Here is a 106,894-nt window from a genome sequence, read left to right on the forward strand (position 1 = left end):
CGTCGTGACGGGTACTGCTTTCGAAAGTATCATAAGCAATGCATCCTTCTTCCTTTAAAGAGCAAGTAGTCAGTTTCTTAGCTGCTTCAATCGCTTTTTCGCGGTTTGTCTCGCTTACGCGGACGAAAACATTCAATCTAATCATAGTCTTTATTATTAAATGATTAAAAATAGCTTTATCACATCTTGGTGAATAAATCGCAGGCAAAGATACTATTTTTGTGCTTTGTCGGATAGCTTGTTCTTTAAATTTCATCAAAACGTCATATAATCATCAAAAAAAACGATTATATTTATTCTGGAATCAAAAAGCAACTATTTTGGACGCAACTCTTAATTTTTTTCTGGCTTAATATTAGCCTCACGAACCACAGGCTAATTTCTTTCGTTTGAGTAATTCCACTCGAGCCGTTTTTCATTTTGTTATTTACTGCATAGTTTCTCTTCTTTTGGGCAAACAGCCTTATAAGTATAAAGTAAAGAAAGGAGATGTTATTTTGATACATAGAAAGTGCTTGTTTGATATTTTAGAATGAAGTTCGTAATATGGATTTTTTTTATAGCTTTGTGAACTGATGGCATATAAAAAGTAATAACACCCTAATAATCGAAGATATGAGAAAAGTATTTTTATTGGCTTTTGCCTTGTTCGCATGGAATATCCTTGCCAATGCTCAGGAAAGTGATGAAAGATATATTGAAGTGACCGGTTCTTCGGAGATAGAAGTCGTCCCGGACGAAATACACTTTCTGATTCAGATAAAGGAATACTGGGAAGAAGAATATACGGGTAAATCAAAGAAAGAGGAAGATTTTCGGACGAAAGTGCCGTTGACTGTGATAGAGAAAGATTTGCGTAAAAGTTTGCGTAAAATAGGAATATCGGATGAGGCTATCCGTACGCAGGAAGTAGGGGACTATTGGCGTCAGAGAGGGAAGGAATTCCTGATTGGCAAACAACTGGATATTCGTCTTACGGATTTCGAGCAAATCAATTCCATTATCCGGTCTGTCAATACATGGGGAATTGAATCAATGCGTATCGGGGAACTGAAACATAAGGACTTGCCGATGTATAGGAAGCAGGGAAAGATTGAAGCATTGAAAGCAGCCCGTGAGAAAGCATCCTATCTGGTGGCAGCAATGGGACAGCAATTGGGTGAAGTCATTCGTATCATCGAACCTGCCGATAACAATATAAGCCGTTACCTTCCTTTCCAGGCACAGAGCAATGTCAGCATGGGGACGGCGGCTACTGAACAGTACCGTGTCATCAAGCTGAGATATGAAATGACCGCCCGTTTTGCCATAAAATAAAAAATGCCTATTTTGGGGTATAAGAAAACCGGATTCCTGCAAATCATCGAACCTAAGATTATCATTCGTAAGGCGGGTAGAAACAATGCGTATATAACTGCTGTTTTGGATAAAAGCCGTTCGGTTGCTCAGGCGAAGCGTGAGGAACTGAAGTTGAAATTCTCCTGATCTGGTAGTCGCTTGGATGAACTCTGCTTACCCGATGAAGATATCAGAGAAGATCGGAGTGGCATACAATCCTTCTTTCTTTGGATACATAAGCTATCGAAAAGTACCAGAATAAACTGGATGCGAAAACCACCGTCGGCGAACTGTTGGCTGTCAATGCGCAGCCGCAGAGATTGAAGTTGGTTGATACGCCGGAAGCGGACGAAGTATATATCCGTGAATGGACATTGAATACTGCTGCCGTAACTAGAGCGGGAAGGAATGTGTTTTATGTATGGAAACAGGAAGAATGAGATGATTTAAAAATAGTTTTTCAGAGGTAATTTCAGAAAAGGAATATTGTCTGATAACACATATTAAGCCTGATAATTTGTCAGTTCTCTTTCATACCCCTATATTTGTTCCCGCTATTCTATATAATCAATAGAGGGAGAATGTATCATAAGAGAAAAACAAGAGCGTACATAGCATGGGTGTTGTTCATGACATTCATTCCGTTCTTTGTAGTGAAGACCTTTCACTATCATGGAAGCGAGGATGAAAAGTCATGTTCTCATGCCGGGCATTCTCACAAATCATCCGAAGATTGTGCGATATGCCAATACTCCCTTTCTTTCTTTACTGAACCTCAACCGGTAGAATTTCATTGTACATTAACGCTCGTGCCTTACGAGCCGGTTGTTTATCAGGATAAGGTCGTTTGCAAACGGACTTATTCACATCAATTGCGTGCACCCCCTGTTGCATAATTACATAATCAAACTTTTCAAGAAGGCGGGCTTATCGTAACCTGTCCTCACATTCATTTTACACATTATATAAAAGATTGTAATTGATGCGTATCGGAATTATTTCGGGCGTATTGGGGCTGACTGTAGTCTTACCCGCCCACGCACAGAAGTCCGATTCAATCAAGAGTTTACTTTTGCCTGATGTCGTTGTGACCGAGTCGTACCAGCAACGTCAAGCCAAAAAGTCTGCGCTTGCGGTTGATGTAGTGGATCAGGATTTTCTGCGCAAACATTTTACGGGAAACTTCATGCAAGCAATGGAGAACATCCCCGGCGTGCAAGCAATGGATATAGGTTCCGGCTTCTCCAAACCGATGATCCGAGGAATGGGATTCAACCGGATTGCTGTACTCGAAAACGGAATCAAGCAGGAAGGACAACAATGGGGAGCCGACCACGGACTGGAACTGGATGCTTTCAATATCGGAACTGTCAATGTCCTGAAAGGTCCTTCTTCACTACTATATGGCAGTGATGCAATGGGAGGGGTGATTGACATAACTTCACCTCCCGTACCCTCGGTAGATATGTTATTCGGAGACGTTACACTTCTGGGAAAGTCCGTCAACGGAACGCTCGGAGGATCATTTATGCTGGGAATAAAGAAGAGTTTCTGGTATGCACAAGTCCGTTATTCCGAACAGCATTTCGGGGATTACCGCATCCCTACGGATACTATTGTTTACCTGACGCAAAAAATGCCTGTTTACGGGCGTAAGCTAAAGAATACGGCAGGCATTGAACGCAATATCGGATTCTTCGCCCAATATCAACGGCAAAGATATAAAGCGAACTATTCCGTAAGTAACGTCTACCAAAAAACTGGTTTCTTTCCGGGGGCGCATGGTATACCGGATGTATCCCGCGTAGAAGATGACGGGGACAGCCGTAACATGGAATTACCTTACAGCAAGGTGAATCATCTGAAGGTGACTACCCTTCAGCAGTATGCGTGGGAGAAGCTAGTTTTGTCGGGCGACTTTGGATTCCAGAATAATCACCGTGAAGAATGGAGTGTTTTCCATACCCATTACGGTTCGCAACCCGTACCGGAGAAAGACCCGGACAAGGAACTGGCTTTCAACTTGAATACTCTCAGTGCATCGGTAAAAGTCCGCTTTATCGGTTCTTCTTCGTGGGAACATGCATTGGGTTGGGACGGACAGCATCAACGGAACGATATTTCCGGTTATTCATTCTTATTGCCTGAATACTACCGTTCCACCACCGGATTGCTTTGGCTTACGACTTATAAGCCTAATAATGTTATCTCCGTCAGCGGAGGAATGCGGTATGACTATGGATATATTCATATATCTTCGCATGAAGATGCCTATCTTGCCGATTATCTCCGAAAACAGGGATATGATGAAGAACAGGTAGAACACTATAAGTGGAACAGCCATGCAGTGAAAAAGAAATTCGGTGATTATTCATTCTCTCTGGGATTGGTATGGACACCGTCCGAACGGCACATGGTAAAAGCAAACGTCGGTCGTAGCTTCCGTCTGCCCGGTGCGAACGAACTGGCGGCTAACGGTGTGCATCACGGGACCTTCCGGCATGAACAGGGAGATACAAATCTGAAATCAGAACAGGGATGGCAAATGGACGCTTCTTATAACTTACGGTATAACGGGTTTTCCATTTCCGTTTCTCCCTTCGTCAGTTGGTTTAGTAACTACATCTTTCTGCGTCCTACGGGCGAGTGGTCTGTCCTGCCGCATGCCGGACAGATTTATCGTTACACAGGAGCCGAGGCGCTGTTTGCCGGAACGGAAGCAACGATAGACATTCACTTTCTGCGTAGTTTCAATTACCGTATTTCCGGTGAGTATGTTTATACCTACAACTGCGACGAGCATATCCCGTTAAGTTTTTCTCCTCCGTTTAGTATGCGGAACACGTTGACATGGCAGAGGAAACAGGTTATGCTTTATGCAGAGTGGCAGTCCATAGCCCGGCAAAATCGCGTAGATCGTAACGAAGACCGTACACCGGGTGTAAACCTGTTCCATTTAGGCGGTTCGTTGAATATTCCCATTCGGGGGAATCAGGCAATAGAAATAACCCTGACCGCCCGGAATATTTTCAATACCCGATATTACAATCATCTTAGTTTTTACAGGAAAGTAGAAATCCCCGAACCGGGACGCAACTTCCAATTATTAATCAAAATTCCATTTAAAAAATTACTGTAATGAGAACTAAATTATATCTCCCGATAATCAGCCTTTTGGCAATGTCTGTTTTTGTATTTATCTCTTGTGACGATTCGGATAGTGATACCACTAAGCCGGTGATTGAACTGCACGAACCCGAAGAAGGGCAAGCGCTGAAAATAGGAAGTGAATACGGCGTGCATTTTGAAATGGATCTGTCGGACGACGTGATGTTGAAGTCGTATATGATTGAAATACACAGCAACTTCGATCACCATTCGCATGGAAAAAGCAGGGGGGCCGGAGAAACTGTCGATTTCAGCTTCAACAAGTCTTATGATATTTCCGGAAAGAAAGCGGCACATATTCATCATCATGATATTATGATTCCGAAAGATGCAACTCCGGGAGATTATCATTTAATGGTTTATTGCACGGACGCTGCAGGAAACGAGACGTATGTTGCCCGTAATATCGAATTGAGTAACGATGTAGAAGAAGAATATCATCATGAATAGAATAAAGGTATTATAAGTAGGTGCATTGTAAAAAATGCGACCTTTGTAGGTACAAAATTGGAGAAAGAAATTTAAAGGTGTAATATCTATTACACCTTTATTGTTTTCAAAGCTTTACTTTTGTGAAAAATACTTTTCCCTATGATAAAGTTGCCAATTATAAATCGAATTTTTCCTTCGTATAAGTCGAAGATAATAGCTGTCGTTATTGCCGGCGTTATCGTGGGCGGAGGAGTTTTATTTATGTATATGCTTCGGGCACATACATATTTGGGAGATGATCCGGCAGCATGTGTGAATTGCCATATCATGTCTCCTTATTATGCAACCTGGTTTCATAGTTCGCATGCCCGGGATGCTACTTGCAATGACTGTCATGTTCCTCACGAAAACGCGGTAAAGAAGTGGACATTCAAGGGGATTGACGGAATGAAGCACGTAGCGGCGTTTCTCACGAAAAGTGAGCCGCAGGTGATACAGGCACACGAAGCCAGTTCGCAAGTGATTATGAATAACTGTATCCGTTGCCATACACAACTGAATACGGAGTTTGTGAAGACGGGAAAGATAGATTATATGCTGTCGCAAGTAGGAGAAGGAAAGGCTTGTTGGGATTGTCACCGCGATGTCCCTCATGGCGGGAAGAACTCGCTGTCCACGGCTCCGGGAGCTATTGTACCGCTTCCCGAATCGCCCGTGCCGGAATGGCTCCAAAAAATGATAGATAATAAAGAATAAGCAAAATATAACTACGTAATAAAATAATAAAACCGATATAGAATGGAAAAGAAATTAAAATCATGGCAAGGATGGCTGTTGTTCGGAGGCTCAATGGTTGTTGTTTTTGTTTTGGGACTATGCGTTTCTGCATTAATGGAGAGGCGGGCGGAAGTAACTAGTATCTTTAATAATCGCAAGACTGTCATCAAAGGGATTGAAGCACGCAACGAACTCTTTAAGAATGATTTCCCTCGTGAATATCAGACTTGGGCGGAAACTGCAAAAACAGATTTCCAAAGTGAGTTTAATGGAAATGTTGCCGTTGATGTACTGGAACAACGTCCTAATATGGTAATACTTTGGGCGGGATATGCTTTCTCGAAAGATTATTCCACTCCGCGCGGACATATGCATGCTATCGAAGATATCACGGCTTCGCTTCGTACCGGAGCACCTGTGAATCCTACCGACGGTCCTCAACCGTCTACCTGCTGGACCTGCAAGAGCCCGGATGTTCCCCGTATGATGGAAGCATTGGGCGTTGATTCTTTCTATAACAATAAGTGGGGTGCCATGGGTGCGGAAATTGTGAATCCGATCGGTTGTTCCGATTGCCACGATCCGGAAACGATGAATCTTCATATCAGCCGTCCGGCTTTGATTGAAGCGTTCCAACGCCAAGGCAAGGATATTACAAAGGCTACTCCACAGGAAATGCGTTCGCTCGTATGTGCGCAATGTCACGTAGAATATTACTTCAAAGGTGACGGCAAATACCTGACTTTCCCTTGGGATAAAGGCTTTACTGTGGAAGATATGGAAGCCTATTATGATGAAGCCGGTTTTTATGATTATATTCATAAATTGAGCCGTACCCCGATTTTGAAAGCACAGCATCCGGATTACGAAATTGCTCAAATGGGTATTCACGGTCAGAGAGGTGTCTCTTGTGCCGATTGCCACATGCCTTATAAGAGTGAAGGCGGTGTGAAATTCAGCGACCACCATATCCAGAGTCCGTTGGCAATGATTGACCGTACTTGTCAGGTCTGTCACCGTGAAAGCGAAGAAACATTGCGTAATAACGTTTATGAACGTCAACGCAAAGCGAATGAAATCCGTAACCGTTTGGAGCAGGAGTTGGCAAAAGCGCATATCGAAGCTAAATATGCCTGGGATAATGGGGCGACAGAAGAGCAAATGAAAAATGTGCTTGCTCTGATTCGTCAGGCGCAGTGGCGTTGGGATTTCGGAGTGGCTTCCCACGGAGGTGCTTTTCATGCGCCGCAGGAAATTCAGAGAATCCTTTCTCATGGGCTCGATCGTGCTATGCAGGCCCGTTTAGCTGTATCTAAGGTGCTTGCGAAGAATGGATTTACCGGAGATGTGCCGATGCCTGATATTTCCACTAAAGGAAAGGCACAGCAATATATCGGTCTGGATATCGACGCGGAAAAAGCGGCCAAGGAGAGATTTCTGAAAACGACTGTTCCGGCTTGGTTGGAGAAAGCGAAATCAAATGGTCGTCTGGCACAAAAATAAGATAGTAGTATATGTGGAGCAAACCGTGGAGCTATAAAGAAGGTCTGATTATTGGTGCAGGATTATTGGTGATAGGTGCACTGCTGCAAATAACGGTAGGAGGTATCAATTGGAATCTGTTTGCCTGGCCGGTTAATTTAATAGTGTTATCAGTATATATCATTGTTCTGATAGCCATGCACCTTCTCCGTAAACGAGTCTATTTGTTTGGGTGGTTGAGCCATTATTCCGCAGCCGTTTCTTCCCTTGTCTGGGTGGTCGGTATGACGGTGGTAATGGGTCTTATCCGGCAGGCTCCTTCCGGTCATGCTTCGAATGACATACTGGGATTTTCACAGATGATTTCATCCTGGTCTTTCGTTCTGCTTTATTTATGGATGGCCACTGCATTGGGATTAACGATACTCCGTACCAGTTTCCCTTTGAAGTTCGGCCGCCTTTCGTTTCTTCTCAATCATATCGGATTATTCATTGCATTGATTGCAGCTACTTTAGGGAATGCCGATATGCAGCGACTGAAAATGACTACCCGAATGGGAAACGCGGAATGGCGGGCTACCGATGATAAAGGACAACTGACAGAACTTCCGTTGGCTATCGAATTAAAAGATTTTACTATTGATGAATATCCGCCAAAACTGATGCTGATTGATAATGAAACCGGACGTGCACTTCCCGAAAAATCTCCTGTACATTTATTGCTTGAAGAAGAAGTATACGGTGGGACTTTGCAGGATTGGGAACTGACTATTCAACAATCCATTCCAATGGCGGCCTCCGTAGCTACCGAGGATACGCTGAAGTTTACGGATTTTCATTCTATGGGAGCAACTTACGCTGTACATTTGAAAGCTGTGAACCGAAAGAACCGGCAGACGAAGGAAGGCTGGGTGAGTTGTGGGAGTTTTCTTTTCCCTTATAAGGCATTGCGCCTTGATTCTCTGACTAGCCTCGTAATGCCGGAAAGAGAACCGCAACGCTTTGCTTCGAAAGTGAAAGTCTATACGCAGGAGGGAACAATTACGGAAGATACGATTGAAGTGAACCGTCCTATGGAGATAGAAGGCTGGAAAATCTATCAGCTTAGTTATGATGAGTCGAAAGGGGGTTGGAGTGATATTAGTATCTTCGAACTGGTTCGTGATCCGTGGTTGCCGGTAGTTTATACAGGGATCGTTATGATGATGCTCGGGGCCGTTTGTCTGTTTGTGAATGCACAAAAGAGGAAAGAGGAGGAAAAGGAATGAGTTGGGAATATTTTATATTGTTTGCGGTAGTCGCATTGGTTTGTTGGAGCTTGGGGGCTTTTGCTGCTTGGAAAGGAAAGAAAACGGTATGGGCATACGGATTTACTCTGTTGGGATTGGCTGTATTTTTCTGTTTTATCCTCGGCATGTGGGTTTCTTTGGAACGTCCTCCGATGCGGACAATGGGAGAGACACGTTTGTGGTATTCTTTCTTTCTGCCGTTGGCTGGATTGATAACGTATATACGTTGGAAGTATAAATGGATTCTTAGTTTCAGTTGCGTTCTGTCATTAGTCTTTATCTGTATCAATATCTTTAAGCCGGAGATTCACAACAAGACGTTAATGCCTGCTTTACAGAGTCCATGGTTTGCTCCTCATGTTATTGTGTATATGTTTGCTTATGCTATGTTGGGGGCTGCGGTGGTAATGGCTATTTATCTGCTTTGGTTCAAGAAAGAAGAGATTGAACGGAAAGAAATGGATTTATGCGATAACCTTACTTATGTAGGTCTGGCTTTTATGACATTGGGTATGCTTACGGGAGCTATTTGGGCAAAGGAAGCTTGGGGACATTACTGGGCTTGGGATCCGAAAGAAACATGGGCAGCGGCAACTTGGTTCTCTTATCTTACATATATACATTTCCGACTGGGTAAACCGTTGAAAGTGCGTCCGGCATTAGTTATTTTGTTAGTATCGTTTGTTTTATTACAGATGTGCTGGTATGGAATCAATTATCTTCCGTCGGCACAAGGTGTCAGTGTACACACTTATAATTTGAATTGAAATATCAAATCATTTAAATTGCAATATTGATGAAAACATTTTATTGGTCATTAGTGCTTATGATGCTATTGCCAAGCATGGCATACACACAAAACACGGAGAAGGAAAATGAGTTCTCGATGTCGATGCAAATCAGACCTCGGGCGGAGTATCGGAACGGAGCTTGGTTTCCTCGCAATGAAGGGATGAAAGCCGCATCGTCTATCAACAATCGTGCCCGTTTGTCAATTGACTACAAGCGGTCGGACTTGGAAATCAAGATGTCGGCACAGCACGTCGGAGTTTGGGGACAAGATCCGCAGATCGACAAGAACGGGCGTTTTGTCCTGAACGAAGCATGGGCAAAACTTGATTTCGGACACGGCCTTTTTGCCCAGTTGGGGCGTCAGGCATTGGTTTATGACGATGAGCGTATTTTGGGCGGATTGGACTGGAATGTGGCGGGACGTTATCATGACGCATTGAAACTGGGATATGCGAATAAGAATAATGAGGTACACCTTATTCTTGCCTTCAACCAGAATGACGAGAAGAAGATAGGCGGTACTTATTATGCTTCCGGTGCACAGCCTTATAAGAATATGCAGACTGTATGGTATCACTATAAGGCGGATGCAATTCCGTTCGGCGCTTCTTTGCTGTTTATGAACCTGGGATTGGAAACCGGGGATGCGGCTACGCAGGATTCGCATACCCGTTATCTGCAAACAATGGGAACGTATCTTACCTATAAGCCCGGTAGCTGGAATCTGGACGGCGCTTTCTACTATCAGACGGGCAAGAATAAGGATGCTGAGAAAGTGTCGGCATTAATGGGAAGCGTGCAGGCTGCCTATGCTTTTGACAAGACATGGGGAGTTGTGGCAAGTTTCGACTATCTGAGCGGCGATAAGGGAAACGGCGACAAGTTTAAAGCGTTCGACCCTCTCTACGGAACACACCATAAGTTCTACGGAAGTATGGATTATTTCTATGCGAATCTATTTGTGAACGGTTATGCGCCGGGTTTAATGGACAGCCGTATCGGTGCTCGTTTCCGTGCGTCGGACAAGGTGGATATGGAGTTGAATTATCACTATTTCACTACCGCGGTTGAATTGCCGGACTTGAATAAGTCCTTAGGTTCGGAAGTTGATTATCAAATCAATTTGTCGGTGATGAAAGACGTAAAACTCTCTGCCGGATATTCTTTCATGCGTGGCACAAAGACGATGGATGTAGTGAAAGGCGGCAATCATAAGAGTTGGCAAGACTGGGGGTGGGTATCGTTGAATATCAATCCGAAAGTGTTTTTCACAAAATGGTAATTAAATAGGGATGACATTCTGACAAGTGTGGCGCAGCATAAAACCGAAAGTTTAAGCTGCGCCACATTTTTATTATATGAATTTCTCTAAAGCTGCTTTGTTCAGGATTTCCACCCGTTTCCCTTCCATGGTGATAAGCCCTTCCTTGATAATCTTATTAATTTCTTTCGATAAGGCAGGGCGGGATACATTGAGGTATTCGGCAAGTTGGGATTGCGTATGTGTAATCTCTACTATCAGGGAATCTTTCTTCTTATGCTCGAACAGATAAACAATGAATCTTTCCCGAACAGTCTTGCGGGAGAGGGGTTTCAGCCGTGATACGGTACAAATGTTGCAATTACCGGCAATGCAGAGAAAGTTGTGTAACACTTGCGGGTCTTGGCTGATAACTTTAAACGTAGAATCTTTGGTTGCCATAAGTATCACACTGTCTTCAAGGGCGGTGAACGTGGCAGGCAGTGTATTGTTTGGATTAAAAAGATGTGGAGTGGCAAAAGTGCGTGGCGCAATGATATATTCAATCATCACTTCGTTTCCCAGTCCGTCGATAATATCCGTGCGTAATTTCCCTTCCAACAACACATACAGTTTGTTACAAGGCGTTCCTTGTGTGACGACTATCTCTTTTTTGTCTGCTGCGTAGATTACGAAATCCAGTTTTTCTAATAAAGATTCTTTTATATTCAAGGGCAAATCCCGGAAAAGAGGGATTTGAAACAGTTTTTCTTTATGTGTGTCGGTCAGTTGTATTTTTTTCATTGCATCATGTTGTTCGTATCGTGGACAAACTTACGGAAAATCTCTGTAATAAACGAATAAAAAGGGAGAAATGGCATTAAATGGTTAGGATATAAAATTGTCTTTGGAGAAAGAGATGACTATTGAAATCGTCTTCTGTATTTGGACGGAGACATTCCCAAGGTATTTGTGAAAACTCGGACGAAATGGGGCAAATCATTAAAACCGACCGTAAAACAAATTTCGGATACTTGCTTTTGTGAATGTTTAAGAAGTTCGCAGGCTGTATTTAAGCGATATTGGGTTACATACTGCGAGAAGGTCATTCCTTTGCAACGTTTGAAGTAGGAACAGAAAGCAGAGCGGTTCATGCCTACTTCTGCGGCAATATCATCCAAAGATATGGTATGGATATAGTGAGTCATTACATAAACACAGATTTGCTGCATACGTCTCACGTCACGTTCAATATTCATGGGCTTTCCGGCAAAGGTATGGTCGGATGAAGTAAATATGGCAGGTAGCAGACGAAACATTTCGCATAGGCGTCCCAACTCGTCCATATCGTTCATTTGTGACAATATCCGACGAATGGTTTGTGAACTTCCAGTACCGAATTTCAGTGCGTTCGTCGGGAATGTAATGCCCGTCAGACGATTACGCAGTTCGGGAAATACTGCCATACACCGTTCTACAAGCGAATGACTGAAAGCTACCATTAAATAACGGACATACCCGTCATCGTCTGCCGAATCCGGTGAATATTCCCAGTGGTGTAGCATGGACGGTGGTATTAACGCCACGTCGCCTGCTGCGAAAGGTTGCAATGTGTCGCCTGCCATTCGTTTGCCATATCCATGGACAACATAATACAACTCCCATGCATCATGCCGATGCAGTTTGGCTTCGATACTTGTTGTCACTCGTTGGTCTATAAAGAAAAAAGAGTGATTCTCCACTTCGGGCAATTCATAAGGAATGGCGGTATCTTCCATAAAAGTAATGCTTAAAATGACTTGTATGCAAATATACGACAAATCTCTAAGATGATACCACAAATATATGACAAGAAAGCCGGGTAACTTTGCTGCCGAAAACAATAAGTATAACTCTTAAAAATGTATTGTTATGGATTTCTATCAAGTTCTAGAGAATAGAAGAACTATTCGCGACTTTTCCGATAAGAAGGTGACGGATGAAGTGTTGGAAAAAGTATTGTCGGCCGCATTCAAAGCTCCGACTAATGACCATTTGCGGCAGTTTGAGTTTATTGTCGTGAGAGGGCAGGAAAACATTGCCCGACTCATATCGCCTGTGGCGGAAAACACCAAGAACATTCAGCAGACAGGGCTTGATGCTGCTGCCGACCTGATGGATAAGGATGAACACGCCATGTTTGTTGATGCGTTGCCCAAACAACAACGTATGCTTATGCAAAGCAATTGTCTCGTACTTCCATTTTTCCGGCAAAAGGATTTTCCTCTGTGCCAACCTGCCGACCAAAGTTCACTTAACTATTTCGCTTCTGCATGGGCAGCCGTTGAGAATATCCTGTTAGCAGCAACGGCGGAAGGACTGGCGTGTGCATTCCGTATTCCTATTGGCAACGAACCGGAGTATGTGAAACATCTCGTCAATGCTCCTGACGGATATGAGTTTACCTGCTTTCTCGCTATTGGATATGCGGCGGAGAATGCACATATTTGTAAACAGAAAGAAATCCGGGTAGGGGATAGGATTCACAGGAATGTCTGGTAATCTGTAATTAAGGTACATCTCTCTGTAATTTATATACATTCGCTATGTTATAAATTGCCTATTTTTGCAGAGTGAAAAGACTGAATCATTCTAAAAGATAAAACTAATAAAGTAAAGTTATGGCTAAAAAAGTTCTGATAATTTCGTCCAGTCCGCGGAAAGGCGGCAATTCGGATTTGCTTTGTGATGAATTTATGAAAGGTGCTCTCGAAGCGGGCAATGAAGTGGAAAAGATTGTATTGAAAGACAAAACGGTTCATCCTTGCACGGGATGCAGTGTTTGTAGTATGTACGGCAAGCCTTGTCCGCAGAAGGATGATGCGGCGGAAATCGTGGAGAAGATGATTGCTGCCGATGTGATTGTAATGGCGACTCCCGTGTATTTCTATACAATGTGCGGTCAGATGAAGATTATGATTGACCGTTGCTGCGCACGTTATACGGAGATAACGAACAAGGAGTTTTATTTCATTATTGCGGCGGCAGAGGATAATAAGGCAATGATGGAACGTACAATAGACGGTTTCCGTGGCTTCCTCGATTGTCTGGAAGGGCCACAGGAAAAAGGAACGGTCTATGGAATCGGCGCCTGGAAGGTAGGGGAGATTAAAGATACTCCATACATGCAGGAAGCCTACAACATGGGAAAAATGGTATAACTGTCACCGGCTTATTATAGTGACGCTATGCTTGCAGGATAGTGACGCTATAACAACAAGATAGTGACGCTATGACGACCGGATAGTGACGCTATCTTATGTGACCTTTTGAAGCATAAAAATGATATTTCAATCGAATAGATTGAAAAGTCAAGAATTTTAATTGACTGGATTGCTTGTTCTGCCACAGAATTATTATAATTTTGTGGCAGAACTTTTTATTTTGTATGATTCGTTTAATAACTAAGCATCATGGGCTATACAATAACGACTCTTGTAGAGAATTGTGTCTATGGACGTAAATTGCAGGCAGAACACGGTCTTTCTCTCTATATTGAGACATCGGGACATAGATTACTCTTTGATACGGGAGCGTCCGATTTGTTTATCCGTAACGCCCGCCTGCTGCATATTGACTTGCAGAAAGTTGATTATCTGATATTATCCCACGGGCATAGCGACCACACGGGAGGTCTGCGTCATTTCTTGGAGCTGAACAAACAAGCAACAGTTGTCTGCAAACGCGAAGCCTTCTCTCCAAAATTTAAGGATGAACGCGAAAATGGAATGAAGCATACGCAGACTTTCGACCTTTCCCGTTTCCGTTTTATCGAAGAACAGACCGAACTGCTTCCCGGCGTATTTCTCTTTCCCTCTATTGATATTATCGACCATGAGGATACCCATTTCGAACGCTTTCGGGTTCAGAAAGAAGACGGTTGCCATATACCGGATACTTTTCAGGATGAATTGGCGGTAGTGTTGGTAGAGCCGGACGGTTTTTCTGTATTGAGCGCCTGTTCTCATCGAGGAATTACAAATATCCTGCGAACAGTCCGTGCGGCATTTCCCGAATCTCCTTGTAACTTACTGTTAGGCGGTTTTCATATTCATAACGCAGAAGAACGGAAATATCAGATCATTGCAGATTATCTGAAAGAATATCTGCCGCGTCAGATTGGTGTCTGCCATTGTACAGGAGTAGATAAATATGCTTTCTTCTACAAAGACTTTGGTGACAGGGTATTCTATAATTACACGGGAAAACTAATTCAAACTGATTTGTTGAAATAAAATATATATAATAATTTGATATGAAGAAACTAATAACTTCTTTAGCACTGGCATTGACCGCATTGTCCAGCTATGCCATTACTCCTTTGTGGATGCGTGACGCACGTATTTCACCGAATGGAACGGAGATTGTCTTTTGTTATAAAGGCGATATTTACAAAGTCCCCGCACAGGGTGGGACAGCCGTTCAGTTGACAACACAAGCATCTTATGAAGCTAACCCCGTTTGGTCGCCCGACGGAAAACAAATTGCATTTGCCAGCGACCGGAATGGGAATTTCGACCTCTTTATCATGCCTGCTGACGGCGGAACCGCCCAAAGGCTGACTTATCATTCCGCTTCGGAGATTCCTTCGGCTTTTACTCCGGACGGAAAGTTTGTACTTTTCTCCGCATCTATTCAAGACCCCGCAGGTAGCGCTTTGTTTCCTACCGGAGCAATGACGGAATTGTATAAAGTACCTGCTGGCGGAGGACGTACCGAGCAAGTACTCGCTACTCCTGCCGAATGGGTTTGCTTTGATAAATCGGGGAAAAACTTTCTTTATCAAGACCGTAAAGGCTTCGAAGATGAATGGAGAAAACACCATACTTCTTCTATAACCAGAGATATTTGGCTGTATAACACGCAATCGGGAAAACATACCAATCTAACGAACCGGGAAGGGGAAGACCGCAATCCGGTGTATGCGCCCGACGGCAATTCTGTCTATTTTCTTAGCGAGCGCAACGGCGGCTCATTCAATGTTTATAACTTTTCACTGAATACTTCGCAAACGTCGAATGTGCCTCAAGAGGTAAAAGCGATAACTACATTCCGTACGCATCCGGTACGTTTCTTGTCAATCAGTGATAAAGGTACATTGTGTTATACCTATGACGGAGAGCTTTATACACAGGAAGCCAATGCCCGTCCGAAGAAAGTAAACGTTGAACTTGTCCGGGATGATGAAAAGGAGATTGCTTCCCTCAAATTTTCTCAGGGCGCTAATTCCGCTTCCGTATCTCCGGACGGCAAACAGGTTGCTTTCATTGTGCGTGGTGATGTCTTTGTCACTTCGACGGATTACACTACAACAAAGCAAATCACGAATACTCCGGGAAAAGAAGCCGCTGTGTCCTTTGCCCCGGATAACCGGACGCTGGTCTATGCCAGTGAAAGGACGGGTAACTGGCAACTTTACACCGCCAAAATAGCCCGTAAGGAAGAAGCCAATTTCCCTAATGCAACTCTTATCGAGGAAGAAGTCTTGCTTCCTTCAAAAACAGTGGAACGTGCTTATCCGCAATATTCTCCGGACGGTAAGGAGCTGGCTTTCATCGAAGACCGTAACCGCTTAATGGTACTTGACTTAAAGACGAAGAAAGTTCGTCAAGTGACGGACGGTTCTACATGGTATAATACCGGAGGCGGATTCGACTATGAATGGTCGCCGGACGGCAAATGGTTTACTCTTGAATTTATTGGCAATCGCCATGATCCTTATTCGGATATAGGTATTGTCAGCGCACAAGGCGGTACTATTACCAACTTGACTAACAGCGGATATATTAGCGGTTCTCCGCGTTGGGTACTGGATGGAAACGCTATTCTTTTCCAAACTGAACGTTACGGTATGCGTGCGCATGCTTCTTGGGGTTCACAACAGGATGTGATGCTGGTATTCTTGAATCAGGATGCTTATGACCGCTATCGCTTAAGCAAGGAAGACTTCGAACTGCTCAAAGAATTAGAAAAGGAACAGAAGAAAGCGAAAGACGGTGACAAGAAGAAAGATGTAAATAAGTCCAAAAAGGATGAAGCTGACGAGGACAAGTCATCCGAAAATAAAGCAGACAAGAAAGATATAGTAGTAGAGCTTAACGGCATTGAAGACCGTATCGTCCGTCTGACTCCCAACTCTTCCGATTTAGGCAGTGCCATACTCTCAAAAGACGGAGAGAATCTTTATTACTTCTCAGCTTTCGAAGGCGGCTATGACCTTTGGAAAATGAATCTTCGTGAAAAAGACACAAAACGTTTGCACAAACTCAATACCGGTTGGGCATCATTGATGTTGGATAAGAAAGGGGACATTTTCTTGTTGGGAAGCCGGATGATGCAGAAAATGGATGCGAAGTCGGATGCATTGAAATCAATCAGTTATCAGGCTGAAATGAAAATGGACTTGGCTGCCGAGCGTGAAGCAATGTTCGACCATGTGTACAAGCAACATCAAAAACGCTTCTACAATCTTACTATGCATGGGGTCGATTGGGATGCTATGACGGCTGCTTACCGCAAGTTCCTGCCTCATATTGACAACAACTACGACTTTGCGGAATTATTGAGCGAATGGTTGGGCGAACTGAATGTTTCGCATACAGGAGGACGTTATTCTCCGAGAGGCGGGGGAGATGTAACTTCTAATCTGGGCTTGTTGTTCGATTGGAATTACCAGGAAAAAGGAATGAAAATCGCTGAGGTAATCGAGAAAGGCCCGTTCGACCATTCCCGTACAAAAGTAAAAGCAGGCTGCATTATTGAAAAGATTAACGGTGAGGAACTGGCTCCGGATAAGGATATTACTGCTTTACTGAATAATAAAGCCGGAAAGAAAACCCTGGTTTCGTTGTATAATCCGCAGAATAAGGAGCGTTGGGAAGAAGTGGTAATGCCTATCACTAGCGGAAGACTCAACGGTTTGTTATATAAACGTTGGGTAAAACAACGTGCTGCCGATGTTGAGAAATGGTCGAACGGTCGGTTGGGGTATGTACATATCCAGTCCATGGGCGACGGAAGTTTCCGTACTGTTTACTCGGATATTTTGGGTAAATATAACAACTGTGACGGAATTGTGATTGATACCCGTTTCAATGGCGGCGGTCGTCTGCACGAAGATATCGAGATACTTTTCAGCGGTCAGAAATACTTTACGCAGGTAGTACGCGGACGCGAAGCCTGTGATATGCCGAGCCGTCGCTGGAATAAACCTTCTATCATGTTGCAGTGTGAAGCTAACTATTCCAATGCGCACGGTACGCCTTGGGTGTACAAACACCAGAAGATAGGCAAACTGGTCGGTATGCCTGTGCCGGGAACAATGACAAGCGTATCTTGGGAAACATTGCAAGACCCTTCACTGGTATTCGGTATTCCTATTATCGGTTATCGTCTGCCGGATGGAAGTTATCTGGAAAATAGCCAGTTAGAGCCTGATATTAAGGTTGCCAATAGCCCTGAAACGGTAGTGAAAGGGGAAGATATGCAACTGAAAACGGCTGTTGACGAATTGCTTAAAGAGATAGACAGTCAGAATAGATAGTAAATAGAAGTAGGTTGATGCATATCCCCCGTTACGGAAGTGCATCAACCTACATGAATATATAATGAACTGGTTAGGACTTCTTTAACCGATAATCTTTCTTATATCTTCTACAATCAGTTCATCTGTCAGATGATTGGCACGAAGTAACTCTTGTATGTCGTACCGGTCTACGAATTCTTTCTTCGCTCCATAATTAAGGACTTTCATATCACTGGCACCGTAATAACGGGCAATCTTTTCACCGAAACCACCGTCCAACACACCGTCTTCCAATGTAATCACTAGTTGGTGGTCGGCTTTCAGTTCTTCCATTAGCTCATTGTCAATGCCGGTGATATATCGGGGATTGATAAGCGTTGCATCAATACCTGCCTTTTCTTTCAGCAATGACAGCACCGACTGTCCTAATCCGAAGAACGAACCTAACGCAAGGATAGCTACTTTCGAACCGCGATGAGCGACTTTATAACGATTGAGAACGCTGTAATCGGATTCCACAGACTCGCCACAGCTAATCACATCTGTTGCGGGCACACGGATAGCCACCGGGTGTTCATTCTGATGGATACCCCATTCCAGCATGGCAAGATATTCCTCTTTACAGGTTGGCGCTAAATAGACCATATTCGGAATATTACTGATAAGCGGAATATCGAAGAAACAGAGATGCGTTACATCATTCATACCGGATAATGTTCCCCAAAATACCAAGAGGACTGCCGGATTATTATTGATGCAGAGGTCTTGCGATAGCTGGTCGTAAGATCGTTGGATAAATGTGCTATATACCCCATAAACAGGCTTTCCCCCATTAGCGGCAATACCGGAAGCAAGTGCCACTGCATGTTCTTCGGCAATACCGACATCAACAAACTGCTTGCCGGCTTCCTGACGACGGTCGGGAGTAAACCCGAGAACGGCAGGAGTACCCGAAGTAATTGTTACCACCCGCTTGTCTTCTTTCATTTTTTTCAGCAGATATTGAGCGGTTACTTCGCTATAATCTTCCGCAGTTTCGCCAAACTTGGATTCTCCGGTTTCTATATTGAACGGAGTACGCCAATGGTAAGTCTCTTTGTCCAGTTCTGCGCGTTCATACCCTTTGCCTTTCAGGGTATTAATATGTACTACTATCGGATGTTGAATATCTTTCACTTTAGAGAAAGCCTCAACCAATGCTTCCACATTATTGCCGTCGTTCACGTACATATAATCCAATCCTATAGCCTTGAAGAAATTACATTCGCACTGACCGTTGCTGTCACGCAAATCTTTCAGGTTCTTGTAAAGACCACCGTGATTCTCGGCAATAGACATTTGATTGTCGTTGACAATAATAATCATGTTTGTACCAAGCTCCGCCACATAGTCCAATCCTTCGAATGCTTCGCCGCTACTTAAAGATCCGTCGCCTATCACGGCTATGATATTCTCATTACCGCCGGTCAGGTCGCGTCCTTTCGCCAATCCGCTAGCCAGGCTGACGGAAGTGGAAGTGTGACCGATAACAAAAAAATCATGCTTACTTTCATGTGGCTCGGAATAACCGGATACGTTGTCATACTCTGCCGGATAGAGGAAAGCATCTTTCCGTCCGGTCAGCATCTTATGCACATAACTCTGATGCGATACATCAAAAACAATCTTATCTTCCGGTGAATTGAATACATAATGTAAAGCGATAGTCGCTTCCACCATTCCAAAATTAGGTCCGAAATGCCCGCCGTGTTCACTCAACTTTTGCAGGAGTGATGCACGGATTTCATTACTTAAATCGTTGAGTTCTTGAAACGATAACTTCTTTACGTCTGCCGGAGAGTAAATATTTTCTAAATACATATCAATTGTTTTTTTTTACGTTTATACCTATTATCTTTATCACACTGCAAAGATACTGCTGATTTTGGATTCGGTTTGTATATAGATTACGGATTATTTTACCTATATTACCGACCTTGGGAAATGTGACTGATGATAAACCTGAAAATAGTAGATAATAGACATTGGAGGACGACATATATGAATAGTGATTATAAAGTGGGTGATTTAATTTATGATGCCAATATTTATGATGCGATGAATACCAATCTGGATGATTTGTACTTTTATAAGCGGTGGTTGCCCAAAAACAAGGATGCCCGAATACTTGAACTTTGTTGTGGTACAGGCAGGCTTACTCTTCCCATTGCAAAGGAAGGATATGATATTACTGGAGTTGATTACACCCCTTCAATGCTTGCTCAGGCAAAGATGAAAGCTTCCGAAGCAGGATTAGAAATAAGTTTTATCGAGGCAGATATCAGAACTTTGAATTTGCCGGAAAAATACGACCTTATCTTTATTCCATTTAATTCGATTCATCATTTATATAAGAATGAAGATTTATTTAAGGTATTTAGCGTCGTTAAGAATCACCTCAAAGACGGCGGCTTATTTCTGTTTGATTGTTTTAATCCGAATATCCAATATATAGTTGAAGGTGAAAAAGAGCAGAAGGAAATTGCCACATATACAACTGATGACGGCAGGGAAGTATTGATAAAGCAGACTATGCGATATGAAAATAAAACTCAGATTAACCGTATCGAATGGCATTATTTTATCAATGGCAAGTTTAATTCTATTCAAAATCTGGATATGAGAATGTTCTTCCCTCAAGAGCTGGATTCATATTTGGAATGGAATGGTTTTCATATTATTCATAAGTATGGTGGATTTGAAGAAGAGGCATTTAATGATAATTCGGCAAAACAGATATTTGTTTGCCAGTGCTAGATAACTATTTTTTTGGGGCAATCAAGCTGATATTGGAATTTCGATCCAATACAGCAAGGCTTTTTTACCACTTTTTTCATAGCTGTTTTTATTTGAACTGTAATAAAGATACGTGTAAAAAATCTATCTTCATAGAGAGGAAATGATGAATCTGTAATTAGGGTTGTCATATCCGTAATCTGTCTACAACTGCTTCACATAATTCTGTCGACCTTTGTAGCGTCGATTAAATTCTATACTTCTAGAGAATTGGAATTATAAATTATATGTAGCAGCTATGGAACAAAAGAATAAATTAAAACTCAATTCGGGTGGTTTGCTCGTCTTTATCCTTACGGTCGGTGTGTTTGGCATTATAAACACCGAGATGGGAGTAGTGGGTATCCTGCCCTTGATTGCCGAAACTTTTAATGTCTCCGTACCGCAGGCCGGCTGGACGGTAAGTGTTTTTGCATTGGTGGTAGCTGCTTCGGCTCCAGTCACTCCTTTGTTGTTTTCGGGAATTAACCGGAAGAAAGTAATGCTGCTCGTACTGGGATTATTTACGCTAAGCAATATCATATCCATGCTTACCTCTAACTTTACCATATTGCTGATTGCCCGGATACTTCCCGCTTTCCTGCATCCGGTATATGTATCTATGGCTTTTACGGTAGCTGCTGCGTCTGTTAGCAAGGAACAGGCTCCCAAGGCTGTTTCTAAAGTCTTTATCGGTGTGTCCGCCGGCATGGTGCTGGGCGTTCCGGTGACCAGTTTCATTGCCAGTGAAGTTTCGTTCTCCATGGCGATGTTATTTTTCACAGTTGTGAATGCTTTGGTATTTGTGGCTACTATGCTGTTTATCCCTTCCGTGCCTGTAAAAGAAAAAGTATCTTACGGTGCGCAACTTAGCGTATTGAAGAAAACGGAGATGTGGCATTCAATCATTGCCGTGACCTTGATTAACGGAGCCATGTTCGGATTCTTCAGCTATATGTCAGACTATCTGAAAACAGTGACGGAAGTTTCCTACAATGTAATCAGTGCCGTCTTGCTTGTATATGGACTGGCGAATATTGTAGGCAATGTGCTGGCGGGGAGACTGCTTTCGATAAATGCCAGACGCTCAATAATCATCATGCCTTTTGCACTGTTAGCTTCCTATATCTTCTTGTTCTTCGTCGGAGAATGGATAACAGCTATGGTAATAATCATCCTTATTCTAGGTGTATTGGCAGGTATCGCAAGTAATAATATGCAATACATGATAACAGATTCCGCACCCGAAGCTCCCGATTTTGCCAATGGAATGTTTTTGACTTCCGCCAATTTGGGAACGACGATTGGTACGGCTATATGCGGAGCCTTCATCACGGAAATGGGTACCCGCTATTCTGTTTTCGGCGCGTTTCTTTTCCTGATTGCAAGCATTGTGTTCGTTTATTTACGTGTTCGTATGCCCCATTCCCGCAAACAGGTTAAAATGGAGATTTTAGCAGAATGATGAAAAAAATATAATCTGTAATTCGGGTAATAATGTCAGTAATTCATCTACATACACTCTCTTTATTTCACCGTATTTTTGCAATGTAGAAAGTAGACAATCAATTCTTTAATTATTAAAACGCAAGAGATATGAAACGGATTTTATTATTAACAACTGTATTTATTATGATGCTCGGAACTAATTTTTCTTCTGCACAGACAGATGCAGATAACTTTTATAAAAGTGATTTGGTAAGTGTGGAGAAAGTTTCTTTTTCCAACCAGTATAAAATGAAGGTAGCCGGAAATCTGTTTCTGCCCAAGAACATGAAAGAAGGGGACAAATACCCTGCAATCATTGTCGGACACCCTATGGGAGCAGTCAAGGAACAGAGTGCGAACCTTTACGCAACGAAAATGGCGGAACGAGGATTTGTCACACTTTCCATAGACCTTTCTTTTTGGGGTGGGAGCGAAGGCGAGCCGCGCAATGCCGTTCTGCCGGAAGTTTATGCGGAAGACTTTAGCGCTGCGGTAGATTTTCTCGGTACACGTCCGTTTGTCGACCGGAATCTTATCGGTGTAATCGGTATTTGCGGCAGTGGAAGTTTCGCTATCAGTGCGGCAAAAATAGATCCTCGTCTCAAAGCCATTGCAACAATCAGCATGTATAATATGGGTACTGCCAGCCGTAACGGATTGAAACATGCATTGACTCTGGAGCAGAGAAAACAAATTATGGTGGAAGCGGCAGAGCAGCGTTATGTTGAATTCCTGGGTGGAGAAACAAAATACACAGGTGGCACAGTGCACGAGCTGACAGAAAAATCCGGCCCGATAGAACGTGAATTTTATGAATTCTACCGTACACAAAGAGGAGAATTCACACCAGAAGGAGCAACTCCTTTGACAACAACTCATCCAACCCTTTCAAGTAATGTGAAATTTATGAATTTCTATCCTTTCGCAGATATTGAAACGATTTCACCCCGTCCCATGCTTTTCATTACCGGGGAGAATGCCCATTCGCGCGAATTCAGCGAGGATGCCTATCGACTGGCTGCCGAGCCTAAAGAACTGTATATAGTGCCCGGTGCAGGACACGTAGACCTTTACGACCGTGTAAGCCTTATACCATTCAGCAAACTGGAATCTTTCTTCAAGGAATATCTGAAGAAATAAACATGAATCATTATGAAGCACTATATAATAACAATCTTCGCTATGTTGGCATTATCGGTCGGTTCCGCATCATGCAGCGAGGATGAGCCATTGCAGGGAACAGGTCAGCAGACAACCCCGAATAATGGAAATAACAACTCTGGTAATAATAACAATAATAATGAAAACGTTCCAGTGAGCAACAATCTTAAAATAACAATCGGCTCCGCTTCGTTCAACGCTACCCTGGAAAGTAATGAGACAGCAAAAGAATTCAAGAAATTACTGCCTTTGACCGTAAATATGTCCGAACTGAATGGCAATGAAAAGCTATTTTATCTACAAAACAGCTTGCCGACAGCCTCTTTCAGTCCGAGAACCATTCAAACGGGAGATTTAATGCTTTACGGTTCTACTTGCGTGGTACTTTTTTATGAGAGCTTCTCGACTTCATATACCTATACCCGCTTGGGACGTATAACGAATCCTTCGGGACTGGCTTCCGCCGTCGGTGCAGGAAGTGTAAATGTAACTTTTGAAATAACAGACTAAAAAAATAAACTAATGGAACAAATAAGAAATAAAGAATACGGAGGCGAACGTCCTCTGTTTGCAACCCACGACCTTCAACTGGAAGATGTGACGATTCGCGCCGGTGAATCCGCACTGAAAGAATGTAGTAACATCATAGCAATTAACTGTCGCTTTGAAGGAAAATATCCCTTTTGGCATACCAACGGATTTGTAGTGAAGAACTGTCTCTTTACAGAAGGCGCCCGTGCCGCGCTATGGTACTCCCAAAGTCTGCAAATGGCAGATACCTTGGTAGAAGCCCCGAAGATGTTTCGCGAAATGGACGGGATAAAACTCGAAAATGTACAGTTGCCCAACGCTTTGGAAACATTCTGGTATTGCCGTAATATAGACCTGAAGAACGTGCAGATAGACAAAGCGGATTATCTTTTCATACATAGCGAGAATATCAATATCCAAAACTACGCCCAAAACGGAAACTATTCATTCCAGTACTGTAAGAACGTGGAAATCCGTAATGCGGTTATCAACTCCAAAGATGCATTTTGGAATACGGAGAATGTAACTGTCTATGACTCCGAACTGAATGGAGAATACCTGGGCTGGCATTCTAAAAACTTACGTCTGGTAAATTGCAGGATTTCGGGCACGCAGCCACTTTGCTATGCGCATGACTTGGTCATGGAAAATTGTACAATGGCAGAGGACGCCGACCTCGCTTTCGAACACAGTAGTGTGAAAGCAACGATTAAAAGCCCGGTTCACAGCGTGAAGAATCCCCGCACGGGGAGCATTGTTGCCGAAAGTTTCGGAACAATCATCCTGGACGAGAATCTCAAAGCACCAGGGAATTGTGAATTGAAACTTTGGGACGAACTGACTTGTTTTGATTGAAATATGAAGTACAACTTCGATGAAATAATTCCACGCCGAGGTACGAATTCCTATAAATGGGATTCTGCCGGAGATGCAGATGTATTGCCGATGTGGGTAGCCGATATGGATTTCCGTACGGCTCCCCCTGTTGTGGAAGCATTGAGGAAACGGGTGGAGCATGGTATCTTCGGATATGTCCGTGTACCGGATGCATACTACGCGGCGGTGACAAACTGGTTTGCAAGGCGGCATGACTGGCAGATAGAAAAAGAATGGATTATTTATACCACGGGAGTAGTACCGGCATTGTCTGCTGTCATTAAGGCACTGACAGCCCCCGGAGATAAAGTAATGGTGCAGACACCCGTATATAACTGCTTTTTCTCCTCTATCCGCAATAACGGATGCGGGATGATTGCCAATCCGCTGATTTATAGAAATGGAACCTATCAGATAGATTTTGCGGATTTGGAACAAAAAGCTGCCGACCCAAGCGTAAAGGTTCTATTGTTATGCAACCCGCACAATCCTGCCGGAAGGGTATGGACAAAGCAGGAACTTACCCGCATCGGTGACATCTGTATCCGAAATAATGTGTGGGTAGTAGCAGACGAAATCCACTGCGAACTTGTCTTCCCGGGACACACCTATATCCCTTTTGCTTCTATCTCACAAGAATTTCTGATGCACTCCGTCACTTGCACCTCGCCCAGCAAGGCCTTTAACCTGGCAGGGCTTCAAATAGCCAATATCATTTCTGCCGATACGGATATACGAACGAAAATAGACAAAGCAATCAATATCAATGAGGTTTGTGATGTGAATCCGTTCGGAGTGGAAGCGTTAATGGCCGCCTATAACGACGGTGAGGAATGGTTGGAAGAACTGAAACAATACCTGTTCGCCAATTACAATTATTTGAGAGTATACTTCGAAGAATATCTTCCTGAATTTCCGGTGGCGACACTGGAAGGCACTTATCTGGTTTGGGCAGACTGTTCGGTACTGAATCAGTCATCGGATGAGACAGTGAAAACCTTGTTGGAGAAAGAAAAACTTTGGGTGAACGAGGGCAGCTTGTACGGAGAGGCCGGTGAAGGATTTATCCGTATTAATATCGCCTGTCCGCGACAGCAGTTGATAGAAGGATTAAACAGGTTGAGGCGGGCTTTGAAATAATAAAATAATTGTCAATTTATTGAGAGTTCCCCCTTCTCACTCCCCGTAAATACGAATAAAAAGAAGTAATATGGAAAGTCAGAAACGCTCGAACAGGAATTTGCCGGGTGTTATCATCGCTTATTTCCTCATTTATGTAGTCTGGGGCTCCACCTACTTTTTTATAGGTGTGGCTTTAAAAGATTTTTCGCCTTTCCTGCTCGGAGCACTGCGGTTTACGGCTGCCGGGCTGATACTTCTTGGGATTTGTTATTTGCGGGGAGAACGTATATTTAAGAAAAGTCTCGTGAAGCGTTCTGCCGTTAGCGGCATTGTATTGTTGTTTATAGATATGGCTGTCGTCATGCTGGCACAACAGTATCTGACAAGTAGTCTCGTGGCAATAATCGCTTCCTCTACGGCACTTTGGATTTTGCTGCTGGACGTTCCCATGTGGCGTATTAATTTCCGCAACCCTCTTACGATAGCGGGAGGGGTGATAGGATTCGGTGGGGTAATAATGCTCTATGCGGAACAGCTCAATGCAGAATGGCTGCATCCGCAAAGTGAGCGGGGTATCCTGCTTCTTGTTTTTGGCTGTATATCTTGGGCTGTGGGAACGCTGTATGCCAAATACCGTTCTTCCCGTGAGGAAGGAATGAATGCATTTGCTGGTTCTGCGTGGCAAATGCTTTTTGCCAGTGCGATGTTCTGGCTTTGTGCCGTTGTGAGCGGAGATATTCAGGAAGTTGATTTGAGTGCAGTCTCGTCTACAAGCTGGTTCTCCTTGCTTTATTTGATTTCTTTCGGTTCTTTGCTGGCATATTCGGCGTATGTCTGGCTCTTGAAAGTATGTCCCGCAGCAGAAGTAGGAACGCATGCTTATGTCAATCCCTTTATAGCAGTCCTTCTAGGAGTATTCTTAGGAAATGAACGAGTTACATTTATTCAGCTTTCTGGTTTGCTGGTGATTTTGCTGGGAGTGATGTTGATTAGCCGGAAACGCTTGACAGGTAAGACGGGAAATCTGTAATAATGGTACTGACTTCTGTAATTTGTATCAGTCTTGTAAGGCTATAACTTCGTATTTTTGTGTTATTAATTTTAAAACAATTAGACTATGAACATGAAGAAATTAATTGTTACTTTAGTAGTTGCATTAATAACGTTTTTCGGATATAATTCATTAAATGCACAGAATATGAAAAAAGAAGAAGTACCTCAAAACATCAGCGCATTTCCGATAGGAGAGGAGAATGTAGGATTCAAACAATATTTTACGGGGGAATCCTGGCTGGCGCGACTGACTAGTAACAAAGACTTGAATGTCCCCATGTCCAACGTTACTTTTGAACCCGGTTGCCGCAATAACTGGCACAGCCATACGGGTGGACAAATCCTGATTGCTGTCGGTGGTGTAGGATATTATCAGGAACGTGGTAAGGCGTCACGCCGCTTGCTTCCCGGTGATGTGGTTGAAATCGCTCCGAACATAGAACATTGGCACGGTGCCGCCCCCGATAGCTGGTTCTCGCATCTGGCTATCGAATGTAATCCGCAAACCAACAAGAATATGTGGCTGGAACGTGTGAGCGACCAACAATATGCCGAAGCTACAAAAGACAACGTGGCAACCGGACTAAAAGCTACCGACCCCGAATTGGACGGAATATTTAGTAATTTTACAAAAGAAGTGCAGGAATATGGTGACTTGGATACTAAAACCCGCCTTATGGTAACCTTGGCATCCAATATAGCTTCGCAGGCACAGGCTGAATACCGTATCACACTTGAAAACGCTCTTAATGAAGGCATTACCCCGATAGAAGTGAAGGAAATCCTTTATCAGGCAGTAGCTTATGCAGGCATGGCTAAGGTGAGAGATTTTATCGGTCTTACTAATGGTATATTGCTCGCCTGTGGCGTACGCCTTCCTTTAGAGGGACAATCGGTTGTGTCATCCGAAACCCGTTTCGACAAAGGGCTGGAGTTGCAGAAATCCATTTTCGGTGAACGGATAGAACTGATGCATAAAAGCGCTCCCGAGAATCAGAAGCATATCCAGCGTTATCTCTCCGCCAATTGCTTCGGAGATTACCAAACGCGTAACGGACTGAATGTGAAGACACGTGAATTGGTTACGTTCTCTATTCTTGTTTCCTTAGGCGGTTGTGAGTCACAAGTAAAAGGACACATACAGGGAAATGTCAACGTAGGGAATAATAAAGATACGTTGCTGGCTGTCGTCACACAACTATTGCCCTACATCGGCTATCCGCGTACACTCAATGCCATAGCCTATCTGAATGAAGTGATTCCGGAAAAGTAAAAAAAGAGCATTCCTGATGACAGGCGATTAAAACTTATCCGGGACTTGACAAACGCTTTTTTATTTCGTATATTTGTAGTCAGGAAAAGAATGAAATCAATGAATTATGGATGAAAGAATAACTGAAATATGAGTATAGAATGGATAGAAAATAGTATAATATTACAACGAACTTAGCTCATTCCCTTAGCTTATACTAAAGGATAGAACGGCAGATATACCCCAAAGGTTGCAAACTTTACAGAGTTTGCAACCTTTTTTTGTTGCATATTATTGATGCTAAATTCGCAAATCCGGATTTTAAAGTTTATAATAAACGGAGGGGACGTTTATTATAAACGGTCGCAGTATTTATTAATAACTCAATCAACGTTCAAGTAGTAAGTTGTTGCCTTTTTTGTATTACCTTTTTCTTAAGGGTGGGAACTTTATCATTTGTGGTGATAATAATTGACATTATAGTCAGACGATTAAATCTTACAAATAGACTTTGAATGCATATTTCCCACTTTTTGGCAGGAGTCCCCAAATATTAAATAGTTGTTAATTGGAGTCTCATTCTGTGAACTAATCTTTTATATGATATGTTGTTTACTGTGAATAACGAATTTGATTATAAACTAAAGAATTAGACATGGAACACATAAAACATTTCTAATGATTTAGCAAGCAAAACATCACAGTTTAAAAACATTTGATTATGAAAAAATCTATTATTTTATTAGCTTTTGTATTGGGTGCATTTACAGCAAACGCCCAATCAGTAGTAGAAGGTACAAAGTTCACAGACAACTGGTCTGTTGAAGTAAATGCGGGAGCAATCACTCCTCTTACTCATAGCGCTTTCTTTAAGAGTATGCGTCCCGGTTTTGGAGTAGGGTTCTCAAAACAATTGACTCCTATCTTTGGTTTGGGATTCCAGGGAATGGGATATATCAACACCACTCCGAGTAAAACGGCCTTCGATGCTTCGGATGTCAGTTTATTGGGTAAAGTCAATTTGATGAACCTGTTTGCAAGTTATCAAGGCGAGCCTCGTTTGTTTGAAGTAGAAGCAGTAGCCGGAATGGGCTGGTTGCATTATTATGTAAATGGTGACGGAGATCAGAACTCATGGTCTACCCGTTTCGGATTGAACTTCAATTTCAATCTTGGTGAAACGAAAGCATGGACATTGGGAATCAAACCTGCTATCGTATATGATATGCAAGGTAGCTTTCCCGAAACAAAGAGCCGTTTCAATGCGAATAATGCAGCGTTTGAACTGACTGCAGGATTGACTTATCACTTCAAGACAAGTACCGGAAACCATTATTTCACCAAAGTAAAAGTCTACAACCAGGCGGAAATCGACGGGCTGAACTCTTCAATCAATGCTCTTCGTTCTGAAGTGAACAATAAGGACGGTGAGTTGAACACTGCCAACCGGCAAATCAACGGCTTGCAGAAAGACTTGGAAGAATGTCGTACAAAGGTAGTTCCTGTTGAAACAGTAGTCAAGACCGCTCGCGTTCCGGAATCTATCATTACTTTCAGACAAGGTCGTTCATCAGTAGACGCGTCACAGTTGCCGAATGTGGAACGTGTAGCTTCCTACATGAAGAAATATCCTGATTCAAAAGTGATTATCAAAGGATACGCTTCTCCGGAAGGAAGTGTGGAAGTCAATGCTAGAATAGCTGCCGCACGTGCGGAAGCTGTCAAGACTATCCTAGTCAATAAATACAAGATTAACGCTTCCCGTATCACTGCCGAAGGTCAGGGCGTAGGTGACATGTTTACCGAACCGGATTGGAACCGCGTAAGTATATGTACTATTGAAGATTAATACAGAAGTATAGAAACTGAATAGTAAGGGCTGCTCCGGAAAACGGGGGCAGCCCTTCTTGTTTGTATCTTCTAGTTTTGAAAGTTTAGTGTACGATTGCTTTGTACGTGGCGAAAAATAATTATTTTTGCAGACGTTGTTCATGCGTTCTTGCGCTTTGAATGGGCAAATATCAACCATTAAAAAAAGTATTATGAAAAGAGTATTCGTATTTCAAGACTTTAAGTCACAGAAATTCTGGAGTATAGATGTAGTTGGAACAGACGTAACCGTTAACTATGGCAAATTGGGAACAGACGGTCAGACACAAGTCAAAAACTACTCGACTGCTGAAGAAGCCGAAAAAGCTGCCAATAAACTTATTGCGGAGAAAACAAAGAAAGGCTATGTGGAAACAGCAGAGGAAACGGCACGCGAGATGAAAGTGGAAGCCAAGAAATACACTTTGAGTTATGATGAATACGAAAACGATGTCCGGCTATTGGATAAGATTCTGAAAGACAAGCATCTGCCCGAATATAAACAAATCACTATCGGTTGTTGGGACTATGAAGGTGAAGATTGCTCCGATTTACTGAAAGGAATACTCGAAAATAAAGATAAATTTGCACACATTGAAGGCTTGTTTTGGGGAGATATCGATCAGGAAGAACAGGAGATCTCCTGGATTGAACAGGCAGACCTCAGCCCGTTGCTCGACGCTATGCCCAAATTGAAAGACTTGAAAATAAAAGGTACGAATTGCCTGCGCCTGGGACAAACCTCACGTCCGGAATTGCGTTCACTGGAGATTATCAGTGGCGGTCTTCCTACGGAAGTCGTAGAGGATATTCTGGCGTCCGATTTTCCGAATCTGGAAAAACTGGTTCTGTATGTCGGCGTGGAAGACTACGGCTTTGAAGCTGATATTGAGATATTCCGTCCGCTTTTCTCTAAGACGCGTTTCCCGAAATTGACTTATCTTGGCATCGTGAACTCGGAAGAACAGGATGAGATTGTAAAAATGTTCCTGGAGTCGGATATCCTTCCTCAATTGGAGACAATGGATATTTCGGCAGGTGTCCTCAAAGATGAAGGTGCCCAACTCTTGCTGGACAATATGGACAAGATTGCCCATTTGAAGTTTATTAATATGCGCTACAATTATTTGAGCAAGGGTATGAAGAAGAAGTTGCAGGAACTTCCGATGAAGATTGACATTGCAGAATCGGAAGAAGCTGATGAGGACGACGGTGAAATGTGGTATTACCCGATGATTACGGAGTAGGGGAAATGCAGATAATCGTTGTCAGCAACTCTCCGTCCAAACGCATCGAATACTTTGTTGAAGCCGGCAGGAGCTTGCAGACGGGAGTCCGCTTTATGACTTACGAAGAATTGTTCAATTGCCTGCCATCATTGCGGCAGGCAGTTGTCAAACTGGAACCGTGGGTAAGCTGCGAAACGGATTTTCTGAAATATACCCTGTTTAATGACGAATACAAAACGATATTACAGCGGTTGGACGAGACGGCACTGCCTGACGATGTGCATTTCTTGAATCCGCCTCATGCATTATTGCAGGCTCTTGATAAAAAGGAAGCCAAACGGATTTTATCAGCCAATGATCTGAATGTAACTCCGATGTTGGATACTCCACATTCTTTCGATGAACTGGCGCAAGCTCTTTCCGGTTGTAGCAGGGGGTGTTTTCTGAAACCACGTTATGGTTCGGGAGCAGGTGGCATTATGGCAATCCGCTATCAGCCGCGTCAGAAGAAATGGGTGGTTTATACTACCTTGCAGAAAGTGGACAGAGTCATTCATAATACAAAACGTATTCATCGTCTGACTAAGGAGCAAGATATTCTTCCATTGGCGGAAGCGGTCATGCATACCGGGGCTATTTTGGAAGAATGGATACCTAAGGAGCAGTTGCAGGGAGAGAATTATGACCTTCGGGTAGTATCTGGAGAGGAAGAGATTGACTATGTGGTAGTCAGATGTAGCAAGGGGGGTATAACCAATCTGCACCTGAACAACAACGCACGCCTGTGGAGCGAACTTCCCTTGTCAGAAGATGTCCGTCAACGGATTTACCTCTTATGCAGGAAAGCCGTCCGCACACTGGGTTTGCGATATGGCGGAGTAGATGTACTGATAGAAAGAGGAACGGATACTCCTTATATTATTGAGGTCAACGGACAAGGCGACCACATTTACCAGGATATGTACGCTCACAATTCTATTTATACCCGACAGATAAGAACAATAAAAAAGAAATATGACCATGCAGATAGATGAACTGCCCGCTGGAGAACAAAACCAGTGTCCTGATATGGATATGAACCGGGTGGTAGGGACACATGATATACTTATGCTTTGCTTCGATACGTTGCGCTACGATGTGAGTAAAGCGGAAGAAGCTGCCGGAGGGACACCGGTTCTGAACAGTCACGGTGGTTTGTGGGAGAAAAGGCATGCGCCGGGAAATTTTACTTATCCCTCTCATTTTGCCATTTTTGCAGGCTTTCTTCCTTCACCGGCAGAGCCTCATTCCTTGCGTAGCCGTAAATGGCTGTTTTTCCCTGTGCAGGCAGGGACGGGGCGTATCCCGCCCAAAGGCAGTTATCCGTTTACGGAAGCTACTTTCGTGCAGAGCCTTGCCAATAAGGGATATGAGACAATCTGCATAGGCGGCGTGAATTTCTTCAGCAAACGCAATGAACTGGGACGTGTGTTTCCCGGTTATTTTACGAAAAGTTACTGGCTGCCGATCTTTGGCTGTACGGCTCCTGACAGTACGGAGAAGCAGATTGATTTTGCCTTGAAGAAACTGGAGAATTACTCTGCGGACAAACGTATATTCATGTATATCAACTTTTCCGCTATCCATTACCCGAACTGTCACTATGTGAAAGGTAAAACGAAAGACGATAAGGAATCGCACGCGGCGGCATTGAGATATATCGACAGTCAGTTGCCCCGTTTGTTTGAAGTTTTTCAGAAGCGTGCCGACACACTGGTGATTGCCCTTTCCGACCACGGCACCTGCTATGGTGAAGACGGCTACGAATATCACTGCATATCCCACGAAACAGTCTACACGGTTCCTTACAAACACTTTATCCTGACGAAACAATGAATCAACCTCTATCCCGATATGTAGACTATATGTATAGTTATCCGCATAAAACGGCGTACCGTCCTTTTCCTGCTCCGGTTTCGTTGCTCCCATATTTGGAGCAACTGCAAGGCAGAAAGGCGTCACTCTACTTTCATATCCCTTTTTGTAGCCATAAATGCGGATACTGCAACTTATTCTCTTTGCAAACGAACCGTACAGAATATATCGCCACTTATCTGGACACCCTTCACAGACAGGCGCAACAACTCTCACCGCTCACTGCCGGACTGACGTTTGATAGCTTTGCCATCGGCGGCGGTACTCCGTTGCTGCTGACTGTTCCGCAACTGGAACAACTAATGGCTACCGCCGCTTTGTTCGGCGTGCATCCGTCCCATGCCTTTACTTCCGTAGAGACTTCACCGGAATATGCAGATCGTCCGCGTCTCAATGTCTTGAAAAAGGCGGGAGTATCTCGCGTAAGTATCGGCATACAGAGTTTTCAAGATGAAGAACTGAAAGCTATCAAAAGGCGTCCCCGGCAAAACACTATTTATCAAGCATTAGACGATATCCGCCAAATGGATTTTCCCTATTTCAATATCGACTTGATTTATGGTATTAAGGGACAGACGGTAGAAAGTTTCCTCTATTCACTGGAAGAAGCGCTCCGGTTCCAGCCGAACGAACTGTTTATTTATCCGCTATATGTACGTCAGGGTACAGGTATTACCGAACGGGAACCAGATGATGTCTGTTTTCGAATGTATCGTGCCGCTTGCAAGTTATTGCAAGCAAAAGGCTTTCTGCAAACATCCATGCGGCGTTTCATTCATCATCCGTCCACTGACGCGGAAGTCTCATGTGGCGATGAAGTAATGCTTTCGTGTGGGTCGGGTGGACGCAGCTATTTGGGTGATTTACACTATGCTACCCGGTATACAGTCTGTCAGCAATGCATTGCCCGCGAGATAGACGAATATATGGCAACCACTGATTTCACCGTAGCCCGTAACGGATTTATCCTTTCCGCAAAGGAACAACAACAACGTTTTATCATCAAGAATCTGATGTACTATATGGGGATTGACAAGGCTGAATATACTCGGCGTTTTGGAGAGCCGCTTGATAGGACTCCGTTGTTCCGCCAATTGGCGGAACAGTACTGGATAGAGGAAACTCCTGAACGTATCCGGCTGACTCCCGAAGGACTTGGTTATTCCGATTATATCGGTCAGCTATTTATCACTCCGGAAATCAGGCAATTAATGGAGACTTATTCCTATTGAATGAAAATTGAGTGAAGTTTAAATGATATTTGAATGAAATGACAAACGAGGGTTCTTTACTTTCCGTCCGACGTATATACTATCGGGGTAAATTGAATAGTTGTAACTACACTTGTTCTTATTGTCCTTTCGGCAAGAAGTCTCATCCTACATCTAAAATGCGGGACAAGCAGGCATGGAGTCGTTTTATTACCGCTATTGAGCAATGGGAAGGAGAGACTTTGCAACTATTTGTCATTCCCTATGGTGAAGCACTCATACATCGCTATTATAGGGAAGGAATCATACAGCTTGCGTCATTGCCGCAAGTTACCGGAATTTCCTGTCAGACTAATCTTTCTTTTCCTGCCGATGAATGGCTGAACGAACTCCGGACTGCTCCGGCATTGATAAATAAGATAAAAGTTTGGGCTAGCTTTCATCCGGAAATGACTTCAGTAGAGAAATTTGTCCGGCAACTTCATACGCTCCATAATGCAGGAATACAGGTTTGTGCCGGAGCTGTCGGTAACCCGTTGGCAAAAAATATACTTGCTGATTTGCGAAATACTCTTTCACCGGATATTTATCTGTTTATTAATGCCATGCAGGGGTTAAAGTCTCCATTGAGCAACGAAGATATTCGTTTTTTTACTCAACTGGATAATCTTTTCGAGTATGATTTGCGAAACGCTCCGGCTCAATGGGAGAATTGCTCAGGCGGAAGAAGTGCTTGCTTCATTGACTGGAAAGGGGATATCTTTGCCTGTCCTAGAAGTAAGGTGAAGATAGGCAATCTTTATCGGAGTCAAAAGCTAGACACTTCGCTTTCTTGTCAGCGGAAAGTTTGTGATTGTTACATTGCTTTCAGTAATCTGACTAATCATCCTTTGCATTCTATAATGGGCAAAGGTACATTTTGGCGGATACCGGATAAGCCCTTGATTACTGCCGTTTTTTTCGATGTGGACGGAACATTGACCGATGCACAAGGAAAAGTTCCGGAAAACTATGCCAATGTCTTACACTATATGGCGCAATCTGTCCCATTATATCTGGCTACTTCTTTATCAGTGGAACAGGCGCGGAGAAAATTAGGTAAGACTCTTTTCAGTTTGTTCAAAGGTGGGGCATTTGCAGACGGTGGATTATTGTTGTATGACGGGCGGAACCGATGTTTATCGGTTGAATTACTACCGGATGTAAACGGGGAATCCGCAAAGATAACGGCGCATAGCTATGAAGGCCAAGTCTATAAGTATAGCATGCTGGTTTATGAGAAAGAACAGAGGGAGAACATTCTTTCCCGATTGAAAGCAAAACCTTATCAGGTATTTTATAAGCCACCCCTTATCACAGTTGTACATAAGGAAGCCGGCAAAAAGAAAGGAGTATTCCATATATGTAAAGTTTTAGCTTTCCCTCTGGAGCAAGTATTGATTGTCGGCAACTCGCAGAAGGATTGGGAAATGATGTCGGCAGTACCCCATTCTTGTGCAGTGATGAACTCCGAACCGTTTTTGACAGAACATGCCCGCTACACGTTGAATCCCGACCGCCTGCCTGCTTTCTTCCGTTTCCGCGAATAGAAAAGCAGATAAAGTTATTGTATATCAATTTAAAGTGATTATTTTCGCAGCCTACGTTATCTAAAAACGCATCAAGTTATGAAAGTACAAAACAACATATGTGAGGGAAGTCTCATCACCAATTACCTTCCGGCGGATTACTGTGATTCTTTTTTAAAAACAATAGTGAGTGATAAAGTGGTTACTCCCGAAGTATTGACGATTCTACTTCTTCTTTATTCGTCCTTTCCATAAAACGATCATGCGTTCCATTCTGAACAGAGTTGCCAAACAAATGAAATAAAGAATCTATGGATATGGACATCTATGACATTATTGATAATATTTACAAACTGCCGCTTGCATCCAAGGAAGCCCTGTTGAATGAAACACCGGAAGTAACCTATCCTAAAGGTTTCCACCTGTTTCTGGCAAACCGTAAAAGTTCCAAATTCTATCTGATGAAGAAAGGAATGTTGCATGCATATACCTATAAATCGGACAAGAAAGTGACATTCTGGTTCGGAAAGGAGGGCGACGCTATTTTCCCTTTGCAGACCCTTTACAATAATCAGGCGGGATATGAGAATATAGAATTATTGGAAGACAGTGTGCTGTATGAATTGAGTGTCGACAAACTGCACGACCTTTATCTGGCGGATATACATATAGCCAACTGGGGGCGGAAGTTTGCCGAAAGGGAGTGTATCAAATCAGAACAGCTATTTATATCACGGCAGTTCAAGACCTCATTGGAACGCTATCAGGATTTGATTGCTGATTACCCCGATATACTTCAACGTGTTCCATTAGGTATTATCGCTTCCTATCTGGGAATCTCCCAAGTTAGTCTGAGCAGAATAAGGGCGAAGATAAGATGATTTTTTATCAAATGTAAAATCCCTTTTTTACAAATGTAAAATAGAGGCTGCCGGAAATTCATGACCTTTGCAAATAAAAAAATGTTATGAATTGGATTCTTTTGATTTTGGCAGGTTGCCTTGAGCTGGTGTTTACTTTCTGCCTGGGAAAGATAAACAGGGTATTCGGAATGGAAAAATATGTGTGGTCATTCGTACTCTTGGTATCCTTATGTGTGAGTATGCTGCTTCTGATAAAGGTGACCAAGACATTGCCGGTTGGTACGGCTTATGCGATATGGACAGGCATCGGTGCGGCGGGCACGGTATTAATCGGTATTTTCTTCTTTAAAGAACCTGCAAGTGTGGGACGGTTGTTCTTTATCTTCACACTGATTTGCTCCATTATCGGGTTGAAATTGGTATCACATTGATACCCGATTGTATCCTGAAAAATAAAGTGCAGCTATAATTTGGTAGTTATGAAAACAAAGCCCATATTTGCAGCCCGAAAACAGGGGCAGGCATAAAAATCCTCATCGGAGGGTGCTATAATAGATAATTATAGTGCCGGATAAGATGAATGGTGCAAATCATTCGCTTGTCCGGCACTATTTTTTTATTGTAACAATTTAAGATAAGAGGTAAAGTATCGAAGAAACTATGAAAGAGTTGAATTTGACACAGGGGAGCGTTCCGAAAGTATTGCTGCAATTTGCAGTACCTTTCCTTATTGCCAACGTGCTTCAGGCACTTTATGGTGGGGCGGACTTGTTTGTTGTAGGGCAATACGATGATTCTGCCAGTGTGGCGGCTGTAGCTATCGGCAGCCAGGTGATGCAGACGATTACAGGTATCATCCTTGGCATTACAACGGGGACAACCGTGCTGATTGCTATTGCCACCGGAGCAAAGGATAATAGGAAAGTAGCATCTACAATCGGTTCTTCCGTATGGCTGTTTTCAATCGTAGGTGTTTTGCTGACTTTAGTCATGGTCGTGTTTCACGGGCAGATAGCCGAACTGATGCATACGCCTGCGGAAGCAATGGCTGATACGAAAAGTTATATTTTGGTATGTTCGACAGGTATTTTATTCATTATTGGGTACAACGTAGTGTGTGGTATCCTGCGTGGACTGGGCGACTCCAAAACACCGCTTTATTTTGTAGGATTGGCGTGCGTGATTAATATTGTCCTCGACTTTATCTTGGTCGACTATTTCCATTTGGGGGCTACGGGAGCCGCATTGGCTACAATAACAGCACAGGGGGGCAGTTTTGTTATTTCGCTTTGGTTCTTGCACGGTCATGGATTCCATTTCGAGTTTACTCGGAAAGATATCCGGCTTAACAAGAACTTATCCAAAAAGATTATGGTGCTGGGAGCACCTATTGCATTACAGGACGCGTTAATCAATATTTCATTCTTGATTATAACGGTCATTGTCAACCAAATGGGAGTCATCGCATCGGCGTCTTTGGGTGTTGTGGAGAAAATCATCGTCTTTGCAATGCTGCCGCCAATGGCGATATCATCGGCAGTGGCAACCATGACGGCACAGAATTACGGTGCGGGACTGATACAGCGGATGAACAAATGCCTGGCTTCGGGCATTGGAATTGCCCTTGTTTTCGGTGTATCGGTTTGTGTGTATTCCCAATTCCTGCCGGAGACGCTTACCGCATTCTTTTCCAAAGATGCGGCGGTGGTGGCAATGGCGGCGGAGTATCTGCGGGGATATAGTATCGACTGTATCATTGTAAGTTTTGTGTTCTGCATCAATTCTTACTTCAGCGGACAGGGGAATTCATTGTTCCCGATGATTCACAGTCTGATAGCGACTTTCCTGTTCCGTATTCCGTTGTCGTACTGGTTCAGTCAGATAGACAGTTCCTCGCTGTTCCTCATGGGCTTTGCTCCGCCCTTGTCGACGGTGGCTTCGTTGTTGATTTGTATTTGGTATTTGCGATATAACCAAAAGAGAATGTACTCGAAAGGCACTGCGATGCCTGCTATATCGAATTAAGTGTTTTCTAAGTGACATATATTAACTAAAATCAATTTGTATGGAGGCTTATTTGAAGAAACTCTGTTTTGAGTATCAGGTGGAAGAAAGAGAAGTGACAGAACTGTTGGCTCGTATGGAAATGGTGCATTTGGATAAAGGCGAGACGATTGCTTCTGCTACAATGCCCGAGCAGAGCTTGTATATTATCGTTTCCGGTATCTTGCATACATTTTCCAGTCATCAGGGAAAGGACAGGACTATTCGCTTCCTGTCGGCAGGGGATGCGATATTGTGTTACAACACAAGAAAACATTCCGTAAAAACACTGACGAGATGTGTGGCTTACTACATCAGCGAGGATAAGATTGAAGAACTGTGCGCTACGTCCATAACGTTCTCCAACCTGGTACGTCAGCTCATGGAATACCAGTTTTACTTTAAAGAAGAAATGAATGTGAATACGCGTAAACTGACAATTAGAGAAAGGTATCTTTCTCTATTGACGGAAATACCCGATATCCTGTACAGAGTCCCTCTGAAGTATATTACTCATTATTTAGGGGCTGATGTGATAAGCTTGGGGTATTTGGTGGGAAGTCAGAAATAAGAAAGCGTTTAGTTATCTATAAAACAAGGCTGATGTAAAAGCAGCCAAATTCATTGATTGAGCAAAGAGTTTGGCTACTTTCTTTATAATAGCTTTTTAAGTTCCTCTATATCAGGCAAAGCTTTCCTCAGTCGTTCGGGCATGTCAGATGCGGTTTTATAGGTAGCTACACCCATTGGTTTTTCATAGTCCCTGACGGCATATTCTACATATGCTTTATCCGCACTTTTACACAATACGATGCCGATTGACGGATTTTCATTCGGTTTGCGCACAAAATCATCAAGGACACTAAGATACATATTCAATTGTCCAAGATATGCAGTCTTGAAAGACCCTGTCTTTAGCTCAATTGCAACTAATGAAGATAATTCTCGATTGAAAAATAATAAGTCTATAATATGAGTGTGTCCCAATGCTTCAACCCGGAACTGATTACCCACAAATGTAAAATCCCGTCCGAAAGTCATAATGAAGTTTTTTATGTTCTGTACAATCTTGTTCTCCACAATTCTTTCGTCAACATCTTCTATATCCCGTGCTCCAAGTTCCTCTACATTAATGAAGTCCAGTAAATATTCGTCTTTGAAAGCCAATATTGCCCGTTTGGCAAAATCTGCGGTTGGCAGTTTTGCCATAAAGTTATTAGGCAAAGAACCTTGATTGTGATATATGTCTTCTTTTATAAGTTTCTTTAATGCATCCACTTTTAGAAGTTCATTAGCACATAATCTTATATAGAAATAACGTTCTTCGGCAGTTTTTACCTGTGATAGAATTGTTGTGTGATGGGTAAAACCTATTTTAAAGAACTCTTCTACGGGGAAATCCTTGAAATTCGGAAGTTGCAACTGCCGAATTTCTGCTGTCTCTTTTAATTCATCAGTTGCAACTGATGAATTTGCTTCTTGCTCACTTTCAGTATTTTGTGTTTTGTCAGTTGTAACTGATGAATTGCCGTCAAGCATATCCCATTCTTCATAGAATATACGCATTAATCTGAGGTTTGTTTCAGAAAAACCTCTAAGGCCGGGCAGTTCCATTTGAAGCTTGTTGCTAATGAAAGCAATGGCACCGGTTCCCCAATATCCATTACGTGAATTTTGAGAAATATAACGTCCTATGCCATAATACAAAGCCAATTGTTCCTTGTTTAAAAGCTTTATTGCTTGATATTGGCTCTGTAATATAACTGTCTTTATTGTTTGGACAGCTATTGTGTATTTGGTTTCTAAAAAAATATTGTTTGGCATAATATATACTCGTTAAATTACAAACAAAGGTAATACTTTTATTGGAGATGGAATAATGTTGGCAGAATAACTTACCTCAATAGTAACAAGTATAAAAAAATAATTAATTATCTTTGCACGGATAATTGAACGATAATGAAGAACTCGATTCCCCGATATACTTTTCACAAGAATAAGTATGGCAGTGAACTTTTGATTGATGTCGTCGAACTGAAATATGTGAAGAAGTTCCTGGCTGAAAGTTCCGTCCATACATTGACTTATTATGACATTACTTTTATAACGGAAGGAGAGGGGAGCTTTTCCATTGACAACCGTACTTATGAAGCTTTCCCTCAAGATGTGTTTTTTTCTAAGGCGGGAGAGATTCGGAACTGGGATACGCGTCATATAACAAATGGATATGCCTTGATTTTTGAGGATGAGTTTTTATCTTCCCTCCTTAGAGATTCCATGTTTGTCCGGCATCTTGCGTTTTTCAAACCGGAAAAGACATCAGCCAAACTGCATCTTCCAGACGAACTTTATACACGTGTCCTTCAAGTATTACACAATATCAAAACGGAGATTGACTCTTACAAACAGAATGATAATGACGTGCATGTTTTGAGGGCATTGCTGTATGAAGTTCTAATGCTGTTGGAGCGGGCGTATCAGAAGGCGGTTTCAAACGAAGAAATCCCCACAGATAAAGAAATCAATAATACTCATATAGACAGATTCATCCATTTGGTCGGAACCCATTTGAAGGAACAACATTCCGTTCAGTTTTATGCGGATAAACTTTGCATCACTCCCAATTACCTGAATGAAATCATAACGTCGGTAATGGGGGTTAGTGCGAAACAATACATTCAGAATAAAGTGATAGATGAGGCTAAGAGATTACTTGCTTATACAGACGCTCCGATATCGGATATTGCGTTTGAGCTTCATTTTTCAACGGTTTCTTATTTTATCCGCCGCTTCCGGCAGCATACGGGAGAAACTCCCTTGCTTTACCGTAAAAAGTATAAACCGTAAAAAGTACTATTTCTCCCTTTCTTTTTATTGCATCGGCTCTGCTCAATATCCTTACTTTTGCATCAAATAATAACCAATTAAATTATTAAATGATGAGAGATGTAGAAAAAACGGTGGGAACCATGATTGACAAGCAGAAAACAGCCTTTATCGGTTCCATAGACAGCGAAGGATTTCCCAATATCAAAGCCATGTTGCAACCCCGGAAAAGGGAAGGGATAAAAACGATTTATCTGACAACGAATACTTCGTCAATGCGTGTTGCACAATACCGGAAGAACAGTCATGCCTGTATTTACTTTTGTGATAACCGCTTCTTTCGGGGAGTAATGTTGCGCGGTACCATGGAAGTGTTGGTTGATAGTGTCAGTAAAGAGATGATATGGCAGGAAGGTGATATAATGTATTATCCCGAAGGTGTTACCGACTCCGACTATTGTGTATTGAAATTTACGGCAACTTCCGGTAGGTTTTATAGTAATTTCAAATCGGAGAGCTTTATCGTAGAATAGAACTCATAGTACATAAGAGAAATTGAGTGACAGAGCTTTTATAGTCTCAATGTACTATTTTTAAGATTTTATAAAAGAATAGCGATTTAAAAAAACAATGAATTGGCGACTAAATTGTATCGCTCAATGCAATAATATGTATAAATACAGACCTATTTCTCTTAGACGTAGTACAATTGTAACCATTCTGATTGTTTAAATATTCTTTTTTTAAGAATGGTCATTCTTTCATTCGTTTTATGTCTCCGGGCAGAATCCATTTTTGTAAAACAGATAACTTTCTTCTATCGCATCGGTTGTATCCGCTTCTAATGCATATAATATTTCCTTGCAAAATTCCAGTTGCCCGGTTCCGTTGGCAGTTACAATATTTCCGTCCCTTACAGCCTGTTTGTTGATATAGTTGGAATCGCCTGTATATTTGTCTCCGGCATACTGTTTTAAATAATCGAGTGTATTGCTGGTATGCTTAACCTCATTAAGAAAACCATGCATACCAAGAAATACAGAAGCATTGCATATTCCGGCAACTAACTTATTCTCTTTTACTGCTTTTTCTACAAGTGGAACTATTAGTTCACCTAGAGGTGAGAACCAATTCATTCCTCCAATTAATACCAAACCGGCATAATTTTCCGGCATATCGTTGAGCCCGTAATCGGGCAGCACCTTGAATCCACCTATTGAACTTACAGGTTCTTTGGTTATTGATAAAGTTTTCACTTTATAACTAATAGGATTTCCGGGCTTGACTCCCTGATTCAAACAGGTAGCTATATATGCACCTTCCCAGTCGGCGAAACCTTCTAGAATTACAAATATTACTTCTTTCATATAAACTTCTATCTTTTTGCGTGTACGAAGATACTATATTTAATTGATTGTAGAACGTTTTTATTTAATTGTTATTATCTCATGTGATGTATAACCTTTCTGTTATATTTTCCATTATAGCCTTTATTAGTACGTAGGGGGCACAGAACGATGTGTGTAAACTACGGCGGCCGCAAAAACATGTTGGACTGCCGATGAATAAAGGTGTTGAGGTGATTTTTATAAAATGGGAAAAACAAAACGATACGTTACACAGATTGTCTTTTGAGTTACACATGCTTGTTATTTGAACGGCTTGAATGCTATGAAAGTTACTTTGAGCTAATCTGATGGTGCAAATAGCCATTGAATTGATAATAAAGACTAGCTAGGAGACTACTTTTAGCCTATTTCTGTGCATTGAGCAGAGGTAGGCTACATTTATATTCAAGCATTTGAGAAACTGTTTAAATAGGTTGGTTATTGGTATTGGTCGGCAATCTGCATTGGAAAGTTTGATTGGATGATGATTTGTTAAAAACATAGTTAGGGATACCATTAAAGATACTGTTTAGGGATACTATATTTTTCCGTGAATAGAAGGAGTTATCAAGTTTAGGGATACCTTTTCAGAACTTTTTTTTGCGTGTTCGGATATGGATAATGCCATTTTTGATACGTTTTTTGCCGTATTTATGCGTTTTAATAGGGGGATAATATCATTATTACGACTGCTTATGATAATGTAAATGTGAGATAAGTAATTGATTTATAGTGTGTATATTGGGAATAACATGTGATTTAGCGGTAAAAGTGTGTGTGTGATGTTTTTTTGCGATTAAGACTATTTATATCGTAGTTTTTTTTAAGTTTGCATTTTAAAAGTTTGAAAACAGAATGAAGATAAAAGTTCCAAATATCATTTCATTGTGGGTCGAAAAATATTATCCGCTTCTTTTCACAATAGTAATTTGTGTGTTGCTTTATGTTTTCCGTTCAATGCCTGTAATAAATTATCTCTATATCTCTGTTTATGATGATACATTTCTAACTGCTATACTAACTGCATTGAGTATAATCTTTGGCTTTTTATTGACAGCTTTAACTACGTTATACCAGTCTCCTTCTCGAGCTGTTAAAGAGATAAAACAGGTCGGAAGATTCGACGAACTTATTTCCTATAATAAGAAAGCCGTTAAATGGGTGTTTTTTTCGGTTGTATTTACTGCCGTTTTTTTATTGTCGTTCAAACTTGACAGTAAAATACCACATTATGATTATTTCGTTGGAGTTTGGCTCTATATAACAGTATATTCTACATTTTTGAGTTACCGTTTTTTAGATATATTTTATGTACTTCTCTAGATTTTATTCCCAACAATGCTAAGAACTTCTCTATTAAATTTAGAATAAACTTCTGTAATTCCCCTTTTCCTCTCTGTATAGAGTAGATGAGAAGCAACATTGGGTTCGTCTAATTTAAATGATCCCTTAATTTTGTCTAAAAGTAAATCAACCACTTCTTCTGCCGTACTCATATCTTCATTTTCTAAATGGTTACGGCCAATTATTTTTAATTTATTATTTCTATATTCAGTTGAAGTACCAGATATAACACGAGAGAAGAATTTTATCATATTGAGTATTTCTGATTTCGAAAGTCCTCCTGTAACTTCTTCCGACTTAAAAATAAATGACATAGTTTTTGTTGCATTCAATTCTCGTGCTAATGCACCAAATTGACGTATTGATCCATTTTGTGCAGAGTCTTTTATTATTTGTATAGGATTAGCTATTTTACATTCAACTGAATCTATAAGAATCATTCTATCGACTCTTTTGTATGCTTCAGATTTCAGAATAGGAAGCAATGATATATTAAATTCTGTTAGTCCATTCTTTAGTGCATGTGATGTGAAATATTCGCAAATACGTCCTTCGTTTACACCGATCCTGTTTGTTTCAATATACAATGCGCCTGTGTGAGGATCATATAATATTGTGTTTGGATATGCTAATCCTTGTCCATCGTCTAATGGAATAGCTGTGTAGTCATCTCCACCAGGAGTATGTGCTGGTGGAATTCCTTTTTTTTGCGTAGTAACAAATAGACCAGTAATAGTTCCATTGGGATTTTTTTCAACAAATTTTAATTCGGTTGTTTTCAGTGAATCCAACTCTATTGCTGAATAAAAATTTGGATTTAATAATATTTTGGAAAATTCATCAATTCCAGCTGATTCAACCTTAAAAACAGTTACATTTTTCTTTGCCATATTCTTATTTTTTGTGATTACTATATTAGAAATAGTGTCTTAATTTTCAATTAAATCCATTTTTATCGGGCAGTGGCAGAGGTCACATTGTCGGCATCTGGCGAAGAAGCTTTCTTTGTAGAAGCATTCTTCACATGGTCTAAACCCTTAGGATGAAATTCAGATATTTCTGGGTGTTGTTGTTCTACTTGAGCCTTGAGGCGACCAATCTCTTCAGACATTGATAGCATTTTAGCGTTTAGTTCTTCAATTTTAGCTTCTTTCTCCTTATACATCTTATATATAATAGCTTCTTCGGCTGGAGAAATTGGCGTAGTAATTAGCGTACTACTCCGTTTGTTTCTTTCGGATGTTTTGTTATCTCGAAGCATGGGACCATTACCCGTGAGAAGCCAATCAGGATTTAAGGTTGGATATCCACTAAATATTTTTAGTAGTTTATCCACGCCGAAATTTTTTTCGTGTGTCAGCATCTGGGTTACCTGAGCGCTAGAGCATCCAATAACTCTACCAAATTCATTATTACTAATTCCCAGTGAATCAACATATTCTTTTAATCTGCTAAAAATAGTATTCATTATTGCTAAAAATATTTAGTAATTTCTTTTGCTGCTAATTATATTTAGTATACATTTGCAAAGTCTTCCAATGGGAGACGCTTCAAAGATAGGAAATAACAATTAATAATAATGTTAGTATGGAAGAAAAAAAAGAAGTGATTGAAATCAGTTTGGAACTCCAAAGAGAGATTGCCAAAGTGTTCAAAGTGACTGAAAGAACAGTGCAAAGTGCAATGCGCTTTGAAACTAAGAGTCCTACCGCTCGAATATTGCGTGCTTACGCCTTGAATCATGGAGCGGAGCAATATGAAGTGACCACTATCAAAAAGAAGGTGGAGAATCCATACAAGGAAACAATAACTTTTTGAAGGAGTATAAACCATTTAATTATTTCAGTTATGAAAATCACATTAACATCCTTTGAAAGATCAATGATAGTAGATAATAATACCAGCAGCATGATTTCTGCTGCCGGTATTATTGAAAAGTGTCAGGACACACTTGAGAAAGTTAATTGCGCAGAATCTACCTCGGAAGAAGAAGGGGTTGAAATTCAGTATGTATCTTACCGATATGCGGAAAAAGTACTTTCATCTCGTCCGCTAATTTGTGAAGAGTCTTTTCTATCTCCAAGTAGTTTACTTGCTTATCTTTTGGCGCACCGATTAAGAATGTCAGTTCCTCAGGAACTCCAAATGCAGGGGTTGACCATGAAGACTCAGGATAATAGATGTCACTTTTGTATCTCAGGTTCATTTTCCTTAGACGATGCGCAAACTCTGATCTCACACTTGAAATAGTGTTGTCGTCAGTTGATGGGAAGGTGATTCTCATAAAGTGATTCATGATAAAATTAATTTTAAGTTTGGTAGCTACAAATGTAGCGAAACTATCCCGGTTCGGGATGAATAGGGATAGATATTTTGAGTAATAATTTTAATAAGCAATGATATGAAAGCAATTAGATGGATTCAGAATGTAGCCGCTGTTATAGCTATAGCAATGGCTGTCAGTTTAGCCGATGGTATAGGTATAACTTTTAAAGAAGCTTGTACGGCAGGAATGCTGGTGGTATTGGCGGTGGTGATGTTGTTGGGACGGGCTTTGGAGGAAGAAAGGAGGGCTGAGTGATGTTTCGCGCCCTCCGTATATTGTATCGGCTGTATAAACTTCGCTGGCTGATAGAAGAATCTAAATTGGTGAGATATGAACGTGTTCATATTTCGGACAAGAAAGCTTTTTATTCTGTCTACTGCCGATACTTATTTACCGAGAACGGTGTTTATCCCTTGTATGATAGTAGCAGCCGAATTGGCGAGTTCAAGGATTGGTTTTATTCGTTCAGTGAAAGATGGTGGGAGTTCCGACGCAAGCTTGTCCGCTTCGTGGCATATCTTTGTAAGATTAGCTTCAAGGAAAAGTTCCTGAGCACGAAACCCACCCCGTTCGAAGAAAGAATTAAGTCCTGAGTTAGCTTTGAAATGCACTTCTTCCCCATAAGGTTCCGGTTTGGATATATATCCCATTTGGGCAAGCTCTCTAAGAACATGCATCGTTTCCGGGTATGGTATATCAAATGGTTTAGGAGCATCGTATCTCATATGACAAGCAGGGTAACGTTCAGCATCAATAGCGGCAGCTAAAACGGCATCTTTTTTATCGACAGTGATATTCATGATTATATAATTTATTGGTTTGGATAGCTACAAAGGTAGCAGACTATTCCGGTTCGTGAGGAATAGGAATAGTGTTTTTCTCACATGCAAGATAAGAACTCTTATGAGTGGCTTACGGGTTCGGGTCAGTGCCGGACGCTTGTGCAAATTTAAAATGTTTGATTATGGAAATGTTTGGTAATATACGGTGCGTGACTTTCGCTGAGCTGGTGACTCAGGGGGGAATCCTGAGTGAGCCGAACTATAAAAAGAAAGTTCGTGAAGGGAAGATTCGTGTACTCCGTCCGGGGAAAGGGAAAGGTTCTTGTGCTCTCATTGACTATGTTTCCCTTTACAAACCCATCAAGGAGGCTTATGACGCCAAGTACCCGGATGCAGAACAGCAACTGAAAGAACAAATCAAAGAAGAAACCATGAGTGATACACTAAGAACTGATAGCAAAGCTATTGAATTTTACCGTGATAAATTTACATTATCCGATGGTAGCAGCCTGACAGATGTGAAACAGACAGAATATGTACTGAACGCACAAGTAATGAATGAAATGATTTGTGTGGAGAATGAAATGAAATCGCTGCACAGGAAGAGTGGTTATTCACACTCCAGGGAAATTTGGGAGGCTGTAATGGGTACTTGTGAGAAACTTCGTTCGCTGTATCAACATACGCTTCCCGCTAATGCTGCTCGTCTGCGTGAAAAGTACAATGCTTATAAGAAGTATGGGTATGAGGTATTGATCAGTGCCAAGAATGGTAACCAGAACACTCGTAAGATCGGACCGTTGGAAGGACGCTTGTTGCTAAAACTAAAACGTAGTAAGTTTCCTATTTATAACGACTCTCAGATATTTGAGGAGTACAATCACCAGGCGATAGAACGTGGACTGAAACCAATCAAGTCCATGACCACTCTTCGCAATTATCTGTATGATCCTGCCGTGATGCCACTTTGGTTTGCTGCCGTATATGGAATGCAGAAGTGGAAATCGAAATACTCTTCTTTATTGAAGACACAACTTCCGCAGATGCGTGACGCTCTTTGGTATTCCGATGGTACTAAGCTGAACCTGTACTATAAAAATGCGGATAATAAAATGTGTACCACTTCTGTTTACGAAGTTCTTGACGCTTATAGTGAGACGTTAATAGGCTACGATATCGCTCCGAAAGAAACTTTTGACAGTCAGTACCGGGCTTTCCGGCAGGCAGTAGAATTCGCTGGTGTTCGTCCCTATGAAATTGTAAACGACAATCAGGGTGGACATAATAAGCTGGCGGCGCGAGGATTTTTCGACAAGATTGCTATCCTTCATAAACCTACCATGCCATACAACGGTCAGAGCAAAACAATAGAAAGCGTCTTCGGCCGGTTCCAGCAGCAGATACTTCATAAAATATGGTATTTCACCGGGCAGAACGTGACAGCTGTAAAGATGAACAGCAAGCCCAATCTTGAATTCATAGAAAAGAACGCTTACGCTCTTCCTACTCTGGAAGAAGTGAAAGAAATCTACCGTCAATGCCGTGAGGAATGGAACAATGCCGCTCATCCGGCTACCGGTATCGCTCGGATTGACATGTACCGCATGAGCGAGAATCCGGAAACATCACCCGTGCAGCCGGTTGAACTGATTCAGATGTTCTGGCTCACAAGCGCCAAAGAGGTGACCTACACCAATGCCGGGCTGAAAATAGAGATTGACAAGCAGAAATATGAGTACGAAGTCTATGGCGAAGACGGACTTCGTAATGAACAGTGGGCACTTCGTAACACAGGACGCAAGTTCCGTGTGATGTATGATCCGATGGATATGACCCGTATTGAACTTTGGGAACCGACCGCTTCCGGATTGAAATACAGCATAAGCGCAACTCCGCGGACCGTCATTAACCGTGACACACAGACTCGAACCGCTGATCAGACTTCCTTCATGCGTCGAACTGTCGACCAAAATAAGGAGACAATGGCGCTGATCCAACTCAGCACAGAAGATTTCGATCTGGACGAATCCATCGCAGCCGAACTCTTTAACCTCTCTACTCCGCAACCGAAGAATGTGAGCGAAAAGAAAATGAAGGAAGTGCGTGAGAAATATGAAGCCGGAACGCTACAGTCCCCCATATCCCTGCCGGAAAAACTGGCGATTGAGGAAGAGGATGACGGCACGGAACTGGCATATTCCACTACCGGAGAATATACCAAAGTGACTTCCAATCTCACATTTGATGATATCGACTGTCTTGAACGCTATTAGAATGACGAAAAATAACTGTTTAAACAATATACGAAACAATGAAAGAATTAAGCCTTGAGCATAAGAATGCTATCCGTGACGCACTGAATGCCTACTGTGACAACTACCTGTCCCGTAACCGTGCGGCTGAAAGCCTGAACGGTGTGAGTGCCGCCACTGTATCTACCATAGTGAACAGTAAATATGCCAATATCTCTGACGATATGTTTATTCGCATCGCCACGCAGATCGGATTCAGTTTCGATTGTTGGGAGATTCACGAAAGTGTGGCCTTCAAAGAAATATCCTTTATGATGACTGATGCGCAGATGTATAAGAACGTCACGTGGATTGTAGGTGATGCCGGGTGTGGAAAAACTACCGCTGCTATCGACTATCGCAAGAAGCACCGGAACGTCTTTTATATCCTCTGTTCCGAAGACATGAAGAAAAGCGACTTCGTACGTGAGATATCCAAGCAGGTGGGTGCTCCTACTGATGGGACCAACCTTCGGGACATGCTGGAGTATGCCATTTCGATGATCGCCTTTTTGGGAAATCCGCTTATTATTTTCGACGAGGGCGACAAACTGACGGATAGCGTATTCAATTACTTCATTTCCATTTATAATCGTCTGGAAGGTCATGCGGGAATCATTTTCCTTTCTACCAACTATATCAAACGTCGCCTGGAGAATGGGCTCCGTTATAATAAGAAGGGCTATAAGGAAATATACAGCCGTATTGGCCGTCGTTTCTTCGAGGTAAAAAGCACGACCCAAAACGATATTCACGCCATCTGCCAGGTTAACGGGCTGACGGACGAAGCGGAAATAAAGAAAGTATTGAAAGACGCAGAGGCTAGCGAGAACGACTTGCGACGGGTGAAACGCTGTGTACATAGCCGCAAACGTATCATGGATGCACGTGCCAGGAAAGGAGAAGCGGAATAATGGGAAGAGCCAAATCGGTGAGCGAGTTATTGGCTACGAAGATTGAGACTTTCCCTTTTCGGGATGAATGGTATGACGCTTTCGGTGAGCCTGAACGGAAAGGTATCTGGATAGTCTGGGGAAACTCAGGAAATGGAAAGACCACTTTTGTAGTGCAGCTTTGCAAATACTTGTGTCAGTTTGAACGGGTAATTTATGACAGTCTTGAAGAGGGAGCCAGCCTGACAATGAAAAATACACTGTTACGATGCGGAATGCTGGAAGTGAACCGTCGGTTTCTTCTTCTAGACAATGAGCCGATGAAAGATTTGAGTGAACGACTGTTGCGACGAAAATCTCCGGGAATTGTGGTGATTGACAGTTTCCAGTATACGCAGATGACGTATAAGCAGTATATCACCTTCAAGGAAAAGCATAAAGACAAGCTGATTATTTTCGTAAGCCATGCGGATGGAAAGCTTCCTTCCGGGCGTAGTGCCCGTAGCGTGATGTACGATGCTTCCCAGAAAGTTTACGTAGAAGGATACAGGGCTTTCAGCAAGGGGCGGTTCAACGGACCGAAAATGCAGATTGACGTATGGTCGGAAGAAGCTGAAAAATACTGGGGAGATAAATATCAACGATAATAAAAGTTAGAGTTATGAGAACAACAAAAGATAAAGCAATCAGTCCGCAACAGATGAAGGCTTTGCACGCTACTTTTCATCGAATTGGTATGGACGATGATGCTCGTCACGACTGCATTTCTTCTTTTACGGACGGGAGAACGCAGAGCAGCAAAGAGCTTTCTTTCGATGAAGCTCGCAGATTATTAGCATCACTCAACGAGGATCAGGCTGAAAAAGCACGTGAGGAAGCGAAGAAGTTGGTAAAGGCTATTTTCTGTTTGTCTTTTCAGATTTCCTTTCTAAATAAGGGATACACAAATGATACACAGGAAGAATTTCAAATGAATATCGCTAAGCTGAATGTCTTTGCCCGCAGCAAAAGTGCCTCACGAAAGAATGTGTCTGAGATGTATCCGTCTGAGTTAAAAGCATTCAAAAAACAACTGGAAGCCATCGCATATAACGAAAACAATAAATCTAAAAACAAAAGATCATGAGAAAGAATCAGGAAATAAATAAGGCGGTTGCCATTCTTCGTAAGAAGGGTGATCTCATTAGCCTGGAACAGGCCTCGGTTCTCAGTGACAGACTGAATGAACGAAGTGTCTTCGATAAGTATGTAGCAGGTGTGGCAGAAGCAGACCGTAGTGAAGGTATTTATTATGCTTGTCGTGACGCAGCACGATTCTTGAAAGGAGAATTGACGCTGGACGAACTAATTCCGGATCATGAACAGGAAGATGATATTGAACCGGTAGAAGAGATGATCACTATAACCGCTTCAGAATTTAGGGAGTTGTTGAGACGTGTGGAACGTCTGGAACGCCGTGCAGGATTACAGAAAAAAATATCTGCAACCAAGCGGAAAAGAGTTGAAGACATCTCTACTGATGATTTGATTTCGCAGATAGATGCCTGCAAATATATCGGATGCAGCAAGACTACTATCAAACGTTGGGCGGACAACGGATTTATAACGGGATATCAGAAGGGACTGAATGTTTATTACAGCAAGCGTGAACTGAATCGTAGTGCTGTAGTAAAAGAACATAGGCTAAACAGAAAGGAGGCGGAACATGAATAATGAATCCGACTACTGCATGTCCTACCGCATGTCGGAGGCACAGCGACTTGAATTACAAATCAGAAGGGATGAAGAACGATGGAGCACCATCTTTGATACTCTGATGGAACGTGACTTGATAGAACATTCAAGAGAGTCAGACAAGCTGCTGGAGGATTGGAATAATCTGAACACCCGTATCGAAATGAACCGTACCCGTCTTGCCCTATTGAAATCCTCCTCAGAACTGACGGAAGAAGAAAAGAAACGTCGTCCCGGACCGGGAGGCAGCGAAAGATTTAATATAAAGTACTGAATCAACATAGTATAAACGATCAAAAAACAAGTTTTATGGCAAAGACAAGAGTTAAAAAAGTAGTGATCTCCGGCATCACATCGGAGCAGGCGGAAATCGCCTTCAGTGAATTTGCAACGGCGGATGCCAAAGTGCAGAACATTCAGAGTAAAATGGATATGGAGATCACCCGTATTCGTGACAAATATGCGGATATATTAGCAGAACAACAGGCTATCCGGGAAAAGAACTTCGAGATCATGCAGACATTCGCTACGGAACATCGTGAAGAGTTGTTCTCCAAACGTAAAAGTTACGAAAGTGCTCATGGGACATTCGGTTTCCGTACAGGAACTCCGAAACTTAAGAATGTCAAAGGCTTTACCTGGGCATCTGTCACCAATCTGGTGAAGGAATTTCTTCCCGGTTATATCCGGGTGAGCGAGGAACTGGCAAAGGATCGTCTTCTTGCTGATCGTGATAAGGAGGAAGTTGCTGGGCAATTATCTAAATGTGGCATGGTTGTAGTACAAGATGAATCATTCTATGTGGAACCCAAGAAGGAAAACGAACAGCCGGCCTGAATACTCGTATGCTCCCATATATAGTCGCTGGGCAGTTTACCGATGGACTGAATCCGGGAATATCAGTACAGGTGATAAGGTGGCGGAATTTCCCACCCGTGAAGAAGCCCGGGAGGAATGTTATCGTCTGAACGGATGGAAATACGAGAAAACTGAAAGATCATGAAATTCATCTATAAGAGTAATCTCCGGCACGAACATATGCCGGAATGGCTCAAATACATCACGGACATCACATTGGAAGAGATCAATGAATTTTTCCCCAACGGTTCCGCTTTCGAATTTGACTATCTGAAATGGGCGATAGATGATGATCTGAAATCTCTTCCTGTAAAGAGTGAAGTATCAACGGAATTGGTAACGGAAGAAGAACAAAGAGTAATTTTCATCAAGCGATCCGGACGAATACTGGTCTCAATCTATTTTAAATAACAATTAATCAACAATTAAACAACTTACAATTATGGCAATGCACACATGGTTTGAATGTCGTATCCGTTACGAAAAGGTAATGGAGAACGGAATGCAGAAGAAAGTAACGGAACCTTATTTGGTAGATGCTCTCAGCTTTACAGAAGCGGAAGCACGAATTATCGAAGAGATGACTCCATTCATATCCGGAGAATTCACCGTATCGGATATCAAGCGGGTAAATTACAGTGAACTGTTTCCAAGTGATGATGAAGCTGACGATATTTGGTTCAAATGCAAATTAAGCTTTATCACATTAGATGAAAAGAGCGGAGCAGAGAAACGTACCTTTACTAATGTATTAGTACAGGCTTCTGATTTGGGGCGTGCAAAGAAGAATCTCGATGCGGGAATGAAAGGCACGATGGCGGAATACCAAGTTTCATCGGTGACGGAGACGGCTATCATGGATGTCTATCCTTATACTGCACCGGAAGAAGAGTCTGAGTTCAAGGATGAAAAAGCGAACTAAAGAAATGATACTTGTGCCACCGTTGGCATCCGCTTTGGTAGCACAAGTTTATGAGAGCAAACTTCCGATTTCGCTCATCATCCATCGGAAAGAACACACGGGAATGATTCCTGTAACGGCGGAATATGAAGTTGGATATAATGATGCGTTTGATCAACTGCTGACAGATGTCGCACGAAAATTGAAGGTTTTATGAGCAAGAAACAACAAACCTTATTGATTACTCCACCTTTATTATCAAAGGAACATCCTAATGAAATGGAGACATTTACTGGATTCGAGTGCAGTAAATGTTACGGTAACGGTTGGATTATTGCATTGGGAGAACGTAACGAAACAGTGATAAATACGTGCCCTATCTGTGGAGGTAGTGGAAGATTAAAAGCGGTGGTAACCACAAAGTGGATACCGGATAAGAAAGAAGAATAACCAATGACATAAAAATGAATAACCAAAGCAGTATTAGCAGTATCACATTTGGTCCGTGAGGCAAAGCCAAGAAAGGACTATATCAATCACTTCCGGCAATCGAAGCCTCTTGAAGGTATTTATCTTTCAGACTTTATCCGGGAAACAGTTGAAAAGAAATCACAGCGCAAGCCGTCAAACTCACTAGCTGTTTACAGTGCCCTGATAGGACATATAAACAGTTTCTCCGCAGAATACGATTGTGACATATTCACCAATTCCGTCACAGAAGAGTTCATTGAAGATTTTATCATTTACCTTGAGAATGTTGGTTTACGGCATAACACGATTGTAGGTTACATTATGAAATTACAATCTATGGTTCGCAAGGCTTCACAGTACAATTATGCCGTCGACCCTACTTATAATCAAATAGACTTGCATTTGGAAGATACTTTTGCAGTCTTCTTGAGCATGAATGAGATTACGCGCATCTATTATTATAAGTTTAGGAAGCAGGATAGCAGAAGGGCGAAGGAGAAGATACGTGATCTGTTCGTTGTTGGTTGCTTGACAGCATTGCGTTATTCGGACTATTCAACGCTGACGCAGGACAACTTCCAGAACGATTTTATCGTGAAGCGTACAAAAAAGACCAATGTCACTGTAAAGGTTCCAATGCATGATTATGTTCGCGAGATTATAGCCAAGTATGGTGGTAATATCCCTAATGGACTTTGCATTCAGTACTTTAACAAATATCTTAAACTGATCATGCACGAAATCGGATTGACAGATAAGATTACCTACTCATACACAGTAGGTGGTAAAATAAAGACAGTGACAAAAGAGAAGTGGGAACTAATCTGTAGTCACACCGCACGTCGTTCAGCCGCGACAAACCTTTATTTGACAGGAAGAATGAAGACGCTAGAGATAATGCGACTTACAGGGCATAAGACAGAACAGAACTTCTTCAGGTACATTCGCTTGACGAGTGATGATACAGCAAGATCGATAAGCGGAGATATGTTTTTTAGAAAGTAATAACCGGACGTTTGCCTGTCATCAGGCAAACGTTCAAATACATCTCAAATTAGGAAATGAATATCGCCCTTAATATAGGGGTTGAAAATTTATACACAATGATAAAGTTAAGTTTAAGAAAATAATGATATGAGCATAAAGATTGATAAGAGTGCGTATGAGAAACTAATCAAAGAGGATTTAGACTTTCTCAATAAACATTGTCCGAATAGTTTAGAATTAGACCATATTAAGTTAATTGTTTGTAGTTCTATTGATTGGCATTATCCGGAAAAGACTAAAAGTATGTGTCTTAAAGATAAAACAAAGGAATGCAACTTGTGCCACGAATGCGATGTATATGTTCTTAATCCGAGTTATTAATGACGTAAAACAGAATAAATATGAAACAATCAATTATAGAAGCAGCGCATGAGTACGCTACAGAAAAAACGAAGTTCAGAAAAGACGTCCTAAAAGAAGTTGATGCGGATAACTACGTTTCCCGCCATGCTGACAGTATGGAAGATTTTCAGTGTGGATATAGCTATTGTAAGGAACAATCTCCTTGGATAAGTGTAAAAGATAAGTTGCCAGAACCAGAGCAAGAAGTTTTTCTTTATGATAGAGATTCTGTTAAGCATTATGCAATAGGGTGGCTTCGAAAGAAAAAAGGATATTGCAAAAGTAAATGGTTTGTAACAAATGGTTATGTCACCGATGAAAGTATTACCCACTGGATGCCAATACCGAAGTTTAACGTATAACAAGAAAGAAACGAATGAAACGAAAGATTCTATTAGCGTTGCTTTACCTCTCCATAGGTAGCGGAGCTTTCTTCTTTGGAGTGCACAACCAGAAGAGAGCTTATTCAAGGGGTTGCAAAGATGCATTAAACTTTGTAATATCCGAATTAGAAAACTATAGTGATTCATTAAAAAAATCAAGAGATAACATGAATAAGATAAAAATAGAAATTACTCCTAATGGCTGGGAGAGTACCGTAATCATAGACGGTAAAGAGTATAAAGAGAAGCATGTTGCAACAGCATTTGGTTCTGAAAGTATCGAAGGTAATTTTGAAAGTGAAGACGATATACCGGAGGAAGTATATGACGCTTTAAATTCATCTTTCCCTTTCGAGTGTATGCGGGCATTATATTCCATTGAGGATTAACGTATAACTGAGATTAATGGAAACAGAAGTAGTCAGATAAAAGAAAGCCGCTGCAAGATGGATGTAGCGGCTTTCTTTTTCTTTAATGCAATATGTTTTGCGCAGATTTAGTTGTACCCAAATGTTATTATCATTATTTTTGTATCAGGTAATCAATCAGTATTTCGGGATATGAAGAAGAATCGGACAAAAATCATAGGACGGAGCTATGCTCATAAGGTTAGCGAGATACTCCGCATTTACGATGAACATGCACGGAGTGGCTTGAGCAACCGTGAAATCCTTCGTAGATATATCTGGCCTCTTTATCCTATCTGCGAAAAAACTTTCTATAATATCATCAACGCCAGTGCTGATCCACGCATTATCCGTCAACAGGATGAGCTGAAACGTCAGCTTTCGTTGTTCTGAATCTCATCCGCTACCGTAGTAATATATTCCGTTTCATAAACTTTAACACCTCCCGGTAATGAAAACTGGCGGCTGGTCCGACGTATCAGGACGGTATCACATCCGTCGAACCGCCAGCCGTGCAGATAAGAGTTTAAACGCTTTGCCAGCGTGAGACGTTCGGTGACATGCTGCTCCTGCGTACTTCCATAGTGAGTATCATCATAACAGTCGAAAGCAAACCGGATTGTGAGAATAGTCTTTCCGTGCTGGAGACCATTCTTGATATTGTCCCAAGCGGTTTGAGGAATGCTGATCAGGACACAGGGAAATGTTACCGGATACTGATCCTCTCCGTTAGTGAGTGCTTCCAGTTGTCCGCAGTCTTCGTCAATGAGGGTAATTACATCACCCATCTTGCCGGCTATTTGTTGTTGAAGGTCGTTGAAAAGTTGTTCCATAATGCTGCTTTTAAATATTGATAATCTTTTGAATTTCCTGTTGTAGCTTATCGCTTATCTTTTTTGTCAGTTCCGTTCCGGGTGTAGATGGCATGAACTGGCGCCTGGGAATGCGTACGGTAAGCTTAGTCTTTTTCGTCAGGGCGAGACGTTTCCAGTTTAGCGCTTCTTTAGAGGCATTCTCTTCACGTTGTTTACGAACTTTCCCACCATGTTTCATTTTCCGTTTGATACCGGTGGCTTTGTAATACATAGCCCAGGCAAAGCGTCGCATTTTTGGAGTGACGGTAGTTTGTACCATACCACCCTGATTGTGTATACCGGCATAAGGCACTCGGGTGAAGACCGTAACGGTTCCGTTGTCCAGTGCATATTCAATGCTTCCTGACAGATGGTTTCTGCCGGAAAGCAATGAACCGTACCGGGAGTCCGTCCCTTTCCCTCCGTTTTTCTGCCGCTCTGTCTCCTGCCATTTGTGGAAGCCATTATGGGTGAAACCGCCCTTGCGGAAATCATCCTCAATATGCCGTTTGGCGATATTTCCAACGATGACCGGCATCTTTCGTCGTACGAGATCCTTAAGCTGTTCCTGTTTTTGCAGAATCCTACGGTTAAATTCCTGAATATCCATTTGTATCTTAAATAAATCTTTCCGTCAAAAAGGTTTTCACTGCTTCTTTCGCTCCCTCATAGGCATTCGTTACGTACGGATGCGTATCGCTGAACAGTCTTCCGTCTTTTCCGGGATTATTATCCAGTCCCGGTGCAGGCTGGTCTTTCGGATCATTGTCCCCATGAGGAGTTTCCGTGGACGGTTCATCCGTAGCAGCCAGTGAACATTTGCAATTCCAGCGGTCTCCCGGTCGATGAACATTCCAAAACGGGTGATTTATCGGCAGGATAGTTCCCCAAAAACCTTTATGGTCGGCTCCGGGATTTATACTGGTGCTGGGCATCCATTCCAGATTCGGCAGGATATCAGCGTATTGTTCAAAGCGCTGCCAGTCCGCTGCCTGGTGTGAACGTATGACAGCAGTGTCATATTCTGTCCGCAGCCAATGTTTTACATGATGATCCAGCATCGGGTGTACATCGTTTCTCCACTGTTCGAACGGTTTTAGATCACCATTCGAATCGAAGAGCCGTGTGGCGATATCGTTTTGCATACGGTGCACTTTGAAAGCGGAGAATACAGCATTGCCCCAGTCTATTTTCTGCCGGAACTCCACAGGAAGTTCTGTTCCGGATTCACTGATACCTTCATCGGTGGCTTCGGTAAAAATGCGGAAAGTCTCATTGAACAGGCTTTCCTCTATCTCTGTCATGGGTTGAAAGTCCTTTTCGTATATATGCTTCAGGGCACGTTGCAGGGCTTTATTATCGAAAATAAAAGCAGAGGCTACATCTTCATCAGTGGCATCCCGATACAGATCATTCATTACCAGTCTGAAGCCCCGTCCCTGTCCGGGGCTTTTCCGAAAAAACGGGTAGACCGGTTCTGTGGCTGTATGATCTGTGCGAACGGGTTATTCACCTTTTTCTTTTCTTCCATTTCCGCTTTCAACTGCTCATAATTATCGGGCTTTTCTACGTTCAGTTGCTCATACAGGTAGTCATCATCCAGGGGTAGGTCGAACACCGTTACAGCTTTCTCCAGCAATTCGGCACGGGTCTTTACCTGCTCCATGTCCGCGTCCTCCACATAAACGAACTCACCTCCTTTAGTATTCACTCCCAGAAATGCAAATATGTCTGTCATATCATAATTCAGCAGGTTCAGGATGGAAAGGGCATCCTGCTCTTCCAGTTCCTGCTCTATGTCCTGATGCACGGTACCCAGTGCCTGTGTGCCTGTCTCACTGGCTTCGGTGGTAAGAGTATTGCCAAGTACAGCCTTGCTCATTTCAGCATTACAGCGTTCCACGAGACTGCTGTACAGTTCACTGCTGCCTGTTGTGTTTCCTGTTTCCACAAATTCCAGGTTAGATCCTTCCGGACAAAAGAAATCCATTCCTCCGCCTTGTTCCCGTGCAGCTTCCATTGCATTGTGCAAAGCTTCCGGGTCCGCCGCATCGTATGTATATTTACGTACCGGCATGCCGAATATCTCGGAGAATTGCGCCCAGTCACCAATAGTTCCACGCTTATAGATAACGTATGGAGCTGTACGCGCTAGAATCCCCAGCGGTTCTTTGCCCCGTATCATCAGCAGGTCTCCATAATTATCAAAACTTTCACCGTTGATGTCTTCTTGCCGTGTTTTGATGATGCGCAACACTGGATCTATGTGTTTGCGTGGTGCCAGATAATAATCTATCCAGCCTTTGGTATTGATATAGAACTGAACGAGCGTAAATCCCCAGTATTCCGCATCCAGTGCGTCACTGATAAATCGGAGGAACCAGGGTGATGATATCTGCTCGTTCACTTTATCATCAGGTATGCCGTTACGGCGAAATTCAATCTTCCTGCTTAGTACTCCGCTTTTCCGTTTTTGTACCACGCTGAACAGATGCGGGTCCATCAGGCTTTCGCTATAGATGTCATACAGCCTGACACGTCGTGTGAAATCTACGTTTTCAGCACTGCGGATAGCCTGCATATAGTCCCCCAGACCTATTCCGAAACGTTGTGGCTGTGTCAGTATCACTGTTGCTCCGGGACGGGTTACGTTACTCCCTTCGGTGATGCGTTTACTTTTTGCGGCTTTGTTCCGGAATACCGGAAACCTGTCTAATATATTCATAAATGATTGGTACGTTTAGGGTTACTACTCATCAGCCAGGGGCTGTTCTTTTTCTGCTCTTCTTCCGAGAGCTTCGGTGCGCCGTCTATCGTTATTTTAAATGTTGCCACCTGTTTCAGCCATTCCATTGCACGATCGTAGCGATCCTTGCGTATCTGCGACATTTTTTGAGGGTTGTGGATACTGAACAAGTGATATACAGCGATATCTACCGCCATCATCAGTACAAGCTCATTGCGGGCCGCGCCTTCGGTCTTGAATATGGCGTCAGCGTCATATCGTGTACTGAGATATCCGCGCATTTCAGAAATGGCGCGGTCCTCGCATATCTCAATGATGGCGTTATCATTACGGGTCAGGGCATCCAGTATTTCGCGATGGATGCTGGCATCGTAATCTTGCGGAGTTATAAATTTACTCATGGCTATAATCGTTTGGGGTTCCGGCGGTCATTACGATGTATCACAGTCACCGGTACCAGTTGTTGAATCTTCTTTTTGATGATGCAGTAACCGCCTTCCACGCAGTCGGGACCGTCGGCGGGAAATTTCAGCCGCAGGGTGAACAGTCTGAACTGGTCGTCCAGACGTTTCATGTGCGGGTTGTTTCTTTCAGCTTCGTTGAGGATAAGGTTTCCTTCCCGGTTTAAAGGTTCCAGGTTGGCTTCGATACGGGTAGCCTTGTCGGTCTTTCTTGCTTCGTCGGGCTGGATGTATAATTGGATATTCCTTTCACGGCGTACCTTACCCACCAAAGGCTTGAATACCTGCTGGAAGAAAGGGTCCTGCAGTTTATTGTTCTCCATGTAGCAATACACAGGCACCTTGCCGCCTACATACTCCAGCAGCTGTACATACCAGTCGATGAACTCCGCATTCAGCCCGCGGTCTAGGCAGGGCTTGATGATATAGAGTTTCGGACCGATCATCCCCATCAGGATACAGCTTTTCGTACTGCTGTTCTTGCTCTTGTTCTCGCCGGGTGCCGGGTCGCCGTAAATGACCAGGAACTGGAACTTCTTGAGGTCAGGTACTTTGCCGTAAGTGATCTCCTTAAATACTTCGCCTTCTGTTACCGGGTTGTTGAAGTATTCCGTCTGCTGGGCGGCAGTACTGATTTTAGACAGAGCGATATCAATACTTTCTTCTGTATTTTTAGACGGCCAGGTACTGTATCCTTTTTCATCACGGATGTTCACTACGTCCCAATGATCAGCCATGTGTCCGGCACGTACCACGCAGCAGTCACGGGCAATGATATTTCCACAGAAAACAATCAGTGTTTTTACCGCCGTGTCACGTGTCCCGTACAGTGCTTTTTCCCACCATGTCCAGTTCTTGTCTATCGTGTCCGGATTCCGGCAGCCTTCATCCGTATCGAAGTCATCTACCAGCAGCACATCCGGACGGACAGCGCCGTTGCGGCTGCCACGAGGAGCGTTTCCGGCACCGACAGCACGGAATGAACAACCGCATTTGGTGACAAACTCCTCGGCACACCAGTTGCCGAGATTCACCTGCACACCATAATAAGCACGTATCAGGGCATTCTCTTCAAACTGTTTCTTATAAGGATCGAGCAACCGGACAGCACTGTCCTGTGTGGCGGAAGCCATCATCACGTTGCACTTCTTTTTCGTAAGCGCAAGGTACATGACGATAAACATCACCGTCGTACTTTTCGCCAGTCCCCGTGCCCATGACAATACTTCGAACCATTCCTCGTGTTTGATGCAACGTCGGATAGCCTTTATCTGGAACTCTGCAAATTCAAACTTGCAGTACTCGGGGAAAAAGAAGCTGATCCATTCTATCGGATCAGCTTCCAGACGGGCACGGTCCTTGGCAATCTGCGCCTGCGTCAGATTGACGTCGGAATTTTGGCGGCGAAGTCCGGATTCATAGAAGACTGCCCATTCCCTAAGCGCATCACGGTCTTTTTGCGTCTGTGTCATAAACTATCCTTTATAAAAGCGTCCCACAATCGAAGAAACTCCTTGCTCTTATCCAGATCGAACGGTCGCAGCCAGTTGATGAATTTCATACCTACACTGATAATGTCGGCAACACCTACATCTGTTTCCATCTTCTTAATAGCTGTCGCCAACTTGTTCAGTGTGTCGGCTTCGGCGGCATTGGCATAACGCTTTCCCTCTTCACGCTCACTGATCACACGGTTGATCTCCGCTACTTGCCGGTGCAGGCTGGCAACCTGCTGTTCTCGGGTAAGTGTCATGCCTACTTTCATTTCCTCCCATTTCTCCGCTGCTATCCAGCGGTTGATGGTGTTGCGTGATACACCTACTTTGTCCGCGATCTCCTGTTGTGTCAGGTTATCTTTCAGATATAATGTGCGGGCATAACCCTTTTTCTGTTGTGTGGTCAAATCTGCCATGATGATAAGTCGTTAGAATTTACACAAAGGTCATTATCCCGGAGGTGAACAGGAAAAAAGCGCAAAGAGGTTACAGACAATGCCACAGCGCCTGCATACTTGCCCGCAAGCGTTACACACTTTTTTGTACGGTTGCCCCTGTCACTATAAGTTTGTGACAGATTCAAAGCCGGAGACGCACATTGCATCGCTGCCGGCACTATATCCTAAATGCTGAAATATGATTCTTTTTAAATCCATACTGAATGAAAAGACTGCCAGTCTGCTGCTCTACGGAGAAATCAGTGACGAAGGCGGTGACGGCAAGATAGCCAGCCGTGACATCGTGAACGAAGTGATGTACATGGACGGCAGTTATGAGAACCTGAATATCCGGATCAATTCCATTGGCGGTGATGTTTATCCCGGTATAGCCATTTTCAACGCTATCCGGCAATGCAAGAGTAACGTCACTATCTACATAGACGGTATTGCCGCCAGCATTGCGGGAGTCATTGCCCTGTGCGGAAAACGGGTGGAAATGAGCCGTTATTCCCGCATGATGCTGCATAATGTCAGTGGTGGGTGTTACGGTAACAAAAAGGATCTTCAGGACATGATCTCTACTATCGAAAGCCTAGAGGATACCATTGCCGAAATTATTGCCGGACGTTGCGGCAGGGATAAGGAAGAAGTGAAAAACGCCTATTTCGATGGTACCGACCACTGGCTGAAGGCGGACGAAGCCCTCTCCCTCGGACTCATTGACGCTATCTACGATGTGGAAGCTGTACCCGAAGAGAGTACCACGGATGACATATACCGCATATTTACTAACCGGCTGGAGCTGGAGCAACAGCCACAAAACCCTGATAAAATGAAATTGGAAGACTTTAAAAAGATTCCCCGCTTTGCTAACTGCGCGGACGAAGCGGCAGTGATGTCCATGCTTGGCGATACTGCCCAAAAAGCGGACAAGGCCGATGACCTGGAAAAGGAGAACGGTGAACTGAAAGAACAACTCAGCCGGCAGGAAGAGGAACGGATCGAGACAGCCGTAACGGATGCTGTAACAGACGGGCGCATTGGTGCCGATCAGAAAGATACCTATAAGAACCTTCTGAAGGCTGATTTCAAAAACGGTTTGACTGCACTAAAGGCTATGAAGCCTAAGAAACTGCTGAAAGACAAGTTTGAGAACCAGGGACCGCAAGCCGGTGAAAGTCCTTGGGAAAAACGTCAGAAGGAAATACGTGAGAACATCCGGAAATAACCTGTAATACGCAAAGATATGATACCGATTAAAAATCCAAAGAATGCCAAATTGGGCGGTTCGTCCTACTTTGGCAAGAATGTCGGGAGCAGCGTACGCAGTGCCGGCAGTGCCCCGCAAATACGTGGGAGACAAAAGGTTAAATACTAACAACTAATAACTTACAAGGACAATGGCAATTCAAGGATTGAATACTACCAACTATTCCGGCGAAGTGCTGGAAAATGTACTGACCCTTGCCACTACGGGCAATGAGTTGGTCAGCAGGGGACTGATTATGGTTATCCCCGGAGTGAACAGCGCAATCAGCATTCCACGCGTTAAGGCGGGAAAGATGTTGCAAAAACGAAAGGAAGACCCTACGAAAGCTGACAGTAAGGGGGACTTTGCTTATAGTGAAAAGAAACTGACACCTAAGGATATGATGGCATTTACGCTCTTCAATCCCCGCGCGTTCGAACATATCTGGCGTCCGTTCCAGCCTTCGGGAGACTTGGTGTTCCGCCAGTTGCCCGGCAATGTGCAGAATACCCTGTTACAGGAACTGCTGAAACAGGTAGGACACGAACTGGGTTACCAATACATTAATGGTACATACGAAGACGGTTCGGACGATGCGCTCCTGATGGACGGTATCCTGACACAGGCTGCCAAAGATGCGGATATCGTGAAGGTAAAAAGTGTAGGAACTACGATGCTGCAACGTCTTAAAGAACTGCGTACAGTGATTCCGGTGACCATGCGCAATAATCCCAACCTGCGCATTCTGATGAGCGTGACGGACTTTGACACGTATGATGACGAACTGACGCAACTTGCAAATAAAGGTGCGGCTCCTACGGATATCAATCAGGAACGTTACAAGGGCATTCCGTTTGAAGTGTTGACGCAATGGCCGGAAGGCTTGATGGTAGCCACCATTTGTGACAGTGGCATGAATGGCAATCTGTTCGCCGCCGTCAATCTGCAGAACGACGAAAACGTGATTCAAATTGACAAATGGGCGAATGCCAGCGAGCTTTATTTCTTTAAGATGCTGATGAAGGCAGATACGCAAATTGGCTTCGGTGAGGAATTTATCGCACTCGACTGGCGTACTGACGGTGAGTTCAAACCAACTGTTGAAGGATAAGGAGAACGGACGATGGCAAAGAAAGAAAAAGTAATGGTGATTGTCCTGGAGGAGTTTCAGGACAAGTTCGACCACAAGACCATGTATCCGACAGGAACAGAGCTGGAAGTAGACAAGGAACGCGCTGATGATCTGGTAAGTCGCGAACTTGCTAAGATCAAGAAAGTGGAAACTCCCAAAGAGCCGAAAGAAACTAAGGAAGCAGAGACAGAAACAGCAAAGACTGAAGCTGAGAAACCTGAAGCTGAACAGGAAGATGATGACAAGGGGACTGAGAAATAATAATCCCGGTAACATCCGGAACAGTAAGACCGTGTGGCAAGGGGAGATTGTTCCCTCTACCGACCGTAGTTTTAAACAATTCAAGACGATGGCTTACGGTTACCGTGCCATGATCAAGCTATTGCAGAACTATCGGAAATTGAACGGATGCCGCACGATATCGGACTTCATCAACCGCTGGGCACCATCTGTAGAAAACAATACCTCGGGCTATATCAGCCGGGTATGCAGGGAAATGCAGGTACCTTCCAATTATGTTCCTGATGTGAACGACAGGGGAACCATGTGTGTCTTTGCAGCTGCCATGTCACAAGTGGAAAACGGCACTCCGGCAGTGATGGAAGACGTACAGGCAGGATGGGACCTACTCTAAGTTAAGGAGGAATAAGATGGATACACTTGAATACATGAAGCTGGTCTGTGGTATCCTTACGGTTATCATCACCTACGGAGGATTCAGGATGTATACCGACAGACGGAAATACATTCAGGAGGTGGAGAAGCTGAAGGCGGAAGTCCGTGATGCGCAGGTGAACACTCGTGGCAGCGAACTGGACAACGTTCAGAAAGCGATGCAAATCCTGATGGATGAAATTGTGGAACCTTTAAAGCAAGAAATAAATGCGATTCGAAAAGAACTCGGAAAACTTCGCCGGGCTGTTGAAAAGTCCAACAGTTGCCGTTTTGCTACTAACTGCCCTGTGCGTGATGAGTTGCAAAAGCCCGAAAAGACTGGAGAGAACTATCTCCCTAGACAGCCTGTACAGCGCAAGAGGATTCGCTCTGATACAGCAGCCGGTACCTCCGAGTATTGCAAAAACGGTGTTTCCGGCAGAGACACTGAAATCGATACCAGTAGGGACAGGCTTTAGTACCCGAAGCGGACAGGCAACCGTCAACGTGACGCGGGTATCGGAAGATTCAGTAGAGGTAAGTGCCACTTGCGACAGCCTGGCACGTGAAGTAATCTTCCTTCGTGAAGAACTGGCACGCATCCGCAACGAGACCGGTGAGGAAGTGGAAGAACCTCCTCCGCAGATTGTGAAGGAACCGACCGGATGGCAGTGGTTCCAGATATGGACAGGACGGATAGCTGTTGCTGTACTTGTTCTAATAGTGATCAAACGGCGATTGAAATGAATTTAAATAATATAAATTTTATGGCAGAACTAGGATATGTGCATGGTAGTGACATGCTTGTCGGATTAATGGTCGAAGATGCTTTTTCCCCACTGGGGCATTCAAAGACTTGTACCGTCAGTAATAAGGCAGAAACCAAAGAGCGTGCAGTAAAGCCGACTTTGGCGGAAAAGGCAAAAGCGGCTAATGCCGGCAAGTGGAAGGAAAAATCAGTGAGCGGTCTGTCCGTCGAAATCAGTTCGGAAGGATTCCGGTTCTACGGAGATGAGATGGGGTATGACAAATTACTGGAACTTTGGGAAAAGAGTGAGCCCGTAACGGTACGTTATGCGCTACGTGGAGAGGAAAAGACGAAATACCGTGAAGGAAAATTCCTTATCACAAGCCTGGAAGAGACATCTCCTTCGGATGACGACTCTACCTATACTATCTCTTTGGAAAACTCCGGTCCGGTAGCCACTAAAACAGTGGCTCCGCAAGGATAGTGTGTCATTTCTAATAGTTGAATCTTACAATGAATAAAGTAATCATTTGCGCGAAAGAATATCCCTCCCGTGTTACAATGGGGGCAATGATCGACTTCAAACATGAAACGGGTAAGGATGTAAATGAGATCGGTGCTGACATAGAACAGTTGACAATGTTCATGTATTGTTGTGTACGTAGTGCTTGCCGTGCTGATAAGGTGGATTTCCAATTGACCTTCGAGCAGTTTGCTGACGGTATCAACCTGGACGATTTCACCTCTTTTCAGAATGGAATGGCTATGGAAGAAAACGGGGCAAAAAAAAAGAAGGGGACGAAAGTGTAACAATCGAATCTCTGTTAGGACTGGCTATGGGGTGTGTCGGGATGTGTCTGAATGATTTCTGCCGTCTCACCCCATTAGAGTTTACAGCCGTCTTTGAAGCCTGGCAACAAAAAGAAACGTATGCGGAACGCAGACAGTGGAAACAGTCACGTTTTCTGGCTTGCAGTATATTGAAACCTTACAGTAAGAAAGGGCTGGAATTGACTGACGTATGCCGGTTCTCCTGGGATGTACAGCCTGCAAAGGAAGCGGAGGAAGAGCCCAGTACACAGGAAAGGTTTGACGAAATCAAGGCTCTGTGGAATGGGGCTTGAGGTTTTTCTTCTCTTCTTCCAGTTCGTGGATGAGCTCGTCGATATCCTTCTCGGTTAATTCACACTTTTCCCTATGGAAAAGCAATAGCAACGCTCCACCTCCGAAGAATACAACTAATAAGAATCCGATAAAAGTCATAGGCTCATTACTTTAACTACGCAAATATATGGAAAAAGTTTCATTTGACATCGTTTTGAACCTGAAAAATAATATTTCAGGTGCATTGGCCAACGTTAGAAAAATGTTTGATGGCGTTGATAAATCGGCGAAGTCAGTGTGTTCGACAACCGCCCGGTTCGGAAGTCTCTGCAGCAAATTGAAAATGCCTGACGTCAACGCTTTGCTTGGAGTGACGGAACGCCTTAGCAGTAGTTTTAGTGAATTGTCTCAAGGAGGTATGTCCTTCGGACAGTCTATGGCTGACCTTAGTTCTATTACCGGTATTCTTGGTGATGACCTTGAAGCACTGAGGGAGAATGCCCGTAAACTCGGAAAAGATTCCGGTCTCGGAGCTGATACGGCCGCCCGTGCATATTCGATTCTTGCCAGCCAGATAGATGTTGCCACAATCGGTATGTCCGGTTTGAACAACTTGCAGGCAAAGAGCGTGACGTTGGCGCAAGCCTCAGGAATGACCATTGATGCAGCCGCCACATCTCTGGCAGGTACGATCAACCAGTTCGGATTATCGGCCAATGAGGCGGAACGGGTTATCAATGTGCTGGCGGCGGGAAGTAAATATGGGGCGGCCGAAATCGGGGAGCTTTCACAAAGCTTTAAGGTAGTAGGTTCAGCCGCTTCCGCCATGGGCCTGACAGTGGAGCAGAGTGCAGGAGCGCTTGAAGTACTGTCCAAAGCCAACCTGAAAGGCAGCGAAGCCGGAACCGCCTTGAGAAACATCATCCTGAAATTGAATACGGAATTGGGGGTTGACCTGAGCAAAACATCCCTTTCTTCCGCCCTAGATGCCCTTAAACCGAAGTTGACGGATGCCGCTTATTTGAGTAAACTTTTCGGTATGGAGAATATTGCCGCCGCCCAGTATCTGATTCAGAATGCAACAGCTGTTGATGAAATGACTCATAAACTGACCGGAACCAACGTTGCGCAGGAACAGGCGGCTATACGGACGGAAACCAATGCGCACAAGCTGGAAGTGATGCGCGCGAAGGTAGACGACCTGAAAATCAGTATCTCCAATACGCTGGGAGGATTCTCTGCCTACGCGGCTGTATTAAGTGAAAACTCCCTGTTGCTCATGTCAATGTTCGTTAGTGCTAGGGAAGTCATTGGAGCGCTGAACAAAGTCGGAATAGCCGGTAAAGTTGCCACTGTAGTCCAATTATCTTATAACGGGGCTGTGAACCTGGGCAAGCGCGCCCTCTATGTATACCAGATGCAGGTGCTTGCTGCCCGTGCGGCAATAGTCTCCACCACAGGTGCCACAAAGTTGATGAATATAGCAATCGCAGCCAGTCCGTATGTGCTTGCCGCTGTCGCTGCCGTTGCTTTGGGCGCTGCCATTTATAAAATAGCCACACGCAGCAGTGAAGCGGAGAAGGCTCAGAACAAGTTAAATGAGGCAATGTCTGGCATGCAGAAAGAAGTCACGACGGAACGTCTGAAACTGGATGCGCTATTCGCTCCGTTGTTGAATGCGAAGGAGGGAACGGATGAATGGAAACGTGCCCGTGATCGGATACAGGAAACCTATGGCGATTACTTGCAACGATTGGGCATTGAAGAGATTAAGGTAGATAATGCGCGCAAGGCGTATGATTTGCTGTCTGAAGCGATCATCAATACAGCACGAGCTCGTGCCGGGGAAAAAGCATTAACTTCTGCGGGGGACTCATTAGCCGGTAAAGAAAGCGAGATGCTGACTAAAATGCGTAGCGTGCTCACTCAAAAGTTTGGTGAGGAAACCGGTGCACGAGTATTTGATGGCATAGCTAACAGCATTCGTAAAGGCGAGAAGGAAATACCTGAACGGTGGGCGAAATTTATTAAGAAACTGGATGTAATAGAAGTGTATGGACAAGCGGGGGAAGTTAATACAACTAATCCGGTCATGACGTATGTTAATGGAATCAAACAGGCAAGGGCTGACTATGAGAAAGAATATAACCGCATTGTTTCTGTATTCGGCAAAACTATTCCTGAACCTAAAGTTTCTCTGAAAACGGTGAAGGGAGAAGGGGATAAGAAAAATGACAACCTAAAGCAAGAGTCTCTTACTCTGTCTGATATCAAGAAGAAAATAGAAGAGCTCCAAGCCGCGCAACAAACGGCATCGGACGAGGAGGGCCGTAACATACAGGTTCAGATCAATCAGCTAGAGACCCTTAAAAAGGCTAAAGAAAAAGCGATGGGTATCGGAGGCGACCCGGCTTTTATAAGTGGCAGTATTGATGTCATGAAAACTGAACTGTCTAAATATGAAAAAGAACTGTCCGCTAATCCTGTCGGACAAGCCTCCATAGAGTTACAGGTTAAGATTGACAGGTTGAAGAGTCAAATCGAAGGCGTAAAAATATGGATTGAGAAGGAGGCTTTTAAGAGTACTTATGGTGAGATTAATGTAGGTGTGGTTCCTGCTTCCGATGCCGGACGTACGCTTGGAAAAATGGCGGAAGATTTTCAGAATGAAGAGAATAACAAACATCCCAAGCAGCAGCCGGACATACTAACACATGACTACATCAAGAAAATGAAACTCCCTGAATTTGATATGCCGAAGTTGGAACCTAAGAAGTCCGGTTTTGAACAATGGAACGAAGCTGTTGACAAAGCATATCAGAAGAATCAGGATATGGTTGAAAGTATGGGAGCGGTGGGCAGTGCAATGGGCAGTATAGGTCAAGCTGTCGGAGGAGCTGCGGGAGAATGGCTGAACTGGGCAGGAAATGTTGTCCAGTCCATAGGGGCTGTTATTCCACAGATGCTGGCATTAATAGGTGTACAACGACAGGAAGTGACAGCCAATACCGCACAAGCCGGTTCCGGTGCTGCAGCAGCTACATCAAGTATCCCTATTGTCGGTCCTATTCTGGCGGTGGCTGCTGTGGCGAGTGTGTTGGCTGCTTTGGCGAGTTTACCCAAATTTGCAAACGGTGGACTGGCATACGGTCCCACAATGGGGATTTTCGGTGAATATTCCGGTGCTCGGAACAATCCGGAAGTAGTTGCACCACTCAACAAACTCCGCCAATTGATTCAACCTTCCGGTGGTATGGGTGGAATTGTAGAATTCAAGATAGATGGCAGAATGCTTCGTGGTGTTTTAAATAAGGTAGACCGATATAATCAACGTACAAGATAAGACAATGGAAAAGCAATTAAGATATCAGGGGGAGTTCTTCAGTGTGGCAGGTGTACTGTGGCGTGTTGAGATATGGCAGGATGCGGATGTTCCTTATCCGGCTGTTGCGGAACTTCGTTTTCCGGCAGAAACCCCGTTGGTATTCGAATGGGCGGAAACTGATAAACTGGAGCCGGTGCAGGGCAGTGCCGCAACCTTGGAAATAGTCAGCAAGGTAAACCGGCAATATAAAGACCTGTATACTGTTGAAGCAGGAAGTATCCGCATGGATGCATATCGGGATGATGTGTTGTACTGGAGCGGTACGTTGGATACAGAAGCTTATGAAGAACCGTTCTCTTATGAAAATGAATATGAGGTGAAGCTGACGTTCAGTGACTTTTCCTTGCTTGACCGGATGAATTTCTCTTTGAGGGGGACACGTTCGATAAGTGTCTTGATTGATAACTTTATTGCTGAGACTAAAATAAATAACCGGGGGATTGAAAGATACATATCAACTACTTGTAGCTCGGTTTCCGGTGAAATGTTGGATAATGTAGGAATCAGTTGTGAGAACTTTTATGATGAGGAGGGAGTGCCGTTGACGATGCGCGAAGTGCTTGACGAAATTCTTCGTCCGTTTGCTCTACGTCTGATCCAGCGTGAAGGAAAACTGTTTATCTATGATTTGAATGCCGTACAAGCAGAATTTAAACCCGAACAAATTCGCTGGGAAAGTGATGACGCAGTATTGGGAGTCGACAAGACATATAAGAATGTGACTCTTACTTTCAGTCCTTATCCTCAAAAGAAACTTTATTCTACTACATTGACAGAAAAAATGCTTGATGAAGGAGCGGAACGGTACTATGTAGCCAAGGATCTAAGCAAAAGTCCGTTTGTGGATAATAATATCGGCTTTATGATTGACCTTAAAAAAACAACCGGGGTAAGTGAAGAACTGGAGATAAGACCTGACAAGGCTTTACTTTTCAGGATTATTCCTGTCTTTTCCGGGAGTGAGGCCTTCGGAATAGCATCGCGCATCAGGGATGTATATAAGATGCCGCTTTTTGGAACTGAAACTCCCATAGATACCTCTGGAAGTGATTATGGAGCACCGTGGCTTTTTAAAGTACGGCGTACTTTGTCATTACCGGAAACACGTGTTGTTTTTAATTATTCTTCTCCAGGTGTAATTCTGGATGGAAAATCTTGTTTGACTGATATAATGCTGCGATTAAAAGTCGAAGCGATGATTGATGGCAGATATAACCCTTTTGAAGAAGCGACGGCATTAAACGGAAAAAGTGCCTATGAGAAAATGCAGGATATCAAGGAATATAATATATCATATATCTTGCGGATTATTGATACGGACGGAAATATAAAGATGCATTATGAAAATAGGGTATATGACAAAGAATCAGAGGAGGAAGGATTTTTCCGGCATTATAAAGAGATAAACGGTAAATGGGTGGATGGAGATGTAGAATATGGTACTCCTAAAATGACTTCTCTAAGGTATTATGACAGTGGTGGATATACAGGTTGGAGGGGTGGCTGGCAAATGAATCGGGTTGGATATCTGCGCTCGTATATTCCGCGTACAGCATCAGGGGAAGGTGATCTTATCCCTATTCCTTCCGGAAACCAAGGATGTACACTGGAACTGACAATTATAAGTTGTTTCGCCCGCGTGGTTAATCCACATAAACATAACGGTCTTACAACTGACTCGCATACCATTCCACGCTGGGTTTTGTTCAAAATTCCGGAATTGACTCTGGTCAATCAATACGGAAAAGAAGTGGTTGGTAATGATATTGAATATAAAACATGGCTCAATTCTTCTGCAAAAGAAGAAAAGAAGATTGAAACGATTGTGGGAACACCATGTACCTCCACAAATTTCGGAATGGGAATGTTGTTGGATGTATCTAGCCGTACAACGTTACAGATATTTACCCGTGCCGGAGTATCCGCATCATTGGAAAAGCTGTTGATTGGCACTTGGTACAGTAACTATAACAGACGCATGAATATGCTCTCCGGCACAGTCCGCTTATTAAACAGGTTCGGTACATATACGGATGTTAGCGAACCCGGCACATATTTAATGGTAGGGGATGTTCAGAACGTACGTGAAGATGAAAGTAATGTGAAATTGGCGGAGATAACTCCGGATAATTTCGAGGGAATAGAGTACGAATAAACAAACTGCTTGCAATGAAAGAAAAATATAATATTGTCATATCAGAACGTCAGGCCGTCCCACGCAGTAAAAGAATGCGTGAAAAGGGACAATCTGCCTCTTCTGCAGCTGTACTGGTATCTGGAGCAGGTGAAGGAAATTCTTCCTGTGATAGACATACTCATACAAACCTTCCTGCTCTTGAACGTATCGGTTTTGACGAGGGAGATGACAAATATTTGATGGTGCGTGTTGGTACTGTCGATGATGAAACAGGTGAGTTGATTGTTACTCATGAGAAAGTAAAAGCAGGCTATGCGGATAAGGCCCACGAATTGGATGAAGACAGTCCGATGAATGAGAAATTTCTTCGTAAGGACCAACCTGATAGTACCGATTTTCTATTATCAGCTAACGGAGGTTTGGTTGTCCGCTCTGGTAAAACACTATCAGAATTACAATCTCAAATATCCGATTCGTTATCAGAGTTGGATAAAGACTCTATCACAGAACTTGGAGATGAGGGTTCATTATCTACTGCATTACTCGAATTACCTGTAAACGAGGGAATAACCGGCACTTTAGGCGGATTGGACAATGTATCAGATAGAGCAGATGATATTGACGCCCAAGACGTAGTACTTGTTAAGCAGAAAGGCGGAATTCTATGGGAAACGATCGAAATGGACAAAATGAAGGGTAAAGACGGCGTGATTGTTTATCCAACAATGGGCATCAATGTACGCACAGGACACTTGATTTTAAGTGTACCAACGAATAATTATGAGAATCAATTCAAAGTAACTAATGGACACCTAATATTGCAGCAAAATGGCTAATGATATAGATTTAGGCAAGATATCCATCACTCCCAGAGGAGACTGGAACAATAAGACAGAAGTTGAATATAATGATATTTGGCGTTATAAAAATGCCAAATATTTGGCTTTACAAGATTCAACCGGTGTAGTCCCGGCAGATGACGGGGTATATTGGTACGAACTTTCGTCTCAAGGAAAAAGCGCGTATCAGCAGGCAGTCGACAATGGCTTTCCCGGCAGCGAAGAAGAATGGCTTCAATCGTTGAAACAACCGGCGTTGGATGGCGCAGCGCGGGCAGATGCTGCGGTAGCTAATATGGATAAGCGGTTCCCGGATGAAATATCGAAGATTCAGAGCTCTTTATATAACCAGTTAAGTTCGGATTTAAACGACAAGGTCGTCAAACCTCTTGTTATTTCCGGTACCGAACAATTGGCCGGTCAATATAAGATGAATGGAGAAGTAATAGATATCTATGAAAGATCAGTATCTTTATCCAACTTGCCAAAGGCTGCCGGAGAAACGAAAGATTATGTGATTGCGGATGAGCCTCTAGGGTTTGGGACGTATGTTAACGTAGAATCATTCGTTGCTTCAACCGGAAAAGGATTGAATAAGGAGTTTTTCAATTTCAATTATGACATTACACGGTTTTACATTAATTCTCAATTGCAGACGTGTGTTGTGCTGAAATGCAGGAATACGGTATCTGAAGAGGTAAACGGTCTGATGCACATTCAATATTGCAAATTCTGGGGTGATGTGGTTGAGTTTGATATTACGCTTCCAAGCTCGGTTAATAAGGAGGCTATTTCGCTGGAGATTCCACCTTTGAAGTATAATAAGAAGATGGTATTTAGCTATATCACGGACGATAGCTATGCTATATACCAGTATATATTTTCGCTGATTAATAAAAGATATATAGCTAAAAGATTTAAATTACCTGATGATAGGATTCTTACATGGCATTTGGGTATGCAGGGTGACCCGCAGATAGAGCAGTATGTTTCTGACGCTTATTATCCGGAAAAACCCGCACAATGTACTGATGGTGCCGGGATAAAGAAAAGATATGCAACTACTGTTGCTACTTGGCCGGATAAATTAAAAAACCAATACATAGGCCAGGATTTCGGTTATTTTCTACCGTGGATGTCAGAAAAGGAGTTTAAACTTTTTTTTGACTTCGGGTTCATGGTAGCCTATCACGATTTGATAGGCTATGATACTGCTACTACCGACACACAGGCAAAATTTGATAAATGTGTCGAGGACTCGGTCGCACTTTTCAAGGAGTACATAGGCATTACCCCAAAATTAATGGTGGAACCGAATGGCGACCACAAATATATAACTTTCAGCCGGGTTAATGACAACATTCAGGTCATTACTGCGCAGGGAGGAGACCCCAGTATTAAAAAAGTTTATCCATTCAGTCCCGATTTTACTTTAAGCAAAAATAATGTAACAATTCAGAGATTGTTTGCTTACGGAGATGATATGGTATACGATAATGATAATCCTCAATATGCGCAGGATTTACTTGATATTCTATCCGGATTTAATGCAACAGAAAATAAGGAATCGATCTACTGGTTGATAGGTTCCACACACAGAGGATCGCACTGGGAATCGGTATTCATTAAGAATCTGCATCGATTGTATGGAGATATCGGCTTAGACAATCTATGGTTCCCTACTTTAGATGAATTCTTTGAATATTGGTATATGAGGGAAAACACGCTGTCTGTTAAGACTGTGACGGAAACGGGGGTACATTACAGGATGTATGTGCCGAAGGGCGCCAATTTCTTTTTCAGGGACTTGTCCGTACTCATATCAGGTGTTCCGTCACTGGAAGGGGTGTCTGTCACATCGGGGGACAATGTGTATGGAACATCATTCGCTATGAATGACGGCAGGCTGCTGGTTAACCTTGACTTCAACCCGTTGTTGTTGGAACGGGTGAACAAGTATGTGGAATCATTTGAGGCAGATTATAATGCGGAGTATGCGTATGATGACGCTTATTATTTTGTTCAGATGTTGAAACCGGGATTGAAGGAGCCGTATTTGGCAAGAATCAATAAATGGGTGTCACCGCCTGTACTTGAATCGTTTGTGATCAACTCCGGGCAGGAATTCACTCAAGACCGGAATGTTATACTAAACATTACCTACAGCGGTCAGGCTCCGTCCCATTATATGGTTTCAGAGGATATGTCGTTTACAGGAGCCTCATGGATTGAATATGTGGAAAAACCGACATTCAAGTTGTCTTCCGGATTCAATGCTAAAACCGTTTATGTGAAGCTAAAGAATGCGTATGGGGAAACCGGAGTATTATCAGCCGGTATAACTCTGCTTGAGCCGACATTGACTCTGAAAGGCATCACGATAGATAACGGAGCAGCTTCGGCGATACAGAGAAATGTAAATGTAACATTTGACTACCTCGGATATCCAACTCATTACATGGTTTCGGAAAATTCATCGTTTGCGGGAGCATCATGGGTGGAATTCACTGAAAATCCGATAGTGCAACTATCCGCATCTTATGGAAACAAAATACTGTATGCAAAATTGAAAAACGCCAGCACTGAAACGGTATCCAGATCAGCCGCCATCGAGTTGATAGATGCTGTTACGGCACGGTTGGACAGTATTACTGTCAACAATGGGGATGCCAGCACAGATTCCGGTATTGTATCGGTTAAATTTGAGACGTTGAATACCATCACCAAATACAAGATCGGCCAACAGGCGGATTTGTCTGATTGTACAGACTGGATTGTGTGGGGCGGTTCGACAGTTCAATATGACTCAAAAATAGTGGATGGTAATTTGACAGTATATGCGCAGGTCGGAAATGAGACGACAGAATCTTCGATCAAGTCTGATTCTATACAGGTAGTGCAGCCCGTTGGCCTGACAAGCATAACACTGGCGGAAGGGAAAGATTCTTTTGCCGGCTATACCGTACCTGTTTCATTTGAAATCAGTCAGGGAACTCCAACGCATTACAGATTGGCGGAAACGTCAGCAGGCTTGGCGTCTGCTGCATGGGAAGCATGGAAAGATAATATTGTTTACGAATTTACAACTTCTGGAGCTAAAACTTTGTATGGACAGTTGAAGAATGAAGTTTCTGAATCAAGCGTTGGCAGCGATTCCGTAACTCTTACAGAACCGCCTGTCATAATATTACTGGCAAACATACCATCGGCAGGGAATGTGGATGGCGTCGGCTTTGTCCAGCCTATAAACTCCGGTAATGCAGCTGTGGATCTAAAAGATATTCAGGGAAACTACGTTGGAACCTTGACAGGTAGATATATACCATATAACAAAGCTGATTATGCAGCTATGGGAGCAAAGTTGTCCAAGGATGTCCTAGGCGGAACAGGCGCTCCTGTTTATTGGCAAGGGGTGACATTAGGAGCGGAAGTACAATATCCCAACTCAATGATTTGGGATGGCTCTACCAAAAGTATCGTTGTTCCCACACGTGGTAATTTCACTTCTTACACGGCTGAAATTCAAAGTGTCGTAATATTAAAGGGGTTAACTCCGGGTAACTATAAGGTCAGACTTTTATTATCAGACAAAAATTCTGTACCCAATACCCAACCTTGGAATTTATACGTTCAAAATGCTGTGCAACAAGTATTAGCATCCGACTTGTCTACTAAAGTAATCAACAATAATTCTAATTGGTATACATTCGACGATGTAGCAGTGGATTCAGATGGTTATCTGTTAGTTGCCCAAGGTTATAATAACGATCCTTCAGCAGAACCCGGTTACTCCAGAATATCCCCAATCTGTATAGTCGAAGTTACAAAACTATCTTAATATTATAATATGGCAGGATTATCCAGTTCGGCAATTGTCGGATTTATCTCATCCGGAATAAAGATGGGTGAGAAAATCGTAGAATTCTTTTTATCCGGTTTTTCGGGTTATGGTTGGAAAATTTGGGAATATGTCAAGGGCAAGTGGATGCTTGAAATTGACGCTATCCGTGTACGTGGACAGTTCACCGTATTCGAGCTTCTGGTGTCTAAGATCAGGGCGATAATCGGTGCGCAGACTATTACACAGGGATGTGGCAAGATTAAGACAGTCCAGATGTCGGAAGACGGGACTGCCTACCTTGTCACACTCGAAGAACAGGACATGAGTTTCATGGAGCATGACTTCATCCGGTGCCAGGAGTTTACAGGCAACCAGCGATTGTATCACGTGGAGATAGAATCAATCGTTGACGGAGTAATCCGCATTCCGGTATCGGAGTTTGAATCGGAAGTGAACGAGGACGGGGTTACCTTTGTTACGAATCCCCCCATAGTGGGTGACGACATAGTGCAATTTGGTAACAGTTCATACGAAACACAGTACGCAGGAAGGCATTCCGCTATCTATATGCACGCTGATGAAAATGCACAGCCTGCCATTGACGTGCTGGCCGGTATTTATTCGAAGGACTGGAGCAACTGCCTGAAGGTTCGTGTGGGCGGTGATATACCGGGAACGAATGGATTGAAAGGATTCTATTGCGTCAACGGTATGCTGAAAGGTGTAGACGATGACGGGACAATCCTGTACCAGTTCAATCCCGACAGTTCCGGATTCATTGCAAAAGGCAATATCAGATGGGACAAGGAAGGCAACGGTGACATATTCAACAGGGCTATATATTGGGACACTGACGGTTTCCATTTCGGAAGTGGCGTGAAACTTACTTGGGATAACTTGGATAGTGAAGTAAAAAAGAACCTGAAAGGCGAACCTGGGAAAGACGGTAGCAGTCTTGTATATAAAGGCGAGTTCACTTCTCATCCCTCCAATCCTCAGAACGGCTGGTATTACCGCAATACATCCGACAAGAAGAACTATGTCTATCAAGATAATGCTTGGTATGTAATGACCGTTGACGGTGAGGATGGCCTGGACGGAATTAACGGTAATGACGGAAAGGATGGTCTGGACATTGTATGGAAAGGTGACTTGTCTACCGCTCCAGCTGACCCTGTTAAAAACTGGGTGTATCGTGACACTGACAACGGGCGTGTCTACATCTATAACGGCACAGCTTGGGAATTAATGGTGGCAGATGGTAATGACGGCACGGACGGTACAAACGGTAAGGATGGTATGAGAGTTTACATAACCTATCATGACAGCGAAACCGAACCTGCCGTTCCTACAGGGAATGGTACAACCGAAGGTTGGCATACAAATTCAACGGCATCCGTCGTTTGGATTTCACAGAAGGTGGCAGAAAGTGCAGATTCAGGTGAATGGGGCACTCCTATCAGATTCAGAGGAAAAGACGGTCAAGATGCGAACCTTCTTCCGTGGATTGAGGAATGGAACAATAATAAGACGGAAATAGGAGGTGAGTATATGGTGTCTCCCAAGATGTTTTCCGGCACAAAAGACAGTAACGGGAAGCTGACAGGCGTCGCTATGGGACGTGATTGTCTCACCGGAGCTGACGGGACGAAGCGTACCGGGATATTCGCATTGGTTGATGATGAAGTAGTGTTCGAGCTTGATCCAGTCAATAAAAAGTACAAATTTAAAGGAGAGGTGTTCGCGAATAAGGGAACTTTTACTGGAACGGTAAATGCAAATGACGGCGTTATTGGTGGTTTTGAAATTGAAGGATCCGGGCTTAAAAACATTAGCGGACGAGATGCCATGATTTCCGTCCAAACGGATTCTGGTGATCATCAAAGGCAAGCGGCACTTGGAAACACATTGTCCGCCATGGTCGGATTCGACGTGTCTGCTTATATGTCCGCTACAGGAAATTGGAACTCTTTCAACAGGGCACTCATGCTTCGCGCCAGTGGTAGTACGATGAGAAAGGATATGATGTTTGGGGGGTATTGTAATTTATGCATTGACGCTATTGGTGGCGTTGACTGGAAAATGGACAAGAACGACCATTGGAGTATGCCCGGAGTCCTTGGTTTTGTTGCTGTTGAAAGAGATTTAAATTCTGTCCAAAGGTGGGGTGACGGAATGATAATATCACGCATACAACGCACAAGTACCGGACAATATACCTTATATCACTCACAAGGGCATACTGATTATATTGTAATTGTACAAACGACTCCCTGGGCAGTCGATGGCGAGCGTTGGACTATGGGTACAGAGTGTGGGCGGTACAATGATCATTTTAATATACAGACAATTGATCCCAATATTGGGCTTATGAATATAGATTTTCGAGTTGTTGTAATAGGACGCCCCGCCGATTAATACTTTTCTGCAATTGGTTATCAGTTACCTATAAAAGAAGATGAACTTTCCCAAAGTACGAAGAAATGGAGTAAAAAGAAAGCCGTCCTGCACATCACGAAGTTACTATTAAATAAAAATTGAAAATACACATTTCGTTTTATGTTAACAAGATTGAAAACTATTCAAATCGATTTGTGATAACTTCGCAAATCGTTTTGCCGTTTATATACGGCATCATAAACTTATGTATGAAAAGAAAATATCTTTTGATGTGCTCGGTGTGTGCAGGAGGGAGTGATAAAAGAAAAAAGCTCTGTAATTCAATGTTTACAGAGCTTTTTCCTTTTCTTAAGAAGCGGTGCGTACGGGACTCGAACCCGTGACCCCATGCGTGACAGGCATGTATTCTAACCAACTGAACTAACGCACCAAATTTTATTTAGACTAACTCTTTTTATTCTTTCCGCCTCTTCATTAAGAAGCGGTGCGTACGGGACTCGAACCCGTGACCCCATGCGTGACAGGCATGTATTCTAACCAACTGAACTAACGCACCAGAATTTCATTTTATTAATCTGCATCTCTCTCGATTGCGGGTGCAAAGGTAGTTGTTTTTTGTAAATCTGCAAGCGTTTTAGGAAAAGTTTTTTTCAAGAAAAAACAAGAAAAACGCTTAGTGTCTCATTTTGAGTACTTTTGTAATGAAAAAAAATATTGTTTTTTCTTCTATCAGGATAGTGACGCTATCCGGTTATCATAGTGACGCCATTATAATGAGATAGTGACGCTATCCAAAGACGATAGCGTCACTATCCTGAAGTTTGTCATCCTCTTCATAGAAAAGAACTCTCGAAATCTTTCTATCTGTAAGAAATTACCGTTTTTATATCAACTTTCTGCTTGAATAATTCGTAATTTTGCAATAAATCGTTATTTTTGCGGACTAAAATAAGAAAGGTGGAAAATATTCTGCCGGGAATCGTAAATTAGTAAAAAGAATGATGACAACAGCCAAACTGTTATTGCACTGTCCCGACAAACCGGGAATCCTTGCGGAAGTGACAGACTTTATTACGGTAAACAAAGGAAATATTATCTATTTGGACCAGTATGTAGACCATGTAGAAAACATATTCTTCATGCGTATTGAATGGGAGTTGAAAGATTTTCTGGTTCCCCAGGAAAAGATTGAAGATTATTTCAGAACACTTTATGGTCAAAAATACGAAATGGATTTCCGTCTTTATTTTTCGGATGTAAAACCGCGTATGGCTATTTTTGTTTCTAAGCTGTCACACTGTCTTTTCGATATGCTGGCTCGTTACACAGCCGGAGAGTGGAATGTGGAGATACCTCTTATTATAAGCAACCACCCCGATTTGCAACATGTGGCCGAACGTTTCGGCATTCCTTTCTATTTGTTCCCCATTACCAAAGAAACAAAAGAAGAACAAGAACGCAAGGAGATGGAACTGCTTGCCAAGCATAAAATCACATTTATCGTACTGGCACGCTATATGCAAGTGATTTCCGAGCAGATGATAAACGCTTATCCGAATAAGATTATCAATATCCATCACTCTTTCCTTCCTGCGTTCGTAGGTGCGAAGCCATATCACGCTGCCTTCCAAAGAGGTGTGAAGATTATCGGTGCAACCAGCCATTACGTGACGACAGAACTGGATGCAGGTCCGATTATCGAACAGGACGTAGTGCGTATCACTCATAAAGACGCTATCGAAGACCTTGTCAACAAAGGAAAGGACTTGGAGAAAATCGTTCTCTCACGTGCGGTACAGAAGCACATTGAACGTAAAATTTTGGCTTATAAAAATAAAACAGTAATATTTAGTTGATGAAAGTAGCAGTCGTAAAATACAATGCCGGTAATATCCGTTCTGTGGATTATGCTTTGAAGCGGTTGGGAGTGGAAGCGGTGATTACTGCCGATAAAGAAGAACTCCAGTCAGCCGATAAGGTAATTTTCCCCGGAGTAGGAGAGGCGGAAACTACCATGAACCATCTGAAAGCGACAGGATTGGACGAGCTGATAAAGAATCTGCGCCAGCCTGTATTCGGGATTTGTCTCGGTATGCAGTTGATGTGCCGTTATTCCGAAGAAGGGGGAGTGGACTGTTTGAATATCTTTGATGTAGACGTGAAGCGTTTTGTTCCGCAGAAGCACGAAGACAAAGTACCTCATATGGGTTGGAACACAATCGGAGAAACGAACAGTAAACTCTTTGAAGGATTTACCGACGAAGAATTTGTTTACTTCGTGCATAGTTTTTATGTGCCGACTTGCGACTTTACCGCTGCTACGACTGATTATATTCACCCGTTTAGTGCCGCCTTGCATAAAGATAACTTTTATGCCACCCAGTTTCATCCGGAGAAAAGTGGTAAGACGGGAGAGAAGATTCTGACGAACTTTTTGAATCTATAATAAACTATGTTGCCGTTTATAATAAACTCCATCATAATTTATAATAAACTCGTTCATCGTTTATAATAAACTTTTAGCAAATAAATAATAGATGATAGAAATTATTCCAGCCATTGATATTATTGACGGAAAGTGTGTACGCCTTTCCCAGGGAGATTACGACAGTAAGAAAGTATATAACGAAAATCCGGTGGAAGTTGCCAAGGAGTTTGAAGCCAATGGTATCCGCAGACTTCATGTGGTGGACTTGGACGGAGCTGCTTCTCATCATGTAGTCAATTATCGGGTGTTGGAGCAAATCGCTACCCGTACTTCCTTGATAATAGATTTTGGCGGCGGAGTAAAGAGTGATGAAGACTTGAAAATCGCTTTCGAAAGCGGTGCGCAAATGGTGACGGGCGGCAGCATTGCCGTGAAAGATCCCGGATTGTTCTGTCATTGGCTGGAAGTGTACGGAAGTGATAAAATAATCTTGGGGGCGGACGTAAAAGAGCATAAGATAGCCGTAAACGGCTGGAAGGACGAAAGCGCCTGTGAGCTTTTTCCGTTTCTCGAAGACTATATAAATAAAGGTGTCCGAAAAGTAATCTGCACAGATATCAGTTGTGATGGGATGTTGAAAGGGCCTTCCATTCACTTGTACAAGGAAATGTTGGAAAAATTCCCCGACCTTTATCTAATGGCCAGCGGTGGAGTAAGTAATGTCGATGACATTATTGCCTTGAACGAAGCCGGAGTGCCAGGAGTGATCTTTGGAAAAGCACTGTATGAAGGGCGGCTCACTCTGAAAGACTTGAAAATCTTTTTGGATTGAGACCTTTGATTGTCTGATTTTAAATTGTCAAACAGTAAATAAAAATAGGATTGTGTTAGCAAAAAGAATAGTACCTTGTCTGGATATCAAAGACGGACAAACCGTGAAAGGAACGAATTTCGTTAATTTGCGTCAAGCAGGTGACCCGGTAGAGTTGGGACGGGCTTATAGTGAACAAGGAGCCGATGAACTTGTTTTCCTTGACATTACCGCCAGTCATGAGGGGCGTAAGACATTCACGGACTTGGTGAAACGTATTGCTGCCAATATCAATATTCCGTTTACCGTAGGCGGCGGAATCAACGAACTGAGTGACGTGGACCGTCTGCTGAATGCCGGAGCCGACAAAATATCTATCAACTCCTCCGCTATCCGCAATCCGCAACTGATTGATGAGATTGCCAAGAATTTCGGCTCGCAGGTCTGTGTATTGGCAGTAGACGCCAAGCAAACGGAAAAAGGTTGGAAGTGCTACCTGAACGGAGGACGTATCGAAACCGACAAAGACCTGTTTGAATGGACAAAAGAAGCACAGGAACGTGGAGCGGGCGAAATCCTTTTTACGAGCATGAATCATGACGGAGTAAAGACCGGGTATGCGAATGAAGCACTTGCCGCATTGGCGGGGCAACTCTCTGTCCCCGTGATTGCTTCGGGTGGTGCAGGCTGCAAAGAACACTTCCGTGATGTCTTTTTGCAAGGAAAAGCAGATGCGGCGCTGGCAGCCAGCGTTTTTCACTTCGGAGAAATTAAAATTCCCGAATTAAAATCGTATCTTTGCGTCGAAGGAATTACCATCAGGTAATTACTGCGTTGCAAAAATTAGCCTTCAGGCTGCGTCGAAGGAATTACCATCAGGTAATTACTGTGGTGCAAAAATTAGCCTTCAGGCTGCGTCGAAGGTATTGTTATGCGTAAATAGTAAATTAAGATATTAAATAAAATGGAATTGGATTTTGATAAAATGAACGGACTTGTTCCGGCTATCATACAGGACAACGAAACACGTAAAGTCTTGATGCTGGGCTTCATGAATAAAGAAGCCTATGATAAAACGGTAGAAACCGGAAAAGTAACTTTCTTCAGCCGTACAAAGAACCGTCTTTGGACGAAAGGAGAAGAAAGCGGTAACTTCCTTCACGTAGTTTCTATCAAAGCCGATTGTGACAATGACACCCTGCTGATACAAGTGAATCCGGTAGGTCCGGTTTGCCATACAGGTACGGATACTTGCTGGGGGGAGAAGAACGAAGAACCTGTAATGTTCTTGAAAGCATTGCAAGACTTCATCGACAAACGTCACGAAGAAATGCCCGAAGGCTCCTACACGACGAGTCTATTTGAGTCCGGCATCAATAAGATGGCGCAGAAAGTAGGTGAAGAAGCAGTAGAGACAGTCATCGAAGCAACCAATGGAACAGACGAGCGCCTGATTTACGAAGGAGCCGACCTGATTTATCACATGATTGTATTACTCACTTCAAAAGGCTATCGCATCGAAGACCTTGCACGCGAATTGCAGGAAAGACATAGCAGTACATGGAAGAAGCATTAATTCAATATAAGAACGTAGAAATCCATCAACAGGAACTCTGTGTGCTGAATGATGTCAATCTTGAACTGCACAAAGGCGAGTTTGTCTATCTGATAGGAAAAGTCGGCTCCGGCAAAACGAGCCTGCTCAAAACTTTGTATGGCGAACTGGATGTAATCGACGGTGAAGCGGAAGTGCTGGGCTATAATATGCGTTCCATCAAACGCAAGCACATCCCGCAGTTACGCCGGAGGTTAGGCATTGTGTTTCAGGATTTCCAACTGCTGACGGACCGTACCGTTTACAACAACCTTGAGTTTGTGCTCCGCGCCACAGGCTGGAAAAACAAACAAGAGATAAAGGAACGTATTGAAGAAGTGCTCGATTTGGTCGGAATGTCCAACAAAGGTTACAAACTGCCTAATGAGCTTTCCGGCGGCGAACAGCAACGCATCGTAATAGCGCGTGCCGTGCTCAATTCCCCGGACATCATTCTGGCGGATGAACCAACCGGAAATCTGGACGTAGAAACAGGGAAGTCCATTGTCGAGCTATTGCACGATATTTGTAAGACCGGTTCATCCGTAGTGATGACGACGCACAACCTGCAATTGCTGAAAGAATACCCCGGCAGGGTATACCGTTGTGCCGACCATCAGATAGTAGATGTCACCAACGAATACATGCCCCGGCAGAGAACAATAGAAATAGATTTAAATATAGATAACTAAAACAGTAACGAAAATGAAAGTTTTAAAGTTTGGAGGAACTTCCGTAGGTTCTGCTCAGCGCATGAAGGAAGTAGCCAAATTGATTACCGATGGTGAACAGAAGATTGTTGTCCTTTCAGCTATGTCAGGTACGACAAACACATTGGTGGAAATTTCGGACTATCTGTATAAGAAGAATCCGGAGGGTGCCAACGAGATTATCAATAAGCTGGAAGCTAAATATAAACAGCACGTTGATGAGCTTTTTGCAACTCAGGAATATAAACAGAAAGGCTTGGAAGTCATCAAATCTCACTTCGACTACATCCGCTCCTACACGAAAGACCTTTTCACTTTGTTTGAAGAGAAAGTGGTTTTGGCACAGGGCGAACTTATCTCTACGGCTATGGTAAACTTCTACCTGCAGGAATGTGGCGCGAAGTCCGTATTGCTTCCGGCTTTGGAATTCATGCGTACTGACAAAAACGCAGAGCCGGATCCTGTATATATTAAGGAGAAGTTGCAGGCGCAACTCGACCTCTATCCGGACGTGGAAATCTACATTACGCAAGGCTTCATCTGTCGCAACGCTTACGGTGAGATAGATAACCTGCAACGTGGTGGCAGCGATTACACCGCGTCCCTGATTGGCGCAGCCGTGAATGCTTCCGAAATTCAGATATGGACAGACATCGATGGTATGCACAACAACGACCCGCGTATTGTTGACAAGACAGCCCCGGTTCGTCAGCTTCACTTTGAAGAAGCAGCTGAGCTGGCCTACTTCGGTGCGAAAATCCTGCACCCGACCTGTATCCAGCCTGCCAAATATGCCAATATCCCCGTACGCTTGTTGAACACAATGGATCCGGAAGCTCCCGGCACATTGATATCCAACGACACGGAAAAAGGTAAAATCAAGGCGGTAGCTGCCAAAGACAACATTACAGCCATCAAGATTAAATCCAGCCGTATGTTGTTGGCTCACGGTTTCCTGCGTAAAGTATTTGAAATCTTCGAAAGCTACCAGACATCCATCGACATGATTTGTACTTCGGAAGTAGGTGTATCTGTCACCATCGACAACACCAAGCATCTGAACGAAATCCTCGATGACCTGAAAAAATACGGAACAGTGACTGTTGACAAAGAAATGTGTATCATCTGCGTTGTAGGTGACCTGGAATGGGAAAACGTCGGTTTCGAAGCAAAAGCGCTCGATGCGATGCGCGACATACCAGTGCGAATGATTTCTTTCGGTGGAAGTAACTACAACATCTCTTTCCTCATTCGGGAATGCGACAAGAAGGTAGCGTTACAGTCGCTGAGCAATATGCTTTTCAACAACAAATAATTCCACAAATAACACGAGCGCTTTTACCAATCTGATAAAAGCGCTCTTTTTAACTAACTAAACAAGTTTTCCGAATTATGAAAGGAATATTTCCAATCGATAAGTTCCGCACTTTGCAGACCCCTTTTTATTACTACGATACCAAGGTGCTGCGTGATACATTGTCGGCTATAAACCACGAGGTTGCCAAATATCCTAATTATTCAGTGCATTATGCTGTCAAAGCAAATGCCAACCCGAAAGTGCTTACCATCATCCGTGAGAGCGGAATGGGGGCCGATTGTGTAAGCGGTGGAGAAATCCGTGCCGCTATCCGTGCCGGATTTCCTGCCAACAAAGTCGTTTTTGCCGGAGTGGGCAAAGCCGATTGGGAAATCAACCTCGGACTGGAATACGGCATCTTCTGCTTCAACGTAGAATCCATCTCCGAACTGGAAGTAATCAACGAACTGGCTGCCGCTCAAAATAAGATAGCCAATGTCGCTTTCCGTATCAACCCCGATGTCGGCGCGCATACTCACGCCAATATCACTACCGGACTGGCTGAAAACAAATTCGGCATCAGTATGCAGGATATGGACAAAGTGATTGACGTAGCCCAAGAAATGAAGAACATCAAATTCATCGGGCTTCACTTTCATATCGGTTCGCAGATTCTCGATATGGGCGACTTTATCGCCCTCTGCAACCGTGTCAACGAACTGCAGGATAAACTGGAGGCCCGTCGTATCCTGGTGGAACACATCAACGTAGGCGGTGGTCTCGGCATTGACTACGGACATCCCAACCGCCAGGTAATCCCGAACTTCAAAGACTACTTTGCCACTTATGCCGGGCAACTGAAATTGCGTCCCTACCAGACTTTGCATTTCGAACTCGGTCGTGCGGTTGTTGGTCAGTGCGGTACGTTAATATCCAAAGTTCTGTATGTAAAACAGGGAGCGAAGAAGAAATTTGCCATCCTTGATGCAGGTATGACCGACCTGATTCGTCCGGCTCTATACCAAGCCTACCATAAAATGGAAAATATTACATCCGAAGAACCGGTAGAAGCTTACGATGTAGTAGGGCCAATTTGCGAGTCGTCCGATGTTTTCGGTAAGGCAATCGACCTGAACAAAGTGAAACGTGGCGACCTGATAGCCCTTCGTTCGGCAGGTGCATACGGTGAAATCATGGCATCCGGTTACAACTGCCGTGAACTGCCGAAGGGATATACTTCCGACGAGCTGGTGTAATTAAAAAATAAGTATCCACGCCTGAAGTGTGAATGTAGTTTAAAAATGCGGGAAGCATGGAACAATTTTGACTGAAATCTTGTTATTTTTGTAATGAGTTCAATAAGAAACTACATTAACAACTTAATAAAGAATACGATTATGATTTCAGAAAAATTACAAAAGGCAATCAATGAACAGATTACGGCTGAGATGTGGTCTGCTAATCTCTACTTGGCAATGTCCTTCTACTTTGAGAAAGAAGGTTTCAGTGGATTTGCACATTGGATGAAAAAGCAGTCTCAAGAAGAAATGGGACACGCTTATGCAATGGCCGACTATATCATCAAACGTGGTGGAACTGCCACCGTTGACAAAATAGATGTAGTACCTAACGGTTGGGGCACTCCGCTGGAAGTGTTTGAGCACGTTTACCAACACGAATGCCATGTCTCTGCATTGATAGACAAGCTGGTTGACGTAGCTGCTGCTGAAAAAGATAAAGCAACCCAAGACTTCCTGTGGGGATTCGTTCGCGAACAAGTAGAAGAAGAAGCTACTGCACAAGGAATCGTTGATAAAATCAAGAAAGCCGGTGATACTGGTATCTTCTTTGTTGACTCACAACTGGGACAACGTTGATAATAGTCTGAGAATATATTTATACTATATGATGAGAAAGCTGTCCGGATTTGTTCCGGGCGGCTTTTTTTTATTTTTTATTTTTCCCTTTCTCCATTGTTCCCAGATAAATCTCCAGTGAACGGGTAGAAATCTGTATCTCCCGAAAAGATACGCCGAGAGAAGCGATGAGTAGCAACAAAGCCACCCCGAATACATAGGCAGAGAGCTGTTGCAATCCGATATAGATGAAAAACATACTGACCACGCAAAGGAACAAGCTGGCAATCCCCAGCCCCTGCATGGTGCGGGTAAGGTTCAGACGTTTCCGTAAATTCTCGATTTGCGCTACGGTAATATCCGTGGGATTCTCCATGTAACGGTCGCGCAGTTGGCGTACGAGCTGTGCATACGATAAGAAACGATTGGTATAAGCCAATAAAATCAGTGAGACTGCCGAGAAAAGCAGGGTAGGAGTGGTGAGAGTCAGTTCTTCCATATATAAATTAAAAATCTTCCGTTGTTATTGCCACAATCTTATGCTTGCTATAATAACAACGGAAGAAAAGAAAATGTTTTATTTAAGTACGCCGAGTTCTTTACCTACTTTGATAAAGGCAGCGATACACTTGTCGAGATGCTCCTTCTCGTGTCCTGCGGAAATCTGTACACGGATACGTGCCTGGTCTTTCGGAACCACCGGATAATAGAATCCGGTCACATAGATACCCTCTTCCTGCATGCGTGCTGCATAAATCTGAGACAATTTCGCGTCATACAGCATCACAGCGCAGATAGCACTCTGGGTCGGTTTGATATCAAATCCCGCAGCCGTCATCTTGTCGCGGAAATAATTAACATTCTCAACGAGCTTGTCGTGCAGCGTATTGCTCTCTTTCAGCATCTTGAATACCTCAAGGCTTGCACCGATAATGCCCGGAGCCAGTGAGTTGGAGAACAGATACGGACGGCTCCGCTGGCGCAGCAGATCGATAATCTCCTTGCGGCCGGTGGTGAATCCGCCCAGCGCACCGCCGAAGGCCTTGCCCAGTGTGCCTGTATATATATCCACACGTCCGTGCGTCTTATATAGTTCGCTTACGCCATGTCCCGTAGCACCTACCACACCCGCAGAGTGAGACTCGTCTACCATAACCAGTGCATCATACTTCTCGGCAAGGTCGCAAATCTGGTCCATCGGAGCGACGTTGCCATCCATGGAGAATACCCCGTCGGTAACGATAATGCGGAAACGTTGAGCTTGTGCTTCTTGCAGACATTTTTCCAGTTCGTTCATGTCAGCGTTGGCATAGCGGTAACGTTTGGCTTTGCAAAGGCGTACACCATCGATAATAGAAGCATGGTTCAAAGAATCCGAGATGATGGCATCCTGATCCGAGAAAAGTGGTTCGAATACACCACCGTTTGCATCGAAGCAGGCAGCATATAGAATCGTGTCTTCTGTTTGGAAATAGTCAGAGATAGCGGCTTCCAGTTCCTTGTGTATATCTTGTGTTCCACAGATGAAGCGTACGGACGACATACCGTATCCGCGTTGGTTCATCATTTCCTGGGAAGCTTTAATCAGTCGGGGGTGATTGGATAGTCCCAGGTAGTTGTTGGCGCAGAAGTTCAGCACTTCTTTACCTTTTACAGTGATGGCAGCTTGCTGCGCACTTTCAATTAGTCGTTCTTCTTTATAAAGACCGGCTTCTTTAATTTCAGCCAATGTTTGGCTGAGAAAATCTTTCATTTTACCGTACATAGTGTTTGAGTAATTAAGTTCGATTACAAAGGACACAATTTTTCTTGGAATAACAATGTCTTTTTGATTAAAATCTGAAAAAAAAGTGCTTACTTTGTGCGCTATTTAGCTTAATAATTTAAGTACGAAGAAAAAATGAAACACATTTTGATTATTGGAGCCACCGGACAGATTGGCTCCGAACTAACGATGGAGCTACGTAAACGTTACGGAAATGCAAATGTAGTAGCTGGTTACATCCCGGGTGCAGAACCTAAAGGAGAGTTGAAAGAGTCAGGCCCGTCAGCTATTGCAGATGTGACGGATGCAGAAGCGATAGCTTCTGTGGTGAAGGAGTATCAGATTGATACGATTTATAATCTTGCCGCGCTGTTGTCGGTCGTGGCAGAGTCGAAGCCCAAGTTGGCTTGGAAAATAGGTATCGACGGATTGTGGAACGTATTGGAAGTGGCGCGCGAACAAGGATGCGCAGTGTTTACTCCCAGTTCTATCGGCTCGTTCGGTGCAACTACGCCGCACACACAAACACCGCAGGATACTATCCAGCGTCCTCGTACGATGTATGGAGTCACCAAAGTAACCACCGAGTTGCTGAGCGACTATTATTTTAACAAATATGGTGTCGACACGCGCGCAGTCCGTTTTCCGGGCATTATCTCGAACGTGACACCTCCGGGTGGCGGAACCACCGACTATGCTGTCGACATTTATTATTCGGCAGTGAAAGGAGAAAAATTCGTGTGCCCCATCAAACAAGGCACCCTGATGGATATGATGTATATGCCGGACGCGCTGAACGCAGCCATTACGCTGATGGAAGCCGACCCGGCAAAATTGATACATCGCAATGCTTTCAATATCGCCTCTATGAGTTTCGACCCGGAGACGATTTATCAGGCAATCAAGAAGCACGTGCCGCAATTCGAGATGGTTTATGACATAGACCCCTTGAAGCAGCGCATCGCTGATAGCTGGCCCGATAGCCTGGACGACACTTGTGCTCGTGAAGAGTGGGGGTGGAAGCCGGCCTACAATTTGGAAAGCATGACGGTGGATATGCTTGAAAAGTTAAGAGAGAAATTGAAATAATGAAAAAACTAATTGCAGGGGTCATATTGCTCAGTATGCTGAGTTCTTGTAACAACAAGAAATCCAAGATTGACCCCTTCGCATCTATTACTCAAGAAGTGGATTCAATCCGTCATCAGACTGATTCTATCCCCGAAGATAAATTGCCGGAAGATCCGCAGCCTATACAGGCTGACGAATCTTTCGACGATTTTGTCTATAATTTTGCTTCCGATGATGCCTTGCAGCGTCAGCGTGTGAAATTTCCGTTGCCCTACTACAATGGAGACGAGAAGTCGAATATCGACGAACGCCACTGGAAGCATGACAACTTGTTCACCAAACAGCACTATTATACGCTCCTGTTTGATAGAGAAGAAGATATGGACTTGGTAGGAGACACCTCGCTCACATCCGTACAGGTAGAATGGATATTCGTCAAGACACGGATGATGAAGAGGTATTATTTTGAGCGTATCAAAGGAGCGTGGATACTGGAAGCAATCAATCTGCGTCCTATCGAACGGAATGACAAGGAGAACTTTGTAGAGTTCTTCGGGCGTTTTGCCACCGACAGTCTCTTTCAGAGTCAGCGTGTGAGCGACCCGTTGGCTTTCGTCACCAGTGACCCCGATGATGACTTTTCCATTTTGGAGACGAGCCTCGATGTCAACCAGTGGTTCGCCTTCAAGCCCGAACTGCCTTCCGAGCGTCTCTCCAATATCAATTACGGACAGCGGAATGATGACAATTCCAATATGAAAATCCTTGCCTTGAAAGGTATAGGCAACGGCTTCTCCAACATCCTTTATTTCCGCCGGAAAGCCGGAGAATGGGAGCTGTATAAGTTTGAAGATACAAGTATATAACCCTAAAACAGTATAGATGATGTATTCTCTTTTGTCTTACAATACATTTGGCATTGATGTCAGTGCCGCCCGTTTTTTAGAATATACTTCAGTAGAAGAATTGCAACAACAGATTGCTCAAGGTGCCGTTACGACACCTTTTTTGCATATAGGTGGCGGCAGTAACCTGCTGTTTACCAAAGACTATGACGGGTTGATACTCCATTCTCGCATCGAAGGAATCGAAGTGACGGAAGAAGATTCGCGCTTCGTGTCCGTGCGGGTGGGTGCAGGCGTTGTATGGGATGACTTTGTGGCATACTGCGTGGCACACGGATGGTACGGCGCGGAAAATCTCTCCTTGATTCCCGGTGAAGTGGGAGCAAGTGCCGTGCAGAACATCGGAGCCTACGGTGTCGAGGCGAAAGACCTGATAACCGCTGTGGAGACAGTGAACATTCGGGGTGAGGAGCGCGTTTATTCCGTAGAAGAATGTCGGTACGCCTATCGCGACAGTATCTTCAAGCGCCCTGAGAATAAGTCGGTCTTTGTCACCCACGTGCGTTTCCGGCTTGGCAAAGAGGAACATTACACACTCGACTACGGAACCATCCGTCAGGAGCTTGACAAATACCCTGCACTGACGTTGCCGGTAGTCCGGAAAGTAATCATTGACATCCGCGAAAGCAAGTTGCCCGACCCGAAGGTAATGGGAAATGCAGGCAGCTTCTTTATGAACCCCATCGTCCCTAAAGAAAAACTGCTGGCCTTGCAACAGGAATATCCGAGGATGCCCTATTATGAACTGCCTGACGGGCGGGTGAAAATCCCCGCGGGATGGATGATAGACCAATGCGGATGGAAAGGAAAAGCCTTGGGCCCCACGGCAGTGCACGATAAGCAGGCGCTTGTCCTGGTGAACCGGGGTGGGGCGGAAGGCAGTGACATTATTGCGCTTTCGGATGCTGTGAGGGCTGCCGTGCGTGAGAAGTTCGGCATAGACATTCATCCTGAAGTAAATTTTGTGTGACAAGAGAAATGAAAGTAATAATTTTAGGAAGTGGAACATCGACAGGAGTGCCCCAGATTGGCTGTACGTGTGCGGTCTGTACTTCTGCCGCCCCGAAAGATAATCGCTTGCGTACGTCTGCTATCGTAGAGACAGACGACGCACGGATACTGATAGACTGCGGTCCCGATTTCCGGGAACAAGTATTGCATCTCCCTTACGAACGGATAGACGGCGTGCTCATCACGCATGAGCACTACGACCACGTAGGCGGACTGGATGATTTGCGTCCCTTCTGCCGCTTCGGTTCCGTGCCGATTTATGCCGAAGAATATGTAGCGGAAGCATTGCGCCTGCGCATGCCCTACTGTTTCGTAGACCACCGTTATCCCGGCGTGCCCGACATCCCTTTGCAGGAAATAGAACCGGGACAGAGCTTTTTTATTAACCATACGGAAATACTTCCCCTGCGCGTCATGCACGGACGCTTGCCGATTCTAGGCTACCGCATCGGGAAACTGGGCTATATCACCGATATGCTGACCATGCCCGAAGAATCTTTTGAACAATTGGCGGGGATAGATGTTTTGATAGTGAATGCACTACGGATTGCCCCGCATCCCACGCATCAGAGTTTGGAGGAAGCGTTGGCAGTCGCGCGGCGTATTCAGGCAAAGAAAACCTACTTTATACATATGAGCCATGACATGGGCTTGCATGCCGAGGTTGAACGGGAGCTCCCGGAGGATATTCACCTGGCATATGACGGATTGGAAATCCATCTCTGATTGTCGGTGAAATATTTAGCAAAAGTTTTGTTTTCTTTGTAGAATTTATTATTTTTGCACCTAACCGATAAACAGCGAATATTATGAAACTTCGTACGATAGTGAAAATAGCGGTCACTTCTTCTGTTGTACTCTTGTGCGCAGGTTTCGCCCTATACTCTTTTTTCAGACTGTCGGCAGCCGAAGGGCAGAAGGATTTCAACCTCTACGAACTGGTGCCGACCACCGCTTCCGCAGTATTTGCAACTGATGACGTGCTCGAGTTTGTCACCGAGATAGACGGTTTGACGTGTAGCAAGAATCACCAATACCTACACGTCTCCAAACTTTTCTCTTACCTGAAACAGTCGCTCTATGCGCTTTCGGAAGACAGTCCCCACGGCTTGAGCCGGCAAATGAATCAAATGTTGATTAGCTTCCACGAACCGGATAATGACCGTAATCAAGTGCTTTATTGCCGTTTGGGAAATGGAGACAGGGAATTGATTGACAGATTCACGCAGAAATACATCTCGTCGCTCTATCCACCGAAGAAATTCGACTACAAAGGAGAGGAAATAATGATTTACCCTCTGTCGGACGGCGATTTCCTTGCCTGCTACCTGACACCCGATTTCATGGCGTTGAGTTTCCAAAAGAAATTGGTGGAAGACGTTATTGATGTCTATAAGAAAGGCGGTTCGCTGGCGGACGACCCTACGTTCACGGGAGTGCTTGCTCCGAAGAAAAGTACGGCTGCCGCCACTATATACACCCGTGTGAACGGCATGATGGGATGGACGGAGTTCGATATGAAGATGAAGGACGATTTTATCTATTTTACAGGAGTCAGCCATGACGCGGATACCTGCTTTAACTTTATCAACCTGCTCCGCCAACAGGAATCCGTGAAAGGATTTCCGGGTGAAGTATTGCCTTCTACCGCTTTTTATTTCAGCAGACAAAGCATCACGGACTGGACGTCCTTGCTCTCTTACGGAGACATGCAGGCATATGCGACCGCAGGCCGTACTGCCGAGATGCAGGAAGGAAACCGGGAATTGTCGCGCTATCTGATGGAGAATACCGGACACGATTTGGTGGCCTGCCTGTTTCAGCGGGAAGACACGTTGCAGGGTGCGGCGGCTGTTCTGAGCCTGTCTGTGCTGGACGTGACGGAAGCAGAACGGATGCTGCGCTCACTTGTCAACACTGCTCCTGCCGAAGAAGGGGCGAAGACGCCCCGTATAACTTTTTGTTATACTGCCAATAAGGCATACCCCGTCTACCGCTTGCCTCAAACAACGTTGTTTACGCAACTAACTACCTTTGTGGAACCGACACCGCATATGTATGCCGTATTCTATGGCGGGCGTCTATTGCTGGCTCCCGATGAAGACAGCCTGTCGCGCTACATACGCCAGTTGGATAAAGGCGACGTACTTGATGGAGCGATAGCGTACCGGGCAGGAATGGATAGCCTCTCCGATTCTTATCATTTCATGCTGATGGCAGACTTCGACCACCTGTTCCATCAGGCGGAAAAACAAGTCCATTTCGTGCCGGATTTCTTCCTGCGCAACTCCGGCTTTTTTCGCAATTTTATACTTTTTGCCCAGTTCACCTGTGCTGATGGAGTGGTGTATCCCAATATCGTTTTGCGGTATAAAACCGAGTAAAATCCTGCTCGGAAATTTCATCCGACAGTCTTTTTTCTATGTGGCAGAAGGGGACGTTTCAACTAAGAATTACCGGATTTGAAAAGTAGAAAACCCAATGAAAACCCAATGGAATATCTACGGAAAACCTACAAAAAACTAGTCGAAAAGTATGCCTCTTTTTTTGCATCAAAAAAACTTCTGAAACGCCTTCTGGCAGGGCGTAAAAACCCAACCATAACCCAAGAGAAGAGAAGAGAGTAGAAAAGAATATAAAAAACAGAAAGAAAAAGAAAGAGAAAAAACTGCTGCTGTTGCTGATGGGATTCTGAGAAAAGGAGAAGTGCTGTGGTTGATGTTGCCTGGTTCCTTCCGTAACCCGTGGGCAGATTTTTCCCGTCCCGCAGCAGACTGCCGTTCATCCCTGGGATGAAGCCTGTTCAGCCCGCGGCGGAATCTTTACAAAGTGTGGGCGTAAAAAAAACTCCCGGCAAGAATCATTCTCACCGGGAGTTTTTTTATCTGTATCGTTAAGCGGAATACTTTTCGGCTTAGAATGGCAGGTCGTCTTTTGCATCGCCCGGTGTGAAGTCCGGAGTAGCTGACGGAGCTGGCGGTGGAACGGGAGCACCTGGAGCCATCGGAGCACCTGCGCCGACACGTTCAACTTTCCATGCACGGATACTGTTGAACCAACGGTCTTGCCACTGGCGGGCATCAACGTCGAACGATACGGTCAGTTCTTCGCCCATCTGAATGTTGAACTGCTCGATTTTGTCCGCACCGAATACATCGAAGCACATTTTGCGCGGATATTGGTCGTGGTTTTCGATAACGAACTCTTGTGATTTCCACTCGTTGCCGCTAGTCTTTGAAACTCCGCCTCTCGGGGGGAGTATAGCGATAATTTTTCCTGTAAATTCCATTGCGATTAATTTAAATTCTGCGGCGAAGTTACGATTTTTTAGGAATATCCCTCACACAAACTCTGTTTTTTCTTTTGTTTTGTTGGGTGGCACGAATCTTTTTTCGTAACTTTGTGCGATAGAACATTTAAAACTTAAATACACGAAAATATATGAAATTTATCGTTTCAAGTACTGCTCTTTCCAGCCATTTACAGGCCATCAGCCGTGTGATTAATTCAAAAAATGCGCTGCCAATTCTCGATTGTTTCCTCTTCGAACTGGAAGACGGAACATTGTCTGTGACTGTATCCGACAGCGAAACAACGATGGTGACTACCGTTGAAGTGAATGGCGATACAAACGGGCGTTTTGCCGTAGTAGCGAAAACATTGCTTGATGCACTGAAAGAAATACCGGAACAACCGTTGACATTTGACATCAATCCGGAGAATTACGAAATCACAGTGCAGTACCAGAACGGAAAATACAGCCTGATGGGGCAGAACGCGGATGAATTTCCGCAGTCGGCCACGCTGGGCGACAATGCAGTCCGCGTAGAAATGGATGCGGAGGTATTGCTGGGTGGTATCAACCGTTCCGTATTTGCCACTGCCGACGACGAACTTCGTCCCGTGATGAACGGTATTTATTTCGATATTACAACAGAAGACATCACCATGGTGGCTTCGGACGGTCATAAACTGGTGCGTTGCAAGACGTTGGCAGCCAAAGGCAACGAACGCGCAGCCTTCATCCTGCCGAAGAAACCAGCTACACTGTTGAAGAACCTGCTGCCGAAAGAACAGGGAACCGTGATTATTGAGTTTGACGAACGCAACGCCGTATTCATGCTTGAACAATACCGCATGGTGTGCCGTCTCATCGAAGGGCGTTATCCGAACTACAACTCGGTAATCCCTCAAAACAACCCTCACAAGGTGACCGTAGACCGCCAGCAGTTGGTAGGTGCCCTACGCCGTGTATCTATTTTCTCGTCGCAAGCGAGCAGTTTGATTAAGCTCCGTATGCAGGAAAACCAGATTGTGATTTCCGCACAGGACATCGACTTCTCCACTTCTGCCGAAGAAACACAGGTATGCCAGTATGCAGGTACCCCAATGAGCATCGGTTTCAAGTCTACTTTCCTGATTGATATCCTGAATAATATCTCGGCTGACGAGGTGGTTATCGAATTGGCAGACCCGTCACGTGCCGGAGTTATCATCCCTGTCGAACAGGAAGAGAACGAAGACCTGTTGATGCTACTGATGCCTATGATGCTGAACGATTAATTAAATTTTACCATACGGTTGGACAGATTCACACAGATGAGATTTTCCTTGAGAGAATTTGAGTCTGTGTGAATCTGTTTAATCTGAGGTGATTATAAAATAACAAGAAATGAAATTAAACCTGAAAAACCCCATCGTCTTTTTCGATCTTGAGACGACCGGAACCAATATCAACACAGACCGTATTGTTGAAATCTGTTATTTGAAAGTGTACCCGAACGGGAACGAGGAGGCGAAAACGCTGCGTATCAATCCCGAAATGCACATACCGGAAGCGTCTTCCGCCGTGCATGGCATTTATGATGCGGATGTAGCCGACTGTCCTACTTTCAAAGAAGTGGCAAAGAACATTGCCCGTGATATCGAGGGCTGTGACTTGGCTGGATTCAACTCCAACCGTTTTGATATTCCGGTTTTGGCGGAAGAGTTTCTGCGTGCCGGAGTAGATATCGACATGACGAAGCGGAAATTTGTAGACGTACAGGTGATTTTCCACAAAATGGAGCAACGTACCCTGTCTGCCGCCTACAAGTTCTATTGCGAAAAGAATTTGGAGGATGCGCATACCGCAGAAGCGGATACACGGGCTACCTACGAAGTGTTGAAGGCGCAACTTGACCGTTATCCCGACCTTGAGAATGATATTGCATATCTGGCAGATTACTCCAGTTACAGCAAGAATGTGGACTTTGCAGGACGCATGGTGTATGATGATAATGGGGTGGAAGTGTTTAACTTCGGAAAATACAAAGGAATGTCCGTAGCCGAGGTTCTGAAGAAAGATCCCGGATATTACAGTTGGATTTTGAACAGCGATTTCACGCTGAACACTAAGGCGGTATTGACCAAAATCCGTCTGCGTGAAATGAGTAATTTGATTACAAAATAATGCTAAAAGGAAAAAAGATAATTCTTGGAATTACCGGCAGTATTGCCGCGTACAAGGCTTGCTATATTATCCGCGGACTCATTAAGCAAGGGGCGGAAGTGCAAGTCGTAATTACTCCGGCGGGAAAAGAATTTATTACTCCCATCACTCTTTCGGCTTTGACCAGCAAACCGGTCATCAGCGAGTTTTTTGCCCAGCGTGACGGTACGTGGAACAGTCATGTTGATCTCGGCTTGTGGGCGGATGCCATGCTGATTGCGCCCGCCACCGCTTCTACCATCGGCAAGATGGCGAACGGAATAGCCGACAATATGCTGATAACCACTTATCTTTCGGCGAAAGCTCCCGTATTCGTAGCTCCTGCCATGGACTTGGATATGTATGCCCATCCTTCCACTCAGAAGAACTTGGATATACTGCGCTCGTTCGGCAATCATATTATCGAACCGGGAACGGGAGAGCTTGCCAGCCATCTGGTAGGGAAGGGACGTATGGAGGAGCCGGAAGTCATTATCCGCACATTAGACGAGTTTTTCTCGGCAAGCGGTGAGTTGCAAGGACGAAAGATTATGATAACAGCCGGACCGACTTACGAAAAGATAGACCCTGTCCGTTTTATCGGTAATTACTCTTCGGGAAAGATGGGATTTGCCCTGGCGGAAGAATGTGCCCGCCGTGGTGCGGAAGTTACGCTGATTGCGGGGCCTGTGCAACTGGAGACGAAACACTCCCGTATCTGCCGTGTCGATGTGGAATCTGCGGAGGAAATGTATGCCACTTCGCAAGCCTGTTTCGCTGATGCCGACGCAGCAATCCTCTGTGCGGCAGTAGCCGATTATCGTCCGGAGACAGTGGCCGGCAGGAAGATAAAGCGGGAGAAGGAAGAAGAACTGACACTGCATCTTCGGGCAACGAAGGACATTGCAGCCGCTCTGGGAGCCACGAAAAGAAAAGGACAGGTGTTGGTAGGCTTCGCCCTCGAAACCAATGACGAGCAGCAGAATGCCGAAGGCAAGCTGGAACGCAAGAACTTCGACTTTATCGTGCTCAATTCATTGAATGACGCAGGGGCCGGTTTCCGCTACGATACCAATAAAATCAGTATCATCGACCGGAAAGGCCGGACGGATTATCCGCTGAAACCGAAAACGGAAGTGGCGCAAGATATTGTCGACCGTCTGGCTGATGGATTGGAACTCTCAACTCTCAACTCTTAACTCTCAATTTATTCCAATGTTACGTTCGCTATACATTCAGAATTACGCATTGATAGAGAAGCTGGATATCGGTTTCGAGACAGGCTTCTCTGTTATAACAGGTGAAACGGGAGCCGGAAAATCAATCATTCTGGGAGCTATCGGACTGCTGCTGGGGCAGCGTGCTGATGTGAAGGCCATTCGTCGTGGAGCTTCCAAATGTATAATAGAGGCTCGTTTTGATATATCGGGCTACGGTATGCGCCCATTTTTTGAAGATAATGAACTGGAGTATGACGAGGAGTGCATTTTGCGTCGCGAAGTGCATGCGTCCGGTAAGAGCCGGGCATTCATCAATGATACTCCCGCTTCGCTGGCACAGGTTAAGGAACTGGGCGAACTGTTGATTGACGTACATTCACAGCATCAGAATCTGTTGCTCAATAAAGAAGGTTTCCAGTTGAATGTGCTTGATATCCTGGCACATAATGATGCTGCGTTGGAGAAATACCATGCCCGTTATGCCGAATGGAAGCAGACTGAGCGCGAATTGGCGGAGTTGGTGGCATTGGCGGAGAAAAGCCGTGCGGATGAAGACTATATCCGTTTCCAACTGGAGCAGCTCGAAGAAGCAGACCTTTCCGAAGGCGAGCAGGAAGAGCTGGAACAGGAAGCCGAAATGCTGAGTCATGCGGAAGAAATCAAGGCGGGGCTTTATCGGGTGGAACAGTCTTTTGTTTCCGATGAAGGTGGTTTACTTTCTTATTTGAAGGATAGCCTGAACACGCTGAACAGTCTGCAAAGGGTGTATCAGCCTGCCAAGGAACTTACCGAACGGATGGAAAGTGCTTATATCGAATTGAAAGATATTTCGCACGAGGTCTCTTCGCAAAGCGATTCCGTAGAGTTCAACCCTATGCGGCTCGATGAAGTAAACGAGCGGTTGAACCTGATTTATTCCCTGCAGCAGAAACATCGCGTGCAGACACTTGACGAACTGATAGCGTTGACGGAAGAGTATCGTAACAAACTATCCGCTATCACTTCTTATGATGACCGTATTGCCGAATTGACCGGTTGCAAGGAAGGGCTGTACAAACAAGTGAAACAGCAGGCGGAACTGCTCACCAAAGCCCGTACGAAGGCTGCCCGTGAGGTGGAAAAGCAACTGGCTGCCCGACTGGTTCCGCTGGGAATGCCGAACGTTCGTTTTCAGGTGGAAATGGGACTCAAGAAAGAACCGGGATTGCAAGGGGAAGATACGGTCAATTTCCTGTTCTCCGCCAATAAGAACGGTATGTTGCAGAGTATATCTTCCGTGGCTTCGGGCGGTGAAATAGCCCGCGTCATGCTTTCCATCAAAGCGATGATTGCCGGAGCCGTGAAGTTGCCGACTATCGTATTTGATGAAATTGATACCGGAGTATCCGGTGAGATAGCCGACCGCATGGCGGACATGATGCAGGAGATGGGCGAGCAGAACCGCCAGGTAATCAGCATCACCCACTTGCCGCAAATCGCTGCCCGCGGACGTGCGCACTATAAAGTATATAAGAAAGACAGTGATACGGAAACGAATAGCCATATCCGCCGTCTCACCGATGAAGAACGGGTAGAGGAGATTGCTCATATGTTGAGTGGCGCTACGCTGACCGAAGCCGCTCTCAGTAACGCCAAAGCTCTGTTAAACAGCAAGTAGCGATTAGGGGCAGACAAATAGTTAACTGGTAAATAGTAAAATAGTAAATAACCGCGATGTTAGATAAAAGTGAAATGATTTTCGGCGTTCGTGCCGTGATAGAAGCCATTCAGGCTGGAAAAGAGATTGATAAAATTCTGGTAAAGAAAGACATTCAGAGTGAACTTTCCAAGGAACTTTTTGCAGCTTTGAAAGGTCTGCTGATTCCTGTTCAGCGTGTTCCGGTGGAGCGTATCAACCGTATCACACGGAAGAATCATCAAGGTGTGATTGCTTTCATTTCTTCGGTGACTTATCAGAAGACGGAAGATCTTGTCCCTTTCTTGTTCGAACAGGGTAAGAATCCGTTTTTTGTGATGCTGGACGGGGTGACGGATGTACGTAATTTTGGTGCGATTGCCCGTACTTGCGAGTGTGCCGCCGTAGATGCTGTGATTATTCCTGCCCGTGGCAGTGCGTCGGTGAACGCGGATGCCGTGAAGACTTCCGCAGGGGCGTTGCATACGCTTCCGGTATGTCGTGAACAGAATTTGCGTTCGACGCTGCAATACTTGAAAGACAGCGGTTTCCGTATTGTGGCTGCCACCGAGAAGGGGGATTATGAGTATACGAAAGCGGATTATACAGGACCTTTATGCATCATCATGGGTGCGGAAGATACGGGGGTGTCTTATGAGAACCTGGCGCTCTGCGACGAATGGGTGAAGATACCGATGTTGGGGACAATCGAGTCTCTGAATGTTTCCGTTGCTGCCGGTATCCTGATTTATGAAGCTGTGAAACAAAGAAACAACGACTGATATGAAGAAGATTTTAATCCTGCCTTTGCTGTTTGTCTTTCTGGCACAGGGAAGCATGGCACAAACTCCTAAATGGGTAGAGAAGGCGAAACGCGCTGTCTTCTCTGTGGTGACTTACGACAAGAATGATAAGATGCTGAATACCGGAAACGGATTTTTTGTATCCGAAGACGGGCTGGCTCTGTCCGATTATTCTCTTTTTAAAGGTGCCGAGCGTGCGGTGGTTATCACGGCCGAGGGCAAGCAAATGCCTGTCAGTACCATACTGGGGGCGAATGATATGTATGATGTTATCAAGTTTCGTGTAGCTATTACCGAAAAGAAAGTTCCTGCATTGGTGGTGGCAAAAACAGCGCCGGCAGTGGGGGCTGATGCGTGGATGCTTCCTTATTCTACGCAGAAAAGTATTGCTTGTGTATCGGGAAAGGTGAAAGAGGTTGCCAAGGTGGCTGGCGAATATCATTACTATACGTTGAGCATGCAGATGAAAGACAAGATGGTGAGCTGTCCGGTGATGAACGTGGAAGGTCAGGTGTTCGGTATCGCGCAGAAGTCGTCCGGACTTGACACGGTGACTACCTGCTATGCTGCCGGAGCTGCCTTTGCCATGTCCCAGAAGATTAGCGCTCTTTCTTTGGGGGATGCGGCACTGAAAAGTATCGGTATCCGGAAGGGGTTGCCCGATACGGAAGATCAAGCATTGGTGTACTTGTTCATGGCTTCTTCCAGCCTGTCGGGAGAGGATTACGGTATGTTGCTGGATGATTTTATCCGCCAGTTTCCTGCTAATGTAGATGGGTATCTGCGCCGTGCGAATTATTACATAGCTAAAGGTAAGGACGATCAATCCTGGTTCGATAAAGCCGTTGCCGACTTTAATCAGGCTCTGAAAATAGCGCAGAAGAAGGATGATGTATATTATAATATAGGTAAGCTGATGTATGCTTATCAACTATCGAAACCGGAGAAAACGTATAAAGACTGGACGTATGATACTGCTTTGAAGAATGTCCGTCAGGCGATTGCTATCGACCCGCTGCCTATCTACGTGCAACTGGAAGGGGATATTTTATTTGCCCGGCAGGATTATGCCGGAGCTTTGGCGGCTTATGAAAAAGTAAATGCCAGCAATATGGCTTCTGCTGCCACGTTTTTCAGTACTGCCAAGACGAAGGAGCTGATGAAAGCCGAACCGAAAGAAGTTCTGGCATTGATGGATAGCTGCATCGCCCGTTGCCCGCAACCGATTACCGCCGACTTTGCCCCTTATTTGCTGGAACGTGCACAGATAAATATGAATGCCGGAGAACCGCGAAATGCGATGCTTGATTATGATGCTTATTTTAAAGCTGTCAACGGTCAGGTGAATGATGTATTCTATTATTATCGCGAACAGGCTGCTTTGAAAGCACGCCAATATCAACGTGCATTGGATGATATTGCGAAGGCTGTCGAGTTGAATCCGGCAGACCTGACTTATCAGGCTGAGCATGCTGTGGTAAATCTGCGCGTAGGACGCTATGAAGAGGCTATTCAAATTTTGAATGGTATCCTGAAGGCAGATCCGAAGTATGGTGAAGCCTACCGTTTGCTGGGACTTTGCCAGATACAGTTGAAGAAGACGGACGAGGCTTGCGGAAACTTTAAGAAAGCGAAGGAACTGGGCGATCCGAACGTGGACGAACTGATTAAGAAATACTGCAAGTAGAAGAGGGGAAGTATCGGTGGGGTGCGTTGGTTGTCACTCTGAACTCTGCTGCCACTCTGAGCTCTGCCATCATTGACTCTGTCATTATTAAATTCTGAATAAAACCCCTGCTGACCGTGAAGTTAGCAGGGATTTCTCATTTGGGGACGTTAATAAAACTCTCTCTCTTTCCTATTTTTCCCCACTTGTCAAGCTTAGGTTTTAGGTCTTATGATATAGGTCTGATTATCTTTTTTATTTCTTGTCTTTGTAAGGTAAATGCAGAAATTCCCGGAATACTGCATCATCGCGATTCTTTTTTTAGAAAATATTCGAATTTTAATGGGAAACAGTGAGTATTCCTAAAATAGTGACCTATTTTACCTGTAATCTTGTTATATTCAATCCGTCATTTGATGGCTAACCAGATGAGTAATTATTTATTTATGAAGAAAAATCAGTTTACTAATTGTGCAAACGATTACATTGAGCGTTTGCGGAAGGAGGGCCGTTATTCAACGGCGCATGTGTACAAACATGCTATCCGTTCTTTCTCGAAATTTTGCGGGAATCAAAACCTTACTTTCGGTAAGGTGACCCGTGATACGTTGAAGGCGTATAGCAACTATTTGATGGCTTTGCGTTTGAAGCCTAATACGATTTCTACATATATGCGTATGCTGCGTTGTATCTACAACCGTGGTGTCGACAGTAGGCAGGCTCCTTATATACCAGGCTTGTTCCGGGATGTGTTTACAGGTGTCGATACCCGGCAGAAAAAGGCGATTCCGATACACGAGCTTCATACGCTGCTGAATGAAGATCCGAAGACGGAGAAACTTCGCCATACGCAGGCTGTCGCCAATCTGTTATTCCAGTTCTGCGGTATGCCTTTTGTGGATTTTGCCCATTTGGAAAAGTCTAATATGGAGCAGGGACTTTTGAAGTACAACCGTATGAAAACCGGTACACCTATGAGCATCGAGATTCTGGATTCGGCGCAGGATGCCATTGCCCGTTTGTGTAATGAATATAGTGTGGCTAATTCCGGCAAAAACGACTATCTTTTCCGAATATTGAGCGGTGAATATAAGAAAACTGAGGAAAAGGCGTATCGCGAGTATCAGTCGGCTTTGAGACGTTTTAACAATGATTTGAAGTGCCTGTCGAGGCAGTTGAGGATACGCTCGTCCGTAACGTCTTATACGTTGCGTCATTCTTGGGCCACCACTGCGAAGTACAGAGGGGTTCCTATCGAAATGATAAGCGAATCGCTGGGGCATAAATCAATCAAGACAACACAAATCTATTTAAAAGGCTTTGAACTGGAAGAGAGAACAAAAGTAAATAAGTTGAATTATTCTTACGTGAAGAGTTTTAAATAAGCTCGGAATGATGTAGCTAAAGTATTAGGGTTTAGGGACTTCATAGTTCCGTTACTTCTTAGGTAACGGATTTTTATTTGCTACAAAGATAGATAAAAATAATAATAGGAAACAAGCAAAAACTTCTTTTTTTCCTTTTTCTCTTAAATATAACCACATAAAAGTTTCTGAACATGGGGAATAATCCCTTCATGCTCTGTGACTTTCTGTTTCCTAACTTCAAAAAACGTTTGTTTTGAAGATTAGGTATCCATTTCCTTTCTTCCCTCATGTTGCCTTTTTTCCTTTTTATTGTATTTGTATGCGTTCTGGCCGTATATCATCCGTTACCTAAGAAGTAACGGATAAACATGGGGTAAAAAAATATGATTTTCACAAAGGAAAAGTCTATTAGCACCGTGCCCGGTTGTGGGACAGGGGAAGGCGTAGCACACTCAAAACGCTGGTATGTAGCATTGGTTCGTATGCATCACGAGAAGAAAGTAGCCGAGCGTTTGTTTAAGATGGGAATCGAAACTTTCGTTCCTGTCCAGCAAGAGGTGCATCAATGGAGCGACCGTCGTAAAGTTGTCAATACTGTACTGCTTCCGATGATGGTATTCGTTCATGCCGATCCTAAAGAACGTATGGAAGTCCTTTCATTTTCTACGGTCAGCCGTTATATGGTGATGC

General features: G+C 43.8%; 111 protein-coding genes, 2 tRNA genes and 1 pseudogene. 92 read left to right on the top strand and 22 right to left on the bottom strand.

Annotated features, from left to right (window positions below):
- Positions 1–145 (bottom strand): antibiotic biosynthesis monooxygenase (locus tag RDN93_RS03230; protein WP_374047361.1); only part of this gene is annotated, 145 nt, incomplete at its 3' end.
- Positions 146–615: 470 nt separating this feature from the next.
- Between RDN93_RS03230 and RDN93_RS03235 the strand changes: the two genes are divergently transcribed.
- The 11 genes from RDN93_RS03235 to RDN93_RS03285 all read left to right on the top strand — a co-directional run bounded on the left by RDN93_RS03235 (position 616) and on the right by RDN93_RS03285 (position 10,560).
- Positions 616–1,317, top strand: a complete 702-nt coding sequence (locus tag RDN93_RS03235; protein ID WP_005681419.1) for an SIMPL domain-containing protein — start codon at positions 616–618, stop codon at positions 1,315–1,317.
- A gap of 12 nt (positions 1,318–1,329) precedes the next feature.
- Positions 1,330–1,485 carry a hypothetical protein gene (locus tag RDN93_RS03240; protein ID WP_172680729.1) on the top strand — a complete coding sequence of 52 codons (156 nt, stop codon included), beginning with the start codon at positions 1,330–1,332 and terminating at the stop codon, positions 1,483–1,485.
- A gap of 146 nt (positions 1,486–1,631) precedes the next feature.
- Positions 1,632–1,778: a hypothetical protein gene (locus tag RDN93_RS22060; protein ID WP_224241843.1), complete on the top strand. Its 147-nt coding sequence runs from the start codon at positions 1,632–1,634 to the stop codon at positions 1,776–1,778.
- A 141-nt stretch (positions 1,779–1,919) separates the two neighbouring features.
- Positions 1,920–2,234 carry a hypothetical protein gene (locus RDN93_RS03250; RefSeq protein ID WP_032837819.1) on the top strand — a complete coding sequence of 105 codons (315 nt, stop codon included), beginning with the start codon at positions 1,920–1,922 and terminating at the stop codon, positions 2,232–2,234.
- A gap of 86 nt (positions 2,235–2,320) precedes the next feature.
- A complete protein-coding gene (locus RDN93_RS03255; protein ID WP_055173674.1) occupies positions 2,321–4,477 on the top strand; it encodes a TonB-dependent receptor in 2,157 nt (718 codons plus the stop codon).
- Complete coding sequence (locus RDN93_RS03260) at positions 4,477–4,956, top strand: DUF4625 domain-containing protein (protein ID WP_055173673.1); 480 nt, start codon at positions 4,477–4,479, stop codon at positions 4,954–4,956. The genes RDN93_RS03255 and RDN93_RS03260 overlap by 1 nt, the downstream gene beginning before the upstream one ends.
- Before the next feature lie 141 nt (positions 4,957–5,097).
- Positions 5,098–5,694, top strand: coding sequence for a cytochrome c nitrite reductase small subunit (gene nrfH / locus RDN93_RS03265; protein WP_055173672.1), 597 nt, complete (start codon positions 5,098–5,100; stop codon positions 5,692–5,694).
- A 42-nt stretch (positions 5,695–5,736) separates the two neighbouring features.
- Entirely contained in the window at positions 5,737–7,218 is a 1,482-nt protein-coding gene (gene nrfA / locus RDN93_RS03270; RefSeq protein ID WP_005678036.1) for an ammonia-forming cytochrome c nitrite reductase, read from the top strand.
- Between the two features lie 11 nt (positions 7,219–7,229).
- Positions 7,230–8,465, top strand: coding sequence for a cytochrome c biogenesis protein ResB (locus RDN93_RS03275; protein ID WP_022042159.1), 1,236 nt, complete (start codon positions 7,230–7,232; stop codon positions 8,463–8,465).
- The gene (locus RDN93_RS03280) at positions 8,462–9,253 is read left to right on the top strand and encodes a cytochrome c biogenesis protein (protein ID WP_005681415.1); all 792 of its coding nucleotides are present in this window, start codon (positions 8,462–8,464) and stop codon (positions 9,251–9,253) included. Before RDN93_RS03275 ends, RDN93_RS03280 begins: the two co-directional genes overlap by 4 nt.
- 29 nt (positions 9,254–9,282) lie before the next feature.
- Positions 9,283–10,560, top strand: coding sequence for an alginate export family protein (locus tag RDN93_RS03285; protein ID WP_055173671.1), 1,278 nt, complete (start codon positions 9,283–9,285; stop codon positions 10,558–10,560).
- Between the two features lie 72 nt (positions 10,561–10,632).
- On the opposite strand, the gene RDN93_RS03290 is transcribed toward RDN93_RS03285, so the two are convergent.
- Both RDN93_RS03290 and RDN93_RS03295 read right to left on the bottom strand, forming a co-directional pair.
- The gene (locus tag RDN93_RS03290; protein ID WP_005678041.1) at positions 10,633–11,322 is read right to left on the bottom strand and encodes a Crp/Fnr family transcriptional regulator; all 690 of its coding nucleotides are present in this window, start codon (positions 11,320–11,322) and stop codon (positions 10,633–10,635) included.
- Positions 11,323–11,441: 119 nt separating this feature from the next.
- Positions 11,442–12,296, bottom strand: coding sequence for an AraC family transcriptional regulator (locus RDN93_RS03295; RefSeq protein ID WP_055173670.1), 855 nt, complete (start codon positions 12,294–12,296; stop codon positions 11,442–11,444).
- A gap of 133 nt (positions 12,297–12,429) precedes the next feature.
- On the opposite strand from RDN93_RS03295, the gene RDN93_RS03300 reads away from it, so the two are divergent.
- The 4 genes from RDN93_RS03300 to RDN93_RS03315 all read left to right on the top strand — a co-directional run bounded on the left by RDN93_RS03300 (position 12,430) and on the right by RDN93_RS03315 (position 18,100).
- A complete protein-coding gene (locus tag RDN93_RS03300) occupies positions 12,430–13,059 on the top strand; it encodes a nitroreductase family protein (protein WP_005678065.1) in 630 nt (209 codons plus the stop codon).
- Between the two features lie 119 nt (positions 13,060–13,178).
- Positions 13,179–13,718, top strand: a complete 540-nt coding sequence (locus RDN93_RS03305) for a flavodoxin family protein (protein WP_005678067.1) — start codon at positions 13,179–13,181, stop codon at positions 13,716–13,718.
- A gap of 252 nt (positions 13,719–13,970) precedes the next feature.
- Positions 13,971–14,792 (top strand): MBL fold metallo-hydrolase, encoded by an 822-nt coding sequence (locus RDN93_RS03310; RefSeq protein WP_005681408.1) that lies wholly within the window; start codon positions 13,971–13,973, stop codon positions 14,790–14,792.
- 20 nt (positions 14,793–14,812) lie between these two features.
- A complete protein-coding gene (locus RDN93_RS03315) occupies positions 14,813–18,100 on the top strand; it encodes a S41 family peptidase (RefSeq protein ID WP_055173669.1) in 3,288 nt (1,095 codons plus the stop codon).
- 84 nt (positions 18,101–18,184) lie between these two features.
- Here the strand turns inward: RDN93_RS03315 and RDN93_RS03320 are convergent, their stop codons facing one another.
- Positions 18,185–19,942, bottom strand: coding sequence for a 1-deoxy-D-xylulose-5-phosphate synthase (locus RDN93_RS03320; RefSeq protein ID WP_055256272.1), 1,758 nt, complete (start codon positions 19,940–19,942; stop codon positions 18,185–18,187).
- 180 nt (positions 19,943–20,122) lie between these two features.
- Here RDN93_RS03320 and RDN93_RS03325 point away from each other — a divergent pair, with 180 nt between their 5' ends.
- From RDN93_RS03325 to RDN93_RS03415, 19 genes are all read left to right on the top strand, one after another.
- The gene (locus RDN93_RS03325; protein WP_055173667.1) at positions 20,123–20,878 is read left to right on the top strand and encodes a class I SAM-dependent methyltransferase; all 756 of its coding nucleotides are present in this window, start codon (positions 20,123–20,125) and stop codon (positions 20,876–20,878) included.
- Between the two features lie 277 nt (positions 20,879–21,155).
- On the top strand, positions 21,156–22,361 hold the full coding sequence (locus RDN93_RS03330; protein WP_055173666.1) for an MFS transporter: 1,206 nt from the start codon (positions 21,156–21,158) through the stop codon (positions 22,359–22,361).
- Between the two features lie 131 nt (positions 22,362–22,492).
- Complete coding sequence (locus tag RDN93_RS03335) at positions 22,493–23,524, top strand: alpha/beta hydrolase (protein ID WP_055173665.1); 1,032 nt, start codon at positions 22,493–22,495, stop codon at positions 23,522–23,524.
- Between the two features lie 12 nt (positions 23,525–23,536).
- On the top strand, positions 23,537–24,055 hold the full coding sequence (locus tag RDN93_RS03340) for a cyclophilin-like fold protein (protein ID WP_253280419.1): 519 nt from the start codon (positions 23,537–23,539) through the stop codon (positions 24,053–24,055).
- Positions 24,056–24,067: 12 nt separating this feature from the next.
- On the top strand, positions 24,068–24,931 hold the full coding sequence (locus tag RDN93_RS03345) for a DUF3737 family protein (RefSeq protein WP_055256273.1): 864 nt from the start codon (positions 24,068–24,070) through the stop codon (positions 24,929–24,931).
- 3 nt (positions 24,932–24,934) lie between these two features.
- The gene (locus RDN93_RS03350) at positions 24,935–26,092 is read left to right on the top strand and encodes a MalY/PatB family protein (RefSeq protein ID WP_055256274.1); all 1,158 of its coding nucleotides are present in this window, start codon (positions 24,935–24,937) and stop codon (positions 26,090–26,092) included.
- A 70-nt stretch (positions 26,093–26,162) separates the two neighbouring features.
- Positions 26,163–27,104: an EamA family transporter gene (locus tag RDN93_RS03355; RefSeq protein WP_055256275.1), complete on the top strand. Its 942-nt coding sequence runs from the start codon at positions 26,163–26,165 to the stop codon at positions 27,102–27,104.
- A gap of 93 nt (positions 27,105–27,197) precedes the next feature.
- Positions 27,198–28,400, top strand: coding sequence for a carboxymuconolactone decarboxylase family protein (locus RDN93_RS03360; RefSeq protein WP_055256323.1), 1,203 nt, complete (start codon positions 27,198–27,200; stop codon positions 28,398–28,400).
- 700 nt (positions 28,401–29,100) lie between these two features.
- Positions 29,101–30,228 (top strand): OmpA family protein, encoded by a 1,128-nt coding sequence (locus RDN93_RS03365; RefSeq protein WP_022042180.1) that lies wholly within the window; start codon positions 29,101–29,103, stop codon positions 30,226–30,228.
- Between the two features lie 193 nt (positions 30,229–30,421).
- Positions 30,422–31,495: an STM4015 family protein gene (locus tag RDN93_RS03370; protein WP_032855268.1), complete on the top strand. Its 1,074-nt coding sequence runs from the start codon at positions 30,422–30,424 to the stop codon at positions 31,493–31,495.
- 5 nt (positions 31,496–31,500) lie between these two features.
- Positions 31,501–32,511 (top strand): STM4014 family protein, encoded by a 1,011-nt coding sequence (locus tag RDN93_RS03375; protein ID WP_005681392.1) that lies wholly within the window; start codon positions 31,501–31,503, stop codon positions 32,509–32,511.
- Positions 32,498–33,352 (top strand): STM4013/SEN3800 family hydrolase, encoded by an 855-nt coding sequence (locus RDN93_RS03380; protein ID WP_005678093.1) that lies wholly within the window; start codon positions 32,498–32,500, stop codon positions 33,350–33,352. Before RDN93_RS03375 ends, RDN93_RS03380 begins: the two co-directional genes overlap by 14 nt.
- Positions 33,349–34,623, top strand: coding sequence for an STM4012 family radical SAM protein (locus tag RDN93_RS03385; RefSeq protein WP_055173662.1), 1,275 nt, complete (start codon positions 33,349–33,351; stop codon positions 34,621–34,623). The genes RDN93_RS03380 and RDN93_RS03385 overlap by 4 nt, the downstream gene beginning before the upstream one ends.
- A 38-nt stretch (positions 34,624–34,661) precedes the next feature.
- Positions 34,662–36,191: an STM4011 family radical SAM protein gene (locus tag RDN93_RS03390; RefSeq protein WP_055173661.1), complete on the top strand. Its 1,530-nt coding sequence runs from the start codon at positions 34,662–34,664 to the stop codon at positions 36,189–36,191.
- Positions 36,192–36,269: 78 nt separating this feature from the next.
- Positions 36,270–36,425, top strand: a complete 156-nt coding sequence (locus tag RDN93_RS03395; protein WP_308744217.1) for a hypothetical protein — start codon at positions 36,270–36,272, stop codon at positions 36,423–36,425.
- A 62-nt stretch (positions 36,426–36,487) separates the two neighbouring features.
- Complete coding sequence (locus RDN93_RS03400; RefSeq protein ID WP_005681385.1) at positions 36,488–37,051, top strand: Crp/Fnr family transcriptional regulator; 564 nt, start codon at positions 36,488–36,490, stop codon at positions 37,049–37,051.
- 86 nt (positions 37,052–37,137) lie between these two features.
- Entirely contained in the window at positions 37,138–37,464 is a 327-nt protein-coding gene (locus RDN93_RS03405) for a multidrug efflux SMR transporter (RefSeq protein WP_005678097.1), read from the top strand.
- 229 nt (positions 37,465–37,693) lie between these two features.
- On the top strand, positions 37,694–39,058 hold the full coding sequence (locus tag RDN93_RS03410) for an MATE family efflux transporter (protein WP_055173660.1): 1,365 nt from the start codon (positions 37,694–37,696) through the stop codon (positions 39,056–39,058).
- 40 nt (positions 39,059–39,098) lie between these two features.
- On the top strand, positions 39,099–39,647 hold the full coding sequence (locus RDN93_RS03415; RefSeq protein WP_055173659.1) for a Crp/Fnr family transcriptional regulator: 549 nt from the start codon (positions 39,099–39,101) through the stop codon (positions 39,645–39,647).
- A gap of 83 nt (positions 39,648–39,730) precedes the next feature.
- Here RDN93_RS03415 and RDN93_RS03420 read toward each other — a convergent pair whose 3' ends face one another.
- On the bottom strand, positions 39,731–40,888 hold the full coding sequence (locus tag RDN93_RS03420; RefSeq protein ID WP_373590687.1) for a YhcG family protein: 1,158 nt from the start codon (positions 40,886–40,888) through the stop codon (positions 39,731–39,733).
- 147 nt (positions 40,889–41,035) lie between these two features.
- Here RDN93_RS03420 and RDN93_RS03425 point away from each other — a divergent pair, with 147 nt between their 5' ends.
- Together RDN93_RS03425 and RDN93_RS03430 are read left to right on the top strand one after the other, a co-directional pair.
- Positions 41,036–41,923 carry an AraC family transcriptional regulator gene (locus RDN93_RS03425; RefSeq protein WP_055173657.1) on the top strand — a complete coding sequence of 296 codons (888 nt, stop codon included), beginning with the start codon at positions 41,036–41,038 and terminating at the stop codon, positions 41,921–41,923.
- Between the two features lie 89 nt (positions 41,924–42,012).
- On the top strand, positions 42,013–42,435 hold the full coding sequence (locus RDN93_RS03430; protein WP_005678101.1) for a pyridoxamine 5'-phosphate oxidase family protein: 423 nt from the start codon (positions 42,013–42,015) through the stop codon (positions 42,433–42,435).
- 237 nt (positions 42,436–42,672) lie between these two features.
- Here RDN93_RS03430 and RDN93_RS03435 read toward each other — a convergent pair whose 3' ends face one another.
- The 3 genes from RDN93_RS03435 to RDN93_RS03445 all read right to left on the bottom strand — a co-directional run bounded on the left by RDN93_RS03435 (position 42,673) and on the right by RDN93_RS03445 (position 46,102).
- Positions 42,673–43,269: a type 1 glutamine amidotransferase family protein gene (locus RDN93_RS03435; protein WP_005678102.1), complete on the bottom strand. Its 597-nt coding sequence runs from the start codon at positions 43,267–43,269 to the stop codon at positions 42,673–42,675.
- A 1,340-nt stretch (positions 43,270–44,609) separates the two neighbouring features.
- The gene (locus RDN93_RS03440; RefSeq protein ID WP_055256277.1) at positions 44,610–45,524 is read right to left on the bottom strand and encodes a DUF6731 family protein; all 915 of its coding nucleotides are present in this window, start codon (positions 45,522–45,524) and stop codon (positions 44,610–44,612) included.
- Between the two features lie 62 nt (positions 45,525–45,586).
- Positions 45,587–46,102, bottom strand: a complete 516-nt coding sequence (locus RDN93_RS03445; RefSeq protein WP_055256278.1) for a DUF4200 domain-containing protein — start codon at positions 46,100–46,102, stop codon at positions 45,587–45,589.
- A 119-nt stretch (positions 46,103–46,221) separates the two neighbouring features.
- Here RDN93_RS03445 and RDN93_RS03450 point away from each other — a divergent pair, with 119 nt between their 5' ends.
- The 3 genes from RDN93_RS03450 to RDN93_RS03460 all read left to right on the top strand — a co-directional run bounded on the left by RDN93_RS03450 (position 46,222) and on the right by RDN93_RS03460 (position 47,215).
- Complete coding sequence (locus RDN93_RS03450; protein WP_055256279.1) at positions 46,222–46,452, top strand: hypothetical protein; 231 nt, start codon at positions 46,222–46,224, stop codon at positions 46,450–46,452.
- 30 nt (positions 46,453–46,482) lie between these two features.
- Positions 46,483–46,884: a hypothetical protein gene (locus RDN93_RS03455; protein ID WP_147351407.1), complete on the top strand. Its 402-nt coding sequence runs from the start codon at positions 46,483–46,485 to the stop codon at positions 46,882–46,884.
- A gap of 151 nt (positions 46,885–47,035) precedes the next feature.
- Positions 47,036–47,215, top strand: a complete 180-nt coding sequence (locus RDN93_RS03460) for a hypothetical protein (RefSeq protein ID WP_055256281.1) — start codon at positions 47,036–47,038, stop codon at positions 47,213–47,215.
- Between the two features lie 131 nt (positions 47,216–47,346).
- Here the strand turns inward: RDN93_RS03460 and RDN93_RS03465 are convergent, their stop codons facing one another.
- A complete protein-coding gene (locus RDN93_RS03465; RefSeq protein WP_055256282.1) occupies positions 47,347–47,760 on the bottom strand; it encodes a hypothetical protein in 414 nt (137 codons plus the stop codon).
- A gap of 164 nt (positions 47,761–47,924) precedes the next feature.
- Here RDN93_RS03465 and RDN93_RS03470 point away from each other — a divergent pair, with 164 nt between their 5' ends.
- From RDN93_RS03470 to RDN93_RS03545, 16 genes are all read left to right on the top strand, one after another.
- The gene (locus tag RDN93_RS03470; protein ID WP_055256283.1) at positions 47,925–50,015 is read left to right on the top strand and encodes a DDE-type integrase/transposase/recombinase; all 2,091 of its coding nucleotides are present in this window, start codon (positions 47,925–47,927) and stop codon (positions 50,013–50,015) included.
- A 38-nt stretch (positions 50,016–50,053) separates the two neighbouring features.
- Complete coding sequence (locus RDN93_RS03475; protein WP_055256284.1) at positions 50,054–50,947, top strand: AAA family ATPase; 894 nt, start codon at positions 50,054–50,056, stop codon at positions 50,945–50,947.
- The gene (locus RDN93_RS03480; RefSeq protein ID WP_055256285.1) at positions 50,947–51,573 is read left to right on the top strand and encodes an ATP-binding protein; all 627 of its coding nucleotides are present in this window, start codon (positions 50,947–50,949) and stop codon (positions 51,571–51,573) included. The genes RDN93_RS03475 and RDN93_RS03480 overlap by 1 nt, the downstream gene beginning before the upstream one ends.
- A 14-nt stretch (positions 51,574–51,587) precedes the next feature.
- Entirely contained in the window at positions 51,588–52,052 is a 465-nt protein-coding gene (locus RDN93_RS03485) for a hypothetical protein (protein ID WP_055256286.1), read from the top strand.
- Positions 52,049–52,639: a helix-turn-helix domain-containing protein gene (locus tag RDN93_RS03490; protein WP_055256287.1), complete on the top strand. Its 591-nt coding sequence runs from the start codon at positions 52,049–52,051 to the stop codon at positions 52,637–52,639. The genes RDN93_RS03485 and RDN93_RS03490 overlap by 4 nt, the downstream gene beginning before the upstream one ends.
- The gene (locus RDN93_RS03495) at positions 52,632–52,934 is read left to right on the top strand and encodes a hypothetical protein (protein ID WP_224241838.1); all 303 of its coding nucleotides are present in this window, start codon (positions 52,632–52,634) and stop codon (positions 52,932–52,934) included. Before RDN93_RS03490 ends, RDN93_RS03495 begins: the two co-directional genes overlap by 8 nt.
- Before the next feature lie 35 nt (positions 52,935–52,969).
- The gene (locus RDN93_RS03500; RefSeq protein ID WP_055256288.1) at positions 52,970–53,497 is read left to right on the top strand and encodes a host-nuclease inhibitor Gam family protein; all 528 of its coding nucleotides are present in this window, start codon (positions 52,970–52,972) and stop codon (positions 53,495–53,497) included.
- Positions 53,460–53,663, top strand: a complete 204-nt coding sequence (locus tag RDN93_RS03505) for a hypothetical protein (protein ID WP_082425907.1) — start codon at positions 53,460–53,462, stop codon at positions 53,661–53,663. The genes RDN93_RS03500 and RDN93_RS03505 overlap by 38 nt, the downstream gene beginning before the upstream one ends.
- On the top strand, positions 53,660–53,929 hold the full coding sequence (locus RDN93_RS03510; RefSeq protein ID WP_224241837.1) for a hypothetical protein: 270 nt from the start codon (positions 53,660–53,662) through the stop codon (positions 53,927–53,929). Before RDN93_RS03505 ends, RDN93_RS03510 begins: the two co-directional genes overlap by 4 nt.
- A 31-nt stretch (positions 53,930–53,960) precedes the next feature.
- Positions 53,961–54,440 carry a DUF4494 domain-containing protein gene (locus RDN93_RS03515; protein ID WP_055256290.1) on the top strand — a complete coding sequence of 160 codons (480 nt, stop codon included), beginning with the start codon at positions 53,961–53,963 and terminating at the stop codon, positions 54,438–54,440.
- Entirely contained in the window at positions 54,424–54,636 is a 213-nt protein-coding gene (locus RDN93_RS03520) for a hypothetical protein (protein ID WP_055256291.1), read from the top strand. The genes RDN93_RS03515 and RDN93_RS03520 overlap by 17 nt, the downstream gene beginning before the upstream one ends.
- The gene (locus RDN93_RS03525; RefSeq protein WP_055256292.1) at positions 54,633–54,869 is read left to right on the top strand and encodes a hypothetical protein; all 237 of its coding nucleotides are present in this window, start codon (positions 54,633–54,635) and stop codon (positions 54,867–54,869) included. Before RDN93_RS03520 ends, RDN93_RS03525 begins: the two co-directional genes overlap by 4 nt.
- Before the next feature lie 48 nt (positions 54,870–54,917).
- Positions 54,918–55,895, top strand: a complete 978-nt coding sequence (locus RDN93_RS03530; RefSeq protein ID WP_055256293.1) for a site-specific integrase — start codon at positions 54,918–54,920, stop codon at positions 55,893–55,895.
- A 383-nt stretch (positions 55,896–56,278) separates the two neighbouring features.
- Complete coding sequence (locus tag RDN93_RS03535; RefSeq protein ID WP_055256294.1) at positions 56,279–56,641, top strand: DUF551 domain-containing protein; 363 nt, start codon at positions 56,279–56,281, stop codon at positions 56,639–56,641.
- 14 nt (positions 56,642–56,655) lie between these two features.
- Positions 56,656–57,051 (top strand): hypothetical protein, encoded by a 396-nt coding sequence (locus tag RDN93_RS03540; protein WP_234108161.1) that lies wholly within the window; start codon positions 56,656–56,658, stop codon positions 57,049–57,051.
- Between the two features lie 171 nt (positions 57,052–57,222).
- On the top strand, positions 57,223–57,462 hold the full coding sequence (locus tag RDN93_RS03545) for a hypothetical protein (protein WP_055256295.1): 240 nt from the start codon (positions 57,223–57,225) through the stop codon (positions 57,460–57,462).
- Here RDN93_RS03545 and RDN93_RS03550 read toward each other — a convergent pair.
- The 8 genes and pseudogenes from RDN93_RS03550 to RDN93_RS22065 all read right to left on the bottom strand — a co-directional run.
- Complete coding sequence (locus RDN93_RS03550; RefSeq protein ID WP_055256296.1) at positions 57,444–57,902, bottom strand: hypothetical protein; 459 nt, start codon at positions 57,900–57,902, stop codon at positions 57,444–57,446. The genes RDN93_RS03545 and RDN93_RS03550 overlap by 19 nt on opposite strands.
- Positions 57,903–57,912: 10 nt before the next feature.
- Entirely contained in the window at positions 57,913–58,533 is a 621-nt protein-coding gene (locus RDN93_RS03555; RefSeq protein ID WP_055256297.1) for a hypothetical protein, read from the bottom strand.
- 7 nt (positions 58,534–58,540) lie between these two features.
- Complete coding sequence (locus RDN93_RS03560; protein WP_055256298.1) at positions 58,541–59,341, bottom strand: phage minor head protein; 801 nt, start codon at positions 59,339–59,341, stop codon at positions 58,541–58,543.
- A complete protein-coding gene (locus tag RDN93_RS03565; RefSeq protein WP_055256299.1) occupies positions 59,341–60,648 on the bottom strand; it encodes a DUF935 family protein in 1,308 nt (435 codons plus the stop codon). Before RDN93_RS03565 ends, RDN93_RS03560 begins: the two co-directional genes overlap by 1 nt.
- Positions 60,645–61,070 carry a DUF1320 domain-containing protein gene (locus tag RDN93_RS03570; protein ID WP_055256300.1) on the bottom strand — a complete coding sequence of 142 codons (426 nt, stop codon included), beginning with the start codon at positions 61,068–61,070 and terminating at the stop codon, positions 60,645–60,647. The genes RDN93_RS03565 and RDN93_RS03570 overlap by 4 nt, the downstream gene beginning before the upstream one ends.
- A gap of 2 nt (positions 61,071–61,072) precedes the next feature.
- On the bottom strand, positions 61,073–62,602 hold the full coding sequence (locus tag RDN93_RS03575) for a hypothetical protein (RefSeq protein ID WP_055256301.1): 1,530 nt from the start codon (positions 62,600–62,602) through the stop codon (positions 61,073–61,075).
- Entirely contained in the window at positions 62,599–63,042 is a 444-nt protein-coding gene (locus RDN93_RS03580) for a helix-turn-helix domain-containing protein (protein WP_055256302.1), read from the bottom strand. Before RDN93_RS03580 ends, RDN93_RS03575 begins: the two co-directional genes overlap by 4 nt.
- A gap of 33 nt (positions 63,043–63,075) precedes the next feature.
- Positions 63,076–63,165: pseudogene (locus RDN93_RS22065) on the bottom strand (four-helix bundle copper-binding protein); the annotation flags it as partial.
- Between the two features lie 97 nt (positions 63,166–63,262).
- Between RDN93_RS22065 and RDN93_RS03585 the strand changes: the two are divergent.
- The 15 genes from RDN93_RS03585 to RDN93_RS03655 all read left to right on the top strand — a co-directional run bounded on the left by RDN93_RS03585 (position 63,263) and on the right by RDN93_RS03655 (position 80,573).
- The gene (locus RDN93_RS03585) at positions 63,263–64,294 is read left to right on the top strand and encodes a head maturation protease, ClpP-related (protein WP_055256303.1); all 1,032 of its coding nucleotides are present in this window, start codon (positions 63,263–63,265) and stop codon (positions 64,292–64,294) included.
- 18 nt (positions 64,295–64,312) lie between these two features.
- Positions 64,313–64,444 carry a hypothetical protein gene (locus RDN93_RS03590; RefSeq protein ID WP_256375777.1) on the top strand — a complete coding sequence of 44 codons (132 nt, stop codon included), beginning with the start codon at positions 64,313–64,315 and terminating at the stop codon, positions 64,442–64,444.
- 22 nt (positions 64,445–64,466) lie between these two features.
- Entirely contained in the window at positions 64,467–65,426 is a 960-nt protein-coding gene (locus tag RDN93_RS03595) for a hypothetical protein (protein ID WP_055256304.1), read from the top strand.
- Between the two features lie 12 nt (positions 65,427–65,438).
- The gene (locus RDN93_RS03600) at positions 65,439–65,708 is read left to right on the top strand and encodes a hypothetical protein (RefSeq protein WP_055256305.1); all 270 of its coding nucleotides are present in this window, start codon (positions 65,439–65,441) and stop codon (positions 65,706–65,708) included.
- On the top strand, positions 65,686–66,081 hold the full coding sequence (locus tag RDN93_RS03605) for a hypothetical protein (protein ID WP_055256326.1): 396 nt from the start codon (positions 65,686–65,688) through the stop codon (positions 66,079–66,081). The genes RDN93_RS03600 and RDN93_RS03605 overlap by 23 nt, the downstream gene beginning before the upstream one ends.
- A gap of 16 nt (positions 66,082–66,097) precedes the next feature.
- Positions 66,098–66,580: a hypothetical protein gene (locus RDN93_RS03610; RefSeq protein ID WP_055256306.1), complete on the top strand. Its 483-nt coding sequence runs from the start codon at positions 66,098–66,100 to the stop codon at positions 66,578–66,580.
- The gene (locus RDN93_RS03615) at positions 66,531–66,848 is read left to right on the top strand and encodes a hypothetical protein (RefSeq protein WP_224241832.1); all 318 of its coding nucleotides are present in this window, start codon (positions 66,531–66,533) and stop codon (positions 66,846–66,848) included. The genes RDN93_RS03610 and RDN93_RS03615 overlap by 50 nt, the downstream gene beginning before the upstream one ends.
- A gap of 20 nt (positions 66,849–66,868) precedes the next feature.
- Complete coding sequence (locus RDN93_RS03620; RefSeq protein WP_055256328.1) at positions 66,869–67,333, top strand: phage tail tube protein; 465 nt, start codon at positions 66,869–66,871, stop codon at positions 67,331–67,333.
- 29 nt (positions 67,334–67,362) lie between these two features.
- Entirely contained in the window at positions 67,363–67,659 is a 297-nt protein-coding gene (locus RDN93_RS03625) for a hypothetical protein (protein WP_055256307.1), read from the top strand.
- A gap of 26 nt (positions 67,660–67,685) precedes the next feature.
- The gene (locus tag RDN93_RS03630) at positions 67,686–67,973 is read left to right on the top strand and encodes a hypothetical protein (RefSeq protein ID WP_224241830.1); all 288 of its coding nucleotides are present in this window, start codon (positions 67,686–67,688) and stop codon (positions 67,971–67,973) included.
- A 167-nt stretch (positions 67,974–68,140) separates the two neighbouring features.
- On the top strand, positions 68,141–71,296 hold the full coding sequence (locus RDN93_RS03635) for a phage tail tape measure protein (RefSeq protein ID WP_055256309.1): 3,156 nt from the start codon (positions 68,141–68,143) through the stop codon (positions 71,294–71,296).
- A gap of 4 nt (positions 71,297–71,300) precedes the next feature.
- Positions 71,301–73,493, top strand: coding sequence for a hypothetical protein (locus RDN93_RS03640; RefSeq protein ID WP_055256310.1), 2,193 nt, complete (start codon positions 71,301–71,303; stop codon positions 73,491–73,493).
- 14 nt (positions 73,494–73,507) lie between these two features.
- Positions 73,508–74,311: a hypothetical protein gene (locus RDN93_RS03645; RefSeq protein ID WP_055256311.1), complete on the top strand. Its 804-nt coding sequence runs from the start codon at positions 73,508–73,510 to the stop codon at positions 74,309–74,311.
- The gene (locus tag RDN93_RS03650) at positions 74,304–78,152 is read left to right on the top strand and encodes a hypothetical protein (RefSeq protein WP_055256312.1); all 3,849 of its coding nucleotides are present in this window, start codon (positions 74,304–74,306) and stop codon (positions 78,150–78,152) included. Before RDN93_RS03645 ends, RDN93_RS03650 begins: the two co-directional genes overlap by 8 nt.
- A 9-nt stretch (positions 78,153–78,161) precedes the next feature.
- Positions 78,162–80,573, top strand: a complete 2,412-nt coding sequence (locus RDN93_RS03655) for a collagen-like protein (protein WP_195310185.1) — start codon at positions 78,162–78,164, stop codon at positions 80,571–80,573.
- Positions 80,574–80,911: 338 nt separating this feature from the next.
- Here RDN93_RS03655 and RDN93_RS03660 read toward each other — a convergent pair.
- Positions 80,912–80,985, bottom strand: a tRNA-Asp gene (locus RDN93_RS03660).
- A gap of 52 nt (positions 80,986–81,037) precedes the next feature.
- Positions 81,038–81,111, bottom strand: a tRNA-Asp gene (locus RDN93_RS03665).
- A gap of 442 nt (positions 81,112–81,553) precedes the next feature.
- On the opposite strand from RDN93_RS03665, the gene purU reads away from it, so the two are divergent.
- The 9 genes from purU to RDN93_RS03710 all read left to right on the top strand — a co-directional run bounded on the left by purU (position 81,554) and on the right by RDN93_RS03710 (position 89,272).
- The gene (purU, locus tag RDN93_RS03670; RefSeq protein WP_308744218.1) at positions 81,554–82,411 is read left to right on the top strand and encodes a formyltetrahydrofolate deformylase; all 858 of its coding nucleotides are present in this window, start codon (positions 81,554–81,556) and stop codon (positions 82,409–82,411) included.
- Complete coding sequence (hisH, locus tag RDN93_RS03675; RefSeq protein ID WP_308744219.1) at positions 82,411–83,001, top strand: imidazole glycerol phosphate synthase subunit HisH; 591 nt, start codon at positions 82,411–82,413, stop codon at positions 82,999–83,001. The genes purU and hisH overlap by 1 nt, the downstream gene beginning before the upstream one ends.
- A 91-nt stretch (positions 83,002–83,092) precedes the next feature.
- Positions 83,093–83,815 carry a 1-(5-phosphoribosyl)-5-[(5-phosphoribosylamino)methylideneamino]imidazole-4-carboxamide isomerase gene (hisA, locus tag RDN93_RS03680; RefSeq protein ID WP_308744220.1) on the top strand — a complete coding sequence of 241 codons (723 nt, stop codon included), beginning with the start codon at positions 83,093–83,095 and terminating at the stop codon, positions 83,813–83,815.
- Positions 83,816–83,867: 52 nt separating this feature from the next.
- Complete coding sequence (gene hisF / locus RDN93_RS03685; protein WP_308744221.1) at positions 83,868–84,620, top strand: imidazole glycerol phosphate synthase subunit HisF; 753 nt, start codon at positions 83,868–83,870, stop codon at positions 84,618–84,620.
- Positions 84,621–84,758: 138 nt separating this feature from the next.
- Complete coding sequence (hisIE, locus tag RDN93_RS03690; protein ID WP_308744222.1) at positions 84,759–85,370, top strand: bifunctional phosphoribosyl-AMP cyclohydrolase/phosphoribosyl-ATP diphosphatase HisIE; 612 nt, start codon at positions 84,759–84,761, stop codon at positions 85,368–85,370.
- Complete coding sequence (locus tag RDN93_RS03695; RefSeq protein ID WP_308744223.1) at positions 85,355–86,080, top strand: ATP-binding cassette domain-containing protein; 726 nt, start codon at positions 85,355–85,357, stop codon at positions 86,078–86,080. The genes hisIE and RDN93_RS03695 overlap by 16 nt, the downstream gene beginning before the upstream one ends.
- A gap of 13 nt (positions 86,081–86,093) precedes the next feature.
- Complete coding sequence (locus RDN93_RS03700) at positions 86,094–87,413, top strand: aspartate kinase (RefSeq protein WP_308744224.1); 1,320 nt, start codon at positions 86,094–86,096, stop codon at positions 87,411–87,413.
- A 77-nt stretch (positions 87,414–87,490) separates the two neighbouring features.
- Positions 87,491–88,651, top strand: a complete 1,161-nt coding sequence (gene lysA / locus RDN93_RS03705) for a diaminopimelate decarboxylase (protein ID WP_308744225.1) — start codon at positions 87,491–87,493, stop codon at positions 88,649–88,651.
- A 141-nt stretch (positions 88,652–88,792) separates the two neighbouring features.
- Entirely contained in the window at positions 88,793–89,272 is a 480-nt protein-coding gene (locus tag RDN93_RS03710; RefSeq protein WP_308744226.1) for a ferritin, read from the top strand.
- 70 nt (positions 89,273–89,342) lie between these two features.
- Here RDN93_RS03710 and RDN93_RS03715 read toward each other — a convergent pair whose 3' ends face one another.
- Positions 89,343–89,750, bottom strand: a complete 408-nt coding sequence (locus tag RDN93_RS03715; RefSeq protein WP_308744227.1) for a DUF2721 domain-containing protein — start codon at positions 89,748–89,750, stop codon at positions 89,343–89,345.
- A gap of 78 nt (positions 89,751–89,828) precedes the next feature.
- Positions 89,829–91,016 (bottom strand): glycine C-acetyltransferase, encoded by a 1,188-nt coding sequence (kbl, locus tag RDN93_RS03720; RefSeq protein WP_308744228.1) that lies wholly within the window; start codon positions 91,014–91,016, stop codon positions 89,829–89,831.
- 135 nt (positions 91,017–91,151) lie between these two features.
- On the opposite strand from kbl, the gene RDN93_RS03725 reads away from it, so the two are divergent.
- The 5 genes from RDN93_RS03725 (at position 91,152) to RDN93_RS03745 (ending at position 96,387) form a co-directional block, all read left to right on the top strand.
- The gene (locus RDN93_RS03725) at positions 91,152–92,105 is read left to right on the top strand and encodes an NAD-dependent epimerase/dehydratase family protein (protein ID WP_308744229.1); all 954 of its coding nucleotides are present in this window, start codon (positions 91,152–91,154) and stop codon (positions 92,103–92,105) included.
- Entirely contained in the window at positions 92,105–92,953 is an 849-nt protein-coding gene (locus RDN93_RS03730) for a DUF4348 domain-containing protein (RefSeq protein WP_308744230.1), read from the top strand. Before RDN93_RS03725 ends, RDN93_RS03730 begins: the two co-directional genes overlap by 1 nt.
- Before the next feature lie 19 nt (positions 92,954–92,972).
- Positions 92,973–93,962, top strand: a complete 990-nt coding sequence (murB, locus tag RDN93_RS03735) for a UDP-N-acetylmuramate dehydrogenase (RefSeq protein ID WP_308744240.1) — start codon at positions 92,973–92,975, stop codon at positions 93,960–93,962.
- Between the two features lie 8 nt (positions 93,963–93,970).
- Complete coding sequence (locus RDN93_RS03740; RefSeq protein ID WP_308744231.1) at positions 93,971–94,729, top strand: MBL fold metallo-hydrolase; 759 nt, start codon at positions 93,971–93,973, stop codon at positions 94,727–94,729.
- Positions 94,730–94,812: 83 nt separating this feature from the next.
- On the top strand, positions 94,813–96,387 hold the full coding sequence (locus RDN93_RS03745) for a DUF3352 domain-containing protein (RefSeq protein ID WP_308744232.1): 1,575 nt from the start codon (positions 94,813–94,815) through the stop codon (positions 96,385–96,387).
- A gap of 530 nt (positions 96,388–96,917) precedes the next feature.
- Here RDN93_RS03745 and RDN93_RS03750 read toward each other — a convergent pair.
- Entirely contained in the window at positions 96,918–97,292 is a 375-nt protein-coding gene (locus RDN93_RS03750) for a DUF3127 domain-containing protein (protein WP_044653421.1), read from the bottom strand.
- A 152-nt stretch (positions 97,293–97,444) separates the two neighbouring features.
- Here RDN93_RS03750 and dnaN point away from each other — a divergent pair, with 152 nt between their 5' ends.
- The 8 genes from dnaN to RDN93_RS03790 form a co-directional block, all read left to right on the top strand.
- Positions 97,445–98,566 (top strand): DNA polymerase III subunit beta, encoded by a 1,122-nt coding sequence (dnaN, locus tag RDN93_RS03755; RefSeq protein WP_308744233.1) that lies wholly within the window; start codon positions 97,445–97,447, stop codon positions 98,564–98,566.
- Positions 98,567–98,675: 109 nt separating this feature from the next.
- Positions 98,676–99,455: an exonuclease domain-containing protein gene (locus tag RDN93_RS03760; protein WP_308744234.1), complete on the top strand. Its 780-nt coding sequence runs from the start codon at positions 98,676–98,678 to the stop codon at positions 99,453–99,455.
- Positions 99,455–100,672 (top strand): bifunctional phosphopantothenoylcysteine decarboxylase/phosphopantothenate--cysteine ligase CoaBC, encoded by a 1,218-nt coding sequence (coaBC, locus tag RDN93_RS03765; protein WP_308744235.1) that lies wholly within the window; start codon positions 99,455–99,457, stop codon positions 100,670–100,672. The genes RDN93_RS03760 and coaBC overlap by 1 nt, the downstream gene beginning before the upstream one ends.
- Positions 100,673–100,688: 16 nt before the next feature.
- On the top strand, positions 100,689–102,350 hold the full coding sequence (gene recN, locus RDN93_RS03770) for a DNA repair protein RecN (protein WP_308744236.1): 1,662 nt from the start codon (positions 100,689–100,691) through the stop codon (positions 102,348–102,350).
- A 56-nt stretch (positions 102,351–102,406) separates the two neighbouring features.
- Positions 102,407–103,150: a 23S rRNA (guanosine(2251)-2'-O)-methyltransferase RlmB gene (gene rlmB, locus RDN93_RS03775; RefSeq protein WP_308744237.1), complete on the top strand. Its 744-nt coding sequence runs from the start codon at positions 102,407–102,409 to the stop codon at positions 103,148–103,150.
- Position 103,151: 1 nt separating this feature from the next.
- Positions 103,152–104,858 (top strand): tetratricopeptide repeat protein, encoded by a 1,707-nt coding sequence (locus RDN93_RS03780; protein WP_308744238.1) that lies wholly within the window; start codon positions 103,152–103,154, stop codon positions 104,856–104,858.
- A gap of 425 nt (positions 104,859–105,283) precedes the next feature.
- Positions 105,284–106,222, top strand: a complete 939-nt coding sequence (locus RDN93_RS03785) for a site-specific integrase (protein WP_308744241.1) — start codon at positions 105,284–105,286, stop codon at positions 106,220–106,222.
- 365 nt (positions 106,223–106,587) lie between these two features.
- On the top strand, positions 106,588–106,894 hold a 307-nt coding region (locus RDN93_RS03790; RefSeq protein WP_308744239.1), incomplete at its 3' end, for a transcription termination/antitermination NusG family protein.

Origin of the sequence: uncultured Bacteroides sp. (assembly GCF_902491285.1) — a bacterium.
GTDB lineage: Bacteria > Bacteroidota > Bacteroidia > Bacteroidales > Bacteroidaceae > Bacteroides.

What these genes read in the sequence shown, in the direction of transcription:
- RDN93_RS03235 (WP_005681419.1), top strand. Translation starts at nt 616, where the DNA reads ATGAGAAAAGTATTTTTATTGGCTTTTGCCTTGTTCGCATGGAATATC.
- RDN93_RS03250 (WP_032837819.1), top strand. Translation starts at nt 1,920, where the DNA reads ATGTATCATAAGAGAAAAACAAGAGCGTACATAGCATGGGTGTTGTTC.
- RDN93_RS03255 (WP_055173674.1), top strand. Translation starts at nt 2,321, where the DNA reads ATGCGTATCGGAATTATTTCGGGCGTATTGGGGCTGACTGTAGTCTTA.
- RDN93_RS03260 (WP_055173673.1), top strand. Translation starts at nt 4,477, where the DNA reads ATGAGAACTAAATTATATCTCCCGATAATCAGCCTTTTGGCAATGTCT.
- nrfH (WP_055173672.1), top strand. Translation starts at nt 5,098, where the DNA reads ATGATAAAGTTGCCAATTATAAATCGAATTTTTCCTTCGTATAAGTCG.
- nrfA (WP_005678036.1), top strand. Translation starts at nt 5,737, where the DNA reads ATGGAAAAGAAATTAAAATCATGGCAAGGATGGCTGTTGTTCGGAGGC.
- RDN93_RS03275 (WP_022042159.1), top strand. Translation starts at nt 7,230, where the DNA reads ATGTGGAGCAAACCGTGGAGCTATAAAGAAGGTCTGATTATTGGTGCA.
- RDN93_RS03280 (WP_005681415.1), top strand. Translation starts at nt 8,462, where the DNA reads ATGAGTTGGGAATATTTTATATTGTTTGCGGTAGTCGCATTGGTTTGT.
- RDN93_RS03285 (WP_055173671.1), top strand. Translation starts at nt 9,283, where the DNA reads ATGAAAACATTTTATTGGTCATTAGTGCTTATGATGCTATTGCCAAGC.
- RDN93_RS03290 (WP_005678041.1), bottom strand. Translation starts at nt 11,322, where the DNA reads ATGAAAAAAATACAACTGACCGACACACATAAAGAAAAACTGTTTCAA.
- RDN93_RS03295 (WP_055173670.1), bottom strand. Translation starts at nt 12,296, where the DNA reads ATGGAAGATACCGCCATTCCTTATGAATTGCCCGAAGTGGAGAATCAC.
- RDN93_RS03300 (WP_005678065.1), top strand. Translation starts at nt 12,430, where the DNA reads ATGGATTTCTATCAAGTTCTAGAGAATAGAAGAACTATTCGCGACTTT.
- RDN93_RS03305 (WP_005678067.1), top strand. Translation starts at nt 13,179, where the DNA reads ATGGCTAAAAAAGTTCTGATAATTTCGTCCAGTCCGCGGAAAGGCGGC.
- RDN93_RS03310 (WP_005681408.1), top strand. Translation starts at nt 13,971, where the DNA reads ATGGGCTATACAATAACGACTCTTGTAGAGAATTGTGTCTATGGACGT.
- RDN93_RS03315 (WP_055173669.1), top strand. Translation starts at nt 14,813, where the DNA reads ATGAAGAAACTAATAACTTCTTTAGCACTGGCATTGACCGCATTGTCC.
- RDN93_RS03320 (WP_055256272.1), bottom strand. Translation starts at nt 19,942, where the DNA reads ATGTATTTAGAAAATATTTACTCTCCGGCAGACGTAAAGAAGTTATCG.
- RDN93_RS03325 (WP_055173667.1), top strand. Translation starts at nt 20,123, where the DNA reads ATGAATAGTGATTATAAAGTGGGTGATTTAATTTATGATGCCAATATT.
- RDN93_RS03330 (WP_055173666.1), top strand. Translation starts at nt 21,156, where the DNA reads ATGGAACAAAAGAATAAATTAAAACTCAATTCGGGTGGTTTGCTCGTC.
- RDN93_RS03335 (WP_055173665.1), top strand. Translation starts at nt 22,493, where the DNA reads ATGAAACGGATTTTATTATTAACAACTGTATTTATTATGATGCTCGGA.
- RDN93_RS03340 (WP_253280419.1), top strand. Translation starts at nt 23,537, where the DNA reads ATGAAGCACTATATAATAACAATCTTCGCTATGTTGGCATTATCGGTC.
- RDN93_RS03345 (WP_055256273.1), top strand. Translation starts at nt 24,068, where the DNA reads ATGGAACAAATAAGAAATAAAGAATACGGAGGCGAACGTCCTCTGTTT.
- RDN93_RS03350 (WP_055256274.1), top strand. Translation starts at nt 24,935, where the DNA reads ATGAAGTACAACTTCGATGAAATAATTCCACGCCGAGGTACGAATTCC.
- RDN93_RS03355 (WP_055256275.1), top strand. Translation starts at nt 26,163, where the DNA reads ATGGAAAGTCAGAAACGCTCGAACAGGAATTTGCCGGGTGTTATCATC.
- RDN93_RS03360 (WP_055256323.1), top strand. Translation starts at nt 27,198, where the DNA reads ATGAAGAAATTAATTGTTACTTTAGTAGTTGCATTAATAACGTTTTTC.
- RDN93_RS03365 (WP_022042180.1), top strand. Translation starts at nt 29,101, where the DNA reads ATGAAAAAATCTATTATTTTATTAGCTTTTGTATTGGGTGCATTTACA.
- RDN93_RS03370 (WP_032855268.1), top strand. Translation starts at nt 30,422, where the DNA reads ATGAAAAGAGTATTCGTATTTCAAGACTTTAAGTCACAGAAATTCTGG.
- RDN93_RS03375 (WP_005681392.1), top strand. Translation starts at nt 31,501, where the DNA reads ATGCAGATAATCGTTGTCAGCAACTCTCCGTCCAAACGCATCGAATAC.
- RDN93_RS03380 (WP_005678093.1), top strand. Translation starts at nt 32,498, where the DNA reads ATGCAGATAGATGAACTGCCCGCTGGAGAACAAAACCAGTGTCCTGAT.
- RDN93_RS03385 (WP_055173662.1), top strand. Translation starts at nt 33,349, where the DNA reads ATGAATCAACCTCTATCCCGATATGTAGACTATATGTATAGTTATCCG.
- RDN93_RS03390 (WP_055173661.1), top strand. Translation starts at nt 34,662, where the DNA reads ATGACAAACGAGGGTTCTTTACTTTCCGTCCGACGTATATACTATCGG.
- RDN93_RS03395 (WP_308744217.1), top strand. Translation starts at nt 36,270, where the DNA reads ATGAAAGTACAAAACAACATATGTGAGGGAAGTCTCATCACCAATTAC.
- RDN93_RS03400 (WP_005681385.1), top strand. Translation starts at nt 36,488, where the DNA reads ATGGACATCTATGACATTATTGATAATATTTACAAACTGCCGCTTGCA.
- RDN93_RS03405 (WP_005678097.1), top strand. Translation starts at nt 37,138, where the DNA reads ATGAATTGGATTCTTTTGATTTTGGCAGGTTGCCTTGAGCTGGTGTTT.
- RDN93_RS03410 (WP_055173660.1), top strand. Translation starts at nt 37,694, where the DNA reads ATGAAAGAGTTGAATTTGACACAGGGGAGCGTTCCGAAAGTATTGCTG.
- RDN93_RS03415 (WP_055173659.1), top strand. Translation starts at nt 39,099, where the DNA reads ATGGAGGCTTATTTGAAGAAACTCTGTTTTGAGTATCAGGTGGAAGAA.
- RDN93_RS03425 (WP_055173657.1), top strand. Translation starts at nt 41,036, where the DNA reads ATGAAGAACTCGATTCCCCGATATACTTTTCACAAGAATAAGTATGGC.
- RDN93_RS03430 (WP_005678101.1), top strand. Translation starts at nt 42,013, where the DNA reads ATGATGAGAGATGTAGAAAAAACGGTGGGAACCATGATTGACAAGCAG.
- RDN93_RS03435 (WP_005678102.1), bottom strand. Translation starts at nt 43,269, where the DNA reads ATGAAAGAAGTAATATTTGTAATTCTAGAAGGTTTCGCCGACTGGGAA.
- RDN93_RS03440 (WP_055256277.1), bottom strand. Translation starts at nt 45,524, where the DNA reads ATGGCAAAGAAAAATGTAACTGTTTTTAAGGTTGAATCAGCTGGAATT.
- RDN93_RS03445 (WP_055256278.1), bottom strand. Translation starts at nt 46,102, where the DNA reads ATGAATACTATTTTTAGCAGATTAAAAGAATATGTTGATTCACTGGGA.
- RDN93_RS03450 (WP_055256279.1), top strand. Translation starts at nt 46,222, where the DNA reads ATGGAAGAAAAAAAAGAAGTGATTGAAATCAGTTTGGAACTCCAAAGA.
- RDN93_RS03455 (WP_147351407.1), top strand. Translation starts at nt 46,483, where the DNA reads ATGAAAATCACATTAACATCCTTTGAAAGATCAATGATAGTAGATAAT.
- RDN93_RS03460 (WP_055256281.1), top strand. Translation starts at nt 47,036, where the DNA reads ATGAAAGCAATTAGATGGATTCAGAATGTAGCCGCTGTTATAGCTATA.
- RDN93_RS03465 (WP_055256282.1), bottom strand. Translation starts at nt 47,760, where the DNA reads ATGAATATCACTGTCGATAAAAAAGATGCCGTTTTAGCTGCCGCTATT.
- RDN93_RS03470 (WP_055256283.1), top strand. Translation starts at nt 47,925, where the DNA reads ATGGAAATGTTTGGTAATATACGGTGCGTGACTTTCGCTGAGCTGGTG.
- RDN93_RS03475 (WP_055256284.1), top strand. Translation starts at nt 50,054, where the DNA reads ATGAAAGAATTAAGCCTTGAGCATAAGAATGCTATCCGTGACGCACTG.
- RDN93_RS03480 (WP_055256285.1), top strand. Translation starts at nt 50,947, where the DNA reads ATGGGAAGAGCCAAATCGGTGAGCGAGTTATTGGCTACGAAGATTGAG.
- RDN93_RS03485 (WP_055256286.1), top strand. Translation starts at nt 51,588, where the DNA reads ATGAGAACAACAAAAGATAAAGCAATCAGTCCGCAACAGATGAAGGCT.
- RDN93_RS03490 (WP_055256287.1), top strand. Translation starts at nt 52,049, where the DNA reads ATGAGAAAGAATCAGGAAATAAATAAGGCGGTTGCCATTCTTCGTAAG.
- RDN93_RS03495 (WP_224241838.1), top strand. Translation starts at nt 52,632, where the DNA reads ATGAATAATGAATCCGACTACTGCATGTCCTACCGCATGTCGGAGGCA.
- RDN93_RS03500 (WP_055256288.1), top strand. Translation starts at nt 52,970, where the DNA reads ATGGCAAAGACAAGAGTTAAAAAAGTAGTGATCTCCGGCATCACATCG.
- RDN93_RS03505 (WP_082425907.1), top strand. Translation starts at nt 53,460, where the DNA reads ATGTGGAACCCAAGAAGGAAAACGAACAGCCGGCCTGAATACTCGTAT.
- RDN93_RS03510 (WP_224241837.1), top strand. Translation starts at nt 53,660, where the DNA reads ATGAAATTCATCTATAAGAGTAATCTCCGGCACGAACATATGCCGGAA.
- RDN93_RS03515 (WP_055256290.1), top strand. Translation starts at nt 53,961, where the DNA reads ATGGCAATGCACACATGGTTTGAATGTCGTATCCGTTACGAAAAGGTA.
- RDN93_RS03520 (WP_055256291.1), top strand. Translation starts at nt 54,424, where the DNA reads ATGAAAAAGCGAACTAAAGAAATGATACTTGTGCCACCGTTGGCATCC.
- RDN93_RS03525 (WP_055256292.1), top strand. Translation starts at nt 54,633, where the DNA reads ATGAGCAAGAAACAACAAACCTTATTGATTACTCCACCTTTATTATCA.
- RDN93_RS03535 (WP_055256294.1), top strand. Translation starts at nt 56,279, where the DNA reads ATGAAACAATCAATTATAGAAGCAGCGCATGAGTACGCTACAGAAAAA.
- RDN93_RS03540 (WP_234108161.1), top strand. Translation starts at nt 56,656, where the DNA reads ATGAAACGAAAGATTCTATTAGCGTTGCTTTACCTCTCCATAGGTAGC.
- RDN93_RS03545 (WP_055256295.1), top strand. Translation starts at nt 57,223, where the DNA reads ATGAAGAAGAATCGGACAAAAATCATAGGACGGAGCTATGCTCATAAG.
- RDN93_RS03550 (WP_055256296.1), bottom strand. Translation starts at nt 57,902, where the DNA reads ATGGAACAACTTTTCAACGACCTTCAACAACAAATAGCCGGCAAGATG.
- RDN93_RS03555 (WP_055256297.1), bottom strand. Translation starts at nt 58,533, where the DNA reads ATGGATATTCAGGAATTTAACCGTAGGATTCTGCAAAAACAGGAACAG.
- RDN93_RS03560 (WP_055256298.1), bottom strand. Translation starts at nt 59,341, where the DNA reads ATGAATGATCTGTATCGGGATGCCACTGATGAAGATGTAGCCTCTGCT.
- RDN93_RS03565 (WP_055256299.1), bottom strand. Translation starts at nt 60,648, where the DNA reads ATGAATATATTAGACAGGTTTCCGGTATTCCGGAACAAAGCCGCAAAA.
- RDN93_RS03570 (WP_055256300.1), bottom strand. Translation starts at nt 61,070, where the DNA reads ATGAGTAAATTTATAACTCCGCAAGATTACGATGCCAGCATCCATCGC.
- RDN93_RS03575 (WP_055256301.1), bottom strand. Translation starts at nt 62,602, where the DNA reads ATGACACAGACGCAAAAAGACCGTGATGCGCTTAGGGAATGGGCAGTC.
- RDN93_RS03580 (WP_055256302.1), bottom strand. Translation starts at nt 63,042, where the DNA reads ATGGCAGATTTGACCACACAACAGAAAAAGGGTTATGCCCGCACATTA.
- RDN93_RS03585 (WP_055256303.1), top strand. Translation starts at nt 63,263, where the DNA reads ATGATTCTTTTTAAATCCATACTGAATGAAAAGACTGCCAGTCTGCTG.
- RDN93_RS03590 (WP_256375777.1), top strand. Translation starts at nt 64,313, where the DNA reads ATGATACCGATTAAAAATCCAAAGAATGCCAAATTGGGCGGTTCGTCC.
- RDN93_RS03595 (WP_055256304.1), top strand. Translation starts at nt 64,467, where the DNA reads ATGGCAATTCAAGGATTGAATACTACCAACTATTCCGGCGAAGTGCTG.
- RDN93_RS03600 (WP_055256305.1), top strand. Translation starts at nt 65,439, where the DNA reads ATGGCAAAGAAAGAAAAAGTAATGGTGATTGTCCTGGAGGAGTTTCAG.
- RDN93_RS03605 (WP_055256326.1), top strand. Translation starts at nt 65,686, where the DNA reads ATGACAAGGGGACTGAGAAATAATAATCCCGGTAACATCCGGAACAGT.
- RDN93_RS03610 (WP_055256306.1), top strand. Translation starts at nt 66,098, where the DNA reads ATGGATACACTTGAATACATGAAGCTGGTCTGTGGTATCCTTACGGTT.
- RDN93_RS03620 (WP_055256328.1), top strand. Translation starts at nt 66,869, where the DNA reads ATGGCAGAACTAGGATATGTGCATGGTAGTGACATGCTTGTCGGATTA.
- RDN93_RS03625 (WP_055256307.1), top strand. Translation starts at nt 67,363, where the DNA reads ATGAATAAAGTAATCATTTGCGCGAAAGAATATCCCTCCCGTGTTACA.
- RDN93_RS03630 (WP_224241830.1), top strand. Translation starts at nt 67,686, where the DNA reads ATGGGGTGTGTCGGGATGTGTCTGAATGATTTCTGCCGTCTCACCCCA.
- RDN93_RS03635 (WP_055256309.1), top strand. Translation starts at nt 68,141, where the DNA reads ATGGAAAAAGTTTCATTTGACATCGTTTTGAACCTGAAAAATAATATT.
- RDN93_RS03640 (WP_055256310.1), top strand. Translation starts at nt 71,301, where the DNA reads ATGGAAAAGCAATTAAGATATCAGGGGGAGTTCTTCAGTGTGGCAGGT.
- RDN93_RS03645 (WP_055256311.1), top strand. Translation starts at nt 73,508, where the DNA reads ATGAAAGAAAAATATAATATTGTCATATCAGAACGTCAGGCCGTCCCA.
- RDN93_RS03650 (WP_055256312.1), top strand. Translation starts at nt 74,304, where the DNA reads ATGGCTAATGATATAGATTTAGGCAAGATATCCATCACTCCCAGAGGA.
- RDN93_RS03655 (WP_195310185.1), top strand. Translation starts at nt 78,162, where the DNA reads ATGGCAGGATTATCCAGTTCGGCAATTGTCGGATTTATCTCATCCGGA.
- purU (WP_308744218.1), top strand. Translation starts at nt 81,554, where the DNA reads ATGATGACAACAGCCAAACTGTTATTGCACTGTCCCGACAAACCGGGA.
- hisH (WP_308744219.1), top strand. Translation starts at nt 82,411, where the DNA reads ATGAAAGTAGCAGTCGTAAAATACAATGCCGGTAATATCCGTTCTGTG.
- hisA (WP_308744220.1), top strand. Translation starts at nt 83,093, where the DNA reads ATGATAGAAATTATTCCAGCCATTGATATTATTGACGGAAAGTGTGTA.
- hisIE (WP_308744222.1), top strand. Translation starts at nt 84,759, where the DNA reads ATGGAATTGGATTTTGATAAAATGAACGGACTTGTTCCGGCTATCATA.
- RDN93_RS03695 (WP_308744223.1), top strand. Translation starts at nt 85,355, where the DNA reads ATGGAAGAAGCATTAATTCAATATAAGAACGTAGAAATCCATCAACAG.
- RDN93_RS03700 (WP_308744224.1), top strand. Translation starts at nt 86,094, where the DNA reads ATGAAAGTTTTAAAGTTTGGAGGAACTTCCGTAGGTTCTGCTCAGCGC.
- lysA (WP_308744225.1), top strand. Translation starts at nt 87,491, where the DNA reads ATGAAAGGAATATTTCCAATCGATAAGTTCCGCACTTTGCAGACCCCT.
- RDN93_RS03710 (WP_308744226.1), top strand. Translation starts at nt 88,793, where the DNA reads ATGATTTCAGAAAAATTACAAAAGGCAATCAATGAACAGATTACGGCT.
- RDN93_RS03715 (WP_308744227.1), bottom strand. Translation starts at nt 89,750, where the DNA reads ATGGAAGAACTGACTCTCACCACTCCTACCCTGCTTTTCTCGGCAGTC.
- kbl (WP_308744228.1), bottom strand. Translation starts at nt 91,016, where the DNA reads ATGTACGGTAAAATGAAAGATTTTCTCAGCCAAACATTGGCTGAAATT.
- RDN93_RS03725 (WP_308744229.1), top strand. Translation starts at nt 91,152, where the DNA reads ATGAAACACATTTTGATTATTGGAGCCACCGGACAGATTGGCTCCGAA.
- RDN93_RS03730 (WP_308744230.1), top strand. Translation starts at nt 92,105, where the DNA reads ATGAAAAAACTAATTGCAGGGGTCATATTGCTCAGTATGCTGAGTTCT.
- murB (WP_308744240.1), top strand. Translation starts at nt 92,973, where the DNA reads ATGTATTCTCTTTTGTCTTACAATACATTTGGCATTGATGTCAGTGCC.
- RDN93_RS03740 (WP_308744231.1), top strand. Translation starts at nt 93,971, where the DNA reads ATGAAAGTAATAATTTTAGGAAGTGGAACATCGACAGGAGTGCCCCAG.
- RDN93_RS03745 (WP_308744232.1), top strand. Translation starts at nt 94,813, where the DNA reads ATGAAACTTCGTACGATAGTGAAAATAGCGGTCACTTCTTCTGTTGTA.
- RDN93_RS03750 (WP_044653421.1), bottom strand. Translation starts at nt 97,292, where the DNA reads ATGGAATTTACAGGAAAAATTATCGCTATACTCCCCCCGAGAGGCGGA.
- dnaN (WP_308744233.1), top strand. Translation starts at nt 97,445, where the DNA reads ATGAAATTTATCGTTTCAAGTACTGCTCTTTCCAGCCATTTACAGGCC.
- RDN93_RS03760 (WP_308744234.1), top strand. Translation starts at nt 98,676, where the DNA reads ATGAAATTAAACCTGAAAAACCCCATCGTCTTTTTCGATCTTGAGACG.
- coaBC (WP_308744235.1), top strand. Translation starts at nt 99,455, where the DNA reads ATGCTAAAAGGAAAAAAGATAATTCTTGGAATTACCGGCAGTATTGCC.
- recN (WP_308744236.1), top strand. Translation starts at nt 100,689, where the DNA reads ATGTTACGTTCGCTATACATTCAGAATTACGCATTGATAGAGAAGCTG.
- rlmB (WP_308744237.1), top strand. Translation starts at nt 102,407, where the DNA reads ATGTTAGATAAAAGTGAAATGATTTTCGGCGTTCGTGCCGTGATAGAA.
- RDN93_RS03780 (WP_308744238.1), top strand. Translation starts at nt 103,152, where the DNA reads ATGAAGAAGATTTTAATCCTGCCTTTGCTGTTTGTCTTTCTGGCACAG.
- RDN93_RS03785 (WP_308744241.1), top strand. Translation starts at nt 105,284, where the DNA reads ATGAAGAAAAATCAGTTTACTAATTGTGCAAACGATTACATTGAGCGT.